The sequence below is a fragment of the Bacillus mesophilum genome, from assembly GCF_008923265.1.
Lineage (GTDB): Bacteria > Bacillota > Bacilli > Bacillales > Cytobacillaceae > Cytobacillus > Cytobacillus mesophilum.
This window is the reverse complement of record NZ_WBOT01000007.1, coordinates 57,672-173,014: the sequence shown is the minus strand read 5'-3', so window position 1 is coordinate 173,014 and position 115,343 is coordinate 57,672. Positions and strand designations below refer to the sequence as shown.

The window sequence follows — 115,343 nt, the reverse complement described above, 5'->3', positions numbered from 1 at the left end:
CGTTCAATTAAAGATTGGTACGTATAATTATTTAAGTAAAGCAGTTGCAGGATATAGAACATGTCTGAAGTTAAAATGTTGGGAGCTTCTATTTTTAATTCAGACAGTAGTTCCTCTACTAGAAGGTTTTCATTCGGCCCAGCTGAAAGGCTAACGTAGAAGTATTTATTTGCTAGGTTTAGTCCTTTTTTAATCGCGTTCCAATCGGACATGGCCGGGCACATGGAGGCAAAAACGAAATCATAATCCTGGTGGTCCGCAGGATTAAAGTCTTCAAATGATTGGTTAACGATATTAATCATCACACCATGGTCCTCTGCATTTCTGTAAAGCATAGAACTTAAAAGGGATGAGGGTTCTAAAGAGGTAACTTTTGCTCCCCTTTTAGAAAAGGGAATACTAAAAATACCTGAAGCCGCTCCGACATCCAGCATGGTTAAGTTTTCAACTGAGTCAATTTGCTTTTCAATCCAGCTAATGATTCGCTCGGTACGTTTAGTGCCTTCTGCAGTAAACGAATTGGCATCATACTTTCTTGCCCAGTTTATAAAGCCTTCCGATTCATTTGAACCTAAACCAGTCTTGTACATCTTTTTTATCCCCGTGTTTTGGTCATTTTTCCATGCCTGTTCCCAAAATTCATGATGAAATAGTTGGTTTATCACTATGATCTCCTCCTATTGTTACTATTATAGAGTTATTATATCTATAATAACTCTGCAAATAAAGCTAAAAAGATAAATACTGATGAATAGCGTCATCTATAAGCACCATTATGGAGTAAAATGGATTTGTTCAATCGTTTAGGAAGAATTTAAACATGATATACTAAAAGAAAACATTTAAGCGAGGGTGTATTAATGACTAAACACCGAATTTACACGACAAGTTTTGCAAGTGTCTATCCTCATTATGTGGCTAAGGCAGAAAAAAAGGGACGTACGAAAGAAGAAGTAGATGAGATTATCCGGTGGTTAACAGGATATAGCCAAAATGAGTTAGAACGGCAAATAGAACATAAGACAGACTTTGAGAACTTTTTTGAGGAAGCTCCACAAATGAACCAATCAAGATCATTCATTAAAGGTGTAATCTGCGGTGTAAGAATCGAAGAAATTGAAGAAACAACAAGGAGGGAAATTCGCTATCTGGATAAACTGATTGACGAATTAGCAAAGGGAAAAACGATGGTAAAAATATTGCGTAAATAATAAGAAGCACTGATTCTTCCTCAGAATTGGTGTTTTTTTACGTTCAGATGGTGAATTAACAGCCTTTATTTAGAAAAAAGTGCAGCTAAGCCTTTGTCGCTGCCGATAAAATCTAATGTTTAAAAATATATTTAAAAGGAAATTTTGATAATTAGACAGCACTCAAGAGATATTAAGTATATAAATTCATATGAAAGCATGGTGAAATCTCTTGGACAATATAGGTATATCTATTTTAATCATACTTATTCTAATAGTAGCGAACGGCCTTTTTGCGATGACAGAGATTGCCATTGTTACATCGAAGAAAACCCGGCTTGAGAGAATGCGTGATGAAGGAAATAATAAAGCAGCATATGCATTGAAATTAGCTGAGGATCCTAATCAATTACTATCAACCATCCAAATAGGAATTACCTTAATTGGTGTCATTACAGGTGCTTTTGGGGGAGCAACGATTGCTGGCCAGTTATCTGTTTATGTAGAGCAGATTGAATTTCTTGCTCCTTACAGCTACCAGTTAAGCTTTATTATTGTCGTTGGGATCTCCACTTATTTATCGTTAATTATTGGGGAATTAGTTCCTAAGAGAATTGGTTTAGGAAATCCAGAGAAAGTTGCGAGCGCGGTTGCGAAGCCGATGTATTACTTCTCAAAAGTAGGACGGCCGCTCATCTGGGTATTAAGTAAATCAACAGAACTTCTTCTGAAAATTTTAGGCATTAAACCAACCAATGAACCAAATGTCACCGAAGAAGAAATAACGCAGTTAATTGAAGAGGGAGTTTATAGCGGTGTAGTTGAAGAAATTGAGCAGGATATCGTCGAACAGATTTTTTATTTAGGAGATAAACGTCTTAGTGATATCCTGACAACACGCACCAAGCTTATTTGGCTGGATATTGAAGATTCTTTTGCGGAAAACATGAAAAAGATAAATGAAAGCCCACACTCTAAATTCCCAGTTGGAAAGGGAAGTTTAGATCGTTTTCTTGGCATTATTCATACAAAAGACCTCTTATCGAAAGTGGCTGCAGGAGTGGAATTTGATCTGGCTGATTGTATTGAAGATACTCACATTCTTCCCGAATATATGAAAGTATTTCATGTGTTGGAGATCTTAAAAAAGTCCGGCAAACATGAAGCTTTAGTAACAGATGAATATGGAGGCGTAGAAGGCTTTGTAACTCTCCATGATATCATTGAAAATATAGTTGGGGACATGCCGGAGGATGATGAAGAGGTTCCGCAAATTATTAAAAGAAATGAGGATACATGGCTGGCAGATGGGCTTGTTTCCATAGATGCCTTTATCCGATATTTCGACTTAGAGGATTCATCACTTTTAAAGGACCGAAGTCATTATCATACAATCGGTGGACTGTTCGCATACGTAATTGGAAACTTACCTAAAATAAAAGATACCATCCAGGTAGAGGATTTAGAGATTGAAGTAATTGATATGGATGGAGCAAGGTTAGATAAATTGTTAATCACGAAGTTAAATACAGAAAAAGAAATTGAAGAAGAATAGGCGGTTCTTATAAAGTTGCCTGTTTATATTAAAAACGAATCTATTCTGCCAGATGCTAAATAAGAGTGAGACAATATTTTAATTTTCATAAGCCCGAACCATTAGCGGAACTTCATGTTACCTAATTGTTTCGGGTTTATTGAGTTTTGAACAGCACATATAAAACGGGTGGAATAGAGGGATGGGTAAGAACACTCGGAAGGTCAGGTTCCGCAGTATAATGGAACGGTTCTGTTTGAATAGCTGATCCTTTATGACAGAAGAAATTAGCGATAAATATATACCCGTTATTCATTGACTTAAGCATTTATCAATGTAAATATTTCGTAAATCTGATTATGATTAAAAATAGTAAAAACTACCTAACCCTTTGAGCTTCAATAAATAGTCAAATAAGGCGATTTTACCGAATGTAAACCCATGTAAAAGCAGTGTAAAAAAACCCCAGAATGGTAGAAAAGTAGATTTTCCGAAGTCATAATAGGTTTTAGGCAAAATTCATAAACTTCGGGAGGAAATAATAATGAAAAAATTTCTTGGTTTCTTGCTAATAACTCTATTAGCAGTAACTCTAGCAGCGTGCGGCGGAGAATCTTCAAGTAATGAAGATACATCAGGAGATTCAACAGATGATAGCAATGGAAGTGAAACTACTGAAACACCTGAAAGTCTTGTAATGGGATTTGTTCCATCACAGGATTCAGATACAATTGCAGATACTGTTGAACCTTTAGCTGATCGCTTAAGCGAAGAGCTGGGCATGGAAGTAGAAGGTAAAGTTATGACTGACTATTCTGCACTTATTGAAGCTATGGGTGCAAATGAAGTACAAATTGGTTTCATTCCTGCATTTGCTTATGTACTAGCTAATGAGCAATATGGTGTTGATGTTCAATTAAAATCTGTTCGTTACGGCAGCGGAACGTATAAAGCACAATATGTTGTTCGCGCTGATTCTGGCATTGAGTCATTAGAAGATTTAGAAGGGAAAATCTGGGCTTATCCTGATGCTGCTTCAACTTCTGGTTTCCTTTTCCCAGCATCACAATTAATGGGTGAATTTGATATTGATTCTGCTGAAGCACTTCAAACTGAATTTTTCTCTGAATCTATTGCAGCTGGCGGTCATGACACTGCAGCGATTGCTGTTTATGAAGGAGATGCAGATGTAGCAACTACATTTGATGATGTTCGTGGTGACCTTACTGAAGAATACCCAGATATCGAAGAAGAATTAAAGGTTCTTGGCTATACTTCAGATATTCCTAACGATACAATTTCTACGGTTAAAGAACTAGATGAAGAGCTAGTTACAAAAATTAATGAAATATTCCTTTCTTTCAATGAAGATGAAGAAATGATTAAAATCATGAACGAAGTTTACAGCTGGGATGCAATTGAAGCTGCTGAAGATTCTGAGTACCAAGTTGTTCGTGACACATACTCAAAACTTAAAGATTCAATTACTTTAGACTAATATTGAATAACTTGGAGAGAGGAGGCAAGTTCTCCTCTCTTTTTACACTTTTAATAAGGTCAATTTGTAAGACAGGTTCATTCAGTTAACACAATTGGATCTGAAGGATAAGACAGTTTCACCTTATGAGCTTGCCAATTAGCAGACTCTTTTAAATCTAAGAATTGTGGCTGTTAGAATACACCGAGAATAAAAGGGGTTATAACCAATGATTGAATTTAAAAATGTTTCCTTAACATATCCAAATGGAACAAAAGGTTTAAAGAATGTGAACTTAACAATTAATGAGGGTGAATTCGTAGTGATTGTTGGCCTTTCAGGTGCCGGTAAATCGACGTTAATCCGAAGTATAAATAAACTTGTTACAGCGACTGAAGGAGAACTATTAGTTGATAATGAAAATATTTTAACCCATAAAGGGAAAAGACTTCGCAGCCTCCGCACAAAAGTCGGAATGATCTTTCAAAATTACAATCTTGTAAAACGTTCTAATGTCTTTAAAAATGTATTAGCTGGCCGGCTTGGTCACACTGGTACATTGCGTTCACTCTTCAATTTATTCTCCAAAGAAGACCGCAGTCTTGCATATGAAAGCCTTAAGCGTGTAAATATCGAGGAGAAAATATACAATCGTGCCGACGAACTAAGCGGCGGACAGCAGCAGCGTGTAAGTATCGCGCGTGTGCTTACTCAAAAGCCGAAGTATATCCTGGCAGATGAACCTGTTGCATCACTTGACCCTCCTACTTCTCACCAAGTAATGACGTATTTAAGGAAAATCAATCAAGAAGATAATATTACAACGGTCGTGAATCTTCACTTTATTGATATGGCAATGGAATACGCGGATCGTATTATTGGTATGCGAGCTGGTGAGGTTGTTTTTGATGGCCCTGCTTCAGAAGTATCTGAAAAAACATTTGAAGAAATATATGGCCGAACAATACGTGAAGGTGATCTTCGCGGAGGGACTGAGGCATGACAGAAAAAGAAATAAAAAAAACCAGTACCCAGTCACCTTCGGTTATTCCCTTAAAAGCCAAGTTTCGAGTTACAGCTATTTTCTTTATTGTACTAGTATTCTACCTTTTTAGTTCCTTTAAAACAGAGTCTTCAATAACTGAATTTATAGACGGAATTGGAAATATGGGAGAGCTATTTCAAAAGTTTTTCCCGCCTAATTTAAGCTTATTTCAAGCAATTTGGCCAGCTTTAGCTGAAACCATTCAGATGGCTATTATTGCAACAACAGCTGCAGGGATTCTCTGTATTCCATTAAGCTTACTGGCAGCCAATAATGTTACAACCAATAAAATTCTTTATAATATTGTCCGCTTTTTATTAAATATTTTAAGAACGATACCAGATCTTGTACTAGCTGTTATTTTCGTTGCATTGTTCGGAATTGGAGCATTACCTGGTATCATCGCACTTGTTATCTTTTCCCTTGGTTTACTGGCCAAATTAATAAGTGAAACGATTGAAGCAATTGATATGAATCCTTTAGAGGCAATGCAGGCATCTGGAGCAAATACAATTCAAACCATTTATTATTCAGTTGTGCCGCAAGTACTGCCTCAATTCACTTCATTTGTTCTATATGTTTTTGAAATTAATATCCGTGCCTCCGTTGTATTAGGATTAGTAGGTGCCGGTGGAATTGGACAAATCCTTGATCAGCAGATCAAGTTCTATGAGTATCCGAATGCAATGGGTATTATTATTATCATTTTTGCATTGGTGGTAGTTATCGAATATATTAGTACAAAAGTAAGGGAGGCGATTGTCTGATGATGCATAATCTACCTCCTAAACCGAAGCGTTCAACATTTAAGACAGTGCGAAATATCCTTTTTGGGGTTATTTTAGCTGGAATCTATATTTGGACATTTATGGGGATTGATATTGACTTTGCCAAAGCTGTAGACCGGATGACTAACAATTATGCCCGTATTATTCCCAAGCTTTTAGACCCTGACTGGTCAGCTCTATCAGATGTTTGGGCAGCTATGGTGGAAACAATTTATATCGCCTTTGCCGGCTCTTTGATGGCAGCTATTCTTGCCATTCCTCTCGGTTTCTTAGCTGCGCAAAACATGACAAATAACAGAGTATTAACGACAATTGGAAAATGGATTCTAAGTGCAATCCGTGCTTTCCCAGATATCATTTTAGCCATTTTATTTATTGTAGTTGTCGGACCAAAGCCTTTTGCGGGAGTCCTAGCCATCGCAATTGGTTCTACAGGAATGCTAGGGAAGTTGTATTCTGAAGTTCTGGAATCAATCGATACAAATGTGGTGGAAGCCATGGAAGCGAACGGAGCCAACAAGCTGCAAATTCTAGTTCATGGAATCCTTCCGCAGATTACACCTGAATTTCTTTCCTATGCTATCTATCGTTTTGAAATCGATGTGCGTGCTTCAACCATCCTCGGGATCGTCGGAGCAGGAGGCATAGGAACATTAATTGTATTTGCGAAAATGAATCGAAACTGGGAGGAAATGGGTCTTATCCTGTTGATGATTATTGTTGTTGTAACTGTCATTGACCTCATCTCTACTCAGATTCGGAAAAGACTTGTTTAACCATTGTTTATGAAACTGTATGGCTGACTTAATGTATATTCATTAAGTCAGCTTTTTTGATAACGAAATAGGATCCCTATCATTCTCGTTGTTCTTATCATGGAAATGATGTATCCTTTTCATAAATAGATTTCTTCTGCAAAATCATAAAGCGTATGGAGCAGGAGCAAGATAACAATGTCTTTATTAGAAATTAAAAAGGAGATAAAAAATGAAAAAAAGATTTGCTCTGCTTATACTTTTGGCTACACTCATTTTGTCAGCGTGCGGACAAAAATCGCTGAGTGAGCCGATGACTCTGCTAAATCAGAATCAAGAAGAAGTTACATTTCCATCAGACAAACCGGCAGTATTTTTCTTTATTACAACATACACCTGAGGACTTTGCGCACAGCAACTGGTTCAGTTGCACGAAAATATGGATATGTTAGCAGACTTAGATGTTGATATGTACGTAATAAGCAAGGATTCTCCTGAGGAACAACTTCAATTATACAATGCTTTAAACGATGAATTTGGTCAAAGTCTTCCTTTCATCTCTGATCCTGACCTTGAGTTAATTGATTCAATGGGAATGAAGAACGGAGATGTAGCATACAGAGGCTATGGGGTCATCGATTCTGACGGCAATATCGTACTTACAGAGAAGAATGATCATTGGGGAGAGCAGATTGAGGATACTGTAGAGAATATTAAAGAGAGTGTAAATTGAGACATGAGGGGAACCTCTGTCTCTTTTGATGAAATTATGGACTCTAGTTATACTGTAGATTACATCATGTTTATAGAACTACAAGAGGCCGTGATCAGACATGGCCTCTTGCAGATTTATCTGTTGAATTTTTTGCTTGTTCTAGTTTGAACGTTCAGCGTTTGTAATCTACTTCTTAGCCCTTACTATCAGAAAGGGCGGACGGCGAGTCTCTTTTTTTAAGCCGGGCAATTTCCTCATAGCTTCTGCTGTAGGTAGTGGCTCTATTATTCTCTGAACTATTAAATCGTGATCAGTGAGAGTATTAATGATGGTTGAAAAGGTCCGATGATAGGTAATAACATTTTCTACCAGCCAATTTTGTGATCGCAGTCCTTCATTGTGGTAATGATCCAAAACAAAGTGCTGTATCTTTCCTTCGCTATCTACTACTCTGTCCTTAAACCCTTTATTAGCAGTAACAAAGGGATGTTCAATTGAAAATAATAGAATACCATCTTCTTTTAAAGTCTTGCTGATTTTTTGGATCAGCTCATCGAAGCGCTCGATATAGTGAAAGGCTAAAGAGCTGCTAATAAAATCAATTGAACCTTCATCCGTAGTAAAATCCTCAATGTCTTTGTTTTGAAAGTCTAAGTTAACTTCTTTATAGCGCCGATTAGCAGACATAATCATGTTGGAAGATATATCAATTCCGGTAACCTTTTTAGCTCCCTGCTTTATACAGGATGCTGCAAAATCCCCCATCCCACAGCCAATATCTAAAACAATCTTTTCTTTAAGATCAGGAACTAGCGTTAAGAAATTTGGCTGCTCCAGCAAATTATTATAATTATATTCTCGTTCTCTAATCGACTCATACTGCTGAAAAAATTCTGCATTATCATAAATGTTCTGTTTCACGTCTTTCTCCATTCCCATAACGTTATGAGTCATTTGCGCAAGTTTATTATGACATTATGATAAAATTAATAATAGACTTATAATTCAAATTTTAGTAAGATGTAGATAGAGGCATGGCTTCTATAAATCAGCATAATGAACATAATGAAACAGGCAGCAATTATCATGATTGCTGCCTTTGTTGTGTTCCTCAAGTAATTAAGGTGTAATGATTTAAGTCAATGCATATGCTTTTCAATCATATGTACAGGAGTTATTCCGGTTTATTTTTTTTATGTTTCTGAGCGATAAGTTTTCCCCAGTTCTTTCCCCAATTCAAAATAATGTCTAAAATTATAAATCAGCGGACTCCACTTAGCAGGATCAATATAATGTCCGTTTTTAATAAGCGCTTCTTCAGCATGGAAATGGATAACTTGTGTTTCCACAATGGCAAATAATCCTTTATATTCTGGAATGCGAATATTCTTGACTACTGCTTCAATTTGTATAGGACATTCATTTATGCGGGTCGGCAAAACTGTTTTTGATGGAATAGCTGTTAGCCCTGCAGCCTTGTATTTGTCTTTAGTATATGTAAAGCCAATGTCTTTTTTCCCTTGGGGGATATTCATTGTACCTGTATAGGAAGAAATATTCTCGACATTTTCCCATAAATTTGGACCAGGTAAATTGATCACACATTCTTTATGTCTTTGTAAATTTTCAATTGCCTTTCCTCCTAAACCTACTCCGAGAACAATACAATCCCCTAAAGCCCAAGATGAAGACATGGGACTAATATTAGTCGTATTATCTTCATTGAGTGTATTCAAGAGCAATGTTGGTGTTCCATAATACATAATTTTAGGTTTTATTTCTTTAAAGTTATTAATCTTCATTTTGATTCACTCCTGTCTATTCGTTACACTAGTAGTATAGGTTTTAAATAATACAACCCTCATCGAAATATGAATGTATGGAGGCAAAAATGAATCCGGATCTAGCAAAAATCGCTGCACTATTATCAGACCCCACTCGGTCTGCCATACTGCTATGTTTAATGGACGGAACCATTCATCCGAGCTCAGAACTAGCTTATATAGCAAAAGTGAAACCTCAGACTGCCAGCTTTCATCTGCATAAGATGCTGGATGCGGATCTTGTAAGTGTTGAAAAGCACGGCAGGCATCGCTATTACAAGCTGAAAAGCAGTGAAGTAGCCAGAGTACTGGAACAATTGCTGCATATAGCACCGAAAGCTGCTGTGAATTCCCTCAATGAATTAAGAGAAAAAAGTGCAATCCATCTTGCGAGAACCTGCTATGACCACTTAGCTGGTTATGTGGGTGTGCAACTCACCAATGCATTGATGCAGCAAGGCTTTTTAACCAAAATTGATATAGATTTTGAACTTACTTCGAAGGGGCGCATATTTCTAGAAGAGCTAGGAATTATAGAGGGAAATATAAGAAACAGCAGGAGAAAGTTTGCTCCTTGCTGCCTAGACTGGACTGAAAGGCAGCATCATATTGCAGGTGCGTTAGGGAATGCACTGCTCGAAAAAATGCTTGAGGCAGGCTGGTTTTCGCGGATCCCTAAAACTCGAGCGTTAAAAGTTACACCTAAAGGAAAGCTGGAATTGAAAAAGCGGTTTTCGATTCAGTTATGATAAAACTTTGAAAGTGAAATACAAAAGTTAATAAAGAATTTATTTAAACTGACCCCTATTTTTGAAGGGGTTTTTATTATGCCGGGAGAGGCAAAGTAAGGTTTTTAATAGACTGAAAGAGGTATAACATACTGACTTTGTTTTTATCTGTGCTCGGCATCTAAAAGGCTGAGGTTTTAACAAACAATTTAAAAGTCAAATTAGTTCACAAAATAGTAACTTTTTCATTGTAAAATTATGAAATATATGTAACTATATTTATAAGGTCATCAGATGACCTGTTAATATGTAAACGCTTGTATTTTTTATGGAAAACAGGGGGGAAGGGTTTATATGTTACTGCTTATTGCACTAAGTGCGATTATTGCTCCTTTTTTATTTCTTGTTGTACTGAGAATGTCAGCAGCAAAAGGGATGGCAATCAGTTCAGTTATCGTAATTTTGTTAGCGCTTACGGTTTGGGGGATGGAAGGGCAGGTTGTATTATCATCTGTTTTTCAAGGAACCCATAAAACATTGACTATTTTATGGATTTTATTTGGAGCTCTGGTTTTATTGAATACGCTTCAAAACACAGGGGCAGTTGATCGTATTAATCAAGGATTTCAAAGCATTTCAGGGGATATGCGTGTACAGGTAATTGTTGTCGCTTTCTTATTTGGTGCTCTTATTGAAGGAGCGGCCGGGTTCGGAACACCAGCTATGGTAACAGGGCCATTATTATTAGCTCTTGGTTTTCGGCCTTTAGTAGCTGCGATAATCGCATTAATTGCCGATAGTACATCCGTTATGTTTGGTGCGGTAGGTACACCAGTGGCTGTCGGGTTAAGTAATATTCCAAATGCAGATACCAGTTTTTTTCATGACATTGCCGTGACAGTTACAAGTCTTGATTTGCTGGCAGGTACTTTTATTCCATTTATACTAATGGTGGTGTTGTCGGCAGTTAGTGGGGATGGTTTGAAGGGGGCACTGCCAATGCTTCCGTGGACATTGTTCATTGGTGTAATCTACACAGCTAGTGCTTTTGGTGTGGCAAGTTTGTTCGGGCATGAATTTGTATCGATCCTCGCTGCCCTTATTACTTTAGTTGTAGCAACACTTACAGCTTCTAAAGGGATCTTGCTTCCAAAAACAGAATGGAAAAAGGCAATGCGCGAGGACTTTATAGTTAGTAATCAAAGATCGTCAATGAGTATTATTACAGCTTGGTCACCGTATATTATAGTTGTTGCGTTATTATTGCTGACAAGAATTGTACCTTGGCTCAAGGAATTTACACAGACTGCAATTGATTTCACATGGACAAATATTTTAGGTATCGAAGGAGTTACATCAGCCTGGGAGTTCTTGTATTCTCCAGGAACTGTCTTAACATTGGCAGCTATTTTTGCCTTTATCATTCAGCGCAAATCACATAGCGCGTTCACACAAGCTTCAAAGAAAGCATTAAGTACCATGAAAATCACTAGTATATCTTTAATTGCCACGTTAGCCATGGTGCAAGTATTTGTTAATTCAGGTATAAATGCGAATGATTTGAACAGCATGCCGCAATATATTGCAGAATCGCTTGCAAATTCATTAGGGTCCGTTTGGATTTTCGTTGCTCCATTCCTGGGAGAACTGGGAGCTTTTATAACTGGAAGTGCAACCGTGTCGACCTTAACTTTCTCGCCGATTCAGTACAATGTGGCAGAGGCAATTGGATTAGACATCAATATTGTATTAGCTGTACAGCTGATCGGTGCAGCAGCAGGGAATATGATTTGTGTGCATAATGTGGTGGCTGCGAGTGCTGTTGTTGGCTTATCCGGCAAAGAAGGTGAAATTATTCGCAAAACACTCGGACCTGCGATTGTGTATGGAGTCTTAGCAGGTATTTCAGGATTTCTCTTTTTAAATTTCTTCTAAACTTGTAAACATGTTTTCCCATTGGTTTCTCCTGTAAGTAAACGAATATAATAGAGAGATAGATGGGGGTTGAAGATAGTGAATTATAAACGTGTCCGCGGGAAAAAGATTTATGAAGAAGTAGCAGAAACCTTAATTGATTTTATAAAAAAAGGTGAATTGAAACCTGGTGATAAATTAGATTCTGTTGAAAAGTTAGCTAAAAGCTTTGAAGTAGGTCAGTCAACTATACGGGAAGCGCTTAGCGGTCTGAGAACGATGGGGTTAGTAGAGGTAAGGCACGGAGAAGGAACATTTGTAAACAGTTTTGATCCGTCCAAGTTCCAGCTGCCTGTTAATATCGCCTTTTTAATGAAAATTGAAGATATAAAAGAACTGTACCAGGTTCGTGAAATTTTAGAAGTGGGTACAGCTGCTCAGGCGGCTCTTGTTCATACGGAAGATGACCTGCTGGAGCTTGAGAAGGCAATCATTGTCATGGAAAATGCCAATGGAAATGAAGAATTGGCATCAAGTGGAGATATTGATTTCCATTTAGCCATTGCAAACGCAACACACAACAAATTATTAATTAATTTAATGAGCAGTGTTTCCTCAGTTATATCTGAAACGATTCAGGAAGCGAGAAAAGTTTTCTTATATTCGGGTAATACCATAGAAGATTTGAAAACAGAACATCGGAAAATCTATGAAGCTATCAAGAATAGAAAGCCAAATGAAGCAAGACAGGCGATGCTTGAGCATTTGCAGACCGTTCAGAAGCGTCTTTTTCAATATATAGAATAATAGAGCGGCGTTTTAACAATTTTTTTAGAGGTGAGTAAGTATGAAGGTTTCCTTATTTAGTACATGTCTAAGTGATATCCTTTTTGCAGACGTGGCAAAAAACACACTGGAAATTCTAGAGCGCTTAGGATGTACAGTGGATTATCCAATGGGGCAGACTTGCTGCGGCCAGCCTGCATATAATAGCGGCTATTTAAAGGAAGCGAAGCAGTCAATGAAACAGATGATGAAGGCCTTCCAGGAATCGGAATATATTGTCGGGCCATCCGGTTCATGTATTAGCATGCTTAAAGAATACCCTCATGTTTTTGCCGGAGATCCAGAATGGGAGCAGGAAGCGAAAACATTTGCTTCTAAATGCTATGAAATCACTGAGTTTTTAGTAGATGTGTTAAAAGTGACGGATGTCGGATCAACGTTTAAAGGAAAGGTGACATTCCACTCTTCATGTCATATGAAACGGCTGCTGGGTGTAAAGGAACAGCCGAAAATATTGTTGAACAATGTAGAGGGAGTAGAATTAGTCACGCTGCCAAACGAGGAAGACTGCTGCGGGTTTGGCGGAACGTTTGCAGTGAAAAACGCAGACATTTCGCAGGAGATGGTAAGCGAGAAGTCGCGTCATGTTTCAGAAACGGAAGCTGAATATCTGGTCGGAGCGGACATGGGCTGCTTGATGAACATAGGCGGCCGAATGAGCCGAGAAGGAAAAAATGTCAAAATTGTTCATATCACAGAAATTTTAAACACTCATTAAGAAACGGAGGGATATACATGAGCGTCAAAATTGGCGAGATTCCATACAAAGAACGAATTCAAAAAGGAATTAAGGATGACTTCATGAGGCAAGCCGTATCCTCCGCACAAGGAAGATTTCGGAATGGCAGACTGACTCAGGCAGAGGCATTAGGGAACTGGGAGGACTGGCGTCAGCTGGGATCTGAAATTCGCTCACATACAATGGAGAATCTTGATTTCTATTTGCATCAATTAAGTGAGCAAGTGGCAAGACGCGGCGGCAATGTCTTCTTTGCACAGACAGCTGAAGAAGCAAATGAGTATGTAAAAAATATCATTAAAAACAAAGAGGCCAAAAAAGTAGTTAAAGCCAAGTCAATGGTCACAGAAGAAATTGGTTTAAATAAGGCGCTTGAAGAAGCAGGAGCTGAAGTCGTTGAATCCGATTTAGGAGAGTGGATTTTACAATTAGACGAAGATCCTCCTTCACACATTGTAACTCCTGCCCTGCATAAAAATAAGCAGCAAATTCGCGAAACATTTTCCAAGAAAAAGGGGTATCAGGGATCAGATACTCCAGAAGAGCTGGCTGCATTTGCAAGAGAACAGCTCCGTCAGGATTTTCTTGCAGCTGATGTGGGCATTACAGGCTGTAACTTTGCCATTGCCGAATCTGGTTCAATCACATTAGTTACCAATGAGGGAAATGCCGAAATGGTAACGAGTCTGCCGGATACAGTGATTACAGTGATGGGAATGGAAAGGATTGTCCCAACCTGGGAAGAGATGGAGGTTCTTGTCAGTTTATTAACTCGAGCTGCTGTTGGTCAAAAGCTAACGAGTTATATCACTGCCATTACAGGTGCCAAAGGGCCTGAAGAAGTAGATGGACCAGAAGAGTTTCACTTGGTTGTTGTTGACAACGGCCGTTCAAAAATACTTGGGACGGAATTTCAATCTGCGCTTCATTGTATTCGCTGTGCAGCATGCATTAATGCATGCCCTGTTTATCGGCATATTGGCGGCCATGCTTATAATTCCATTTATCCTGGGCCAATCGGTGCAGTCATCACTCCGCTTTTAGAAGGGTATGACGATCATAAGGAGCTGCCGTACGCATCTACACTATGTGCAGCATGTACAGAGGCTTGCCCCGTGAAAATACCGCTTCATGAACATTTGGTTCGCCACCGTCAAATCATTGTCGAAAGAGAAAAAAAGGCACCAATGGCCGAAAAGCTTATGATGAAAGGATTTGAACAATGGTCCAGCCATCCATCACTTTATAATCTAAGTGCAAAGCTCGCCAAGCCTGCTCTTGGACCATGGGTGAAGGATGAAGAGATTGAAAATGGACCCGGTCCATTGAAAGAATGGACTGACGTGCGCAATTTTAGTGTTCCGCAGGGTCAATCGTTCCGTGCCTGGTTTAAGCAAAGGCAGAAAGATGGTGAGTCAAATGGCAATAAAGAATCGTGAGGCATTTTTAGATAAGCTGGCTGCTACACTTGGAAGGGAACGCCGCATTGAAGGGGTTGAGCGTCCAGAGTGGAGTGTAACACCTCAATATGAGGTCTTTAAAGATAAAACGCAAGATCAATTAGTGGAGATTTTAGCTGAACATTGCAGAGTCATCCATACGGATTTTAAGCGAACAGACCGCAAAGGATTAGTTAGCGTTCTCAAAGAAACCATAGCCGAATTCGCTGGAAAGTCTATTGTTATGTCAAATGATACTCGGCATGAAGAATATGGGATCGATGAATTTTTTAAAGCGGCAGAGAACGAACTTGATGTTCATGTTTGGAATCCAGCTTTGGGTAAGAAAAATCAGGAGATAGCTGAATCTGCGGATGTTGGGCTAGTATTTAGTGACGTTACTTTAGCTGAGTCTGGTACCGTGACATTGTTCAATCATAAGGATAATGGTCGCTCAATCAGCCTGCTGCCTAAAACATTTATTGCGATTATTCCGAAAAGCACGCTTGTAGCCAGAATGACACAAGCTGCTGCACATATCCACAATATGCAGAAACAGGGTGAAGATGTACCATCCTATGTTAGCTTTATTACGGGTCCGAGCAATAGTGCTGATATTGAAATGAATCTGATTGTTGGGGTTCATGGACCTGTGAAGGCGACTTATATTGTAGTGGATTGAGCTGCTGCGGTGCAGGCTTGTGCGTGCTCGTGCAGGCTCGTCACAGTGACGCCCCGGTATTTGTCGAATCTCGACGAACAAAGAAAGAAACGCAACACAAAAAGGACAAGAAAAATCTTGTCCTTTTTGCTGTTCAAGTTTTATAAAAGATGTTACTTGTCCCTTTCCCTGTAGCATTAAGAAGCTTTTACAACCTCTTCTGCCTCTGCCGGAGGGTTGAATTGACCTTCCCATTTAGCGATCACAATGGCGGCCAAAGAGTTCCCAACCACATTTACTGCTGTACGTCCCATGTCAAGGATACGATCAATACCAGCAATAAATGCTAAGCCTTCAGGCGGCAATCCAATTGTACTGAATGTGGCAAGTAATACGACAAAAGATACGCCTGGTACACCCGCCATTCCTTTAGAAGTAACCATTAAAACGAGCATTAACGTAATTTGCTGTACAATGCTTAGCTCGATGCCAAACATCTGTGCAATAAATAAAGAAGCAATTGCCTGATATAAAACGGACCCATCCAGGTTAAAAGAATAGCCTGTAGGAATTACAAAAGAGGCAATGTGTTTTGGGCTTCCTGCCTGCTCCATCTTTTCCATAATCCTAGGAAGCACTGTTTCTGAACTTGCGGTTGAAAAGGCAAGTAATAATTCACCTTTTATCATCTTCAATAATTTAAAAATACTAAATCCAACAAGTTTGGCCGTTAATCCTAAGATGACAATGACAAAAAAGATCATGGTGCCATAAACGGTGATAGCTAACTTTCCTAATGGAATTAAGGATGAAAAACCGTACTTAGAAATGGTTACACCAATTAAAGCAAACACGCCAATTGGAGCGTATTTCATAAAGAGGTTCGTCACATAAAACATTGCTTTTGCTGTACCCTCGAAAAATCTTAGTACTGGTTTCCCGATATCCCCTACAGCGGCAATACCAAGGCCAAATACTACAGCAAAAAAGATGATGGCCAGCATATCTCCTTCAACCATTGCTTGTACCGGATTTGTGGGCACTATATGAAGAAGCGTATCTGCAATGGATTTACCCTCTTGCGCTTCATTCGTTTCAACATAGTTTGAAATATCACTTTGCTGCAGAGTTTCCATGTTTAAACCTGCACCAGGCTGGAATACATTAGCGGAGACTAGGCCCACGGCTATCGCAACCAGCGTCATACCAATAAAATAGGCTAAAGACTTACCGCCAAGCTTACCAACGGATTTAATATCTCCAACACCAGCTATCGCAACAATGATCGTTGAGAGAACAATTGGGACAACAATCATTTTGATTAAACGGATAAATAGATCGCCCATTGGCTGCAGAATACTTTGAGCAGTTTCACTGCCATAAAAAATCCCGCCAACAATAATACCCAAAACGAGACCAATAAAAATTTGACTTGCTAAACTTAATTTAAACTTTTTCATTCATTACCCTACCTTCTTTTGTTTGTTATAAACTTGTGTTAGGCAAGGAAAACAATGATATTTTGAAATAAAAATAGAATTGACAGAAGGTATCAATTCATGTTTTTTCATATTCTCATTTGTTTCCTTAAATGCTTACGAGGTTAGCTTTCGGGTTAGGACTAAGGGAAACAGCAAGCCCTTCCTTAATGGATTCACCCCAAGCGGAAATTCCGCTGTAAAAATTGGGTCCCCCGCTCTTAAAGTTAAGATTAAGCAACTGACATGTGATCTATTATATTATTTGAATATAATTTTTGTAAATAGAAAGAAATGGGACATGTAAAGAAGATGGCGGTTTTTAAGGAAAAAGTGAGACCAATTCTTCATGCAGTTCGTAGAAGAGATAAGTGATTATATTTTTAAATGCCATCAGTGGATTGTACAATATTAAGAGTAACGAAGGAGGTTATCATATATGGAGGAGAGAGTGATCAAACTCCAGGCTGTTCTTAAAGAACTTAAAAATAAAGTTGGTGAAAAAACAGCAGCAAAGCTGGAATTAGATAAATGCAGCCGGATCATTCATCGATTGGCACAATTCTCAGCAGACTGTGAAGAATGCCGCCAGAATTTTGATGAATTAGAAAGTCATCTTTTACAGATGGTGAATCAGGTAAAAACGGAGGAGCTTACACCACAAGAAATAAAGGTTCATAGACAAATGACAGCAAATATCACTTCACATTTAATGAAAAAACATCAACTAGTTCCCAAGGGATACTATATTGGTATATATTTGGCCCTCGGTATAAGCATAGGCTTTGTTCTAGGATTCCTTTTATTTGATAATATGCCGCTGGGAATGCCAATCGGTATGGCAATGGGTGTTGCGATTGGGTCAGGATTAGATGCTGATGCTAAGAAAAAAGGGAAAGTACTGTAAATAGAATATGGGCGGTAAAGAGATTAAATTAACTAAAAATACCCATTCTAATAAATAAACGGAGAAATTCCGTCTATAAAGTAAATATCATTAAAAAAAGCTTAAAAAGACGGAGAAATTCCGCCTATTGCCCTAAAATACATGAAAATGTAAGGTTTTCCTTTAAATAACCGGAAAACCTCCCCTTAAATTCTTCGAAAAGATTTATATCCTGCAAATAGGCGGAAAAATTCCGTTTAATTTAAAGCGCTAGGTAACTCAATTGTGGCCAGAATATTCATAGCCGCTTTAGCCATGTCCTTATGTGGTCGAAAATAACCTTCATTATGCTAAAGGCGAATACATTTGATCGAACCATTGTCAGGATGTTGCTAAATTGATGAAGAAATCCCCTTTGGTTTTGGAGGCCAAATAAAAAAGGTAATTGAGATGACCAGATCAATTGCCAAAGCAAGCGACCAAATTCTGGTTATCCCCATTAAGGCTTCTGTTCTTGCTGGGTCACCAATCCAAAAGATCAATCCCACTAATATTCCCACACCAATAATATAGGCTAACAGATGTCTGCCCCAGCTTTTAAAGTAATGCTTTGCATAATCCATTCCATAGCGTTTTCTTGGCTTTTCTCCTTGCTTTGTTACGTAATATTGAAAGCGCTGATCCGCCCATGCAATCATGCTTTTTCCAAATGAAAGGGAAACTCCTATATATACGGCTGCAATGGCATGTGCTAATGTAGCGGATTCACCCTGATACAAATCGAAGCCAGCTGTAAGTAACAAGATAACATCAATAACGGGAGTTAATGCTAATAAAAACAACCCAAGACTTTTTCTCTTGAAAATATACCGGGTCACTAAACCTAATAAGATGACGACCCAAAACATCACTTCACAAAAGATAATCATCCAGCCAACTATACTCAAATGGTCCAGCTCCTTTTTAATACAGTTGTATTATTTAAAAAGATTATAACATCTGATTTTAAATAATACAATCGTATTATAAAAAAATTATGATAAAATAAAACTATGCCAAAAATAGTTGATCATAATCTAAGAAAAAAACAAATTGCTGAAGCGTCATGGAGGGTAATTCTTGAACAGGGAATGGAAGGAGCGACAGTCCGCAATATAGCAAAAGAAGCAGGGCTCTCATTAGGGGCATTACGTCACTATTTCTCAACTCAAGATGAGCTGCTTGAATTTGCGATGAAGCTTGTTATGGAACGTGCGACAGAGCGAATAGAAAAAATAGCTGTAAAAGAACTGCCTCCAAAAGAGATGATATTGCAAATCCTGATGCAGCTTGTCCCTACAAATCCCGAAACACTGGCTGAAATGGAAGTGTGGTTTACGTTTATAAGCTACGCAAGACATAAACAAGTGACTATGGATCTTTCACATGATGGGATTTATCAGGGAATGGCCAAGCTTATTCGATCAATGGACCAGTTAAAACTGCTGCGTAAAGACTTAAATATCGATCTGGAAATTGAACGGTTGTATGCATTAGTTGATGGAGTTGCCATACATGCTTTAATGGAAAAGGAACGAATGAACCAAGAAAGAATGTATGAGTTATTTGTGTATCATTTAAATTCGATTTGGGTAGAGGAGCAATAATCTATTTTAAAATGATGTGATTATACAGGAGTGATTCGTGTGGTGGATTTGAGTATAAAACCAACTATTATAGGTGAGACAGTCATCTTACGGCCGTTTAGTCTCGATGACTTTCCATCTATTGAAGAGTGTCTAAAGGACCCTGAAGTTTTAAAGCTGACAGGGAGCAGTGCGGATTACGACAGAGAAGCAGTCATAGAGTGGTATAGCACTAGAAATGAGCAGAAGGACCGGCTTGATCTTGCCATTGTGGACAAGTCTCTAAATATAGCAGTAGGGGAAGCAGTTATCAATTTATATAATGATAAGGATCATAGTATGAATTTTAGGATTCTGATCGGTCCCAGAGGGAGAAACCGTGGACTGGGATCTGAAGCCACTCAATTATTGATTGATTATGTGTTCCAAAATACAAATTTAAATCAAGTTACCTTAAGTGTATTTGATTTTAATCCGAGAGCAAAGAAAGTGTACGAAAAGGCTGGATTTGTACTGGAAAGTATCGATCGAAACGATCTGGAATTTGAAGGAGAATGGATTGATTCCTTGAATATGGTGTTGAGCAGGGAACGATGGTCAGAACGGTCTGGCCAGTCTGACCGGTCACTGTGACGCCCCGAAATACCCCGAAATACCTCGCATTTTGTCGATATTAATTTAGAGAAAAGTTTGAAAAAATAATTAGGATTTATTATAATAGTGATAATTCTATTTGAACGGAGGTGGGAAGGATGTTGAATCAAGCTGTTTTAGTGTGCGGTTTTTGGAATGAGTTTTTGTATTTTAACCGTGCAAAATTTGCTGTTGAAGTTGTTAACGGGACACGTCTGTCCAATTTTAACAACTTAATAGCAAGCTAAAACAGTGAAAACATCTCTAACCCACTATATATAACTGGCAAAAGAGGGGCGTTTCATGCTCCTCTTTTTTCTGTTTAAAAATTTTTCTGAGATCCATGGGTGTTTTCTGTTCCCATGGTTTTTTTGTTATTTAAGGAGGAAATAGGATGATTGCATGCAGTGTAAATGGAGTTAGCAAAATGTATGGCGGAAGCGTCATTTTTGAACATATATCAATTGAAATTCACGATCAGGAACGGGTCGGCTTAGTTGGCAGAAATGGAAGCGGGAAGACGACATTATTAAAATTATTATCTGGTGAAGAGACCCCCGATCATGGACAGATCCATTGGAGAAAAGGTTCTCAAATAGGATACTTGGCACAAATCCCTGATTTTCCAAAGGAATTAACAGCGAAGGAAGTATTAAAGACAGCCTTCTCAACTCTCTTACAAATAGAAGAAAGAATGAAAGAGCTGGAGGTTCATATGAGTGATCCTGCAAACAGCGAAAGGCTGGAAAAACTTATCCTAGATTACGGCCAGCTGCAGGATGAGTTTATGTTGGAAGGTGGATACGAAATAGAAGCGAACATTGATAAAATCATCCATGGCCTTCAGATTTTACATCTGCAGGAGAAGCCTTTCGCTTCCTTGAGCGGAGGAGAAAAAACAAAGGTTGGTTTAGCACTGATGCTGCTTCAAAAGCCGGACTTTTTAATTTTAGATGAACCGACTAATCATTTGGATTTAATGGCAGTGGAATGGCTGGGGCATTTTCTGAAGAACTATAGCGGAACGATTGTGGTGGTCTCTCATGACCGATATTTTCTAGATGAAGTAGTTAATAAAATCCTAGATTTAGAAGATGGAGAGATTCAGTCTTATCCAACAAACTTTTCTGATTATATAGTGAAGAAGGAAGAACGGCTGCTGCAGGAATTTCACGCTTATGAAGAACAGCAAAAGAAAATAAAGAAGATGAAAGAAGCGATTAAACGGCTAAGAGAGTGGGCAAACCGTGCAAATCCTCCAAATGAAGGTCTCCACAAGCGGGCGAGGAATATGGAAAGAGCATTGGAAAGAATGGAAAAACTGAACCGGCCAGTGTTAAATCGCAAAAAAATGAACCTTGATATGGACTCTTCTGATCGCAGCGGGAAGGATGTAATCAGTCTGAAAGAGGTATCGAAAACATTTGGAGGTCAATTGCTTTTTAATCATGTCAATTTACAGATCTCATATCAGGATCGAACGGCTATTATTGGTGAAAATGGAACAGGGAAATCTACTTTGATTAAGATGATTCTTGGCCAAATGGAAGCAGATGCAGGAGAAGTGAAAATTGGCAGCAGTGTGAAATTTGGTTATCTGTCACAGCATATTTTTTCTGACATTGCAGATGAAACCGTTATGGATGTATTCCGCAACGAGGTAAGAGTGACAGAAGGTGAGGCGAGACAGATATTAGCAGGATTTTTATTTTATGGTCATATGGTTTTCCGCAAGGTTTCCCAGTTGAGCGGGGGAGAGCGAATGAGACTTCGTTTAGCTCAGCTGATGTACCAGGATACGAATGTCCTTGTTTTGGATGAACCAACAAATCATCTTGATATCGAATCACGAGAAGTGCTGGAAGACTCTTTGGAGAAATATAAAGGAACAATTCTAGCCGTTTCTCATGACCGTTATTTCTTAAATAAATTGTTTGATAAGGTTTATTGGATTGAATCACAGGAGGTTCATGGCTTTGACGGGAATTATCAATGGGCTAAGCAGAAAATGATTGAAAAAAGAAGTCATCTTCAGCAAGTAGCGATAGAGAAAGAGAAAACTGTTCCACCCAGGCAAAAATCACCTAAACAGAAGGATATAAGGGTCAATAATCTAGAAGAGGTGTTAGAAGAAGTAGAGAAGAAAATTTCTGGGCTAGAAGAACGGCTGGCAGAAGTTGAGGATTTAGAACTTCTGCAGCAATTGTTTGCAGAGAAGGAAAAGCTTGAGCAGCAGTGGGAGGAACTCTACGAACAATTGATTGGCTAGAATGATTCGATATTGGATCAAAAATAAAAGACTCAATCTGGTGATTGAGTCTTTTTCTATAGAGAATTAGTTGCTGTTTTCAGCATAGTTTTTAAAGTTATCTAAAATGGCCTGCCAGCCTTGCTGCTGAAATTCAACTGGATGAGTGCTCTCGGCATCAAAGGTTTCAACAATCTCGGTTTCGTTTCCGTTTTCCTTAAATTGAATTTGAACCGTTCTGCCATCACCCATTGTATAGGAGATTCGTTCATGTAATACCACTTCATCATAAACTCCGCCCATGTCGAAGCCAGCGCTTCCATCCTTTGCTTCCATTCTGGAAACAAAGCTCCCTCCAGCTCGAAGGTCGTTTTCGGCAAATGGAGTGTGCCAATCATCAGAGGCACTATTCCAGTTTTTAATATGGTCTGGTTCTGTCCAATACTTCCAAACTTTTTCAATTGGTGCATGAACAGCTGTTTCAACAGTAACTTTGTTAGAGATTTGCATGTTTTAGCTCCTTCAAAATATTTTAATTTTGCCGCAAAAACTTGGTGCTAATCTATTGATTATTATAAGTGATTATTTATATTTTAACTATTAAAAATTGTCTTAAATTAATAAACTGAAGCTAACTTTATAATGTTAAACTAGAAAGGAAAATCATACATTGAAAAAGGAGATTTTGCCGTGAAAATCAGTGCTGAGCATTTCCCAATAATAGAAACACCAAGATTAAGATTAAGGAAAATAACAGCAGAGGATGCGAACAGTATTTTAGTTTATCTTTCTGATGAGGATGTTATGAAATATTACGGATTATTACCCTTTACATCAGTAGACGATGCGTTAGATGAGATCGCTTGGTATCAATCCATACAAGATCAACAGACCGGTATGAGGTGGGGCATTACCTTAAAGGAAGAAGATATTATTATTGGAAGCTGCGGTTTTCATAATGGAGTTCCAAAGCATTTTCGAACAGAAATTGGTTTTGAACTAAGTAAAGCCTATTGGGGCAAGGGAATAGCAGCAGAAGCAATCAAAGCAGTCGTCAATTACGGGTTTGATCATTTGAACATCAATCGAATCGAAGCACTAATTGAACCAGCAAATCAGCCTTCGCAAAAAGTGGTAGAAAAAATAGGCTTTATAAAAGAGGGGCTGTTGAGAAACTATGAATATACAAACGGGAAATTTGATGACTTATACATATATTCTTTACTAAAGCAGGATATTTAAAATAAAAAATATAAAACACTGGAATCGTATGACAAGGTTAGATTTATAAGCCAGTCATGCGATTCAGCTCCTTAATGCATCTACCGGCTGTAATCCTCTAATCTCTGCCCTAAAGATCAACATTCCATTGCATTGCTTACTCTCATTTAATATTTTGTTCAAGGAAAATGTCCATTGTAAAGATTTTATAAATAAGCGAGCATTCGAATTGACTCTATAAAAATATTTAGTTAACATACTCTAGACCGGTTGCTATATTTTTGGGGTGAATGAAGGATGAAGGGTAAACAGAATACAAAGGATATCATCTTGCAAACTGCTACTCGTTTATTTCAGCGTCAAGGTTATAACGGAACAGGGCTTAATCAGATTATAGAGGAAAGTGGTGCGCCAAAAGGCTCGATTTATTATCATTTTCCAAATGGCAAAGAAGAAATTGCCATTGAAGCCATTTCTATGATGAGAAAGCTTGTATTGGAGGGAGCTGAGAAGGACTTATCTGGAAAAAGTTCAGCAGCAGAGGCATTTGAATATTATCTCGATAATGTCGCAGCAATTTTTGATGCAAGAGAGTGTATAGATGGGTTATCAATTGGATTAATTGCATCGGAAACAGCGTTTACACATGAGAGGCTTCGTTATTCATGTGAAATGGTTTTCAAAGATTTTCAGACTCTATATGCCGGGATCCTAATGCAGTATGGATTTAAAAGAGAAAGTGCAGAAGAGATAGGAATCACCATAGCTGCAATGATAGAAGGGGCATGCATTTTGTCGATCACGTATCAAAATGGGAGTCCTATCCGGAGGATCGCAAAGCAGCTGTCGTTGCTGTTAACAATGAATCAAGAATGACATATAGGGGGAAACAGAATGGATATGGGTAATACACAGCAAGTGAAAACGGGAGAGATCAATATTGGTGATTTGCGTGTTGTGCCGATCATCATCTCATTTGTTGTAGCAGGTTTTATTGGCTTGTTTAGTGAAACAGCGTTAAATATGGCTTTAACAAATTTAATTAATGATTTTGGTATTCATGAAACGACTGCACAGTGGCTAACAACTGGCTACTTATTGACTTTAGGTGTACTTGTACCAGTTTCAGGGCTAATTATGCAGTGGTTTACAACAAGACAGCTATTTATCACGTCACTAATTGCTTCTATTATTGGGACGTTTATCGCAGCAATCGCACCGACTTTTGCTATTTTAATGATTGCCCGTGTCGTTCAGGCAATCGGGACAGCTTTATTGCTGCCGCTGATGTTTAATACGATGCTTTTAATTATACCGCCGCATAGACGTGGCCGTATTATGGGTGTTATTGGTCTGGTTATTATGTTTGCTCCAGCAGTAGGGCCAACGATTTCAGGTATTATTATTAATAACTTAACTTGGCATTGGATTTTCTGGTTCTCACTTCCTTTATTGATTGGTGCTCTTATTTTTGGCTTATTCTTTATGCAGAATGTTGCAGTGCCTACAAAACCGAGAATTGATATTCTTTCTATTTTACTATCAACACTTGGGTTTGGAGGAATCGTGTTTGGATTCAGCAGTGCTGGTGAAGGCGGCGGCTGGGGAAGTCCAACGGTTATCATTGCCATTATCGTTGGGGTCATTTCTTTAGTTCTATTTTCAATCAGACAAACGAAGATGGAAAAGCCAATGCTTGATCTGCGAGCGTTTAAATATCCAATGTTTACAATTGGATTGCTGTTAATTCTTGTTTGTATGATGGTTATGTTATCAACAATGATCCTTTTACCGCTATACTTACAGACATCTCTTGCTTTAACGACGTTTGCAGCAGGATTGCTTCTTCTTCCAGGAGGAATCATTAATGGAATCTTGTCTCCAGTCATGGGTGGTTTATTTGATAAGTTCGGTCCAAAATGGCTGGTGAAAATTGGGATTGTAATTCTGGCAGGAGCTATGTTTGGATTCTCAACGATTACAATGGAAACCAGCTCAGGCTTTATTATTGGTCTTCACATCGTTACGATGGTGGGAATCTCTATGATTATGATGCCAGCTCAAACAAACGGCTTAAATCAGCTGCCGCGTGAGCTTTATCCTGATGGAACAGCCATTATGAATACATTGCAGCAAGTTGCTGGTGCGATAGGAACGGCCGTTGCCATTTCTATTATGTCTTCTGGTCAAGAGTCGTTTATGACATCTGTAGAAGATCCAGCTAACCCTGTCAATCAGCTTCTTGCCTTTACTGCAGGAGTTCAGGACGCGTTCATCTTTGCCATTATTATGGCGATCATCGGTTTCATCATTTCACTATTTGTTAAACGTGTTAAAGTTGAACATCAAATGTAATAAAATTTCAACAGCCTTGCTATTAAACTAGCAGGGCTGTTTTTTTATAGATTGTTCTTGTAAAAATTTCCTGAAACGGCAAACTGGCATGATAAAATGAATAGGAGCAATAACATAAGGCAGTTATAAGTATGTAATTTTCTATTTTGGTGGTAAGGCACACACAGGTGTATGTATTCCATAGTAAAATTTTATAGACAGGAATGAGGAAATGATTTGATACAGAAGATTGATATTACAGATCCTGAACATGCTAAGGCAGTTTTAGATGTTCAAATTCTTTCCTATAACATTGAGGCAGATATTATAGGCTATCAGGATATTCCTCCTTTAAAAGATACGGTCGAAGCACTGCAGCAGTGTGGAGAAATATTCTTTGGTTATTATTGCGGGGAAAAGTTATGTGGCGTCATATCATTTAAACTGGAAAAAAACATACTTGATATACATCGGCTGATCGTTCATCCTCAATATTTTAGAAAAGGAATTGCTGGGGATCTATTAAGTTTCATAGAAATTTATATGGAAAACATAGATGCTATTTGTGTGTCAACTGCCTCTAAAAATGTTCCAGCCGTACAATTTTATATAAAAAGCGGATTTTCCAGACTGGAGGAGATAAGGGTGAATGAACAGCTATCTCTTACTTCTTTTAAAAAAAAACTGCAATGATCGAAAGTGAGTGAAATAATGAACTGCACATGCAAAACGGGAAGTACTAAGGAAATTAAAGTTGAAGGCGATATGGGAGCAGATCCGATTTGGTGCAGCAGATGCGGCTGTAATTTTGATCTTGAGGAATTGCCTATTTCGGATGCTCTAAAAGAAGAGTTGTCTTCATGGGGTTTGACATACGGGGAGTGGATTAATTGGGAAACTGAACAATTTCTTCCAAATGGTGTGGAAATGGAGGAAGTATTTAACAAAAGTGGAATCTTATTAACAATGCAGGTGATTGAAGAACTTGGAGATAGATATATCGTTCAATATGTAGCATCTAATTATCGCATCATATCAGAAAGAGACACTGCAAATGAAATGGTTCAGCTCCTGGATGATTACTTGCCAAGACACAAGCACGACTTTGAAAGAGTGACTAAATTAAATAATCTGGATAGAGGTGAGTTGCTCCCCTTGCTGCCTTCTCTCATGGAATGGATGCAAGATATCAATTGGCCGATTGCGCGTGAGGTTGCGCAGCTGCTGTTAACATACCCAGAGGATATTATCCACCTTATTAAAATTGTTTTAACAACCAATGATGAGCCATGGAAATACTGGTGTTTAGAGTATTTGGTTAAAACCATGCCAGAAGAACTGAGAGCAGAATTTAAGGAGGATTTAATAAGGATAGCGGAAAAGCCAACAGTTGGTGAAAAAGATGAAGATCTGGATGAGTTGGCAAAGGAAATAGTAAATACCTTAGAATGAGGTCGTTACTCTTTGTGTTAAATATGCTTTAGTAAATTCTAGTTATAGGAGAGGTTCAAATGGCGATAAGAAATTCAGCAAAAGCGATAATCGTGCAAGATAATGCTTTACTTGCAATCAAAAAACGAGATGAGGCAGGAGGATATTATATACTTCCTGGCGGCGGTCAGGAGTTAGGTGAAAATCTTCATCAAGCATTAAAAAGAGAATGTGTAGAAGAAATCAATGCGAAAGTCGAAATTGGAGATTTGCTATTTATCAGAGAATATATTGGGAAAAATCATGAACATGCCCATTTTGATCGAGAGATTCAGCAGACAGAATATATGTTTTTATGCAGGATTTCAGAGGACAGTAAAGAAATAGGAAATGGAATTGTCCCTGACGATGGGCAGATTGGTGTAGAATGGCTGCAGCTATCAGAGTTATTGGAATACCGACTATATCCGCAGACGATGCGTAAGTTCATCATGGATCATTTTGCAGGAAAGGAACACCCTGTTTACTTGGGAGATATTAATTAATTCGTTTAAGAGAGGTAGCAGATGGAAATGACGTCTCAGCTATATTTAGTCAGACATGCTCATTCTGACTATACACCTGATGAGCTAAGAAGGCCGCTGTCTGTGCGTGGTTATGCTGATGCGGTTCGGGTAACAGAAGTTTTAAAAGGGGAAAGAATTGATTATGTTTACTCAAGTCCGTATAGACGGGCTTTGCAAACAGTAGAAGGAATTGCAGAATACATAGGCAAAGAAATACTTATAGAAGATAACTTTAAGGAAAGAACCTTAGCTGCCAGCCCTTTAGAAGACTTTCAGGCAGCTATTACGAAAGTTTGGCGTGATGAGGATTTTTCCTGGGAAGGAGGAGAATCTAATCGGATTGCTCAGCAAAGAGGCGTAAATGTTACAAAGCAGGTACTTAGACGGCATCCAGGCAAGAAAGTGGTTATTGGCACACATGGAAATCTGATGGCGCTGATCATGAATTATTATAATAAGGATTACGGTTTTGATTTTTGGAAGAGCCTCGACATGCCTGACATATATTTGCTTACTTTTTTTGGTGAAAATCTTATAAACATAAGTAGAAAACAATGACTGTGAGGAGTGAAGAGATGTTTGTGAAGATGTATGAATATTATATTCAAGACGATAAACTGGAAGAGTTTCTAGTGATCCAAGAAAAGGCCAGCAAAATTTATGGCAGATATCTATCATTCCAAACACAGTACTTACAGAGTAAAGATGATCCCACAAAGTGGATAGAAATAACGAGATATAATGATGAGAAAGAATACATACAAAGTCTTGAGTTAATTAATCAGCATCCAGAGATTCAGGCTTTATTTAAAGCCTTCCAATCTGTTCTTCTTACATCTAAAAGGGAGATACGAGAAGGAAATTATACAATAAGAAAAGAGATTAGCCATACTAAAGGAAAAGGACTGATGACATGAGCAAGCATCTTGGACAGAATGAGGAAATTCTTTTTACTTTGCCTAAAGACTGTGGGAACTCACCCAAAATGAAAATGATCCAAGAAATCGTAGTGGCAGCTGCTCGTAAGGATTCATCCTTTATTTTAGAGCATTGTGATGAAGATCTTTGCTGGCAAATTGTAAATAAAGTAAACCTTCAAGGCAAAGAAAAGGTCGGAGCGTATTTACAAAACAATATGATGATATCACAGCTGGATTTATCAGCAGTCATTACTCATGGTAAACACGCGGCAGCACATGGTCAACTTACATTAACAAATGGAGATGCCTATTCTTTTTGTCATGTTATTGATTTTGTCAGTGCGGGGAGAAATGTGCTTAAGAATGTTACGTCCTATGTAATTAAGCTGGATGAATAGTTTTTGAGGATTGAGGTTGTATGATTGACGGTCAATTTTAAATAAGATATTATAGATACCGTAAGTCTATAATTAGAAGGTGAGTTCGTTGAAATTTTCAAAAGCAACTAATTACGCATTACACTCAATGGTTTTTTTAGCTGTTATACCATCTGGCAAAACAATTGGGGTAAAGTCGCTGGCTGAAGTCCAGAAAGTATCGCCTACGTATTTATCAAAGGTGCTGACAAACCTGGTCAAGGCTGGTTTTGTAGAGTCTGTAACAGGTGTAAATGGAGGATATAAGCTAATTAAGGATCCGAAAGAAATTACTTTTTTAGATGTGATTCAAGCAATCGAAGGCAAAGCATCCTTTTTTCAATGCGGCTTAGAAAATAACATCCATGATCGCCGAAATTGCATGATTGAAAACGTCATGAATGAAGCAGAGCAAAAAATGGAAGAGCATTTAACGCTGAATACCGTTGCAGGGGTAGCTGAGAAAGTAAATAACGATATGATCACGCGTATTCACACGGCGGCAAACTAATTTTTTTTCTTCTAATTATAGACTATAAATATCTTTAATATCTTTTAAAGGGTAGTCAAAAATATCATTTGATATCTGCATAAAAAAATAACGAATGAGGTGGCGTAAGTATGTTGGAGTGTATCATTATTGGCGGTGGTCCGGCGGGATTAAATGCAGCATTGGTTTTAGGAAGAGCAAGAAGACAAACTGTACTGTTTGACAATAACGATGCCAGAAACAAGGTGACACACGAGTCGCATGGCTTTATAACAAGGGATGGTGTAACACCTAAGGAATTCAGAGAATCAGCTCATAATGATATTCGTAAATATCCTTCAGTAAAAATTAAGAGGGAAACAATAATTGAAGTATACAAGGAAGAGAATGGATTTATTAGTGTAAAGACTGCAGATGGACAGATCATCACAAGTAAAAAACTTATTTTTGCTACAGGATTAAAAGAGAGACTCCCCCATGTTGAAGGTGTTAGGGCGTTCTATGGGAAAAGTTTATTCAGCTGTCCATATTGCGATGGCTGGGAACAAAGGGATCAGCCCCTTGTGCTAATTTCAGAAAATGCTCATGCTGTCCATATGGCAAAAATGATCTATCAGTGGAGCAAAGATTTAATTATTTGTACGAATGGGAACAAAACAATCTCAGAAGAAGATAAATTATTATTTGAGCGTAAAGGAATTATCGTGAGGGAAGAAAAAATAGCCCGTTTACACGGTACAGACGGCAAGCTTGAAAAGATCATCTTTGAAGGCGGCCATGAAATTTCAAGGACTGGCGGGTTTGTGACAACTGAACTTTATCAAGGGAATCAGTTTGGAGCTTCGTTGGGCTGTGCGTTAAATGAAAATGAAGGAATCATTGTGGACGCTTTAGGAAAAACAAACATAAATGGTGTATTTGCTGCAGGGGACACATCTTTTTCAGGACCTTCACAGCTGATTATTGCTGCGAGTGAAGGCGTCCGGGCAGCGGCTGGCGTGAATAGTGAACTGACGATGGAGGAGTTTTAATTAGTTTGGGGCATAGAAAGAATAGAAGGATCGGCACAGGATGAGGAACAGCATCTTGTGTTTTTTTTTGTACGTGGAGTCTTGTTGTTATTACTTAAATATACAAAAATCCACTTTCATGTACTCGCTTTCCGGCTGGGCGGGTGCTGAGCACAAGCAGAGTATCGCACTCTATCGTTTCGATCAACAGGCATAATACAGGTTTTTTCCGAAAACGGAAGAATTACATATGCATAAAAAATAGACGGAAGAATTCCGCTTAAATCGTAAAACCACTTAAAATGAGCTTAAATAGACGGAGAAACTCCGTCTAACTGACCGAAAACCATGGAAATGGACGTTTTTATTCAACTTAACCGGAAAATCTCCGCTTATTTCCGGAAATAAGGGTAAAATCTCCGCTTATTTCACTGTTTTATTCATAAAAAGCAAAGGTCATATAAGTACACATTTATCATTTAGCGCAGAAAAGAACGAGCCATTTTTTTAAAAAGAAGGGTTGATTAATTGTGTATATTGTATATAATGTATATATAAACAATATACACAATAAAAGAGGTCATTATGCAAATTATCATTTCAAATAGCTCAAAGCAGCCCATATATGAGCAAATTTACGAACAACTGAAAACAAGTATCACATCCAATGAATTGAAAGCAGGACAGTCGCTGCCTTCTATGCGGCAGTTAGCGAAGGACTTAAATGTAAGTCTTATTACAACAAAGCGCGCATATGAGGAGCTGGAGAAGACCGGGTTCATTTATTCAATAGTTGGAAAAGGTTCTTTTGTGTCAGAGCAGAATAGTGAGATGGTGAAAGAAGCCACGATGAAGGGGATTGAGGAGCAGCTGCTCACTGCCATTCGAAATAGCAAAGACATTGGCATCAGCCTTACAGAATTAAAGGAACTACTGACGATTCTTTACAGGGAGGAAGAATAATGGAAAACATTATAGAGCTTAAAAATGTTCATAAATCATTTAAAGGGTTTGATATTAAGGATTTTTCAATGGCTGTAAAAAAGGGGTTTGTCACAGGATTTATTGGAGGAAATGGAGTTGGCAAATCAACAACCATTAAAATGATAATGAATTTGCTGCAGCCAGACAGCGGGACGGTTTCTGTTTTTGGCTTGAATTATAAAGAGCATGAAAAAGAGATTAAGCAGCGAATTGGATTTGTTTATGACGAAAACATTTTATATGATCATTTGTCACTGAAACAAATGAAAGATATTGTAAAGCATGCATATGAAAATTGGGATGATCATCTATTCAACCATTATGTAAAACTATTTGATTTGCCGCTGAAGAAAAAAATTAAAACCTTTTCAAAAGGAATGATGATGAAAGCCTCCCTCACGATGGCTTTATCACATCATGCTGAACTAATCATTATGGATGAGCCAACATCCGGATTAGATCCTATTTTTAGACGAGAACTCCTGGAGATCCTTCATCAGCTGATGCAAGACGGTGATAAAACGATCTTCTTTTCTACACATATTACAACAGATTTAGATATGATAGCTGATTATATTACCTTTATTCATGATGGCGAGCATATTTTCACAAAAGATCTGATTGAAATTGAAGAAGAGTATGCACTTGTTAAAGGAGGATTGGAGCTATTAGATAGAGAAATAGAGCAGGAATTTTTGGCAGTTCGCAAATCGAATTACGGTTTCGAAGCTTTAACAGCCAAGAAGGGGAGAGCAGAAGAGGTCTTTGGGGATATGGTGATCATAGAGAAGGCTACATTAGAAGACATTATGTATTACACAAAGAAAGGAGAGAAGCAGCATGTTTAGTTTAGTGCGCAAGGATCTTATCTTGCAGAAAAGTTCAATCCTGCTGTTGCCGGTTTTGTGTGCCTACTTAGCATTTAATACATCAATTCTATGGATTGGAATTGTTTTTAGTATCGTTATATCATTAAACTCTTTTTCAACAGATGAGAAGTCGCCAATTCATATCCTATTTAACTCACTTCCATATACAAGAAAGGAGATCGTGACTTCAAAATATATTAGTGCGTTCATTTTTACAGCAATGGTTGCGATCGCTATCTTTATAGGAAATTACTTTATCAATGGTATGATGGTTGATTGGAAAGTGTTTGTACTTATGTTTGGTATTGTTCTAACGGTCATTTCATTTATTTTTCCTCTCTCTTATAAATTTACAAGCAACCAGCTATTGATGGTATCACTTGTGATATCGGGCGTCTTTTTAGTGGCAGTTAATATTTTCGTTAAAAATTGGCTTGATCAGATTCGAGCGTTTATTGGATGGCTCCTTGCTTTGGAGGAAAATCAGATCTATTTCACGATGGCGGGTGCTGTTTTGGTTTTATATGCAGGCTCTTGGCTTATATCGATGTATATATATAAGAAGAAAGTATTTTAAGAGCGTGGTGAGGTTCACGCTCTTTTTTGATAGTAGTACATTTGACTGGTCCGCTAAATAAGAAAAGCCATCATAAATTGGTAATAAAAAAAGTCAGGATAACTTCCTCCTGACTTCCCTGTGCTCAGTGGTGAGCCCCGCCTGTATGCCCCTCTTTTTTTACGCCGTTGTTGAGTGCTTCCAGATCGCTCTCTGATAATTCTCCAACAATAAATTGCTTAGTTGGTACAATCATGGATCCTGCGCTGCTGGCGTGGACTTGGATGTAGTAAAGTCCGTCTTGGTCGAATGGTTTACTGAGAGCGAATGTGCCATCTCCTAAGTTTTCAGCTTCTTCCATACCATAATCTATGGACCCATCCTGCTTCCAAATCTGAAAGTGAATAAAATCTGGATTATCCACTGATTCGCCTCCTTGAGTGAGATGAACAGTTATTGCTTCTTGATCAGCATTTGAAAATTGCTCAGGGAGTATAATTTCTGCTTCAAGAGGGGTTTCCTTCTTATATAAATCAGCTGCATTTTCATCCAGTGAACATGCGCTTAAAAAAAGAGTTGAAAAGAAAAGAACACATAATCGCTTCATAATAAAAATCTCCCTCTTAATTTTATGCATTTAAAAACTTTTTAACTGCAGGGATTCTCTGAATAACAAAGAAATCAAGCAGCCAAACGACAATGATTGAAAGACCGACAAGCGGAAAGATAAGACCTAAAACGATCAGCGTAATGAAAAATGGAGTCTTTTTAAACGCTTTTGGTGCTTTTGGAGCACCCATTTCTTTTTTAGGCTTGCGTTTTAGCCATAAATAAATACCGCTCACGACAATTAAGATAATGCCTAAGCAAATGAACAAGCTGATAAGTTGGTTGATTAAACCAAACTCAGTTCCTTTATGCAGTGTGATACCCGTGGCGATTACTTTTCCAATAAATCCATAGTGATCAAAGCGGTAATCAGTTAACACTGCTCCAGAATATTGGTCAATATGCATGGTGATTTCATCCTTTGCCTTTGGTGGAAAAGCAGTTAAAGTGAAAACTCCTTCTTTTGTATTTGGAATACTTATCGAATAGCTTGGATGAAGACCCTGTCGGTTGGCGGTGGATACAACTTCGTCTATTGAAATTGGAACAAAATCTTGTACATCTGAATTCGGAACCTTAAGAGTTTCTGCTGCCCAAGGAACTTCAGTGATACTTTTTGTTTGTACAATTGAATCGGGTGCACTTATACTCCCAAACCACGCGGCAGGAGGATAGCCAGCACCTGTGTTTGTAACAGCAGTTTGGAAATTAGTTCCCCAGAATCCAGACCAAGGCAGTCCAGTAAAAATTAAAAACAGCATCCCTGCCGAAATCCAAACAGCTGGCACAACATGAAGATCTCTCCGAAATATTTTCTTTCCTTTGTTAAAGCGCATTAGAAATGTTCCAAATATGTTTGGCTTCTTTCGGGGAGCCCATAAGAAAAAGCCAGTAACTATTAAGACAATTGCCCAGCATGTGGCAAGCTCAACAATTCGGTCTCCAATTGTGCCAGCCGTTAACTCACCGTGAAATTCAGAAATTTTATCCATAATCCGATCCTCATTGTTAAGAGAACCAATTAATTCACCAGAATAAGGGTTAATAAAAATGGTATGTGTTTCATTTTCTATGGAAATGGTTGCTTCGCTAGAGCGAGCCTCATCCTCACCGGGACGATACTTCGTAATGATGGCATCCGGGTAAGCTTGAGCTACAGCTTCTAGCTGCTCACTTGCAGAAATCTTGTCCCCCTGCGGCTCGACATCATAGTATTCTTGATACATAGTTTGTTCAATCTGAGGTGCAAATAGATAAATGGATCCTGTAATAGCAAGTATAATTAGAAAAGGTGCCACTAAAATGCCAGCATAAAAATGCCAGCGCCAAACAGATCTATATAATGAGGCATCTGCTAATATATTATTCTTATGAGTAGGTTCTGTCTTCTTAATGTCGCTCATTGTGTTATTCTCCTTATAAAATAGTAAGTGCTGAAAAAAGCGTAAAACAAAAATGTGATAAAAAGATGAAGTTATTAATTATGGCAATGTGAAATATTATACATGAATAAAAATAGAATAGAAAAGAGATTAAAATTTTCCTTGATAAATCGTAACGGTTACGATACTATTAGAATCGTAATTATTTCGTTTTGGAGGTTTTTGTGTTGAATACATTTTACATAAAGAAAAAATGGATGAGTTTAATGATCTTAATTATATGTGCAGTTATGCTTACGGCATGTGTAGGCACCTCATCTGAGGAAGGAGAAGAAGACGGAGAGAAGAATATTCACTTCTTATATAACTTCTCGACCAATTCACTGGATCCGCATGTAGATTCTAGTTATGTTCCTATCAGAGCAGGGATTGCTGAAACGCTAATCCGCTTAGATGAAGAAAACTTAAACATCGAACCTTGGCTGGCTGAAAGCTGGGAAGGTGAAGATGGTGAAAATTGGACAATCCAGCTTCATGAGGGCATCAAATTCCAGAACGGAAATACAATGGATGCAGAAGCGGTTAAAAAGTCCTTAGATCGATCATTAGAAGAAAATGTAGCTATTCAGAATGCATTAAAAATTAAAAGTATCGAAGCAGATGGTCTTACACTGCAGATTACAACGGAGCCTTTTCCGGAGTTTATTTCAGAATTAGTTAACCCAAATGTTTCTATTATTGATGTGACGGAAGAAGATATTGTTAACCATCCGGTTGGCACAGGACCGTTTAAACTTACATCATTTTCACCGGGCAGCAAGCTGGAGCTTGAGCGTTTTGATGATTACTGGGATGGCGCATCAAAATTAGATACTGTAACATTCTCTTTCAATGAAGATGCAAATGCACGCTCGTTAGCTCTGGAATCAGGTCAGGTTGATATTGTTTACCGTCCAGAAGTTGAAAGCTTAGAAAACCTGCAATCTGATGGATCGATTGAAGTAGAGTCAACAGCAACATTCCGTGTTCACCAAATGACGATGAATGTCCAAAGAGAAAGTTTAAAGGATGTTAATGTCCGCCGTGCTGTCGATGCATTAATTGACAGACAGGGAATTGTTGATGAAATTCTTCTTGGACATGCTGAGGCTGCTGCTGGACCGTTTTTGCCTTCACTTCCGTTTGCACCGGATTATGAGGAAAAGCTGCAAGGTGCTGACGTAGCCGTTGAATATTTAAAAGAAGCCGGATATACAATACAGGATGGTGTAATGCAAAAGGATGGAGAGCCACTTAAGCTAACTCTGCTCACATATCCTGCGAGAGCAGATTTGCCGCTGATTGCACAGGTGTTCCAATCAGATGCAAAACAAATTGGCATTGAAGTGGAAATTAGACAAATTGAAATTCCGGAAGAATATATGGCTTCCAACCGTGATTGGGATTTAGCTACTTACAGTAATTTGACAGCACCACGCGGAGATGCTGGATATTACTTGAATGCTACTTACCACCCTACAGGAGCATTAAACTTTAGTGGAGCTGATGAGCCAAAATTGACAGCTATTATTGATGAACTGAATCAAGCGGTAGATCAAGATGAGCGTTCTGCACTTGCTGAGCAAGCTGCTGACTATGTGAATGAACAAATGATTAACTCGTTTGTGCTGCATCCTTCTACCATTGTTGCTTATAATAAGGACAAAGTGGTAAATTGGGTAACAACCAAAAGTGAGTACTATATGATTAACAATAAGTTGGATGTGAAATAATGTTTAAAATCATCACCAGGAAATTCCTTGAAGTATTAATATTCGTTTTATTTATTACGTTTGTTAGCTTTCTGTTCATTAGGCTAGCCCCTGGTGATCCAGTCTTAACTATTTTAAATGTAGATGAACTTTCAGTAAGCCAGGAGCAGGTAGAAGCTCTTAGAACTGAAATGGGATTCGATCAGCCAGTTCTCGTCCAGTACGGGCTCTGGCTTTTGAATTTTATCCAATTAGATTTTGGCGAATCCTTTGTAACAGGACAAAAAGTGATGGACATGATTGCTGCTGCTTTACCTGCAACTTTAGAGTTATCTTTAGGTGCGATTGTTGTCATGCTGATGGTCGCTATTCCTTTGGGCTCCCTTTCGGCTTTATACCGTGATCATTGGATCGATCATGTCAGCAGAATTTTATCAATTATTGGAGCGGCGATCCCTAGCTTTTGGCTTGGGCTTATTTTCATTCAGCTCTTTGGAGTAAAGTTAAATTGGTTCCCAACGATGGGAAGAGACGGAATAATGTCTTTATTTCTGCCATCTATCACATTAGGTTTGGCGATTTCGAGTGTATATGTGCGTCTCCTTCGTTCCAGCTTGCTTGATTCGTTTAGCCAGGAATTTATTCGAGCAGCACGTGCACGCGGATTGTCGGAAGTCCGGATCTTTTTCATGCATGCATTCAGACATAGTATTCCGCCTGTCATTACTGTTTTTGGTGTGAGCTTAGGGAGTTTAATCGGCGGTGTTGTTGTTATTGAAGTCATCTTTTCCTATCCTGGTTTAGGAAGTCTTGTTGTTGAAGCGATTCGGCAGAGAGATTATCCATTAATTCAGGGATATATATTGGTGATGGCTATGATTGTATTTGTCGTAAATACATGTGTTGATCTCTCGCTTCGCTATTTAAACCCTGAGATCAGAATGAAAGAAATGGAGAACAAATAATGAAGTTGTTGTATGCTTTTGCGCAAAAAGAACAAAAAGGAAAATGGCAGCTTAATCTGCTCAAGCTTCTGCTTGTCATTATTGTGCTTGTTTGTCTTTATACCTTCTTATATTTACAGCACGATGCAACATTAACCAATCTTGGCGAAAGGCTGCAGGACTCGAGCTGGGAGCATCCGCTGGGTACCGATCATCTTGGCAGAGATGTTTTGACAAGGCTTCTTTTAGGCGGACAGCAGACAATTGGTTATAGTTTATTTGCGCTTCTGGCTGCCCTGCTTGTTGGAATTCCCATCGGCCTTATATCAGGGTATAAGGGCGGTGTCGTTGATCGTATTTTTATGAGAATTGCGGATGGGTTTCTGGCATTTCCAGATACGATTGTAGCAATTGTGCTTAGCGGTTTGCTTGGTCCTGGGATTGGTAACTTAATGCTTGCCATTGTATTAGTCAAATGGGTGAATTATGCGCGGCTTGTCCGCAGTACTGTCATGATTGAGTCTAAGAAGGACTATATATTAGCAGCTCGCACAAATGGATTATCTTCATTTAGCATTATCAAAAAGCATATGATTCCTCATATTGTTGGGAATGTCCTTGTTATGGCAAGTTTAGATTTAGGGAAAATCATTTTATTAATTTCTTCCCTCTCCTATATTGGTCTCGGTGCACAGCCGCCAGTTCCAGAGTGGGGCACAATGCTGAACGACTCAAAATCACATTTCCAATCACATCCTGAATTAATGATATATCCAGGTTTAGCGATCGTACTTGTCGTATTAATTACAAATATGCTTGGAGATTATTGGAGAGATCGCTTTGATGTAAAAAAGGAGATGCAAGGATGATTCTATCAATTGAACAATTAAATGTCAGCACGAAGGAAAAACAGCTTGTTCATAATGTCTCTTTGTCCGTTCGGAAAGGGGAATGGTTTGCCTTAGTGGGGCAAAGCGGGAGCGGAAAAAGCGTGTTGTCACAGGCTATAGGACAGATGCTGCCCGCAAACTTAAAGGCGAATGGAACTATTCAGTTCATGGATCAAAACATGCTGACTTTAGACAGGAAGCAAATGAAAGATATTCGCGGCAAGCGAATTTCATATATTTTTCAGGATTATCATGGCTCATTTACTCCTTTTCGAACGATTGCTCAGCATTTTCAGGAGTATCAAAAAGCACACGGCATTTCTAACAAAGAAACACGAAAAAAGAACGCCATTGAAGCGCTGGAATCAGTCGGATTGGATGCATCTTTTTATAAAAGGTATGCATTTCAGCTTAGCGGAGGGCAGCTTCAGCGCGTTTCAATCGCCTTAGCGCTTATGCTATCACCAGAACTTGTGATTGCAGATGAAATCACGACTGCTTTGGATAGTGTTTCAAGTCATAAAATTCTGCAGTTATTAGCTCAAAAGCAGAAGGATACGGGCTGTGCCATTCTTTTTATTACGCACGATTGGCGGCATGTTAGGCGCTATGCTGATCGTCTGGCTGTCATGAAGGATGGCCAGATTATTGAAACGGGCGGGAAACACCGTATACTCGATCATCCTAGACACGAATATACTCGTCAATTGATTAAAGCAGCTCCTATTTTAAGCAGCGGGCTGCGTTCAGGTTTAGAAGAGGAGAAAAAACATGAACCTACTTTCAGTTAAAGATCTAGTTAAATCCTATAATGGAATAAACGCGGTGGATCATATATCATTTGACCTGAAAAAGGGAGAATGTCTTGGCCTTGTCGGCGAAAGCGGCTGTGGAAAAAGTACACTTTCACGCTGCCTGCTTCGGCTGGAGAGTGTAGACGCTGGTTCTATCACTTTTAAAGACAAGGAAATTCAAAATTTAAGCCAAAGTCAGCTTCGGCCAATTCGTAAAGATATACAGATTATTTTCCAAAATCCTACAGCAGCCTTAAATCCCCGCTTGAAAATAAAGGATTCCATACTAGACCCATATCTTCAATACCAAAAGGAGTTATCATTAACTCATTTTTCTTTTACGTCAAAGGATCAGTACGTCAATCAGCTTTTGGAAGCTGTTGGATTGCCAAAAGGAATGGGAGACAGATATCCGCATGAAATCAGCGGCGGACAGCGGCAGCGTGTGACCATTGCAAGGGCCATCAGTATTGAGCCTGAAATGTTGATTCTTGATGAGCCCACTGCTAGTCTTGATGTGATTACGCAAGCGGAAGTATTAGCTTTACTGGCGGAGCTTCGTCAGCAATTACAGCTATCTTATTTATTCATTTCACATGACTTAACAGCTGTTAATCAATTAAGCCAGCAGATAATGGTGATGAAAAAAGGAAAAATAGTCGATCAATTTCCTGTTTCTCAACTATTTTCAGAGGATCGTCATTCGTATACAAAGGAATTAATTGAAATATTTTAAGGGCATATGTCCATCGGAGGATTAAAAAGAATGGAAATGCGGAAATCAGCCGTTTCAAAGGGTTTACAGACGACTGTCACTCATCAGGAATACATAAAACTGGCCATTCCGCTGATTATTGCAGGGATATCAACACCGCTTATCGGAGCTGTTGATACTGCTGTAGTAGGGAGGATGCCTGATCCGGTGGGAATAGGAGCTGTATCCATCGGTGCAGTTATTTTTAATACAATTTATTGGCTGCTGGGCTTTTTAAGAGTGAGTACGACAGGCTTAACAGCACAGGCAATCGGTGCAAATGATAAGGAGGAATCTGCCTTATCATTTTTGCGTCCTATGGCCATAGCAATTGGGATTGGTCTTATTTTTATTATTCTGCAGGGTCCAATTCTATACGTTTCTCAAAAATTATTAGGCATCCAATCTGAAATAGAGTCATTGACCTCTGCTTATTTCTCCATAAGAATTTGGGGAGCGCCTTTTGCACTATTAAATTATGTATTAATTGGGTGGCTGATGGGATTAGGGAAGGTCAAATTATCATTAGCTACACAAGTATATATGAACATATGCAATATTTTGTTGGATCTCTTATTTGTACTCGGTTTTGGAATGGGTGTCGCGGGAGTGGCGATTGCTACGTTAGTCGCTGAAGTCAGCACTGTTTTCATAGGATTATATTTTGTACTAAAGATGAAACAAATCGACATTAGTTCCATTCGCTGGAAGCTGATCTTAAAAAAGGAAGCATTTATGAAAATGCTTATATTAAATAGAGATTTATTCTTAAGGTCTATTTGTCTGCTGACCATGACAGGTGTTTTTACAGCGATGAGTGCCAGAATGGATGAAGTGGCACTGGCAGCAAACAGTATTCTACTGCAGATTCATTATATAATAGCTTATCTGATTGGAGGATTTGGGAATGCCTCTAGTATCCTGATTGGCAAGTCCATTGGCAGTCAGCAAAAAACCTTGTTCAAACGAACACTTTCGCTTTCCTTTATATGGGGAGCTATTTCTGCAGGAGTGTTAGCGCTCGTCGTTTTATTTTTTGGCGAACCGCTTTTATCCTTTTTCACAAACATTCAAGAAGTAAGAATTCAGGCTGCCTCGCTCTTAATATGGATGGTGGTTTACCCAATTGTGGGCTTCTGGAATCTTCAGCTTGAAGGTGTGTTTTCAGGAGCGGCTGAAGCAAAATATGTGCGAAATAGTATTTTTATGGCGCTCATCATGTTTCTGGTGTATACCTTTGCTGTCCAATCAGTTATGACACCGCATCAGCTGTGGCTTTCATTTATTATTTTTACGTTAGGCAGGTCTCTATTTCTAGCTATGTCGGTAGGGAAGTTAGAAAGACTAAAATTCAAATAGGGGATTTTTTATGAAAATTCCATAATCTATTAAATTCCACTAGTAGATGGTACTTTCTTCTGTTAAACTGATGATAAAAACGGTAAAAGAGTGTTTTGAATGCAAGAAAAAATAGTAAAGGATTTAGCAGATTTAATGCTAAAAGGAGACGAACACGGCACATGGGTTGAAGTATTAAATTTGATTGATGAAGGATACGATCGTCTATATATTTATGAAATGCTATTAACGAAAGTAATGAGATACATAGGCGAGCTTTGGGAGGAAAACGAAATTTCTGTTGCAGAGGAGCATATAGCATCCAATGTATGCAGTTTTGTGCTTTCTAAGGTAGGAGAAAGTGCTGCGATTGAAAAAAAGAAGTCTCCAGGCAAGGTAATGATGTTTTGCATAGAAGGGGAAGAACATAGTCTAGGTCTAAAAATGGTCCACAATGTCTTTAAAGAACATAGCTGGGATATACGCTTTTTTGGATCAAATCTTCCTGTACATGATGCAGTTGTATTTGCAAATAAGTGGAGACCAGATGTCCTATGTATCTCAATATCTATCGTGTATAATCTTCCGAATCTGATCCGATTGGTGGAGCAAATTGACCAATTAGACTATCAGCCGAAGATTATAGTTGGAGGGAGAGTATCAACCATGTATCCATTAAATGATTATCTTAAAAGGAAAACAGTGGTGCTGAAGGATTTGGTTGAGGTTAATGATTGGCTTGTGAATAATAAGATTAGCAGCAGAGATTATGTCGGTAGCTAAGAACTATATTGAATCCGTCCCTTTCCCATATTTTATAATGGATGAGCAATTAAAGATCCTGGGTGTATCTGACGAAGTATTTCAGCATTTCCCGCAAGCGTCCAATTTTATGGATTTGGTTGACTATGGAAGTATAAAAAAGGTCGAAAAATTTATGAAATCTAACGTCGGCCAAACGAAGATTGAAATTAATATGCTGACAAAGCACCAGCCTATTACCCTTTTTGATGTTTATATTCAATGGGATTCAGAAAAGAAGTTAAATGTCTTTTGTATTGAAAAACAAGAATTTGTTCATCAGGTTCAATCATTTGTAACAAAGCTGGAAAAACAGCTGAATAACGAAAACCTTACAATTGCTGAGAAACAAGATGAACTGGAACACTCTTTAAAAAGAGTGCAGCAGCTTCTTATGCAGCATGACAATCTATCGAATATTGGTAAGTTAGTCAGTCACATTGCAGATGAATTGAAAAAGCCCTTAACAAGTATCAGGGGTTTTTTGCAACTGCTTAAGCCGCATTTAAGCTCGATTGGCAAAGAGCATTATGCAAATATAGCATTAGACGAAATCAATCAGGCAAACAATCTTATCTACCAGTATTTGAATACGACGAAACCATCTACTCCTAATAAAACCCAATCCAACCTGCAGAAAATGATTACTGAAGTGGTCCAGCTGACAAACGCAGAATCGAAAAAGATCCATTGTGAAGTAAAGTATGTAAAAGAACATATTCTGCCTGCTGTTAATGTTGATGTGAAGCAGATGAAGCAAGTCTTCTTAAACATCTTGAGAAACGGGATGGAAGCGATCCAAAATAGCAAAAACAGAAACAATGGACAAATTTTCATAAGAACGGATTTAACAGATGATGCCATTAAAATCTCTTTTGAGGACAATGGCATCGGAATGACACAAGTAACCATTGCAAACCTTTTCACCCCATTTTTCACGATGAAAGAGAAGGGTACTGGAATTGGATTGGCTGTTTCTCTGCACATTATCAATATGCATGGAGGTACAATTGAGGTAAAAAGTGAAGCGGGAATCGGTTCACAATTTACCATTATCCTGCCTATAGATATGTAAGGATCGTAAATGAAGCTTCGGAATTGCTTTTGATAGAGGTGATAAGGATGAATGACGATATAGTTATTGCAAACATTATAGAAGATGTCATGAGGGATACATATCTTGCCTACCCTGAACTAATGGAGCGATTTGGAGAAAGGGGAAAAGAAAAGTGCAAGGAAGATAACGGGCATCACTTTAAAAATCTCGAAACTGCATTTTCAGTCAATGAACCAAAGATTTTCCTCGATTATTCTCATTGGCTTAACAATGTATTAACGAGCAGGGGAATGAAAACAGAGCATATAATTGATAATTTTGAGAGAATTTACTCTAAAATTGAAGGCCAACTATCAGCAGAGCGAGAGGAATTTTATCGGAAAGCCCTTGTCCTCGCACTTTCATCTTTGAAGGAAATATAAAAATTTACTTTGTACTGTTACAGAACAAAATGTAAAATATAAGGGTAAAACTGTGTCAAAGGGGTAAGGTTTGTTTTGAAAATGTCAAATGAGGAATTAATCGAAGCCTATCAAGATGCTATAAGACTAGAACTTGATGAAGATTTTATTGCAATGCTAGCAGAAGAGATGATTAGAAGAAACTTAAAAACTGTGAAAAAAAATTCAGTTGAAATGAAATCATAGCATCGAAAAGCAGTGCTCCTACGCACTGCTTCTTTTTTTGTGTATAGATATACCATAAATCAAATGAGATATTGATACTGATGGAGAACAGATTGAACAAAAAAGAGTTTACATCTCAGAATGCGACTTCTTAAGCTTGATGGAGACGTCATAAAAATGTGAAAAGTGTGGAAATTTATTTGATTTATGCTAAAATATGTATAACATCTTTATAATACGAATTACACTAGGGGATCCCTTGATAAGGGCTGAGAATAAAGTAGTTACTTTTAAACCCTCATAACCTGAACAGGTTCGTACCTGCGTAGGAAAGTGGCGCTATTAATTATACATTTGCGCTTATTAAAGCGTGCGCAAATTTTAACCACTTTCCTATATTTAGGGGAGTGGTTTTTTGTTTGGCCGAAAAAGAAAGGGGCTGAGAATGTGAAGCTGATGGCTGTTACGAATGGGTATCAAAAGATCAATGAACTGATAAAATCAATTATTCAAATTTATCCTTATGTTGATTCCATCCAAATTAGAGAGAAACAGCGAAGTGCGGGGGAACTGCATCAATTAGGTAAGCGCTTAATTGATGAGGGAGTGCCAAAGGAAAAGCTGCTAATGAATGATCGTATGGATGTTGCTCTCCTTTTACAGCTGCAGCAGCTGCACTTGCCGGGAAATGGACTGCCGCTTGAGCAGGTGAAAGAAACCTACCCCCATTTAAATGCAGGCATATCAGTTCATAGCCTGGAAGAAGCGTTAAGAGCGGAAAAACAAGGTGCAGCATATATGCTGTATGGCCATTGTTTTCCGACAAACAGCAAAAAGGGAAAGGAGCCAATTCCATTAAGCTCCATCCGAGATATAAAAAGATCTGTTTCAATCCCACTGTACGTCATAGGCGGTATTGATGAGGATCGTATTGAACAAGTTGCCTCATATGGAGCGGATGGAGCAGCTGTTATGTCAGCAATCTTTGCATCCAGTAACCCAGCTGACGCAGCTAGAAGATTAAAGGAGAGGTGTGCATATGTTAAAAACCAATCACACTGAAGTGGCTGTCATAGGAGGCGGAATTATTGGCAGTGCAATCGCTTATTATTTGGCAAAGGATAAACGCAAAGTTGCTCTATTCGAAGAGCGGAAAATTGGGAGTCGGTCAACTAGTGCCGCAGCCGGTATGCTTGGTGCTCATTCGGAATATAAGGAATTTCAGCATGTATACTCCTTTGCACGCAGCAGCCAGCTTTTATACAAGGAGCTATATCATGAATTAAAAGAACAAACGGGAATGGATTTTGAAATGAAAAAAGGCGGACTGCTTCAGCTTGCCTTCACATCCGAGGAGAGAGAAGAAAGGAATTCTCTTATGCAGCTGCCAGCCGTAGAATGGCTGACAAGAGAGGAAGCAAAAAGAAAAGTACCCCATTTAACGGATCAAATCATTGGAGCGTCATTTTTAAAGGAGGACGTCCACGTAACACCTGCCATTGCTTCTAATAGTTTCAGTAAAGGGGCATTACTTCTTGGGGCAGAGATTTATGAATTTACGAAGGTTTTTTCTGTGGTTAATGAATACAGCCACTACAAGGTTAATATCACACAGGGATCGTTTACGGCAGATCAGGTGGTGATTGCCAGCGGTGTGTGGAGCAATTATTTCTTTCAGCAAACAGGGTTAATGAATGCGATTATTCCAGTAAAAGGTGAGTGTATTGCAGTCTTAAATGATCAGCTGCCGCTTGTCCACTCCATCTTCCATGATCAGCATTATATTGTTCCAAGAAACAATAATGAACTCATTGTGGGTGCTACGAAAAGATGGGATGACTGGAATGAAGAACCTACCCTTGAGGGGATAGAGATGGTGATTAAAAAGGCAAAAGAAATGCTGCCTTCCATTCAAGGAATGAGATGGCTGAGAAGCTGGGCTGGCTTAAGACCGCAAACTTTTGATGGTTTTCCTTTTATCGGAGAACATCCGGAACAGAAAGGTCTCTACTTTGCAGCTGGTCATCAAAGAAACGGAATATTGTTAGCTCCTGGAACAGGGAAAATGATCGCCAATTTAATAAGCGGCAATCCAGTTAATTCAGAATGGGTCGAAGCATTTAAAATTGATCGCCTTCCATCGGCCGTTTCAATTGGGAGGGGGTGAATAGGTGAAAATCGAGCTAAACGGGAAGGTACATGAATTGCCAGAGCACGTAAAAACGACTGCTCAGCTTCTAGCCTTTTTAGAACTGCAAAATCGTATTGTTATTGTAGAAATCAATCAAGACATTGTACTGAAGGATAGATATGAAAGCCATCAATTAAATACTGGTGATAAAGTAGAGCTTATTCATTTTGTAGGAGGGGGTTAATGCATGTTAAAAATTGCAGATCGTACGTATCAGTCCAGATTGCTGCTGGGAACAGGAAAATATCCATCTTTTGAGGTCCAAAAGAAAGCGGTAGACGTCTCTGAAAGTGAAATTCTTACATTTGCAGTGCGAAGAATGAATATTTTTGAGGAAACACAGCCCAATTTTCTAGAGCAGCTTGATTTAAAGAGATATACATTATTGCCTAATACGGCTGGTGCAAAAACAGCTGAAGAGGCGGTTAGAATTGCTAAATTGGCAAAAGCCTCAGGATTATGCGACATGATAAAAGTAGAAGTGATCGGCTGTGATCGATCGCTCCTGCCAGACCCTGTTGAAACGCTGAAAGCTTCTGAGTTATTACTGGAGGAAGGCTTCATCGTTCTTCCTTATACATCAGATGATGTCGTTCTGGCAAAACGGCTTGAACAGCTTGGTGTTCATGGCATTATGCCCGGTGCATCTCCTATTGGATCAGGGAGAGGAATTATCAATCCATTAAATCTCCAGTTTATCATTGAGCAAAGTGATGTACCTGTTATCGTTGATGCTGGAATTGGTTCACCGAAGGATGCTGCTTATGCCATGGAGCTCGGAGCAGATGCTGTCTTATTAAACACAGCTGTTTCAGGGGCGGAGGATCCTGTGAAAATGGCATTGGCAATGAAAATGGCAATAGAAGCAGGAAGATTAGGGTATGAAGCAGGCAGAATTCACGAAAAAAACTATGGAGTTGCAAGCAGTCCGATGACAGGAATGATCACATCTTGAAAAGCCGTTACTTGAAACAGGAATTATTCATCGGCAAAACAGGACAGAAGAAAATAGAAGAGAGCACAATAGTCGTGTTTGGAATGGGTGCTTTAGGTTCTGCGATCTCGGAAATGCTTGTTCGTGCTGGTGTTGGGAAGTTGATTATAGCAGATCGCGATTATGTAGAATGGAGCAATCTGCAAAGACAGCAGCTGTACACTGAGGATGATGCAAAGCAGAAACTGCCTAAAGCAGTAGCTGCAAAACAGCGGCTTCAATCCATAAACAGTCAAACAATCATAAAAGAGCATGTAATGGATATTTATTTTCAAAATGTGGAGGAATTGGCGGAAGGAGCATCCATTTTATTGGATGCAACAGATAATTTTGAAACGAGATTAGTGATCAATGATGCTGCCATGAAACAAAACATTCCATTTGTCTTTGGCGCTTGTGTCGGCAGCTATGGAATGACATATCCAATCTTGCCTGGAAAGGGACCATGTTTTCATTGTCTTGTTGACTATATTCCATCACAGAATGTTACGTGTGATACAGAAGGAGTAATTAGTCCGATTGTCCAGTGGGTTGCCTCTATGCAAGTTGCACAAGCCATGCAAATCCTAACCGGTGAAGATGTAACATCGACTTTGCGGTCTTTTGATATTTGGAAAATGGAACATGCAGAGATGAATGTCGAAAAACTGAAGAACCTTGATTGTCCATGCTGTGGAATAGAGAAACTTCATCCTTTTTTAACAATGGAAAAACAAACGAAAGCTGATATTTTATGCGGGAGGGATGCTGTTCATATCCGTCCTCCGGTACCGAGAACACTTGATCTCAAATATTTGTCAAAGCAATGGAAACAGCAGACCACAAATATGCTGGCTAATGCACATTTGCTTTCATTTCAGTATGAGCCTTATCGCGTGATATTATTCAAGGATGGGCGAGCCATCATTCACGGAACCGCTGATATCACCATGGCCAAAAACGTATATACAAGATTGACCGGTTAACCTTTGATCTTCCGTAACCTCATGGGATAAAATTCTTTATGAGGTTATTTTTATACATTTAGAAAATATATTGCAACTAAGCCTAGTATTTTGTCTTCTTAAAAAGTTATCTTTTTAAACTGGAGGGGTAGAAAATGGGATTATTTAATAAGCTTTTTGGCGGAAAAAAAGAATCACTGCCTGAACAGACAAACTTGGGAAAAAGAACCGAGGACACAATCAGCATGTATGTCGTGTATAAAGACTTTGAAGATACAGAAGAAGATTTACAAAATCATTATGCAGTGGAGGATGAGATCTGGACATATTCAAGCCTAGGGGAGTCCTCGCCGATGTCAGAATATTGGGCAAGGGAGCAAAACCTTCCTTTACCTCTAGACAATAAATATCCTTATTTTCTCTTATATCACGACTTGGGTAAAATCAATTACAAACAACCTCTATTCCAATCCAGCAGTAAAGAAGAAGTTATGCAGTTTTTAGAGAAATATGAGGGTGTAGATGAAGAAAAGTAGTCGGATTTGGCATGATTGAACGAAAGTAAATTGAATTCATTAAGATACTTCCACATATGAGTAGAACCTCGCTATTTGGGTAGAATAGAGATAAAGGGAGGTGTCTATCTCATGGCAAAAGATGTTTTGTGTGAAGTCAACAGCTGTGCTTATAATATCAATTCTGAGAACAAATGTGGTGCAACGCAAATTTATATTGTCAATAACAAAAAAGATGATGCTTCGACTAGCAGTGAAACCGACTGCAAAACGTTTGAACCCGCAGATTTATAAGAATGATGGAGGCAACCGGCTATGGTTGTCTCTTTATTTTTTTATACCATAAACATTTAAAATATCCATGACCATTCTTTTTGCTGCTAAGATAAGATTGCGGAAGGATCCTTTGCCTTACATTTCTATCTATAGTGTTGATAATAATTATCATTATTATTCGCAAAAAGAGAATTAATTGAAATTTTTTATAGGTATTTTTTTAATAATATCGAACTAGTTCAATATATGAATACAATGTTTATCGGAAAGGAAGGGAAGAGAGAATGATTATATATGGAGAAGGGGTGCCGTCTTATGAGGTGGGGGAAGGAGTGAGCCGAAAAATTTTAACCCGTGGCGGAGGATTAATGATGGTTGAAGTTACCTTTAAAGAAGGAGCAATAGGGGCGGTCCATCAACATTTCCATGAGCAAATCAGCTATATTATAAAGGGAAGTTTTCAATTTGAACTAGGTGGAAATGTTCAGAAAGTGACAGCTGGAGATAGTATTTATGTGCCATCAAATGCATCTCATGGTGTTAGATCGCTGGAAGAAGGTTCGGTCATTTTGGATGTCTTTTCACCACAGCGAGAAGACTTTTTAGAATAGGCTCATCATTTTATCTTTCAAGATAATCTATCTGCTCTTCATATATTTCCGTATAATGTAGGGAGAATGGAAAATTAGTACAGATATTTTAGGGGTAAAAGATGAAGAAAAAAAATCTGTTTCTTTTAGTTGGATTTTTTGTAGTTTTACTTATTTTAGCTAGAGCACTATGGATCATGTTCGTATTCAATACCTCAGTTCCCCAGGCTAATGGTGTCAATGGAATCGTCCATCTCAATCATTTAACTCAGTCAGAAATCGCACTTGGAGGGCAATGGGAATTTTATTCGGATGAATACATTATAAGTACTGGTTCATTTTCTGAGGGGCGCAAAGAAATCGTAACGGTAGAAGACATGTGGTATTCATCTGGCGGCTATGGAACATATCGGATAATGATCAATCACCGCCAAGGGGAAAATGCTAACGAACTCTACAGTATTCGTTTTCCATCTGTACGGGCAAAAACAGCCATCTATATAAATGGCCAATATTTAGGCGGTTCAGGGAACGCTATACCAGAATCCACTCCATATGATGTTCAATTTCTGCTAAATGGAGAACACACGGAAGTGGTCGTACATGTTGAAGATCTTGGTGTAGACATGAAGAAGAACTCTGGAGGCGGTATACTTTTCGGTAAAAGTGAATTCGTTGAGAGAAGTATACAACTTAGCTCCTTAAGCCAAATAGCTGTGGTTGTTGTGTTTTTACTGCATGGGTTGTACGTTTTTCTTTTGTATTTAATCGGATTCAGAAACAGAGCACTTCTATTTTTTGTGATGCTCATGCTTAGTGCTTCTTTAATGGTTTTAATTTCAGATAATCGATTGCTTCTATCTGTTCTTCCAATGACTTATGCAGAGCTTATAAAAAGTATATTTTTTATATATACGTGTACAGCATTATTTCTCTTTTTGTTTATAAAGTATTTCCTATTTGATTACAAACTTCCTAAATTATTTAATTATTATCCATATATTTGCGTCATATATATTTTTTTTATAATTACTGTGCCTGTACATCTCATTCTGAATTACAGCTTCTTTCTTGGCGTGATCCTGTTTATATCAGGACTGGCAGCACTCATCCAGTTTGCCAGACTAGTCATCAGCGGTCGGGAAGATGTTGTATTTCTGTTTTTTGCAGCGGCAGCAGTTTTAAATAATGTTTTTTGGTCGATCTTAAAGTATCGTATCACAGTAGATTATCACTTTTATCCGTTTGATATCATGGCAGCTGTTATCTTATTTTCTGTTTTTTGGCTGAAAAGTTATGTTCGCAAAGTAAGAGAAACAGAGATACTATCTTCGGAATTGCTAAAATCGAATAAACAAAAAGATGATTTTCTAGCCAATACATCTCATGAGCTTCGCAATCCTCTTCATGGAATTTTAGGGATTACCGAATCACTCCTAAAAAAAGAAGAAAATACCGATTTACAGCTAATTTTAAATATTGGCAGGAAAATGTCATTGCTGCTTGATGATCTGCTTGATTTTACAAGATTAAAAGAAAAAGGGATACTTTTACATATTGAGAGAGTAAGACTGGATTCTGCTGCAACAGGGGTAATTGATATGCTGAAGCATATGAACACCGGGAAAGAGCTAGAAATCAAAATGAGTATAGACGGTAATTTTCCTAGTGTAGCAGCTGATGAAAGAAGATTGATTCAAATTCTCTATAATCTGGTGCATAACGCGCTTAAATTTACAGAGACAGGGTCAGTTGAAATTCGCGCCCAGCATGATGAAACGAAAGCAACCATTTATATAACAGATACAGGCATCGGAATGGATGAGGAACTCCAAAAGCGAATTTTTAAACCCTATGAACAAGGTGATCCAAGCATAACCTCCATTGGCGGCGGGATTGGACTTGGTTTGTCTATTTGTAAAGAACTGATCAATCTCCATAAAGGTGAATTATCTGTTCGCTCAATCCTTGGAGAAGGAACAACCTTTTCTTTTACATTGCCAGTAGCCGGCAGGGATGAGAGTTTTGCACATAGGCCATCTGCTATAAAGCAAAGGAAAAGTAAAGAGAGTACGCCGAAGCTGCCAGCAGGAGCGCGAGTAGAACAAGGAAGATCAGCAAGCATTCTAGTTGTAGATGATGATCCGGTTAATGGAAAAGTTTTGGCTGATCTGCTCAGCAGCGAAGAGTATAATCTTACAACTGCAGTCAGCGGAGAAGACGCTATAAAGCTTCTTAATCAAAAATGGGATCTCATTATCAGCGATGTGATGATGCCAAAAATGTCTGGATATGAGCTGACAAGAAGGATACGTGAGAGATATTCAATCTCAGATTTGCCTATTTTATTATTAACAGCACGTAATCGCCCTGAGGATATGTATGCCGGTTTTCAGGCTGGAGCAAATGATTATGTTGCCAAACCGGTTGAAATGATAGAGTTGCAAGCGCGAGTGGATGCACTTGTACATCTGAAGCTGTCTGTTCAGGAACATTTAAGGTTAGAAGCAGCTTGGCTGCAAGCTCAAATCCGGCCGCATTTTTTATTTAATACTTTAAATACAATTCTGTACTTACAGGAAGAAAACCCAGATAAAATGCGGGAGATGCTTGAAGCATTTATCATTTATCTGCAATCCAGCTTTGATTTCCAGAATTCAATGAGACTTGTGCCTATCCAGTATGAACTTGAGTTAGTTAAAGCTTATTTGTTCATTCAACAGGAAAGATTTCAGGAAAAATTAGAGGTGAACTGGGAGGTTGAAGAGGATCTCCATGTAATGATTCCGCCATTATCCATCCAGCCAATCGTTGAAAATGCCCTTCAGCATGGCATCTTGCCGGGGAAAAATAGAGGAAAGCTTCTTATCTCAATAGCTAGAGAGAGTGAGGGGGTTAACATAACGATTTCTGATAATGGCATCGGAATGACAAAACAGAGAATGGCTGAAATTTTTTCGGATGATCGGCAGAAAAACCGCGGAGTTGGAGTCTGTAATACGAACATGCGTTTAAAAAAGTTATATGGAACGGGTCTGCAAATGACAAGCAGTCTTGGTCAAGGTACCACAATCTCTTTCAAAGTAAAGAATGAAAGATAACGTTTGGAAATGATTGTTAGTTATAAAACTAGAATTATAGTGATTATATCTATAAGTTGGAAGATACTGATATTGCATAATCTCAGTATCTTTCTTATATAAAAATACCTTTAATTCAAGAATCTCGAATTAGTGAGCAAAATTCATGCTTTTTATATATTCTTCTACTATAATGATTAAAGGATTGCCTTAAACATAAACATTATGTTTTGTTTTCTTTATATAAAAGGTCCTTAAAATCATTTTACACAGGAGGAATTATGACATGAACGTATTAGTAGTAAAAGCAAATAACCGTCCGGCAGCTGAAGGAGTTTCCAGCAAAATGTATGAAACATTTATGGAAGCATTACAAGGTGCTGACCAATTAAATGTGACAACTTACGATGTATTCGCAGAAGATACACCGTATTTCGGACAAGATCTTTTCAACGCGTTTGGAAAGTTACAAAGCGGAGAAGAATTAACAGATCTTGAACAAAGACTATTAGCAGCAAAGCAAAAAGCAATGGACGCTGTATCAGCAGCTGATGTTGTAGTGTTTGCATACCCATTATGGAACCTTACAATCCCTGCGAAGCTTCAAACATTCATTGACTATGTTTATGCAGCAGGATTCTCATTCAAATACGATGAGCAAGGCAACATGGTTCAATTAATGACTGACAAAAAAGCAATCTTCCTAAGTGCTCGCGGCGGAGTTTACTCTACTCCTGAAATGGCTCCAATGGAAATGTCCACTAACTACTTGCGCAATGTAGTTGGCGGTATCTTCGGAATGGACATCATTGACGAAGTAGTAATTGAAGGCCACAACGCAACACCTGACAAAGCAGCTGAAATTATTGAGGCTGGATTAGAAAAAGTGAAAGAAGCTGCAGCAAAACTTGCTAAGCTACCACAAAACGCTTAAATAATAGCCTAAGATCAGACCAGGAGACCTGTTTCTCCTGGTTTTTTTTATTGAGTAAATGTTATATAAGAGTGCGTAAAGACAAGATATCCGCAAAACTTTCGTTTATCTATAAATCCTGAACATGAACCACCTTTTTGCAAACACGCTCTAAAGTAAACTTTGCAGCTAAAAAAAAGGTTGATGTATCTCACTAAATTAGATTATTATCTAATTAGATGATAATCTAATTTAGGTGGTGTAGAAATGCTCAGCTTGTTTAAGGAAGAAAAAGAATACCGAAAACTTTTCAGCGCAGGTGTGCTAAATGGCATTGGCGACCGTTTTAGCCAGGTTGCTGTTCTAGCTCTATTATTGGAGCTGACAGGATCCGGTTTTGCTGTTGGATTGACTTTAGCGATACGAGTCATTCCGTTCCTGCTGTTTGCTCCGCTTGGCGGCTGGCTTTCAGATAAATTCTCCAAAAGGAGCATTCTGGTGTTAACGGACCTTATACGAATATTCTTTGCTCTGTCCTTTTTATTTGTTAAAAGTCCGGACCAGGTTTGGATTATTTATGTTGGGACGTTTATTCTCGGAGCAGGAGAGGCTATTTACGCACCTGCGAGAAAATCAATAATTCCGATCATCGTAAATCAGTATAATCTTGTAAAAGTAAACAGTTTAGAGCAGGTGATGATAGGATTTATTTTGATAGGAGGCTCTTTAAGCGGCGGGGTGGCTTCGTATTACTTAGGGCCAAACATTACTTTCGGGGCAAATGCTGTATCGTTTTTACTTGCTGCCTTAATCCTTTCGCGCATGCAGGTGAAAAAAGAGAGTGTAAATGAGATCATTTCCGAAAGCACTCAACGAGAAAATACAATTGCCTTCTTGTTTTCTTCTAGTCTGCTTCTTCTGCTGCTGGGAAGTGAGTTTCTTATACCGCTCCTGAATGGAATAGATAATGTACTGATTAGTGTATATGCTGTTGAAGAATTTCATCTCGGTGACTTGGGCGTTGGCATTTTTTACGGTTCACTGGGAATTGGGCTCATGCTAAGCTTTATTGTAGGGGAGCGGCTGCACAATCATTTGCTTATCATCGGCTTTTCAGTCCTTATTTTTGAAGGATTATTTCTTATCATATTGAGCGAGGTGCACTCTGTATCGATTGCTGTTTTAGTCTATATCACCATTGGATTTTGTGCTGGTGTGGGAGGTACTTGTTTTGATTCTACCCTTATGAAAATCGTGCCGAAAAATAAACAAGGGTCTGTATTTGGTTTATTTGCAACCATCTCTAATTCTATGATCGGCATCTCCATGTTTGGTGCTGGCATTGCTCTTGAGTATGCAGATAATCGGTGGCTTGGCATGCTGGGAGGCGCGGGTTTTATGATCGCAGGGGTGCTGCTGCTGGCGGTGTATCTTTCTTTAAAAAACAATAAAGACAAGATGCCCTCGGGTAGGGAATCAGATGTAAATGCATGAAACCTATTTGCTTGCCAATCTGAAAGTTAACAATGTATCCATAATAGAGAGTTCCTGGACACTGCTGTGTTTCAGGAACTCTCTATATGATTACTCTAACTGAAGAGAGTTTGTGATTACTGTCAGAAAGGTTTATAGGATAATAGTTGGATGGTACAACTGGGTCGCTATAGTACAACAATTTTGAAAAAAGGGGAGAGGGGGCCAATTGCGGCCCCTTAATCTGTTCACATGGGAGGTTATTACCTCATATTTAATCCTTCATCCTTAATCCGAACACTCACATTAAATGTTATATTGGATTTCCCGAAAGCATCGCCCCAATTGTCACTTACCTTTTCCCAATGCTTATATTGAAAGGCCCGCGCATATTCTCCAAATCCTACCGGGTCTATTCCGTTTTCTTGAAAACTCTTTACGAGTTTGATGAAATCAGCGGTTAATTTTTCTTTTAACTCTTCTTCTATTTTTTCGCGATCTTTATAAGGATCTTCGTTTAATGCTTCTTTAATATAAATGGCTAGTGAATAGTCTGTCTCAAAGACAAATTGATCGTTTTTATATTTAACTTTAATTTTTCGATTTAAATCTCCGACATTATAGCTTAAAAGCTTTGTTTGAAAGGGATTGGTGTCATCTGTGCTTAATTTTGTTGTTAAGAATAATTGATCAAGTTTTGTGCTGCTCAGAAGCTGCAGCAGTTCTCCTTCGTATTGATTAATATCTGAAACATACATATCCTTATGGTTTAATAAAGTAAATCCGCTTAAATTAATGCTGTTATTTTTATAGGTAATACGCGGAATAAAGCCGGTTTTTGTTTTGGAATAATGATTTGATTGCACATCATGCAGAGTGGTTTCTTGTGTAATATGGCGTTTATCTCCAGTCTCGATAAGCTTCGCCATATGCAATGGCAATCTGATTTTATCACTGGGACTGCTATAAATTACATCGGCAACACTTTCTTCCACTACAATCACCTTGCAATTAATGGAAGAAAAAGAATCTCGGTACAGGGTGTCCAAAAGGACGAACCAGTTCTCAGACTGAAGCACTTTTTTGCTGATTAATAAAACCTGCATCTTTCCTTTACTAATTGTGCCCGCTAGAAAACTATCCAGTTCACCTCTTGCCTCCCTTAAAGATGAAGCTTTAACGCTATACTCTTCATTTTTATCCAATACTTCCTTATCAAAGACTGGATTTGAGCTATAAACAATTAGCTCGTTATTTTCATTTAGATCAATTCCAAGCATTAGCGTCATGGTTATATCTTCAATATTCGTTTTATCATTGCAGGCGGATAAAATAAGTAAACTTAGTAGAAGCAGGGAGTATATTTTAGCTTTCAAGCTTTTCACCTTTTCTAAAATGATAATGAAATAAAGAATATATATATAGCAGGAGTGCAAATACATAAATAAGGCTGCCCATATATGTAACAATGGTTCTCATTGTGTTAAGCATGGACCAGTCTTGGTCAAGTATTAGTGTAGCGATAATAAAAGAAAGCAAGACCGGGAGAATGATCTTCTCGCAGCGTCTTACACTTATGATTTGGCTTAAACAGGTGGCGGTGAAATAAACGTATGGAATCCAAGTTGTTGATACAACGAACATATACATCGGTAAGAGAATGATATCTAAGCGTTCGACATAACGGAAGCGTATATTGCTCATTTGGGTTAGAACGGGTTCAAAGTAATTTACAATCGTATCTGGCCCATAAAAAAGATAACAGGCAATCGTCGTGCTCACATAAATAAGCAGAGTAATGGTGTTGGCGGTAATAGCTCCTCTAATGGCTTTCTTTTTATTACTAAGATAAGGATAAATAAAAAAGATAATTTCAAACCCTAAGAAGGAAAAAACGGTTAATTTTGTGCCCTCTAAAATAGGCATGATACCATCATTGAAAAATGGCAGAAAATAAAGCCAAGCACCTTTTTCTAGTGGAATATACAATAAAAATAATATCCAGAAGGTCAGAATAAAGGTGCTTTCTGCATAACGTCCAAGCACTTTTACTCCGCCTCTTGAGATAATAAACGTCGGGATTACAAGGAGAGACAGGAGAAGAGAAACGCTTGTTCCTGGTAAAATCCAGCTCTTTAGGAGCATGACCATAGAAAGCATTAATGTGTAGGAGAAGAAAACTAAATAGCACGCAAAATAAAAAATAACCATCTTGCCGAGTTTATTGCCCAAATATAGTACGAATATTTCCTCCGCTGTATTTTCAGGAAAGCGTTCCATGGCTTTTATGATTAGAATACTTGTAAGAGAAGCAACTCCCCACCCTAAAATAATTGATAAAAAGCCACTTGGTCCTGCGAGTTCTCCTAGTTCACGCGGCAGAGACAAAATGCCGACTCCCATTTGGGCGCCATGGATTAAAAAAATGTATTGCGCTGTATTAATTTTTCCTTTCATTTAATCCATCCTTTGCTGACGATTGCTTTGACTTGCCGATCTTCCAAATAGGGAACCGAATGAGACTATCCTTGAAGTCAGAGCTTCGGAGCGGATTTAGTAAAGTTCCATAAGGGGCACCAATAGACTCTAGCTTAACAATATGACCTAACAGAGTCATAAAGCCTACTGCTATTCCAACAACTCCAAAAAGTGAAGCGATAATCATCATCGGAAAACGCATTAGCCTCACCCCAAGGGACATATCATAATTTGGGATAATAAAAGAGGAGATCGCTGTTAAAGAAACGATGATTACCATAAAGTTGCTCACAATTCCTGCCTCAACAGCTGCTTGCCCGATTACAATACCCCCAACAATTCCAACGGTTTGTCCAACTGGCGCGGGCAGTCTTATTCCTGCCTCTCTTAACATCTCCAGTGTAATTTCCATTAACAGTGCTTCCACTAATGGATCAAAAGGGATTTCTGCTCGTGACTCTCCGATAGTAATTAATAAACGAATAGGGATGATTTCGTAATTAAAAGAGACGATGGAAATATAAATGGCTGGCAGAAAGATAGAAATTAGTACAGCAACGAACCTTAAGATACGCACAAACGATGCCAGCATCCACCTTGTCGTATAATCATCAACACTTTGAAAAAATGACATGATTGAACCAGGTGCAATCAATACACTTGGAGAGCGATCTAAAAGGACGCATATTTTTCCTTTAAACAAGTCAATCGTTGCTTGATCCGGACGCTCTGAGATCCTGAATTGAGGGAATGGAGAGAAATGATTATCCTCAATATACTCTGCTAACTGTCCAAGATTGATGAGATGATCACCCTGGATGCCGGTTATTCTTCTCGTTAGTTCAGCTATTTCTTCTTCCTTTGCAGTTCCATCAATATAGACGAGACTTACAGACCTATTCAGCTCTCCTTGCAGCTTAATCTCAGCTATTTTTAATTTTGGGGACGGAATGAATTGCTGTAATAAGGCAATATTTTGGCCGATTTGTTCACTAAACCCAAGATGTGATCCTTTTAGCGTTGTTTCAAAAATAGCATCTTCAATCGATCTGCTTGGACCTCCAGCTGTATTATATATGTATGCTTCATTATGTTCGTTAAGGAGAAGGACTGTACTGCCATTTAAAAGCCCGTTGACTACTTCCTGAAGATAAGACGTCTTTTGATAATCGGCAATTGTGGTATGTGACGACTGCTGCCCATCCTTTGAATAGAGGGGTGGGATGATATGTTCTTCAATTTGCTTGAGATCAGCTAAATCACGCAAGTAAACAAGTGTGCCATCTATTTTACCCTCATGAATCGTTACCTCTCTGAATGTTAAATTAGGAGTTAATGTGAAGGTTTGTTTTAAGTTGAAGAGGTTTACCTGTAGATTAGGGCTAATCTTTCCATTCGTTGTATTTGTTGTGTTTGACAAGTTCTTTTTATCTTTGAAAAAACGCATCACAGATCTCCTTTTACAAAGCTGAAAAACGTTCAGTATGTTTTTCTTAAGATTTCCAAAGGAGTGAGACAATATGTAGAAAGCAGAAAGACTACTTTGTTAAGAATTCGTAAAAAATAGAGGAACCATTATGGCTCCTCTATAACAGATTTGAATCTAAAATATGCAGATGAATAAGTGCAAGAGCCTATGCAGCAATGGCAGTTTTCTATTAATGATGACTAAAAATTTTAATTATAACTTTAAGGTCATAAACATACTGTTAGGATCAGGAACATAGTCTGCAAAAGGTTCACAATAGTGAAATCCAGCTTTTTCATACATGAGGCGGGCAGGCAGAAAGGCTTCCATAGAGCCAGTTTCTAAACTCAATCGTTTATAACCGCGGTTTCTAGCCTCGGCAATAATATAATCCAGCATCAGCCGGCCCACACCTTTCCTGATATGGACAGAAGAAGTTTTCATCGACTTCACTTCACCATGATCAGGTGCTAACTCTTTTATTGCACCACATCCAAGCAGTTCCTCATCCTCCCACACGCTCCAAAAAGTAACTTCAGGCTGTCGTAGCCCATCTAAATCTAGTGCATGAATACTCTCAGGAGGAGAGTGAAGTGTCATGCTTTGTAAATGATCCTCTAGCAGCTGTTTAATTTTGGTGCTTGTTAAATCGTCTTTTTTAATTTCCATAACAAAATCCTTTCACTCATATTCTTAATGAATATCATATTTCAAGTTGAGTATTAATTACCAGAATAAAATGAAAAGAAATTGGAAAAGTTGTACAACTCTTTTACAATAAAGTAAACATGTCTGTTAGAAATGAGGTAGAGACACATGGAATTGGAATCTATGAAAAAAACCATTAGCAGCTTAAGTGAAACAGATGCAAAATCTTTGTTACTTCTCTTGTTTGCAAAAACAAATCAATGGAAGCAAATGGGGAAGGCGGATTCAGAACTGGCGATGGAAATTGAAAAGATGTACAACGGACTTGAGAGGGCTATTCAGGAGGAGAGAAGTAAGAAACAGATTAAGGAATATGAACGGATTCATATTGTATTTGGAGCTTCCCCGGCAGGCAGTCTTCGAGTGGCTCTTAAGACAATGGAGCTTGAGCATAAAGAAAAAATTATCGTGTTTGGAGATATGCTCTCCATAGGACCGGTCTATCAATTACATACAGAAGAAGGACAGGAAAAACGCGCGAATTGGATGTTAACCGCTTTTCCTTATGATGAAGAGGACTGGAGAATAAGCGGATATGAAAAAAATCTCCATGAAATCACTGCAATCAACGAGAATCAGCCTATTACCATTTGGTGTTCTAACAGTGCACATGAGCAAACGGCACTTCGTTTTGTTCTGTTTCTATTAAAGGAGCGAAAAAATCAAATTCAAGTGATTAATGCTGCTGACTTACATGAAGCACTATTCAAAAAAAAGGATATTGAATATCAAGTGCTTCATACAGGAGAGATTCCACCAGAGAAACTGCAGATTATTTATGAGAAAAATAATGGAAAAAACTTGACTAAGCAGGACAGGGAAACACTTGAGCAAGAGTGGCTTTCCTTAGCAGAAACGAAGACATGTCTAAGAATATCAATTGAAGGAATGATTGTATCTGCAGATGAAGCTTATTTTGATAAAGAAATAATTGAAACAGCCAGGGAATTGGGTATGCTAGATGAATTTAAAAAATCGGCTCGTCTCATTGGCCAGGTTCTTGGAGAATGTGAGCAGCATATTGGAGACTCCTTTATAGAATATAGACTCCGCAAGCTGATTGAAAAAGACATCTTTGAAGTAAAAGGCAGTCTGAAGGCGATGAGATTTTATAGTGTTAGGTTAAAGATCTAAAAGGAAATTGAATGGCCGTCCAATCAGGTATTTCTAATGGACGGCCATATGATTTTCTTGCCTTCAGTTCAATCCTCTAATAGAGTCGGCGGGATATCATAATCCTGCTGTTTTTTATAATCCGAGCCTTCTGTGTGCTTTAAATGCTTATGGCTTGGATATGTTGATTTATGTTCATGTGAGAGCTTTGCGACTTTGCCTTTGTCTGTATTAACCAAGATAAAATCCTCCCTTACTTATCAAATCCATCTTTGCTTAATGGAATATCTTTGCCGTTTACATTCTCGATCTTCCCGTCAATTGTGCCTTCTGTTAATGTATCAGAAACTTGTTCATGCGTATGAGCAAGACCAGAAGAGAGTTGATCCTCTTTTTTATAATCATCCGGACGATACGTTCTGCCTGCAAGTTCTAAAGACTGTTGATTTTTCTTAGTCATTTAACATTCACCCTTCCATATACTTTTCGGTTTTTTTGAATAGAAAGAGGCACACCGTTCTTAAAGATATATAGCGGCCATATATTTTAGTATGCTTCTGTACCATGTATCAGATGAATGTTAAAAAACTCCTATTGAACAAAGAGGGAGCCTATGAATGCAGAAAAAAGCCAGAGAATCAGGTTCTCTGGCTTTAACATTTAGATGGCATTAAATCCTATCCTTAGTTTTCTTTCACTTCTTTACGGTTTTTCTTCAGCATTTTGGATAAAACTTCATATACAATTGGAACTATAATTAATGTTAATAATGTGGAGCTTGTTAAGCCGCCAATAACGGTAATGCCAAGTCCTTTTGAAATCAGACCGCCGCCGCCATCTCCAAAGAGCATCGGAATTAATGCACCGATTGTCGCAATAGCTGTCATTAAGATAGGACGAAGACGAGTAGCTCCTGCTTCAAGGATGGCCTCACGCATATTCAAACCTTCACGTTCCATATGAATGATTCGGTCAACCAATACGATTGCATTGGTGACAACAATTCCTATGAGCATAAGGAGACCCATCATAACAGATACGGAGATTGTTTCTCCAGCTATAAGCAATCCAACGAAAGATCCTATTACGGCGAATGGAAGCGAGAATAGAATGGCAAATGGTGCTGCACCTTCACCAAATGTAACAACTAAGATAAAGTATACGATCGCAATCGCTGCCAGCATCGCGATACCAAGCTGTGTAAAGGTTTCATTCATATCTGCAGCAACACCAGCAACACCTGTTGTCACTCCATCTGCAAAGTCTAAATCATTAATCGCTTCATCAGCATCGGCTGTTGCAGTAGATATGTCATCACCGATAACAGTTGCAGACACAGAAGCATAGTATTCGCCTTGACTTCTAGCAAGCGTATTAAGTGTTGTGCCTTCCTCTACTGTAACAAGTTCGGAAAGTGGCATCGCCATTCCCATTGGTGTATCAATTTCAGTATCTAGAAGTTCATCAATTGACTTAGGTTCAGCTTGCTGATCTTGCTGAATAATAACATCAAGTGATTCACCGTCTTTTTCAATTGTTGTTAGTACTTCTTTTGTTTCTGTGTTGCTTAAAGCCATCACAATTTGACCAGTTGTTAAACCATATTGCAGAACATCTGCTTGGTCTACATTAAATACATACTCTACATATGCGTCTTCAGCACTTGAAGATACCTCTTCAAGTCCGTCGATTTCGTTTAAGGCGTCTTCAGCCATTTTAACTGATTCGTTCAGGTTTTCTAAGTTTTCACTGTAGAATGTATAGCTGACTTCATTTGTGGACATCCCCATGGAAGAGAAATCTTGGCTTTGCCACTCACCAGATTGGCCAATATCAGATACATACTCTTCAATGTCTTCCCGGACTTCTGGGAAGTTATCCATGTCAGGATCAAAAATTAGGTACATTAGCGCACCGCCAGCACCGCCACCCATCATGGCTGCAGCTGGATCAGAAGAAGCCTCATCCTGAATGGAAAGCTGCACAATATCAATATCTTCGCGCTTTAGCATTTCTTCTTCAACAACAGTTACGTTTTCTAAAGTGTTTTCAGATGTTTCACCTGTTTCCGGTGTATAGGTTAAATACATAACCTTCTCTTCTTCACTGCCTAAAAAGCTAAAGCCGATTAGAGGAGTGAGCGCTAAGCTTCCTACTAAAAGGAGAACAGCGATCACAGAAGTAATAATCTTATGATTTAATGTTTTTTCAAGAATGCCTCGGTACCATAATGCCAGTTTGCCAACTTCTTTGTGGCTGCTTTCTGTTTTTTCACTGTACAGCTTCTTTTTAAATAAGAAGTGTGAAAGAGCTGGAACAATTGTAACAGCTACAATTAATGATGCACCTAAAGCAAACGTCATTGTTAATGCGAATGGCATGAACAATTCTCCAACCATACCGCCAACAAAAATTAACGGAGCAAAAACAGCTACAGTTACTAATGTGGAAGATAAGATTGGCTTAAACATTTCAATCGTTGCTTCTCTAATTAGTGCACGGCCTGTGAGTTTCTCTTCTTTTAAATGCATGCGGCGATAAATATTTTCCACAACAACGATCGAGTCATCAATAACTCGTCCGATCGCTACTGTAATCGCCCCAAGCGTCATAATATTTAATGTAATGTCCATCCAATTCAGCAATAGGAACGCCATAAAAATGGACACTGGAATGGAAACGATAGATATAATGGTTGATTTAATATCACGTAGGAATAGAAGGATAATTAATACAGCGATTAGCCCTCCAAATAAAGCTTTTTCAATCATCGTGTGAACAGATTTTTCAATTGGAGCGCCTTGGTCTAAAGAAATATCAACTATTAGCCCATCAATTGCTTCTTCTTGTTCTTTCGCAAAATCTTTTACTGCATTTACTACATCAACAGTATTATCCTGCTGACCTTTTACAATCTGAATGGCAATGGCATTTTCACCATTTGTCCGTGAAACAGATTGCTCTCGTCCCACCGTTTCAATTGTAGCGATATCTCCTAATGTAACAAATGGAACTTGATTTTCTTCTGAAGGAGTAATCGGAATAAGAAGCTCTCTTAGCTCCTCAACGGATGTAACTTTCCCGTCAACAGCGACTGCCTGTTCACCATCTTCAAACTCATAAAGGCCAAGAGACATAGCCATATCACTGGCTTGAATCATTTGTTTAACATCATCTTCTGTTAAGCCAAGTTCAGCCATTCTTTCTTCATTAAAAGTAAAAATAGCTTCCTCAATATGCTGACCGGAGATCGTTGCAGAAGCAACACCGTCTATTTTTTCAAGATCCGGCAGAATTGTATCTTCTACTCTTGATGTTAATTCAACAATATCCTCTGAACTGCTGCTAATAGATAAAGCAACTACAGGCATCATGTTCATCCCAATAGAAGTTACAGTAGGTTCCTGAACATCTTCAGGGAGTGTTACAGTATCTAAAGCTGACTCAAGTTCTCTTTTCTTTTCATCCATATCAATTCCATATTCGTATTCAACCTGAATACTTGCTACATTGGAACTGGAATTAGAGAAAACAGCTTTTACATCTTCAAGTCCTTCAATGGCACTTTCAATAGGTATTGAAACGTCTTCCATTACCTTCTCCGGAGTTGCTCCCGGATAGATTCCCATGACCATTAGATATGGAATATTAATGTTCGGAATCGTTTCTGTTTTCATTTGTGTTCCTGAATAAATGCCCGATGCAGTAATAATGATCGTTAATAACCATACAGCGAGCTTGTTTTTCAGGACAAAATTTACTAAACCTTTCACAATTACACCTGCCCCTTTATTGACTTTGTTCAATTAATTACATATACTAATGACTAATCGGTCATTTGTCAATTGATTTCATTTAGGAGAGTATTAAGATATGGTAAAGAAACAGTTAATAATGGAAAAGGCACTGGAACTGTTTGCGGAACAGGGATTCGATGCTACTTCTGTACAACAGATTACTGAAAAGAGCGGTATATCAAAAGGTGCATTTTATTTATCCTTTAAATCAAAGGATGAGCTAATCTTTGCTTTAATTGATCATTTTATGAGTGAAATCGTTTCCAATATTGACTATCTGGTCAGTGATGGGGGATATCAAAAGGATGAGCTGTTATACCAGTTTTACCTGACCATATTAAGAAACTTTGAAGAACACTCTAATCTAGCCACTGTTTTTATGAAGGAACAAACACATTCCTTGAACATGGAACTAATCATGAAGCTTCATTTTTATGATAAACAAATTAATCGTGCCATCCTGAAAATGATTGATCAAATTTATGGCGATTCAATTGCGGCTACAAAGTTTGATCTGCTTTATTGTGTAAAAGGATTTATGAAAATGTACTCGGAGCTTTTTATCTTTTCAAAGCTTCCGCTTGATTTGAAGTTGCTGGCCAGCTCACTTGTTGAAAAAACAAATTTGCTTGCAAAGCATTCCACGGTGCCTTTTGTTACAAAAGAGCTCGTTAACATGCTCGATTTGCCGGCAGAAAGTCCTCCAACGCAAGAAACCCTAGTCAAACATATAAATGATTTAATAACTGATTTACAAGAAGGATTTGTAAAGGATGCGCTGCATGAATTAAGAGAACAAATAAATAATCAAACATTAGATCTCTTGCTGATTAACGGATTAGTAGAAACTGTGCGCCAAGATGGCCAGTTCATGTGGGTTGCTTTTCTCCTCCGCCGCTATTTTAAATTAAGCTAAGATTTTACTAATATAAAATTTTGTGCAGCCTCAGTGATAAGGTCCAGTTCTAGGACCGAGCCAAAAAGCGACATGTGAAAATACACACTAATATTAAGGAACCCTCAGCCTCACCTGAGGGTTCCCTTTATTTTGTAGCCCCTTTTGCTCCGAAATCAATGATCTTTAGATCTACTTTAAAATGGATGTTCGCTTTGCTGAAAATTTCATCCATATTGTTTTTGTTTTGTTTATAAAATTTAGGGTGCTGAGATCGGATATAGTAAAAGAAACCTGGCGCATCTGACTTTAAGTCATTTTGTAATTTGTTTAAAATAATCTCGACCTGTCGTTCAACTTCTTTTTCAGCTTCTTTTTCAATTTCCTTTAAATAAGCGGAGTTAAAAGAATCTTCGTTTGAATACCAGTCTTCAGAGAGACGGGTATCATATTCGGTTGAGATGTTGATTGTCACTTGTGAACCCTTAACATTTGTTTTAATTTTTTTATTTGTTTGAGAAATGACCTCCACACTAAAACGTTTCCCGTTATGTTCACCAACGATAATTCCACCTTCAATATTTCCCTCAAGCCAGTTCATATAGGAAACTTCATCTGCGGTTAACATTCCTGCTAATTCAGAATTATTATTAATGACACCAGCTCCATTTAGCTTAAGCATTTTTTCATTAATAGAAACGGATTGGATGGCAAAGCTTCCAGCTGCTTGAAGGCTTGCGGAGGTCTGACCTAATGTAATTGATGGCAGGATCTTACTTGTCGCTGAAATATTCTCGCTTAGTGAATATAGATCATTAGCAGGCACACTTCCGTCTTCTCCTGTACTTAAAATTTGTTCTGCAGGATCTTTAGAAATCATAATGATACAGCTTCTTCTGGTATCATTATCTTTTATAAATTGATTGATTACAGCGTCTAATGGAAGACTTTTTAATACATTCTCATTTATAATGATTAATCGCTGCTGATTTGCAAATAGTACATTTTTAGACATAGCTACTTCTCTTACAGAATCATGAACGGTTCGAGCTGGAACAGTTATATTCTCATATGAAGGAGCTGTAGCTGCAGCAGACTGCCCAGCAGCTGGCAAGAGAATCTGGTGTGTCAGAGATAATTGATCATCCTCTCCAAGGTCAATGCCTACTCCTACTAACAGCGACAAATCTTCTATCTCTTCACTGTCCCAGCACCCGCTTAAGAGAGAGACAATCACAAATAATTCGAGTAGATGCAGGATTCGTTTCATTGTCTTATCCTCCTTTTTACTCCATAAACGAAAAATGTTGCAAAAGGAAGGATGACAAGGACTACAGGAAATGCAAAGCCGAGGAGATCACTGAATATGAATATATCACCAATGTCTTTGGCGTAATTAGCTAAGAGAAATATCAAGGGAACAAGAATGATTAAGTTTGTAGAGAACCTGTTATGAAACACATGTGTCATGCTTTTTACAGCAAAATAAAAATAAAGCATATGTGTGGTGAAAAACTGCAGAATCCAGGTAACTAATAGAAAAAGCTCTAATCTTTCGACGAAGATACCTTGAACTTCAAATGATTGGATAAATGAAATGGTTGGCCACGTGACCGACGTTACCTCATCAATTGTAAGTGTGCTCACAACTAAAATATAGGTTAGCACATACATGCCAACAGGAATAAAACACCCTATTAAAACACCTTTGTTAATATTCAGTTTTTTATCTGTCATACCGTATAGAAATAAAATCAATTCAATTCCAAAAAAAGATAGCTGTCCAGCGGTGAACCCTTTTAAAATAGGCTGTAAGCCATATCCTAATATAGGCTTTATATTCATAAGATCCACAACCTTAAAGCTCATCATATAAATAAAGAGGACAACAATAATGGTAATAGGAAGGAACAAGATACAAACTTTAGCGATTGGCTTAATGCCGCCAATAATCAAGTGAGAAGCAGCTAAGATCAATGCTAAAATGGTTACTTCCATCGGAGTATTTTCAAGCATATAAAAGCGGACCATTTCACTCATTGCCCGGACTTCAAAACTTGCAATAGATAGAAAATAAACGGCTAAGGCGAGGCAAATAGCTTTTCCTGCCCACTTTCCATAAGTCTCTTCAATATAAGAAAAATAATCTGTCACCTTATGTTTTTTTAGCATATAAACAAGGAGAATTAATAGAAGAGCTGCACAAATACCATTAAGGATTAGTATAATCCATCCATCCGTAGTTGTTGCCTTCTCTGTTAAGCCTCGAGGAAGGGTGAGCATTCCTACGCCGAGCATTGCACATGAGAGGATCGAAGTAATTTCTAAATTTATTAGGTTTGGTTTAGCTTCCATATTTCTATCTCCTAGTTGTTGCCGGCTTTTTTAGGAAGTCTTATTAGAAAATCCCGCTGTTTTTTCTTATTAAATAATTGTCTTAAATCTAGATAAGGCTCATTAAAGCTTGTTAATTTCGCTAAATGAGTGATGAAAATGATAAAAAATAAGGTTGTACCATATAATCCTAATATCGCTGCAACTCCCATTGCACCAAATCGCAATGCCCTAAAGCCAAGGCCAAAGCTATATTGAGGGACTGTGAAAGAAGTAATTGTAGTGATGGATACAATAATAACCATGATTGAACTGACTAGATTTGCTTGAACGGCAGCCTGACCGATAATAACGCCGCCAACAAGGCCGATGGTCTGCCCAACAGGAGTTGGCAGTCTTACTCCCGCTTCTCGTAATAACTCTATCGTTAATTCCATAATGATTGCCTCAATAAAGGGCGGAAAGGGAACATTTTGTCTTGTTCCGGCGATTGTCATGGCGAGTTCTGTTGGAATCATTCCAGAATTAAAGGATACAAGTGATATATAAATTGCTGAGAGAAACACTGTAATAAACACTGAGATATAACGTAATAACCTTAAAAATGACCCGGCAATCCAGCGTTCATAATAATCATCTGGAGATTGAAGAAGCATATCTACTTTTGTCGGAGCAATTAAAGCGAAAGGAGAGCCATCTACAATTATTCCCACACGCCCTTCCTTTAGAGATGCAAGCACTTTATCAAGCCGCTCGGTATTTTGTATTTGCGGAAAGGGGGTATAATGCGTATCCTCTATCAGTTCTTCTAGAACACCTGAGTCTAATATGTCTTCTTTTTTTACTTTTTCAATTCGAGAAAGAACCTCATCAACAAGGGACTGCTTCGCCAAATTATTGTTATAGACAACAGCAATTTCTTTTTTTTCTTCCGAACCCGTTTTTATTTTCCTGACAACTGTGCTTTGATCTTTTGTGCTCTGTCTAATGAGAGCAATATTATCGCTCAAGCTTTCGATCAGAGAAATTTTAGGCCCTCTGACTACACGTTCGGTTGTAGGTTCTGCCAAGCTTCTTGTTTTAGAATTTGGAAGATTAAGAAGAAGAGCTTCCTGTTTTCCTTCCAAAACAAGTGCAATCTTTCCATCAAACAACTCGGTAACCAGCTCTTCTTCTTTATGTGCCACGTTGATTAAAAATGGCTGAAAAAAATGCATTAAGTCATCATAAGAGTGGATTTTGTCTGCGTATGAACTGGTGAGATCTTGAGCCAGTTTCCAATATTCAGTGTAATCAATAACTCCATTTATAAAAATAAAAAATGCTTTTCGAGAAAGGATCGTTATTTCTGTGAATTGGACATCATCCTGATTCTTGGTTAAAGCTTTTAATGAATCTTCAGTGAAGGTTCGTTTTCCTTTATTGAACATATTCTCACCCTTGTTTTCATAAGTATTTGTATTTTTTGCATGTGCTTGATAAATATTCATGAAGTAGATCCATTCTTTTTAAGTGACTTCTATCCTGTGTTAGAATGAAAAGCAGGAAAAATGAAAAGGGAGATGAATGAAATGTACCGTCAAGTAAATGATTTCTTAAATGAGTGGAATGCTGAAGCTGTTAGTACTATAGCCGTAATGGATGCATTAACAGATGAAAAATTGGGACAGGCAATTACTGAGGGACACAGTACCCTTAGATGGTTAGGCTGGCATCTGGCAACAAGCCCAGTATTCTTCGCAAGCTTAGTTGGTGTGAACCTTGCACCTCCAACAGAAAAAAAAGAAGAAGAAATGACTGCTGCTGATATTCAGATTGCCTATAGAAAAATAGCAGAGGAATTAAAGTCTGCAGCGGAATCGACCCTGACGGACGATCAGCTTACTGAAACAATTGATTTTGGAGGTCCGACAGCGAAGGGATCTATTCTTAGCAAATTGATCCTGCATCAAACACATCACCGTGGACAGATGACTGTTTTACTTCGCCAGGCGGGGCTGCCTGTACCTGGGGTTATGGGGCCAACAAAAGAACAGCAACAGGGATAATTCATCATAAAAGCCGGTTCTCTAATAAAAGAGTGCCGGCTTTTTTGGGTTATTGTGCTATGACTTTGTGATTGCAATTCATAAAGAGAACATAAAATTATTTGCTTTGCACATGCTATTAAAGATATTCCTTTTTGAATATCCGGAACTACATCCTAACTACGAGGTGATTTTATAATGAGTTACCGCAATCGATTAGACGAGCACTCTGCACAGTTTCATCATAACTGGACAAGGCCAAAACGTTCTAAATCGCAGGTGAATGGGCATACAGAAATGTCGCAAACGAATATTATCTTGCGCAGTAATGCCAAAGCCCATCGCTGGTAAGTAGTAGGAAAAGGTGAAGGTGTAATTGGAATAGGGCAATCGATATTGCCAGAGCAAAAAGACCTTGGGAAAATCCCTTAGGTCTTTTTGTACCTAATTTAGTTTCCTTCTCATAATAAAGGGTCGAACGTTCATACTAACAGGCAAGGAGGAGATCGTCTTGGAGCTTATAATCATGTGTGTGATCGCCTGGTTTACAGTTGCTATTTTCATATTTCTGCCTTATAAAATGTCTGTTGCAGCCAATATACTCACCTATTTAATGATTGCCGTTGTAGATATTAACAAAATATCTTTCCTTGCCTATCATTATCAGTGTATTAAAATTAGCTCTGATACCATACGTTTTATCTCATTTATTGTATACCGGGATATCATTTTTTCCTTTTTGCTTCTCATCCTGGTGAACATCTGGTTTGCTTACGATCATAAATGGATTCGGTTCCTTTCTGCTGTGAGTATTTTGGGGACTATATCTATCCTGCGTGCAGTCCTCAGTTCATTGTCCATTTTCACGTATGAGCACTGGTCTTATATACAGGAGCTTATAATGGATGTTGTCATGTTGTTTCTTACGGTTTTGATCGCATACGTTTCTCGCAAAATTACAAAAGGAATGAAGACAAGTGGAAAACATCTTGTATGAGCAAGGTTTTAATGCCAATGAAATGGTTGTCCTGGGGATGATTATTATAGGAGGACTTATTGTTATGGTTCTTCCTAAAATATTATCGAAGGCATCAACGGTTTTCAGTTTATTATTTGGAGTGACAACTGGGCTGATGTTTGATCACACATTAGCCGCACCTCCATTAGATCTATACGATGTAAATGATCAGGCAATCTATCAGACGTTTGATATGTTCAGTTATTTAATGTATGCCCCATTTGGGTATATATTTATTTATATCTATCGGCGTTTTAATATAACAGGCTGGAAGGTTATTCCTTATATTTTAGGCTGGAGTGCTCTAGCCATTCTTGTTGAAGTATGGGCAATTAAAGTGGGTATCTTTCACTTTAAGAACGGCTATCGTTCCTCATACTCTATTCCTATTTACCTTTTGGTTCAATCTGTGCAGTTATTTCTATATAGAAAAGTTTTTATGCCTCATGATGATGATAAGGGGGCGAACTAAGCAGCTCCCTTCATGTTGGTTTTAGCAATAATAGCACATGGCTGAACGATAGCGGTTTTACAATATTTAGCCGGATCTCCTCCAGAACCTCTTTCTTTCGCACCTTTGCTCTAAAAACTCCAAAAAATTCTTCAGATTGCTGTTCCGATCCAAATATAAAATGTCCATATATCAACTAAGATATTGTTACAATTCCCTTGGTTTATGATTGTAGTTTCTGGATTTTCTAATTTTTTTCTGAGTTAAATCTTTAAATAAGAAAAGAGAATCTGTTTCAAAAGAATCATAATTAATTTTCTGTAGTGTAAAGATATCTTTACTTTTTCTTTTGGAACATGTTATACTCTGTGTAAAGATATCTTTACATGGATGGCGGGGAATCATTTGAAGGTTACCAATCGAATTAAGGAAATCAGACTCGCGAAAGGAATTAGCCAAGTTGAGATGGCAGAGGCATTGCAAATTACGAGGCAGACGATCAATGCAGTTGAAAAGCATAAATATAATCCTAGCCTTGAGCTTGCTCTTAAAATGATTAAATATTTCGATGTGCCAATCGAAGAATTATTTACATTGGAGGAAGATACTAAATGAAAAATCTGCAGTATTTAGCATTGGGGTTTATTGTTGTATGTATGGGTGCAGGTATTCTGATTGCCAAATGGATGATTCCAGACTTGGCATGGAGCGCCGTTGCTGCCGGTATAGGCGGAACAGTAGCAGGTGTTGGACTTGTGGCTGCGGCCGCTAAGATTCGTGAAATAAAAAAAAGAGATCATGTACCTGATGTGGATGAAAGAACATGGAATAACATGAAGAATTTTTATGCAATTGCTCTATACTTTGTCTTGATTGGCAGCATGGCTGTTGTGATTGTACTAGTTGGGTTAGGGCATGAAACAATAGAACTTGGAGCAATCAGCCTCTATTTACTGTTTTTGTTTATGGTTCTTGCCATTGGATCATTTATAGTCAAAAGAGCATAATAGGGTAGTTCCCTGAACTGGGCATCTCGCTTTTCATTGTCTTGCTTAAAATAGGCTGCAGTTTTGTATTGATTATTTACAATAATTGTATTAGAATAAATATAATTTCATAATCTTATCCAGAGAGGTGGAGGGATTTGGCCCTTTGAAGCCTCGGCAGCAGACTCAAGCTTTGAGCACTGTGCCAATTCCAACAAGCGTATTTGCTTGGCAGATAAGGAGAACGGTTAATTAAATCTCATCTTACGCTGTCAAAAGCATAAGGTGGGATTTTTTTGTGTCTGCTAAGTATTGAATTCTGCCCGGAAAGAACTAGGACGCTGTGTGCTACTTAACAGCAACACTTGTCAGTATTAATCTGACTAATTCGATAAGAATAATATCTTTTAAATGAGGTGGAGAAATGATAAGGCATATTTCAATTCAATGGGAAGATCGAAAACTGGCAGCAGCGATTCATTATCCAGATTTATATGGGAAAGAAAATAAAAAATATCCCGTCATCGTAATTTGTCACGGATTTGTAGGCTCGAAGGTAGGAATTAATCGTCTCTTTGTCAAAGCATCTCAAGAATTATCACTGGAGGAATGTGTAATTGTTCGCTTTGACTATGCAGGATGCGGTGAGAGTGAGGGAGATTACGGGCAAAGCTGTATTGATGATTGGATTCTCCAGACAAAATCAATCATCAACTATTCACTCGAGATTGAACATATAGACCGGGAACAGTTAGTGCTTATAGGGCATAGTCTTGGAGGTGCAGTGGCTCTCTTGACTGCTACACAGGATCAGAGAATTAAAAGACTTGTGTTGTGGAGCGCTGTTGGCCAGCCATTTAAGGATATAACCTCTATTGTAGGAGAAGAAAGACTGGAAGTATTGAAAGAGAGCGGTGAATTTGATTACCAGGGATATTATTTACGAGAAAAGTTTATAGAATCACTAAAAAAATATCATCCGCTAAAACTTGTATCTAAATTTAATGGAGATGTTCTGCTAATACATGGTTCGGCAGATGAAGAAATTAGCGTGAACCATTGCTACAATTATTATTATGCATTTCGGACGCGTAAACAGGGAATATGTGATAAGAGAATTATCAATGGAGCCAACCATACGTTTTCATCTGCGGCGACATATAAACAGCTGATTCACGAAACAAAGTTATGGATTGGGCAGAGACATACGCTGGTCATTTAGTATGAACAGAACGCAGAAAACGAGCGGGAAAAGCGGTAAGTGAGAAAGAGGCTTTTAATCACTTCCGCTCTTTTTTCTTTTCTTAAAATAGTTATTTAGTAAATAAAGAAAGAATGTCATGACAGCCAGATATAAAGGCAGCAGTCCTGTGGAATGCTTCAATGTTACCGGTTCCCCAAATACGTCCCATTCTTCATTTGTTTCATCAACATTCTGCTGAATGGGTGCACAAAGAGGCACTTTCCAGAATCCGAATTCCTTATTGGCGAAAACCAGTATTTTATCTCCTGCTTTATATGTGTTTCCCCAAACGTTATCCTCATATATTTTAACCTCCATCGTGTTTACACCTTTCCATGACTGTACAACTTCAAGTTTAGTATTTTTGGTCAGGTCACTGCTGCTGATCACTTTACCGATAAAAACAGCTTCATAGTCATGTATGGCCTGCAAGGGCTCTGGTATTGCACAATCAAGAGCATATATCTTAGAGGGAAATACTAAAAAGGCTAACAATAGGATAATCAGAGTGGTTTTTTTGTAAGATCTCATATTTTACTTAAAGATGAAAACTGCCTTCCAATGTAGCCGGGAGAAATTGGTGTAAGTCCCAGCTCTCTTGCCCAAACCGAGAGCTGCCCAATATGATGAATTTCATGCGCCACTAAATGATGCAGAATATCAGATACCGTATAAAATTCATCTTCCCATGGAATATAAACTTTTTGGTTGTATGTATGTGGCTCTATTCCAGTCATAAAAGCCTTATTCTCAGATAATGTTTGCTGAGTGAGAATTTTTAGCTGTTCTAAACTTTTATAGGAGTCGAAGTCAAAAATCACATCGTCCTGACTTTGGATCGCACGCAGCCAGCTATACTCTACATCGATAATATGAAACAGTGTATATTGAATACTGCCGACACCGCCGACTCGCTTTTGCAGCAATACTTCTGATGAAAGCTGCTCACACCAATGCAGCCATTCATCTCGAACTTGCCAGTTATACTCAAAAAAAGACAGCATCATAACTCCCCCTTTATTTAATACATACTATTCTATTTTTTACTCGAGAATCCTCTAGGTATTTGGTTCTTCTAGTGAGGTGATTAAGAAATTCCGCTATTTTCATAGGTTTTCCTCCAATCCTTTTTGGTAGAGGTGCGTATGGATAATAGGAAGGAGTGAAGTAGAGTATGAGAATACAGAATAGGCGCCGGACGAGAGGCCCTGGCTTCTGCCTGTCTGGTGGCTACCGCTATTGCGGTCCAGGCTGCAGCGGTCCGGGAGAGCCGATCAATTATGTGGATTACTGCTGCAAGAAGCACGATGAGTGTCTTAGTGAATATGGAGACAGCTGCAGATGCGATCAAGTATTGATTCAATGTGTGGAGTCAAAATTGAACAATTGTACAGACGAAGGAAAGAAAGCTCGATTAATATCGCGATTCATGAAATTTAGAATGTCGATGAGATGCGGACGATGGGTTGAATAGTCTTTTTGAATCGTATCCAGCTTCAGAGCCAAAAAAGGGAGAGGAGCTCCCTTTGTGTTTGGCGGATATCGGCTTTCCAGAGCGGCTTGCCTCCGCTTTTTTTAATCAAATCTTCTGCTAATCTCTAAAGAGGTGAAAAAAGATCTTTCAATGATTATTTTTAATTCAAATAATCGCTTTTTCAACTGACGAACTCAGTAATTTAGACGAAACAGACCCAGAAAGCCCCGAATAGAGTGTTCCGGGCGTTTTTGGTCTTTACTCCGATCAAGCCCACCACATCTCAGCTGCTGGCTCACTGAATAAAAGCGGTTTCAAGTTTGCTGCTGCTTTAGAAAAGCCTTCTTCTACGGACATTAACCCATCTTCATGCTCAATGCTGACGACATAATCATATCCGTATAAACGAAGAGCGCTAATCATGTCTGCCCACGTTTTGGTGTCATGTCCATACCCGACAGTCCGGAAATTCCATGAGCGGTTTTGCATTTTGCTGTAGTCAGTCATATCCGTTATTCCATTTCTATTCACATTCTGCTGATCAATGATGGTATCTTTGGCATGGAAGTGGAAAATAGCATTTTCTCTGCCAAGAATCTTAATCGCCTCGACAGGATCAATGCCTTGCCACCACATGTGGCTGGGATCAAGGTTAGCACCAATTGCACTGCCGCAATGTTCCCGCAGCTTCAGCATGGTCGCAGGTGTGTGAACAGAAAAACCGCCGTGAAGCTCGAGGCCGATTTTCACGCCGAGCTCTACAGCTCGTTCATTCTTTTTGCTCCAATACGGAATGATTTTCTCCTCCCATTGCCACTTTAGCACTTCCTGAAAATCATGAGGCCACGGAGCTACTGGCCAGTTCGGGTAGAGAGCATTCTCGTGATCTCCCGGACAGCCGGAGAAAGTGTTCACTACTGGAATCTCAAGCTCCGCTGCAAGCTCCATCGTTTTGTTCAGCAGTATATCTGCTGGTTCGGATATAGCTTTTTGCGGGTGAAGGTGGTTCGAATGGCAGCTTAACGCACTGACAATTAAACCATGGCTATTAATATCCTGTTTAAATTGATTAAGGGCACTGCGATCACCGAGCAATGTATCGATTGAACAATGGGCATCTCCCGGATAGCCGCCAGTGCCAAGTTCAATTGCTTCAATTCCTTTAGAAGAAACAAATTGAAGCATGTCATGAAATGATTTATTTGAGAATAAAACTGTAAAGACACCTAATTTCAAAATAGACCCCTCCAATTATTATTTTCAGAAAATAAAGAAATGTAATCCGTTACATAAACTAAGTTATTAAAAAAAACATGATAAATCAACTGTTTTATGAAATTAATTTTTAGTATTGACAGATAATTCCGTGTGTAATATCATCGAGTTGAAATCGATTACATCGTTAGCGGTTCAGCAATACAGAAAGTAGGCACAAAAATATGGCGAATATCCAGCAGGTTGCAAAGCTAGCAGGTGTATCTGTTGCAACCGTCTCGAGAGTACTAAACGGACAAAGAACAGTCAGTGCAAAAACTAGATTTAAAGTTGAGCAGGCAATTGAAAAATTAAATTATGAACCGAGTATGCTTGGCCGAAATTTAAGAAACTCTGAAAGCAGAATGCTGCTGATCTTAATTCCAGCGATCACAAACCCATTCTATTCGGAGGTTATTAAAGGGATTGAGCATATAGCGATCAGTTCAAACTATAATATTTTGCTCTGTGAAACCGATTCAAGTCCTGAGCGTGAAAATATTTATTTTGACCTGGTAAGAACAAAAATGGCAGATGGCATTATATCAATGGACCCTGCTGTTAATACCGAAACACTAAAAGTTTTGGCAAAAAAACATGCGATTATTCAATGCAGCGAGTACACGCCAGACAGCGGGATTCCTTATGTGACAATCGATAACGAAAGGGCCTCTTACCAAGCAGTCAAGCATTTAATACAACTAGGGCATAAAGAAGTTGCGATCATTAACTCAGATGAGAAGTACTTGTACGCCAGACAAAGAATGATGGGCTATAAACGGGCAATCATGGAGCATGGATTAGAACTCAATGAATCGTATATCATCCATACACAGCAGCTTGGGTTTGAGCAAGGACAGCAGGCAATGAGGAAGCTTTTGAGTCTAAAAGAGCGACCAACTGCCGTATTTACAGTATCGGATTTGCTTGCCATTGGGGCATTAAAAGAAATAAATAGCCAAGGATTGCTGGTGCCAAATGACATTGCCGTAGCAGGGTTTGATAAAATCGATTTTTCGAATATGACCAATCCAACTTTGACAACGGTTGCACAGCCGATGTATAAAATGGGAACCATTGCGGCGGAAATGCTCATTGCAAAAATAAAGGGTCAAGAAGTAGAAAATGTGATTTTAGACCATGAATTAGTCATACGCCAATCAACTTTAGGATAGACATCAGCTAAGATCAGCGCTCTGTTATTAATGATTTGATAATAGAGCGCTGGCCTTACATGTAAATGTAATCGATTACATTATAGGCGGCATGATGTAAAACTAAAAAAGGGGTGGATCGCTTGAAACGCTTATTAATGGTTGGACTTACTGTTTTTTTACTAACGATTCTTGCGGCGTGCAGTGAAGAGGGCAATGGAGACGGCAACGGAGAAACTGACGGCGAAAAAAGTTTGAAAATTGGGATTTCTCTTCCTTCCGCTACACATGGCTGGATGGGAGCGCTAATTGAGGAAGCTGAAAACCAGGCGAAAGAGTTAAAAGAAAGTGAAAACATTGATTATGTGATCACTAATGCTGCAGATCCAAATAAACAGGCCAATGATGTAGACGATCTTATTTCTCAGGAAGTAGATGTTATTGTCATGCTGCCGATTGAATCAGCTGCCTTGACACCTGTTGGGCAAAAGATCAAAGATGCTGGAATTCCGCTTGTCATTGTGGATAGAGAATTAGAGAATGATGCGGCAACAGTTGTCGTGAAAGGCGATAATGAAGGAATCGGTGTAAATGCAGGAAAGTACTTTATTGAACAGTTAGGCGGAGAAGGAAAAGTGGTTGAAATCACAGGACCGCCTAGTTCTGTAACGGAACAGCGCGGATCAGGCTTTAAAGAAGCAATGGAAAGTGAAGAAGGAATGGAAGTGATCGCTTCACAGAGCGGTGATTTCTCTACAGAAAAATCTCTAACTGTTATGCAAAACATCCTTCAGGCACATCCCGAGATTGATGCTGTGTTTACACAGGATGATGGAATGGCTTTAGGTGTTATTCAGGCAATTAAAGAGGCAGGAAGAACAGATATTCAATTTGTTACTGGTGCAGGCGGTGCTAAGGAAGTATTTGAGAATATGAAAGAGGATGGCTTAATTAAAGCAACTTTCCTTTATTCGCCAACAATGGTGAAGGATGCGGTTGTAATCGCAGGGGATATTGCAAAGGGTGAAGATCCTTCAGAATCAATGGTTGTTAAAGAGGCTACACAGGTTACAAAAGAAAATGCTGATGAGTTCTACAATCCTGATTCAAAGTTTTAATAAATGAGGAAGGAAATGTAAAAACGTTTCCTTCCGCTGCTTTGCCTATTGTCAAAGTGAAGGGGTGAGAAAATGGAGAATAAAGTCTACTTAGAAATGAGAAATATTAAAAAATCTTTTAATGGAGTCAAGGTGCTTAAAGGTGTTTCACTTCAGGTTCAAAAAGGCGAGGTTCATGCCCTGCTTGGAGAAAATGGGGCTGGCAAATCAACGCTTATGAATATATTAGGAGGAGTTCATCAGCCGGATTCTGGAAGCATTACAATAGAAGGACGCGATGTGAAAATGTCCGATCCGCGTGAATCAAAAGCAAATGGAGTCAGCTTTATCCATCAAGAGTTAAATGTTGTCCCTGATTTAATGGTTTATGAAAATTTATTTTTAGGAACAGAGATTAAAAATAAATTTGGCTTTCTAAATGTTGAGGAGATGTGCAGGCAGACTGCCGATATTTTAGGGCGGCTTGGAGTGGAAATTCATCCGAAAAACTATGTCCGGGAACTCGATAATTCTTATAAGCAATTTATTGAAATAGCGAAATCATTACTTCATAAATCAGAACTGATTATCATGGACGAACCAACCTCCTCACTAGCTGATCATGAGGTAGAGCGGCTGTTCACTTTTATTCGTAATCTAAAGGAGACTGGCGTTTCCATCATTTACATTTCCCATAAGCTTAAAGAGATTGAAGAGATCTGTGATCGTTTTACGGTGCTGCGTGATGGAGAGCTTGCAGGAGCAGGAATTGTAAAGGAATTCAAACTGGATCAAATTACAAAGCTAATGGTAGGGAAGGCGATCTCGAATGAACGGTTTGAACACAAGGAAAGTCAGGAAGCTGTTCTGTTAGAGGTAAATAACTTAAGCAGTGAAGGGTTATACAAAAATATAAATTTTTCCGTAAAAGCCGGAGAAGTAGTAGGATTTACGGGTCTTGCTGGAGATGGAAGAACAGAGCTGTTTGAAAGTATTTTTGGCTATCGAAAAAAATACACGGGTCAAATTAAGGTTCGCGGCCAAGTGTTAAAAATAGATCATCCGCAAAAGGCTGTCAAAGCGAAAATTGGTTTTGTTCCAAAAAACCGAAAAGAGAATGCCATAATCAAAGATTTAAGTGTTATTCATAATATGAGTCTTTCATCATTATCCAAGTTTAATAGAAATGGACTGCTGGATCAAAGCCTTGAGAGAAAGCGATTCAGACATTATAAGGATTTACTGAATATTAAAGTTCATGATCCGAATATCACGATCGATAAACTTAGCGGAGGAAATCAGCAAAAGGTAATGCTGGCAAAGTGGCTGGAGGCAGACCCTGATATCCTCATTTTCGATAATCCTACACAGGGTATTGATGTTGGAGCAAAGCAGGAGATCTATGAGCAAATTCTCGCGTTAGCAGCGATGGGGAAAGCGATCATCATTTTATCCTCAGAAGCACCTGAGATTCTTAGGCTCTGCCAGAGCATATATGTTATGTATCAAGGAGAAATCGTATCCTCATTTAATGGTAATAGAGCCACAGAGGATATGATCATGAGCTATGCTACAGGAGCAAAAAGGGAGGATGAACAGATTGGCTAATCCAGAATTAAAAGAACCCGCAAACCAAGGATCTGCCATGGGAAGTGCAAAATCACGTCTTACATGGATTTGGTCAGAATATAGCGTTATTATTGCTTTTGTCATTATTTTTATTTTAGCTGCCATTGTGAATCCAAGATTCTTAGATATTAATAATCAGCTGAATATACTAATGCAGGTTTCTATTATTGGAATTGTTGCTCTCGGTATGACAGTGGTTATGCTGTCCGGCGGGATTGATTTATCGGTAGGGTCGGTTCTTGCTTTAGTTGGCGTTCTTACAGTCCTTGCGCTGAATGCCAGTGGAAGTATCCTAGTTGGGATACTGACTGCTTTAGCTTCGGGCGTCATTATTGGTCTATTGAATGGATTATTAGTTGCGAAAGGGAAGATTGCCTCCTTTATTGCAACGCTTGGAATGATGGCTGGAGCCAGATCGATTGCTTTATACATTGCAGAAGGCGGGAGTATCTCAGGTGAAGTATCAGGCTTCACAGCAATTGCCAATACTGAACTATGGGTTATTGATGTACCAATTATTATCTTTATTTTAATGGCCGTTTTGGTATATATGCTTATGCATAAAACAAGCTTTGGCCGTCATGTTTACGCGCTTGGAAGCAATGAAAAAGCGGCACTGCTTTCAGCAATAAGAGTAGATCGGGTAAAAATTGCAGTATATAGTCTTGCTGGATTGCTTGTGAGTGTTGCAGCAATCATTGAAACATCACGTTTGAATTCTATTTCATCCTCAAGCTCTGGCATGCAATATGAGCTTGACGCTATTGCGGCTGTTATTATTGGGGGAACAAGAATGACGGGTGGCCGCGGGAAAGTCATCGGTACTTTCTTTGGGGTTTTAATATTAGGTATCTTAAATAATATGATGAACCTAATGAATGTCTCTCCTCACCTGCAAGGGTTTGTAAAAGGAGCGATTATTATTGTAGCGGTGGTATTTCAAAAGAGAGAATAGGAGGAATGCTGAATGGGAATCAACGTGGGGATTATTGGCTGCGGATCCATTGCAAAAAATCGGCATGCACCTGAATATGGTGCTAATCCATATGTGAATGAAATTGTTTTTTATGATCGAAATCCAGAAAGAGCGGAAGCATTAGCAAAACAGTTTAACGGCAGAGCAGCCTATTCATTAGAAGATCTGCTGGAAGATCCAAGTGTTGAAGCAATTAGTGTATGCTCCTCAAATGAAAATCATGAGAAAGATACTGTAAGCGCCCTGTTAAGCGGAAAGCATGTATTGTGCGAAAAGCCCCTTTCTTTAGAAGTGGATGAAGCAAGAAATATGATACGTACAAGAGACGAAACAGGGAAAAAACTGATGATTGCTCATAATCAGCGATTTACAAAAGCACATAAAGAGGCAAAGGAGATTATCAGCAGCGGTAAACTTGGGAAAGTATTAACATTCCGAACTACCTTTGGACATGGCGGTCCTGAAAGCTGGGGAATCAATAAAACCAATTCCACTTGGTTCTTTAAAAAGAATAGATCCGGTTTGGGAGTGGCGGGTGATCTTGGCGTCCATAAGATCGATCTTATTCATTATTTGCTGGACGATCAAATTACAGATGTGAGTTCATTCATGGGTGCTCTTCATAAAAAAGACGAATCTGACAAACCGATTGAAGTTTGTGATAATATTGTCTGCTCACTGAAAACGAGGAAGGGTATCATCGGTACAGGATCCTTTTCTTGGACTTATTATGGAGAAGAGGATAACAGCACTATTTTATACTGTGAAAAGGGAATCCTGAAAATCTATCATGATCCAGACTATCAACTTGAGCTGGTTTCTCATGCAGGAGAAAAGATAAGGTACGAGATCGAAGGGATACAGACAAATGAGAATCAGAGTGCCAGCGGTGTCATTGATGCTTTTCTGGAAAGTCTGCAGCATGATGAACATGTACCCGTCACAGGAGAAGATGGCTTATTATCTCTGCAGGTTATACTAGCGATAATAAAAGCGGCCGAGACGAATACAGTGGTTGAGGTAGATTAAATATTAATCCATACTGGGAAACTGGTATGGATTTTTTTGAGTATATTTTTCACAAGTTTTGTAATTTATTAATTTTGGTAAATGAGATTATTTTTAGTGATATGCTTCGTTATTGGAACAGAATGGAGCGAGATTCCTGCTAAAGGAGTGCGAAGATGAAAGCCCGCAGGAGCATGGCGACGAGGAGGATCACCACCCGCCTCGTGGAAAGGGAGTATCATGGAATGGAAATCACACCATTTACGAGATGATCTTTATTATGGGTAAACACAAGGAGTAACTTCATAAGCATTTCTAATCTCATACCATAATAAATTCATATTTTACAAGTATTTATTGGAGGAATATACTGCAAAGGTAGATAACTGAATGGTGGTGTGTCTGAGGATGGTCATGATGGAGATCTTCTTGAATATTATTGCTCCAATTCTCCTGCTTTTATTATTGGGTTTATTTTTACAGAAGAAATTTAGCTTTGATTTAAAATCACTTAGTCATTTAATGACATATGGATTGATGCCTGCAGCTATTTTTATGAATATTTATCAAACCAACTTTAACATGCAGCTTTTAGTAGAGGTCGCTCTGTATCTTTTCCTGTTTACACTGACAATGATGCTGATCGGCATAGGGTGGAGCCGTGCTTTGAAGCTTGAAAGAAATGATGCTGCCATCTTGAAGAATGGCATTAGTTTAATGAATTCAGGAAACTATGGACTGCCTGTCAGTCAAATGCTTTTCTCCGCTAACCCAGTCGGTACCTCCATTCAAATCATTGTTCTTCTTTTTCAGAACCTTATGACCTATACATACGGACTTTATAACCTCATTGCAGCGACAAAATCCGGGTGGGATATTATCAAAACATTTTTGAAGCTTCCGTTAATATATGCTGCCCTATTGGGAGCACTCCTTAATGGGTTTGAGGTAAACCCGCCTTCTTTCCTCCTTACACCTATTCAATATTTGGCGGATGGCTTTATGGCAATCGCTTTAATTATTCTTGGTGCACAACTTGCCAATATAAAAGTCAAGTCGGTAAATATAGCAGTCATCTGCACTTGTTTTACACGTTTAATCATATCTCCAGCAGTGGCTATGGGCATTATTTTTCTGCTTGGGATTGATGGGGTCATTGCTCAGTCATTACTCGTTGCCAGCGCCTTGCCGACCTCAAGAAATAGTGCTACCTTAGCACTGGAATATGATGTGAACCCGGAAGTAGCTGCTCAAACCGTATTTATCACCACCCTATTGAGCGGGTTTTCAGTGTCTATCGTTGTGTATTTATCGACCATTATTTTTCCTTATTAAAGCTTTGGCTAGCTGTCCTTCAAATGAAAAAAGCAGAAATTAGCTCTATCACTCATTTCTGCTTTTATATATTAATTTGGATAACGTTCTCTAAGATATTTTATAGAAGCCACAATCAATTCTTTCAAAACTTCACGGTCAACATCGTCCAGCTTATTAATATAGACACATGCTTTGCCTGTTGTATGTTTGCCAAACTTCTTCAATAACTCATCTCTCTCTGTCTCGCCAGGAGCAAAGTATAAGCTGATTTTTGCTTTGCGCGGTGAAAAGCCGACAAGTGCTGCATCTCCTTCATGTCCGGTAGCATATTTATAATGATAAGAACCAAATCCGATTATGCTTGTTCCCCACATTTTTGCTTCATAGCCAGTCGTTTCTGTAAAAATATCGAGCAGTTCATAGGCATCTTGTTTCTTCTTCTCACTTTCAACACTTTCAATAAACTGGGTGACACTGTGATCCGTCTCTTTGGTTTTCAGCTCGTACATATACATCGCCCTTCCCATTTATGTTTATATTATAAATATAAACGAAAATTGAAGGATTTAAATGATAAATAGAAAAATCTCGTATAAAATGTAATCACTTTAAATTTTTACGAAAATGGAGAACCGAAATGCGAAGTGAAATAATAAGATATTTAAATAAGATTGAAGAAGATAATCATGTGAAGATTATCTATGCATGCGAATCCGGCAGCCGAGTATGGGGGTATTCAGCTTCAAACAGTGATTATGATGTCCGATTTGTTTATATACATCATCCAGATTACTACTTGAGCATAGATCCAATAGGGATTGGCGAGAAGCGGGATGTTATGGAGCAGACACCCCATCATCTGCTGGATTTTGTTGGCTGGGATCTGACAAAAGCGCTAAAGATGCTGCGGAAATCAAACCCATCCTTTTTAGAATGGCTGTATTCACCGACCATTTACGTCGAAAAATTTAAGGCTGCAGATGAGATGAGAGAGTTCACAAATACCATTTTGTCTCCTCAGATATGTCTCTTTCATTATATAAAAATGGCAGAAGGAAATTTGAAAAATGCTGAAAAAAGAACAGACTTTCATCTGAAAAGTTGGATCAATATACTTAGACCGCTGCTGGCTGCGAAGTGGATTGAAGAAAAGCAAACTTTTCCCCCTTTGAATGTCCAGCTCCAATTACAAGAGCTGAACCTGGAGGATGATCTGAATCAAATAGGGAGAAAATTACTTGCCAGAGAGCAAGAAGGGTTAGAGGACAAGCTTTCATTATTTAGTGATTATGCGAAACAAGAGCTTTCGCTTTTGCTAACTGCAGCAAAAAAGAGAACAAAAAAGCCTGGCAATTATACGGAGGATTTTAATGCCATTTTTAGAAAAACACTGAAAAAAGCTTGGCAAGAAGAGGTGTAAAAAAAGCATCAATGGAAATAATATTTTCTTATGGAAAGCAAAAAGAGGGTCAAGCAATTTTAACTTTTCTTCATAAGATAATAAAGGAACAAGCCAAAAATACTGAACTACTTTTCCTTTCCTTACATTCGTAAAAGAAGGCAAAAGGGGGTCTTAGACGCCACTAACTACCTTCTGCTATGCCAATAATTGCATTTCGATTGGAGGAATAAATCATGAATGAAAGGAAGTACCAAAATTTAAAAAGGGGAGAAAGAGGGGCAATGATCAGTATTGCTGCTTACATTTGCCTATCTTCTCTCAAACTAATTGTCGGGATTATTTCTGGTTCAGAAGCATTAAAAGCAGATGGACTCAATAACGCAACTGATATCATTGCTTCCGTAGCAGTTCTTATTGGATTGAGAATTTCAAGGAAGCCAGCTGATAAAAACCATGCCTATGGTCATTGGAAGGCTGAAAATGTTGCCTCCTTAACAGCTTCCTTTATTATGATAACGGTTGGAATACAAGTGCTGATTGGTGCGGGAAATTCCTTATTAGAGGGAAAGAATGAAACGCCAGATATGATTGCTGCATGGACAGGGATTTTCAGTGCTGCTGTAATGTACTTTGTTTACCGATACAATAAAAAGCTGGCTGGAGAAATTGATAGCCAAGCTGTCCTGGCGGCATCAAAAGATAATATTTCAGATGCATGGGTCAGCATTGGAACAGCTGTCGGCATTATTGGCGCACAATTTGGTCTGGCATGGCTGGACCCGGTCACTGCTTTTATAGTCGGTTTCCTTATTTGCAGAACAGCATGGGAGATTTTCAGAGATGCTTCACATCAGCTTACAGATGGGTTCGATGAAAACGAGGTAAAAGAATATAAAGAATTCATCATGCAAGTTAATGGCGTTGAGGCTGTTAAGAATATTCGAGCCAGAAACTATGGAAATAATACGGTCGTTGATATTGTCATATTTGTTAAATCCCATCTCGACATTGGGCATGCCCATGATATATCTACTACGGTTGAAAACAAACTGATCGATGAATTTGAAGTTTATGATGTGCATGTACATGTCGAACCGCTTCCGACATAGCAAAGGGGTAGACACTCCTGGTTCAGTGCCCCGAGCAAACAAAAAGGATATCCAATTCTCCACTGAGGAGAGACGGGATATCCCTTTATTTTTCCGCAAAAAGTTTATTCGGCACTCCCGGCTGAAACGGAAAGATGCTGAAACGAGCGAACATCGAATAAGCCTTTGTCGGTCAGCTTAATTTCAGGAATGACAGGCAGAGCAAGAAAGCTTAATGTCAGGAACGGATTGAAATGCTGCTGTCCGCTAATCTCTTTAAGGGCGCTGTTGATCTTCAGAAGCTTTTCATTTACCTCTTCATAGGTACCTTGGGACAGCAATCCTGAAATCGGCAGTTCAAGTTTTGCTAATACTTCTCCATCACATACGACGGTTAAGCCGCCCTGCATTTCGCTAATGACTTCAGATGCTAAAAGCATGTCTTCGTCAGAGGTGCCTGCGACCATAACATTATGGGAGTCATGGCTAACGGTTGTTGCAATGGCTCCTTTTTCTAAACAGAGTCCCTTGATAATGCCAAGACCCATATTACCAGTTTGATGATGTCTTTCAATAACCGCTAGCTTTAAAAGGTCTTTTTTTAAAGATGGAACAAACAATGAAGAATTTGTGTCAACCTCAGTGATCAAGTGCTTTGTAATAATACTGTTTGGAATAATTTCTATAACATTTGCCAAAGGGCCATCAAGTCGGATTTGAAGATCTTCTATGGTTAAAGCCGGTAGTTTCACAGTATCTAATAATGCTTGTGGTGCAGGAAGTTTGTTTCCATCTGGGAAATTGACAAGTTTTCCTTGAACAGCTACACAAATACCGTCTTTGTAGACAGCTGAAATCGGCAGTTCTGTCAGGTTATCTGTCAGAATAAAATCAGCTTTATAGCCGGCTGCAATGGCTCCGCAGCCTTCAAGGCCAAAGCATTCAGCACTATTTAAAGATGCCATTTGAATGGCTGTAACTGGATCAATGCCTTCTTCAATCGCCATCCGAACAAGATGGTCAATTCCTCCTTCTGCGATTACATCATCCAAATGTCTATCATCCGTTACAAATAGAAAGCGTCTTGAATTGCGGGTATTAACAGCCTTAATAACCTCTTTCAGTTCTTTCGCTGCAGTTCCCTCACGAATCATGACATACATTCCTTTGCGAAGCCTCTCGAGAGCTTCATCTGCTGTTGTACATTCATGATCGGTTGTAATTCCAGCAGCCATATATACATCAAGCTGGTTTCCCGTTAACCCGGCTGCATGTCCGTCTATTTTGCGATGAAGGTGATGGGCATCGGTGATTTTTCTCATTAACCCTTCATCTGTATTTAATACACCCGGATAATTCATGACTTCTGCCAGTCCCAGCACTTTTGGATGATCATAAAAAGGAAGCAAATCCTCTGCGGAAAGCTCTGCACCTGAATGTTCAAATGGAGTTGCTGGCACGCAGGAAGGCAGCATAAAGTGGCAGTCAAAAGGGATATGCATAGCAGTGTCGAGCATAAATTGAATTCCTGCTTTCCCGGAAACATTCGCAATTTCATGAGGATCGCAAATGACACTTGTTACTCCGTGCAGAAGCTGGATTTTGGCGAATTCAATTGGTGTGACCATGGACGACTCTATATGTACGTGACCATCAATAAAGGAAGGGCTGAGGTACTTATTTTGTGCATCTAAGATGTTCTTTGCCTGATATTCTCCGCCAACCCCTGCGAAAATGCCATCAGCAATGGCTATATCTCCTGAGATAATCTCTCCGCTAAATACATTTACAATCCGCGCATTTTTGATGACTAGATCAGCTGACTCTCTTCCGCCGGCTACGGCAATTCTTCTTTGAATACGATCCATATAAGTAAATCCTCCTTCTAAATGAATGATTATCGAAAATGTGTTTTACAAAAAAATTAAGCCTGAGTTAAGGCGGAACTTACTTTTGCTTAAGATTAGAAATGTATGATGAAATGGATATAAACAGTCATAACATACATCCCGTAAATGGTCCTGGAAAAAGTCTGCAATAGGTAACAAGCTGCAGACATTTACCACCTGAGCTTGTCTTAAGAATATGTTATGTTCCATCACATGATATTTTTACTACTATATCATGAAATTAGAAGAAGTAAATTTTAAAGCAGCCATTCTCACAAATTTAAATTCAGCAGCTAATAGCTGAAAAAGTAAGCAATCTGCTAAACTTCGCAATAAAAATCAAAATTCAGAAAGCAGAATGAGATAAGCTAGATTATGAGGGAGGCGGGAGAGATTGTGGATTATGAATGGGTTGTAAAAAAAGTCATTGCCTATATAGAAGAGCATCTGCATGAACCGATTACGATGGATGATATAGCAGAAGAAGCAGGTTTTTCAAAATTTCATTTTCATCGAATTTTTCAAAGCAGCGTTAAAATGTCGATGACCGAATACATTAGGCAGCGCAGATTAGCGAATGCATCAGCAGTATTATTATATTCAGATGAAAGAATTATAGACATTGCCTTTTATTATCAATTTGACTCACAGGAAGCATTTACGAGAGCATTCAAAAAGATGTATCAATTGCCGCCTGGACAATATAGAAAATTGATGAGAGATATGGTGAAAAACAAGGAGGAGTCTTCTATGGAAGAAAATCAATTAAAAGGCTGGTTTATCAGTGGTTCCGATCCATTCAGCTATGAAATGGGTGTTGATCATAAGGTTTTCCATCAAGGCAGGGCATCTGGCTACTTAAAATCAAAAACGGTACTGGATGATGCCCAGTTTGCGACCATGATGCAGCAATTTAAAGCAGATCGTTATATCGGCAAGCGCATTCGCTTATCTTGTTTTATTAAAACGGAAAATGTAAAAAGCTTCGCCAGTATGTGGATGCGTGTGGATGATCATACTTCAGACATGCTTCAGTTCGATAATATGAGCAATCGCCCTATTACAGGTTCAACCAACTGGAGCCGATACTCCATCGTCTTAGATGTTCCAGAAAACAGTGCAGTTATCGCTTTTGGCATTATATTATCAGGGCAGGGGCAAGTATGGGCCGATCAATTTTCATTTCAGGAAGTTGACGAGAGTGTTGCGAGCACGAACCTTGAAATACAGGGACAAATGCAGGATGAACCAGTGAATCTTTCATTTGAGGAATAAAATAGCTCACACAATAAGCAGCTGCTGAATCGGCTGCTTGTTTATATCTCACATTATATTAAAGGAGAGAATTTTGTGAAATACGAAACAGAACTGGGATTATCTGCTGTAGATAAAATGTTTCTGATCATTATCCCGCCAGTTATCGGTGCGCTCATTGGCTGGTTTATCCCTGCTATTGCTGACTGGACAGCAAGAATTCCCATCATGCCTTTTGGAGCGGTACTGGACTGGGTTGCCTCTTTGGAAGGCAGGTGGGTTTCAGCGGCAGCGGCGCTTTTAGGTATACTTACGGGGATCATTTTTATAGTATATGTGTTTAATGAAACGTTAAGAATCAATGTTACAGATGCCAAAGTGAAGCTATACATCCATAGGGATGTGAAACAGATTGACAGGGATGTGATTTCAGCCGTTTATATGGATGGAAAGGATCTTGTCATTTTAAGTCATAAAGGAAAGGAAATCTTTCGGGAACAGTCAGAGTCAAAAAAAGAATTGGTCTCAAACGTGTTTAGACAACATCTGTATCCATGGAAAGATCACGATCCATTCGCGAGCAGGTATCAGCGCTGGGTAGCTAACCATCCGCAGTTTCCGCAGGATGTCAATGCGCTGCTGTCCGCTAGGGAGAGAGCAATAGAGGAGGAGGAAGCAGAAGAGGCAAAAGTGCTTCGAAAGGATTTAGCTGAACTGGGAGTAGTTATTCATGATGAGAATAAACGGCAATATGTGAGAATGATTGGCTAATCAGAAAGATAAATGAAAAAGCAGCCGAAAGAGTGGCTGCTTCTTTTTATCATTTCTTTTTATTTTCCAATTCTCTCTTTTCTCTTAAAAGCTTTTGGAATTCTGCATCAAGCTCAGGTGATGGTTCTATGCTGAGACGAGATAATATTTCAGATATTTTTGTTCCTAGGACGAGCAGCTGATCTTCGGATGTGTCACGTGAATTCCTTGGTGTGTCATTTTTATAGCTGTCATAATTACCATCATAGATTAAAAGGCTGCCATCCTTTAGTTCAAATATTCTTTGTGCCACTTTAGAGATAAATCTGCGGTCATGCGAGACAAAAATAACAGTGCCTTCGAACTCGGCTAAAAGTGTCTCAAGCGCTTCAACGGCATCAATATCTAGGTAGTTGGTCGGTTCATCTAAAATAAATGTATTCATGTTACTGACAAATGATTTGGCCAATGCAACCTTTACACGTTCTCCGCCGCTCAGCACACCGGCTAATTTATAAACATCGTCTCTGTAAAAGTGAAGGCGAGCTAAAACCGTGCGCACAAAAGATTCATCTTGAACAGATGTCGACTTGACGTTTTCCAGAATGGATTGGTTTAAATCAAGCACATCCAGGTTTTGGCTAAAATAGCCGAGTTTAGCTGAAGGAGACAGGGTAATTCCATCACTGCCATGAATCAATTTCTTCAAGAGTGTCGTTTTTCCTGCGCCGTTCGCTCCAATAATAGCGACTTTATCTCCGCCCTTAATATGAAAGGATTTTTTCGACCAGAGCTTACGAAATCCGAATGCTCCTTCAATGTTTTCGGCACGGATAATGATTTTATTTTTAAAAGAACGCTCATTAGGAAGAACCATTTTAATCGGTGTCTGCTCCTTTAATTTTTCTACTGTTTCGAGCTTCTCCAGTCGTGTTTCAATGGACTTTGCCGTTTTTTGCATCTTTTTCTGCTTCTTGGCGAAATAGGGCTTGGCTCCTGTAATGCTCGCCTCAGAAAGACTGACATTTTTGGGTTTTTTCGTTGCTCTGTCCGCACGCTTCATTTTTTCCTCTAAAGCATTTTCAAGCTGGCGCTTTTTTTGAATATATTTCTCATAATCACGTTCGTGCTCAAGTCTTTCCAGCTCTTTCTGCTGTACATAGTCAGAGTAGTTCCCTTTATATTCTTTTACCTTTCCATCGCTTACTTCCCAAATTGTTGTGCACAGCGCATCAAGAAAGGCGCGGTCATGGGAGACGATGATAAAAGCGCCCTGCCAATGACGCAGTAATTTTTCCAGCCATTCGACGTGTGATGTATCCAAATTTGTTGTCGGTTCATCAGCTAATAAAAGTTCAGGATTCTGCAGCATGGCTTCTTTAATATATTCCTGTGTTACTTCGCCGCCGCTTTTCGTTGTATCTGTTTTTTTGATTTGCGGCAGAAGAACAGGAGAGGTAAACAAATGGATATCTCCGCTGTCTGGTTTGCGTTTTTCTGCTAATACCTCTAGTAAAGTAGTTTTACCGCTTCCGTTTTTGCCAACAATGCCGATCCTGTCTTTGCTGTGGAGCTGCAGGTGTTCAACATCAATAATTAACCGATCTTTTATAAAAACCTTTAAATGATTTGCTTCAAGCAATTTCATTCAATCATCCCCATTCCTTCATACTGGAGGAGACAAAAAAGCCTCCTATCCGGATTCAGAATAGGAGGCACAGGTGTACGCCAAAAAGAGACTGCTCCTTTTTTCCAGCGTTTGCCGAATCAAGCCAATCCTATTCTGAAAACGTTGTTTTAAAGGCAGGACAGAAGAGAGCATAAATATGCCCAGTGTATCCGTATAGCCTTATAAACTTGTTTTCGAAAAATAGGATTATAACTTCATGTCAGCAGGTTCACCCTTCCGTTTTTAATTAATTTAACAATACGGGAATGGATATTATTTGTCAATGGGCAAACTTGAAACCCTTTTCTTAGAGTATTCTATTAATGTTAATATGATTATGTTTGGCTTTTTTATCAAACTTTGATGTTCGTTTGAGATAAAGTATGATGATTTCCACTCCGGGGTGCTACTTTCCAGCTCCTTACTAATCCGCAGGAGTTTCGCGCTACTCCATTTCTTTCAATAAAGTTATTGATAAAAAGACTTTTTAAAATGTTTTAGGACAATGATCTCACAGTAATACTCAAATAAAATTTTATATTAACCATAACTTTTAAGAATCTAATACGTCTAATGGTTAACAAAAATTAGGGAAAGGAGGGGTGAGACTTGAAGGAAGGAGAGCTAGAGGCCTTATACAACGATTATCATCAGACGATTTTTAAATTTATTTTTATGATGGTCAAAGATTATCAGCAAGCAGAGGATTTGACACAAGAGGTATTTATTAGAGCGTATAAAAAACATCATAAGTTTAATAATTTATCCAGTGTTAAAACTTGGTTATTTAGGATTGCCCATAACGTATCTATTGATTATTTAAGGAAAAAGCGACCTATCCATTTAGTACAAGAATTTTTTCAAGGTAAACGAGCAGCTGATTTCTCACCAGAAAATATCTTGCACATGAAAGAAAGGTCTAAAAAATTATATGAAGCTATCATTGATTTAAAGGAGCCTCATAGAAAGGTTATCATATTAAGAAAAATAAAGGGATTTACACTTATTGAAACAGCTGAGATTCTAAATTGGACTCCAAATAAAGTGAAGGCTGTGCAATTTCGAGCTATGCAAGCTTTAGAAAGAAAACTGTCAAAGGAGGTTTATTGGCATGAAAAAATTCATTAGTGAATTCCAATTTGATAAAGAGTTTACGAGACTCGAACACGATATGCAATGGGATAATGATCGGGCACAGCAGGTGAAATACAAAATTCATAGCAGTGTTAAGAAATTGCATAAACGAAAGGTAATTAGAAGGATGTTTAGTGCTGCAACAGCAATTGCCTTAATGTGTACGATGTACTTTTTTATACAGACGCCCTTAATAAAAGAAGAAAGCGGGGAAACTGCAGTCATTGAACATTCTTTAATGCAATTTTATGAAGGTGAGGACTATATATACGATAATAACCTGGAAAGACCGGTTCTAACAGATCAGGGAATAAGCAAGACAGTATATCCCCTTGATCTATACAGGACCTCTGGAATTATTACTGGAGAACCGTCAATTGTCTTATCTATTCTAAAAAGAGGAGATAAAGAAAAATATGAAACCCAAGCCTTTTATCCGACAATTAATGGAGACATCAAGATTCACACCCAAAAGCATGATAGGGATAAGGATGAAGTGTATGCTTCATTGCTAGCACATGAAAAGTATCCAGCTAAGGCTTATAACCTGGAAGAGTTATCTATTTCTGGACAAAAAGGGATACTTAAAACACCTGCTGAGAATATGGATCATATCGCACCTGTCTTGTATGTTGTAAGTGATCATTATCTTTATTATTTTTATTGGGATATGCAGGAAAAAATAGGAGGTCCTGAGATATCAGCTGAGGATGTTATAGGGGTGGCAGAAAGTCTTAACTATAACAAAGAATAGGCAAATAAACTTTAGTAAGGTAGCTTATAGGTCTCTTATAAAATTTATCGGCTGTTTTCCTGTTTACGAGGATATTCCTGTTATAAAAATATTAGATCATTATGAGGCTGCTGTATATGGAGTAGTTGTAAATATTTATGAAATAAGCAGCCTTTTTACTAAGTTGAGCATTGGAATAATACTAAATGTCTGCAATCACTATTCTGATGAGAAAGATTAAACAAAATCCTGTATGTGCTTTAGAATTAATAGAAAACGGCCGTCCTTCTGGTTTTATATCCATATTAAGCCCGCAAATAAAAGGGTAAGATGAAAATATTAATCATCCATACAGACAGGTCATATTCGAGTATGCTCTTTGTCCAAGATTCCATCTATATATAGTCGCAGTCTCGTCTCCCCCGTTGTTATCATATTGATATCCAGTGGGAATAAAATTGAGCGCCATGTATGTAATGGCAGTCACGCCTAACAGAACCCAGTTTGAACAGTGTATCTCATCCACTTGGTTTGCATTTATAAACTCCCTTATTCTTTCCTTTCTTCAATCTTACAATTTAAACGCATAAATTCCTTGGAATTTCAGTGAAAATTACTGGTTTTATGACGAAAAAGGTGAGATTGTGGAAAAAGTCAGGGCGAAGTCATGTTTTTTATCCTTTAGTGTACCTCTCTAACACAATCAAAGGTGTTAATTACATGTATAAAAACAACATACTTAAGAATTGGCATCAGCAGGTATGTTATATCATTCCATTTTATATTTAATATACTCAATGTGATCAGTAGGGATGCTTTTAACCACCTGATTGTTCTGATCACGGTAGATCTCATATTGCCGATGCGTCTCAACTAAATATCCTTCTTCTATTGTTTCACTTTCATATCTCAGTTCAAGTTCAGGAGTTAATCCTTCTAGTGGATCGGCTGTTTCTATACTAGCTGAAGCAGAGACCTCTTCATTTTCAGAACTATCATTGACAACAGGGATTTGAGGGTAATTATATAGCTCATTATTTGCTCCATCTTCTATGCTATAGGTAGTTTCATAATAAGCAATGAATAAAATGACGGCGATAATTCCGATCAGCGGCAGCAGTCGTTTCAAAGTAAAAATCCTCCTTTATTCTTCTTTACATAAAATATATGCATGTCCCTTGATGAAAGAACTACAAAGAGGGAGGGGATTGCAACAAAAAATGACACCCAACGAGCTGTCCTTCTTTTTGTTAAAATCTTTGGACTATAAAAAAGACCGGGCGTTTTTTGCCCGGTTTTTCTTAATCATTATTTTACATGCAAAAACTTTACACAAACAGGATCAGGCACTGCAACATCTTTTTGAAGAAGAGTAAGCTTTCCAGTTTCAGCATCCCGGCTGTATAGGGAAAGGTTGCTGGAATTTTGATTGCTGGCAACAACGAATTTTTCGCTTGGATCGAGAACAAAGTCACGCGGCCATTCGCCGTTTGTAGAAGTATGTTCAACAAATGTTAATGTGTTTGTATTTTCATCAATCGCAAAGACAGCAATACTGTCATGGCCTCGATTTGCTGCGTATACGAAGCGGCTGTCAGAGGACAAATGGATAGCACTGCCTTGGTTGTTCTCCGTAAAATCTTCAGGAATCGTTTTAATGGCTTGCAGCTGTGTAAAAGAACCATCTTCAGCATTATAGCTTAGCACAACAACCTCAGAACTAAATTCTGTCATCACATAAGCAATTTTGCCATTCGCATGGAAGACAAGATGTCTCGGACCGCTTCCAGGTGTGAATGTGAAGACGGACTTCTTTGATAATTTCCCGTCTTGTACCTCATAAGTGATAAGCTCATCTGTACCAAGGTCTACTGCGGCTGCATATTTTCCGTCAGGTGTCATCCCTGCATAATGGGTATGTGCCTTCTCTTGTCTGCTGTCAGGGCCAGAACCTTTATGCTCCATAATAGAGCTTACAGGCCGAAGGGAGCCGTCGGTATTTGTTAAGTAAGATTCAACTGTTCCTTTATGGTAGTTTGCTGTCAGAACAAGGTTTAAAGCTTCATCAATGCTCACATGGCAAGGAGGTGAACCTGCAGAAGTTTGGCTGTTTATAAGTTGTAAGCTGAGGTCATTCTCGTCAATTGAATAAGCAGCTACCCCGCCATCTTCGTTATCTTTAATCACAGAATATAAGTGACGGTTATCTTCTGAGATCGTTAAGTAAGTTGGGTTGCCCAGTTCAGCTGCTGCTTCAATATTGTCTAGCTTCTTTAATTCAGTATCCAGGGTGAATTTATATATTCCTTTGCTCTCCCCTTTTGTATATGTACCAATATATCCAGCGTATTTTGCCATCTTTTTAAACCTCCAATATATAATATGGTTTCTTCATTCTATGTTAGCATGTTCAAATTGATTGTGAAAATAATTGTGTTTCTTATATGAAAGACGGCAGATTGCACTCTTAATGGTTCAGTGATATAGTTTTTTACAGATTATTGGTATATATGGCATCAAATAGCCTATACCCTTATGTAAAAAAATGATTAAAATAGGGGATGATTCCCCGATTGATGTCACTAACATAGTAGAATAGAATGATCTTAACTTGCAGCTAATTTAGAAAGTCTACCAAGGCGCACATATAATTGAAAGGAGGAATATAGTGGAATTCATTTTGCTTTTACTTGTTTCAGCCATTCCATTAATCATTTCCATTGCCGTACTTTTTACACCAAAAACTCATATAACGATTGCGATGGCTGTGTTCCTCTTTCTGCTTTCTTCCTGGCAAATGGATGTATCGATTCTGTATGCGAACGGTGTACTATCATTAGACACCATTGATCTACTATTTCGTATTCTTAGAGGCGGATCGATCTTCCTCATGCCAATGATGTATTATTTCTGTTATCATCTTGTCCAAGAAACACCTTCCTTAAGTCATATGAAGGGTTTATGTAATAAATCGACCTTATATATAATGATTGGATTTAGTACAATCGTTTATCTCTTTAATTTTACAGAAGCTGGCATTGAAACATATCACTTGGTTCATGCTGAAGGGATCTCCCCTTCTCATTGGATGCCCGTGTATGGGCCCTTAAATAGTTTGTTTATCATCAATACTTTTTTCATATTTATTAATACTTCAATGCTTTCAATCCTATCACTGCAAATAAAGATTAAAGTCTATAGAAGTTTTTATTTAAAATTGATGATAGCGGCTATGTTTATTTTATTTAATGGAGTTATGAGTGGTTTTTCATTTTTTCCTTTGTTTTTCTCCAGTTTTAATTCGATTATTGCAGCGATCATTTTATTTTTCGGTTTCTTTCAAATGCAATCATCCAAAATCCATTCAATGAACAAAGAACTTATCCGCCAAAGTGATTTGCTGGAAGCGATCATGAATATTAATCCTAATTATTTGCTTGTTACGAGCGGGAAAAATAACATTGTAAAAGTAAATGACTCTTTCTGCGAACTTTTCAGCTTTAAAGTGAAGGATTTAATAGGGTTTAAGTTTTCAGATTTTCCAGAGGTTAAAGAAATACTGAATGAAAATCTGGAACAGCCTAGTAAACATACTGATGCAAAAGGGAGAGTAAGGTATATAAGCTGGGGCACAAGAGAGCTTCAGCAAAGTAAAACGGAAATTTATCAGATCTACTTTGGAATTGATGTTACAGAACAGAAACGTCATGAACAAGTATTATTATCATCAGAAAAATTAAAAGTAATTGGAGAAATGGCCGCTAGCGTTGCTCATGAAATTCGCAATCCATTAACGACCATAAGAGGCTTTATTCAATTAATAAAGGAAAAGAACTCTGATTCGAAATATGAAAATATTCTTCTGGATGAAATTGATCGTATTAATGAAGTGTTAAAGGAATTGCTTATCTTAAGCAAGCCGGAGGCTCGCGAACAGGGGCAAGCTGGGGAGATTGAAGTATATGTCAGAGATGAAATCCGCAGCATCCATATGCTTTTCCACGCTCTTGCTTTGGAGCAAAATAAAAACATCTATATTGAAGATCGGCTCAAAAAAGATTGTTATATTAAAATAGATAAATCTCATTTCAAACAAGTCATCATTAATATTTTAAAGAATAGCCTGGAGGCAATCTCTAAAGGCGGCAAAATTAAAATGATTATGGATGAACGGGCTGGAAAAGTGCGGATTCGGATTATTGATAATGGGGAAGGAATCAATAAACAAAGGTTGTCTAGAATCGGTGAGCCTTACTATACGAGTAAGGAAAAGGGGACAGGCATTGGCCTTACAATCTGTTTTAAGCTTATGAAAGAAAACAGCGGGGAAATGACGGTGAAAAGCAAAGAAGGCTGTGGAACTTCTGTTACAATCCTGCTTCCCTCCCATCAATAAATGTTTGTAAGATAAATCTGCTGTCGATGAAAACATTAAAAAGAACATGTCTGATCACTAATGGAGGAGTCAGACATGTTCTTTTTTTAACAGGTGAATAAACAAAAGCATGATAAATGACAGTCCAACCATGCAGGCGACCCAAAGATAAGCCGTTTGCATATTACCCGCATCAATCGCTAAATAGATGGCTGTCGATGTCGTCTGTGTTTTTCCGGGGATATTTCCTGCAAACATAAGTGTTGCCCCAAATTCACCCAGAGCTCTGGCAAAACTTAATATCGCACCTGTCATAAGCGCTTTACTGGCGAGGGGAACGGAAACATTAAAGAAAAGACGGAATTCGCCAGCTCCATCTACTCTTGCAGCTCCCTCAATATCAGAATCAATCCCTTCAAATCCAGCTTTTGCTGATTGATACATAAGAGGAAACGAAACCACAACCGCGGAGATCACCGCAGCCCACCATGTGAAAATAAGAGGCTGATCAAACAAAAACTCAATAAATTGCCCTGCGGGACTATTTCGCCCGAAAAACAAGATCAGCAAAAAGCCGATGACAGTTGGCGGAAGAACAAGCGGCAATAGGAAAAGAGTTTCAATGACAATCTGACCTTTAAATCTTTTTCGGGCTAAAACCTTTGCAAATATCGTCCCTAAAATGATAACAATCACACTGGAAACGGCAGCAATTTCAATGGATAGTCTGACTGGTGACCAAAAATCGATAGACATATTAATTCAAACCTTTAAATCCATATTTTTTAAAAATTGCCATGGCTTTCTCGCTTTGGAGATAGTCATAGAATAATTTAGCTTCCTCTTGATGATCCGATTCTTTTAAAATGCCAACAGGATATATGATATCTTCGTGTGTGCCTTTAGGAGCAGAATCGATGATCTCAACATTTTCAGAAACAAGGGCGTCGGTATTATAAACGATACCTGCATCTACATTCCCTGTTTCCACATATGTTAAGACTTGGCGAACATCCTTAGCATAGACAATTTTATCTGTTACATTCTCCCAGATATTCAGATTGGACAGCGCCTCCTTAGCATACTTACCCGCAGGCACGGATTCGGGAGTACCAATCGAGAGAGTTTCGAACGCAGATAAATCTTCAAAGCTAGAGACTTTGGAAGTGACTCCTTTAGAGGCGATGAGAACTAGATCATTGCCTAAAAGATTTTTACCTTCTCCTATCAATCCCTCATCTACTAGTGTTTGAAACTTATCTTCAGCGGCAGAAAAGAAAAGGTCTGCTGGTGCACCTTGTGAAATTTGCTGTTGCAGGGAACCGGAACCGCCAAAATTGAAGGTTAAAGTAATATTTGTATGGTCATTCTCAAAGTCTGTTTTTATCTCATTTAGTACATTTTGTAAGCTTGCTGCAGCTGATACCGTTAATTCTGTCTCTGCCTGTTCTTGGATTTGATTACTGCTAGAACAAGCGGAGGCAAAGAAACAGCACAATATAACAACCGCAAACAAACCGATCCTTTTTATCATCGCTGTCTTCTCCTTCACTAACATGAACTACCATCCATTATAACGCATTTAACTCACCGGGGGGACAGGTCTCTTGATCCTTCGTGATCAATAGGCTCCTGTTTGTGACAATTTAAAGAGAGCGATTTGTTGCTGGTACTTTTAATTTAATGGCAGCTCCGCTCTTCTTGATTATTATGAATAAAATTGGAAAGTTCTAGAACATTTATGTATATTATGTTATAGTGCATTACAACAGTAATGTACTATGTTAGAGGAAGGGGGCGGCCAGTATGTTAAATATGGAAAGCAATAAGCCAATTTATGTACAAATCGCTGAATGGATTGAGTCTGAAATTTTAAGCGGTGCCCTCAAGGAAGAAGAAAAGGTGTACTCACAATATCAGCTGGCAGAAATGTATACGATCAATCCTGCGACCGCAGCAAAAGGATTAAACCTTTTGGCTGAAGAAGAAATACTATTTAAAAAGCGCGGACTAGGCATGTTTGTCACTGCAGAAGCAAAAGACATTATTTCTAAGAAGCGGAGGAATGAGACGGTGAAAAGGCTTATTCAAGAGCTGGTTACAGAGGCAAAGCGACTGCAGATTGGTGAAGAGGAATTAATACAAATGATTAAGGAGGAGGGGGAAAAGCCATGAATGTTATTGAGGCAAAAAATGTAACGAAAAAATATCTTCGAAAAGAAGTTTTATCAGATGTTTCTTTTTCTATTAAAGAAAATACTATAACAGGATTGATTGGACGCAATGGTGCTGGGAAAACAACTTTACTAAAGTTAATAGCCGGTTTTCTAAAGAACTCATCTGGAGACCTTAACGTTTTTGCACAAAAGCCATTTGAAAGCCTGTATGTATCAGAGAATTCCATATTTGCAGATGATCGAATGGGGTTTTCGTCTGCTCTAAAGCTCGGTGATATTTTAGATGCAGGAGCAGTCTTTTATCCAAATTGGGATCAGGATTTGGCACATCGGCTATTTGAGTATTTTCAGTTTGATTATGATGGCTATCATAACAGGCTTTCGAAAGGTCGAATGAGCACGTTTAACATGATTGTGGGCATTTCATCAAGGTGTCCCCTAACTATATTTGATGAACCAACAACAGGCATGGACGCATCGACTAGAAAAGATTTCTACCGGGCTGTCTTAAGAGATTATCTTGATTTTCCTCGGACAATCCTTGTTTCAAGCCATCATTTGGAAGAACTGGAGGATATTTTAGAGGATGTCCTTATTTTAAATAACGGTAGAGTTCACTCTCATATGCCGATATCCGATTTAAAGGAATGGGGCCTAGCGGTGAAAGGAAAGCGTGAAGATGTTTCACATTGGCTGGAGGATCAAGAAGTCATTTACCACAAGTCTGCGGGCGATGATTTTGATTATGTCATTGTGAAAAATCAAGGACAGTCCCAAACTGTACCTGGACTCGTTTTTTCATCTGTATCTGCAACCGAAATGAGTATTCATTTAACAGGTATGTCGAAAGGGGGAATTGACCATGTCTTCGCAAGCCGCGAAATTAAGTAATATTGTCAAGAAGCAATACTTTTTTAAATTTAAATCTAATTTAGATGTGTTCAGCTCACTCGTATTCATACAACTGATTGCTGTTGTGTTTTCTTTCAATTCTACCAGCAGTATGGGTGGTTCTGATGGGTTATTTTCATATAATATACGTTCCTATTCCGCTGATGTTATTATTGCCTTTACATTTTTATGGGTTTTTATTGCAGCCATCACCATGACAACAAAGCACAACCGATATGCTGATTTCTCATTTGTGGCGAGCCGGGTTTCAGGCAGCTTGTCTAACATTTTTTTTCTGCTGACACTTAGCGGGATTGGGAGTATTTTTGCTGGAATGGCTGGGTTTCTGCCTAGGGCATTTGCCTTGCGTTTCTCTGACGAGGTGTACTATGAAACTTCGTTTTCACTGAATGCCTTTTTAATCAGTATTGCGGCTTCATTCCTTTATATGATGTTGTTTAGTGCAGCCGGTTATTTTATTGGGGCATGTGTGCAAATCAATAAATTATTTATTCTATTGTTCGTGGGACTGCTGATCAGCTTCGGCAGTAACGCTTTTTCCATAAGTATTCCGCAAGGCTTTATTGAATTCTTTGCATTTGAGGCACAGTTCTGGTTCTTTGCGGCTAAGGTGCTTTGTGTCAGTACGTTGTTTTACACAGCAGCCACGATGATCTTTGCAAAATTGGAGGTGAGAAAATGAGATCATGGAGAAAAAAGAAAAAACTCACTCATTGGCTTCTCATTGCTTACTCCATTGTATTGATTGCCAGTATGGCATTGGTTCTTTTAATGAATGATAACCTGACATTATCAAAAGCTGAAACGGAATTATTTGGTGTGGAAAGTGAATTATTGTCAGGGAACTATCAGGAAATTGATGAGCAATATAAAACAGTGGAGTATCATTTTGATTATGAGGAAGACACTTTAGAACTGACTTCACAATATCCGGAAAATTCACTGTTTATTCTGAAAGAGAAACAAGAGCAGGATCAAAAAGTGGATGTAACTATTTTCGGACCCTATGCTCAAATTAACCAGTATGATGTAAGTGATCAGATGGCAACTCTCCAAGCTGAAATTCAAGACAAAGAACTAGCCATTTCCATAACTGGCAGGAACTATCTTGACATGAATCTAGTCACAACTAACTTTACTAGCAACCAATTTCTGAGTGAGGAAGGTATAGGTAGAGATTTTGCTTACAATGTACCCATCATATACATCCAGCTGCCGCCAAACATCAACATTAACCACGGACCGGAGATCCACACAAGAACAGTACAAAAGTAAGTAACGTGGGGGAGGGTACAACTAAACCCTCCCCGTATTTATATAAGCATCAGTATCTTTGGATGCTATTCCTTATACAAAGTAGTTCCCTGCTATCCTTATTGAAAATCCTCAGCTCCCATCAAAAACCTGAGAAATCCCTGTAGCTACAAGGAAGTAAGACAAATTAAAAAGCCGTTTCCATTTTATTATGGAAGCCGGCTTTTAGTGGTGAATGGAATAGTTTTGTTATGCTCGATTTAATCAGAGGCGATGATTTTAAGAGGCATCATGATGTTTTATCTCAGTTTGATGAATCTGCAAAGGCTCTCTTTTGAATTTATAGGCCATCCAATACGCAAAGCCAATAAAGATTGAGCCGCCAACAGCATTGCCTAAATAAACAGGGATGAAATTTTCGATATAGCTTGCCCATGAAAGATGTCCGGCAAAAATAGCAGCTGGAATGACAAACATGTTAGCAACGACATGCTGGAATCCAATTGCAACAAAGGCCATGGTCGGAAACCAGATTCCAAGTATTTTTCCTGTTGTGTCTTTGGCGCCGTAGGATAGCCAAACGGCAGCCGCCACTAGCCAGTTGCAGCCGATTCCGGAGATAAAAGCAGGCAGGAAAGCGGCCTCTACTTTATGTTCAGCAATGCTAACCGTTTTTTCAAGAAATACGCCGCTCTCTGTCAGCCCGGCAATATGGCCGAAAAAGTAAGCAACGAACAATGCGCCAGCAAAATTGCTGACAGTCACTAGTCCCCAGTTCTTTGCGACAGAAGCGACCGACACTTTCTTTGCCATACTAGCGAGAGGAAGAACCATCATATTTCCGGTGAGCAGCTCACCGCCGGCAATTAATGTTAGGATAAGACCAATTGGAAAGAGAGCGGCACCCAAAAATGAGCTGATTCCAGCTAGATCGCCAGCTAATGGTGCAGTCACACGAATATAAAGCAGATAGCCTAGCGCAATAAATGCGCCAGCTTGAAATCCCAAAATCAGTGTTCTCATAATAGGATAATCTGCTTTTTTTACACCCATATCAACTGAATAACTTGCAATTTCATCTGGTTTATAAAAAGACATATCGGAAAACCTCCGGTAATAAGTGAAATGCTGTGAAGTACATCACATATACCTATAGTTTAATGCAAAGATTTCCATAATGATGTGAACGTTTTAGCACTGTTTGTAAAACGCTTACATTTAAAACTATATGGGCAGAGTAAACATAGGATTTCTTATTAAAGTGCAATAGACAAGAAACATTTGTGAGTGTATAAAGCAGCATAGTTATATTTATCACAGGAAAAATCATACTTGGGTTCCAGAGGCTGTATATTGACATTTGTTAATTTCGAAAATATAATAACTTACATAAAGTAAGTATATGAGAAGGAGAAAATAATATGAAATTTCACGAGGCTCCACATGTTTATGTTAGCCAAGTTCAATTAAAGGTTCAGGATTTGCAAAGATCACTGGCATTCTATCAGGACATTTTAGGTTTAAAAGTTATAGAGAAATCGGAGGAAATCGTTCGTTTGTCTGCTGATGGTAAGACAGGGCTTATTACATTAACTCAGCCAAGCACCATTTCCCCAAAGCAAAACAGAACAACAGGTTTATATCACTTTGCACTCCTTCTTCCAGAGCGCAGAGACCTGGCAGCCGTTATTCGTCATTTAATCAGTACAGGCTATCCGCTGCAAGGGGCATCTGATCATCTAGTGAGTGAAGCCCTTTACCTGGCTGATCCTGATGGAAATGGAATTGAAATTTATCATGATCGTTCATCAGAAGGCTGGGAGTGGAAAGATGGAGAGGTTGTCATGGCAACAAATGCCATGGATGTAGAAGGTGTTTTATCAGAATGGGATGGAGCATCTTGGAGCGGTCTGCCCGCTGGAACGATCATGGGGCATATCCATCTGCACGTTTCAGAATTCCATAAGACTAAAGAGTTCTATTTAGAAGGTCTTGGATTTGAAACGGTTTGCACTTATGGAGGGCAGGCACTTTTCATTTCAACTGGTGGATATCATCACCATATCGGGTTAAATACTTGGAATGGGATTGGAGCTCCAGCTCCGCTTGAAGATCATGCCGGAATGGAATCTTTTACACTCGTATTCCCGAATGAAGAGGAACGGCAAGCCGCTGTTAAGAGGCTAAATATGCTTGGAGCAGCCGTAGCTGAAATGGATGGGCAGTATACTGTAAAAGACCCTTCTGGCACAAAAATGAACTTTTAACCTTGCCCGAACCCGCTTTCTCATTGTATGTTAGTAGCAAAATGAGCGCCGCGGAGGGGAAAATATGGATGACATCACTATTGCTGATCTTGAAAGTAAGTATCCACTGATAAAGAATTTACGTGTGTATAGAGAAACAGCTTGGGAGAACCTCAATTATCGAAACGAGCTGCCGGAAGATCTTGGGCTGTCGGATATTGAAGACGCTGAAAAAAGGTTACGAAGGTTTGCCCCATTTATAGAAAAGGTTTTTCCAGACAGCAGAAAGAGCGGAGGCATAATAGAGTCTCCTCTTATTAAGATGGAAAACATGGCGATTGAATTGGCTGATTCTTTTGGCATAAAGATACCAGGTGAGCTGCTATTAAAATGTGACAGTCATTTGCCAATCTCTGGTTCGATAAAAGCTCGGGGCGGCATTTACGAGGTGCTGAAGCATGCGGAAGATCTTGCACTGAAGCATCAATTACTAAACCAACATGACAATTATGAGGTATTTGCAAGTGCAGCTTTTAGGCAATTTTTTTCGCAGTATAGCATTGCCGTTGGCTCTACCGGAAATTTAGGACTGAGTATTGGAATTATGGGGGCAGAACTGGGCTTTAATGTATATGTTCATATGTCAGCTGATGCGAAGCAATGGAAAAAGGATTTGCTGCGGACAAAAGGTGCCAGCGTTATTGAGCATAGTGGTGATTTTAGTGAAGCGGTCGCTACAGGACGGGCACAGGCGGAGCGGGATGATCATATGTACTTTGTTGATGACGAAGATTCCAAGCATCTATTTCTTGGATATGCAACTGCAGCACTTCGGCTGCAAAAACAGCTGGATCACCAGGGGATCGCAATTGACCGTGAAAACCCTCTTTTTGTTTATCTTCCATGTGGCGTAGGCGGAGGACCAGGTGGTGTTACTTTTGGACTGAAAAAAGTTTTCGGCGAGCATGTACACTGCTTTTTTGTAGAACCAGTTCATTCTCCCTGCATGCTTCTCGGTTTAATGACAGGACTTGACGATCAAATTTCTGTTCAGGACATTGGACTCGATAATAAAACGGCAGCAGACGGACTTGCTGTTGGGCGGCCATCCGGCTTAGTGGCACGAGCAATCAAATATGCTGTCAGCGGCATTTTTACGGTTTCAGATGACAGGCTATTTGCTCTCCTATATCAATTGGCAAAGCACGAGAATCTATATCTGGAACCATCAGCACTGGCTGGATTCAGCGGTTACCTTCGATTGCAGGAAAACGACTCGTACTCCAGAAAGCAGGGGCTGCAGCATGTTATGCAGAACACAACGCATATTGTATGGGCAACGGGCGGCTCTATGGTGCCAGAGCATGAAAAGCAGGAATATTATTTAACAGGTAAGCAGGTTTATGAAAAGGGGTATAAGTAACAAAAAAGGCTTGGAATGAGTTAATCATTCCAAGCCTTTTTACCATACTTAATCTTTAAAAGGATTATCTTCTCGTGCATTAACCTTTGGCAGTCTTCCATCCCTTGTCCCAATTTCATCGGCATATCCGCTAGGATAGTTTTCTGGGTCAGTGTTCATTTTTTCATTTAACGGACGGTTAGGATCAATATTTACATCTGGTACTGGTGCTGTTGGGTCATCTGGTGCATAGCTTCTATTATCCAATTCTCCTGGATTTAATGGGTCCTCATCTGCTCTGCGTGCAGATAGATCCGAGTTTGGATCATTGCGCAAATTATATTCAGTATTGAGATCATCTGTTTCTGAATGTGGTTCAACAATAACAAGGATATTTCCTTCTTTCACATCACCTTCATAACGATTTGCCTCATCTTCTGGAATACCCATGCCAATTAAGGCTCCAGCAATAGAACCAGCTCCTGCACCAACAGCAGCTCCAGCTAAAGCGGTTGCTATTGGTCCTGCTGCAACAATCGGTCCAATTCCGGGAATCGCCAGGGCACCGACCCCAGCCAAAATACCGGTTAGTCCTCCTAATACGCCTCCCGTAGCTGCGCCAGTTGCTAAGCCTTGTTCAGCCTTTGTTCCTGTTTCTTTCGTTACTTCATCCAAGTTAGCTCTATTGCGGCTGATTACAGAAATATCTTCCGAGCGATAGCCATCTGCTCTTAAGCGTTCTACTGCATCAATCGCCTCTCGTTCAGTTTTATATGATCCAACTACTTTTTTATTCGTTGACATATTTTATAACCTCCTTGGGCTTGTATATAATGTACATACCCCCTGTGTTTAAGAAATAGGCAGGTAAAATTTACCGAAATGTTTGGGAAAGGAAGATTTGATGGAAAAGCTTTATTATCAGGATCCGTATATAAAAGAATTCAAAGCACAGTTATTACACCAAAATACTGATGAACAAGGTAATTTATATGCTGTTCTTGATCAAACAGCATTTTATCCGACTGGCGGAGGCCAGCCGCATGATACGGGAGTGCTAAATGGTGTTGAAGTTGTGGCGGTAGAAGAAGTGGAAGGTGAGGTACGTCATTATATAAAAATGCCATTGTCGCAAGGAGAGATAGAGGGAAAGATTGATTGGTCCCGCCGGCTGGATCATATGCAGCAGCATACTGGACAGCATATTTTATCTGCAGCATTTGCAGAGCTTTTTAACTGCCAGACGGTAAGTTTTCATCTTGGCAAGGATATCTGCACCATTGACATTCATACAAATGCTCTAGGGGAGGATGAAGCTTCAGCTGCAGAGGTTCTTGCAAATAAAATAGTTTTTGAAAATCGGCCAATAGAGACGAAGTGGATCAGTGCTGCAGAGATTACTCAATATCCGCTCCGCAAGCAGCCATCTGTAACGGAAAATATTCGCCTTGTCATTATTCCTGATTTTGATTATAACGGTTGTGGCGGTACACATCCTTCATCAACTGGACAAGTATCTTCTATTAAAATATTGGATTGGGAAAAACAAAAACAAAATATCCGAGTTCAATTTGTATGCGGCAATCGTGTACTAAAACAGCTTCATGAGAAGCATAAGGTGATGAAGCAGCTGACAGCCGCATTAAATGCGCCGCAGGAAGACGTTGCAGATTCTGCAATGCGTATAATCCAAGATGCTAAAATACTGGAGAAAACGGTGGAGAATAAAAATGAGCAATTATTATTATTTGAAGCGAAGGAATTGCTGATTCAGCATAAAAACGAGGATAACGTACAAGCTGTTTTTTACGATCGCTCCATTAAAGAAGTACAAACATTAGCACGTAAAATAACAGAGCTGGCAGAAGACTCGGTTGTTATTTTGGTTAATGAGCTAGAGGATAAGCTTCAGTTTGTTTGTGCAAGCGGAAATGGCTCTGATGCCAATATGAAGAAGCTTGCGAAGGAATTGCTGGGCAGCATCGATGGCAAAGGTGGCGGAAATGAATCTTTTGCGCAAGGGGGAGGTCCAAAGGGCATCTCAGGTGAAGAACTACTTCAAAAAACGAGGCAGATATTATCGGTTAATTGATAAAATATTTAGAAAAATCTATTAAAAACATTGTCAAAGCGAAATATGTGTATTACAATTTTGTTATAGGTCATGCATTATAATGAATGTTTATGCTATCGCATAAATACCTCATATAATATCCGTGATCAGGAGGAGTAACGATGTTTCCAGACAATTCAATTTACATAGTTGGAGAAAGCAAGACATCCACTAATAATGCAATTACACAGCAATATAACGGTTTTTTTATTGCTCTTGTTGTCAATCGGGACAGTGGTGAAATTTTGGATGCTGAGTGTACTTCTACAATCGATATCACATCCAACTTTGTCAAAGCGATGTTTACATCCAAATACATTACAGATCTCGACTTTTTATTAGAGGAAATTGAATCTAGGTATTTTGGCTCGTCCCAAAAAGCGCTCATGGTTGCATTTAAAAATGCAAATATTAAATACTTGCAAATAATGAATAAATAGCTGCTTCTTCTGCTTACACAGATGAAATCCAGCTGTCAGAGGAAATAGATATCCACTCTGGCAGCTGGATTTTTTTCGTAGATTGATTTTAAGATTACTCTTTTATATTAGCAATATCGGTTGTGCCCCAGTGAGAAGGAAGTATAAGAGCAACTACGCCTCTGTCTGCGTCTAACGACTTGCCATTCGGCGAGTTTTCTTTACACATTCCTTGGAGGATCACTGAGGACAGGGAAGAAAAATCGACGCAGTGCCTCAGTGAGAAGGAAGTATAAGAGCAACTAGGCCTCTGTCTGCGCCTAACGGCTTGCCACTCGGCAAGTTTTCTTTACACTTCCTTTGAGATCATCGAGGTTATGGGAGCAGATTCGAAGTAGCTCCTCGATGAGAAGGAAGTATAAGAGCAACTAGGCCTCTGTCTGCGCCTACGGCTTGCCACTCGGCAAGTTTTCTTTATATTCATTGGGTTTTTGTCATATAATCTAACAATTTATGAAATGGGTTTGGTAGAGAGAGAAGGGGGTTTTGGATTTGAAGTTTTATATTTCGGTAGATATGGAAGGCATTACGGGTTTGGCGGATTATACGCATGTGGATTCATCCCGGCATAATTACGAGCGAGGCCGGATTTTAATGACAGATGAAGCAAATTATGTGGTAACTGAAGCGTTTCAGCAAGGCTGTACAGAGGTGCTGGTGAATGACAGTCATTCGAAGATGAATAACCTGCTGATTGAAAGGCTGCATCCGGAAGCAACTGTGAATGTGGGGGATGTAAAACCTTTTTCAATGGTACAAGGTTTGGATTCCTCATTTAGCGGAGCTGCCTTTGTAGGCTATCATGCTCGGGCATCGATGAAGGGTGCGATGTCTCATTCGATGATTTTTGGTGTAAGGCATATGTACATAAACGATATGGCCATTGGAGAAATGGGCTTTAATGCTTTAGTGGCAGGATTTTATGGGGTTCCGGTCCTTTTAGTAGCAGGAGATGACCAGGCTGCATTAGAAGCAGAAAAGCTCATTCCAAATGTCACTACCGCCATCGTAAAAAAAACAATCTCGAGGTCAGCGGTTCAATCGCTCACACCGGCAAAAGCAGGTGAACTGTTACGGGAAAAAACAAAAGAAGCATTAGCAAATAGGGAAAATGTAAAACCGCTCGTGCCGCCTTCCAATCCAGTTCTTCGCATTGAATTTGCCAATTACGGGCAAGCCGAATGGGCAGCATTAATGCCTGGTACGGAAATTGAAGAAGGAACTACCATTGTTAAATTTCAAGCAAAGGACATTCTTGAAGCTTATCGTGCCATGCTCGTTATGACAGAGCTAGCGATGCAAACATCATTCTGTTAGGAGGAATCGGGATTTGGCCAAGTATATACTAAAACGTCTCATCGCTATGATTATTACACTTTGGTTCATTATTACATTGACGTTCTTTTTAATGCACTCCATTCCTGGTTCGCCTTTCAATGAGGAGCGTGCAACAAGTGAAGCTGTTCAGGAAAATCTAGAGAAATTTTATCAGCTGGACCAGCCATTAATTGTTCAATACGGAAACTACCTCAAATCGGTGGTGACGTTTGACTTTGGCCCTTCAATAAAAAAATCATCACAGACCGTTAATGAGATGTTAGGCAGAGGGTTTCCGATTTCCTTTGAGCTTGGCATTGTCACACTGATAGTTGCTGTAATATCAGGAATTACCCTTGGTGTCATTGCTGCTCTCCGACACAATGGTTTTATCGATTATTTGGCGATGACGATAGCCGTTTTGGGCATATCCATCCCGAACTTTGTATTGGCTACGATGCTCATTCAGCAGCTTGCTGTTAATTTTCCGATCTTTCCAGTGGCAACCTGGTCAAGCACAATGCATATGGTACTGCCTACATTCGCTTTAGCAACGGGACCGATGGCGATCATTGCCCGCTTAACCAGATCGAGTATGCTGGAAGTTTTAACACAGGATTATATTCGAACAGCTAAAGCAAAAGGATTATCTCCAGTGAAAATCATTTTTAAGCATGCGTTAAGGAATGCCTTACTTCCGGTGGTAACCATTCTCGGATCACTTGCAGCAAGTATTTTAACTGGAACCTTTGTCATTGAAAAAATCTTTGCCATCCCTGGAATGGGCAAGTATTTTGTCGAAAGCATTAACCAGCGTGACTATCCTGTGATTATGGGAACCACTGTCTTTTATAGCTCTATCCTGATCATCATGCTTTTCTTAGTCGATATTGCTTACGGCATTCTTGATCCGCGCATTAAGCTGCATAAAAAGGAGGGGATTTGATGGAATTGGGGAAGCAGCAAGATCCAAACATAGCACATGAAATTCCCGATGAATGGTTTACCCCAAAAAATAAGGATGAAAGAGCAGCGGAGGCAGTCGTCCGTCCTAGTCTCTCTTATTGGAAAGATGCGTGGCGCAGATTGCTGAAAAACAAGCTGGCTATGGCAGGGAGCTTATTTTTAGTACTGTTAGCGATTATGGCTATTATTGGGCCGATGATTTCTCCGCATGGTGTCTCACAGGGGAATTTAGTAAATCAAAATCTGCCGCCTTCATCTGAATACTGGTTTGGAACAGATGAGCTTGGCCGCGATATTTTTGCAAGAACATGGTATGGAGCAAGGATCTCCCTTTTCGTTGGAATTGTTGCTGCTTTAATTGATTTTATAATAGGCGTTATTTATGGAGGTGTATCAGGCTATAAAGGCGGAAGAACCGATAATCTTATGATGCGCTTTATAGAAGTCTTATATGGTTTGCCATATTTGCTTGTTGTCATTCTTATTAGTGTAGTGATGGGCCCAGGCTTGTTCACCATTATTTTCGCCTTGTCTGTTACAGGCTGGGTTGGGATGGCTCGAATTGTTAGGGGACAGGTATTGCAGCTGAAAAATCATGAATTTGTGCTTGCTTCAAAAACATTTGGCACAAAAACGCCCCGAATCATCCGGAAAAACCTGCTTCCAAATACAATGGGCCCGATCATTGTTCAAATGACTTTAACTGTTCCATCCGCCATTTTTGCTGAAGCATTTCTTAGTTTTCTGGGTCTCGGCATACAGCCGCCATTAGCAAGCTGGGGTTCTATGGCAAATGACGGATTGTCCTCTATTTTATCCGGACACTGGTGGCGGTTATTTTTCCCGGCATTATTTATTTCTTTAACCATGTTTTCATTCAATGTGCTTGGTGATGGGCTCCGGGATGCTCTCGATCCAAGGCTGAGGGGGTAGACAGATGGAAAAAACATTAGAGGTAAAGGATCTTCATGTCGCATTCTCAACCTATGGGGGAGAAATAAAAGCAGTCAGGGGTGTTTCTTTTGATCTGTATAAAGGAGAAACTCTGGCGATTGTTGGAGAATCAGGATGCGGGAAAAGTGTTACTTCTCAAAGTATTATGCGCTTAATCCCAAGTCCTCCAGGAAAAATCACAAATGGTTCAATCTTGTTTAAGGGAAGAGATTTAACAAAGGTGAAGGAATCTGAAATGAGGGAACTTCGCGGTGCTGATATCTCCATGATCTTTCAGGACCCAATGACGGCATTAAACCCAACCATCACAGTGGGGGAGCAAATTATTGAAGCGATTATACAGCATGAAGGAATTTCGCGAAAAAATGCAAAAGAACAAGCGTTAGATATGTTAAAGCTTGTGGGCATTCCGAATCCGAAGGAGAGGCTGAAGCACTATCCTCACCAATTCAGCGGAGGAATGCGACAGAGAATAATGATTGCCATGGCACTCGTCTGTGAGCCAGAGGTGCTGATAGCTGATGAGCCGACGACTGCTCTGGATGTGACCATACAGGCACAGATTCTAGACTTATTTAAGGAAATTCAAATGAAAACAGGTGTCTCCATTATTTTGATTACGCATGATTTAGGTGTAGTTGCTCAAGTTGCAGATCGAGTTGCCGTCATGTATGCAGGCAAAATCGTTGAAGCAGGCACACGCAGAGAGATTTTTTACAACCCGCAGCATCCTTACACAAAAGGGCTGCTCAACTCTGTTCCGCGTCTTGATCTGGAAGATGATGAATTGATTCCAATCATGGGTTCTCCGCCGGATTTATTCTCACCCCCGGCAGGCTGTCCTTTTACAGCCCGCTGTGAACATGCAATGGAGGTGTGCAGCAGAGCTTATCCTTTCCAAACGAGATTGACTCAGGAGCATCATGTGGAATGCTGGCTTCAGGATGAGAGGGCAAAAGCGCTGCTTGCCAGATAGCTGAGATAGCTTCTTTCACGCAAAGTGAGAGTTCTATATAAGGAAAATAAAAAATAATAGCAAATAAGGGGGAAAAAGAATGAAAAAGCTGTTGTCTTTATTTTTGATGGGTTTGTTGGTATTTGTGCTTGCTGCGTGTACGGCCAATGAGAATGCAGGTAATGAAACAGAACAGCCTGACGGAGAGGATACCGAAACTGCTGAAAAAGTATTGTACTTAAATAACGGGCAGGAGCCTACATCGTTTGATCCGCCAATTGGTTTTGATTCCGTTTCATGGCAGGCGCTAAATAACTTAATGGAAGGTCTGACGCGTCTTGGGAAGAATCATGAGCCAGAAGCAGCTATTGCTGAAAATTGGGATCTTTCTGATGATGGAAAAACCTATACATTTCATATCCGGGAAAATGCAAAATGGTCGAATGGCGATGATGTAACAGCCGGTGATTTTGTTTTTGCCTGGAAAAGACTTTTAAACCCTGAAACGGGTTCACCAGCTGCATTTCTTGGCTACTTTATTGAAGGCGGGGAGGCATTTAATAACGGAGAAGGCTCAGCAGATGATGTGGCAGTGAAAGCTGTTGACGAGAAAACCTTCGAAGTGACGCTAATCAGTCCTCAAGAATATTTCTTAAGCGTTATCTCTAATCCGGCATTTTTCCCGGTAAATGAGAAGGTAGCTGCTGAAAATCCAGAATGGTTCGCAGAAGCAGAAACGTTTGTCGGAAACGGGCCTTTCAACTTAGCAGAGTGGGAGCATGACAGCCATTTCATAATGGAGAAAAATGACCAATACTGGGATGCGGAAAATGTAAAGCTTGATAAAGTACATTGGGCAATGGTTGATGATACGAACACAGAATATCAGATGTTCCAGGCTGGTGACCTTGATACATCAGATGTGCCTGCAGATTTAAGTGAACAGCTTTTTGGTGAAGGAAAGGTTGAGGTTGTCGATCAGGCGGGAGATTATTTCTATCGCTTTAATGTAACGAAGGAACCTTTCCAAAATGAAAATATTCGTAAAGCATTTGCGATGGCAGTTGATCAACAGCAAATCGTTGATTTCGTGACAAAAGGACAGGAAAAGCCAGCTTATGGATTTGTTTCTTATGGATTTACGGATCCTTCCGGCAACGATTTCCGTGAAACAGCAGGAGACCTTGTGAAGACAGATGCAGAAGAAGCGAAAAAGCTTCTTGCACAAGGAATGGAAGAGGAAGGCTATGACACGCTTCCAGAAGTAACACTGACATATAGCACAAGTGATGCGCATAAAAAGATAGCAGAGACACTTCAGCAGATGTTTAAAGATAATCTTGGAGTAGAAGTTCAGCTGGCGAATATGGAATGGAATGTTTTTGCGGAGGAGCAATCTGCATTGAAATTCCAGCTTTCACGCAGTTCATTCCTTGCTGATTATGCAGATCCGATCAATTTCCTTGAAAACTTCCAAACAGGACATTCAATGAACCGAACAGGCTGGTCGAACGCTGAATATGATCAGCTTATCCAAAATGCAAAAAATGAAGCAGATGAGGCAGCTCGCTATGACATGATGTATGAAGCAGAAAAGATTTTAATGGATGAAATGCCAATCATTCCAATACATTTCTATAACCAAGTGTTTATGCAAAATGAGAGTGTGTCTGGTATTGTCCGCCATCCAGTTGGCTATATGGAGTTAAAGTGGGCAGATAAGAACTAATTGTAAAAGCATTGGTGGGGTGTTCTGCTGAACATCCCTCCGTCTGCTTACTGTATTCAAACCTTGCAAATGAGACTAACACAGCGAATGAAGGATGTGACAGCAATGAAAGAAATCAAACCGCAAAGGCTGCAAAAAGGAGATACGATTGGGATTATTTCACCTGCCAGTCCTCCTGATGTAAAGAATTTAGAGCGATCTTTTTCTTTTCTGGAGCAGCTCGGACTAAAATATAAAGTCGGAAACCATGTGTATGCTCAGAACGGTTATTTGGCTGGAGAAGATGATGAAAGGCTGAAAGATTTGCAGGAGATGTTCCTGGATCAAGAAGTGAAAGCTATTTTCTGTGCTGGCGGCGGTTATGGCACTGGCAGGATTGCTGCACAAATAGATTATGAGCTTATTAGAAATCATCCAAAGATTTTTTGGGGCTATAGTGATATTACGTTCCTGCATACGGCGATTAGACAAAAGACAGGATTGGTCACTTTTCATGGTCCGATGCTTGCATCGGACTTGGGAAAGGAGCATGCAGACGAATGGTCAAAAAAATATGTCAGTCAGCTGTTTGAACCGCAGGAGCTTCGTTACCCAGAGCATCTCTCCAAACTGGAAACCATTGTCTCAGGCACCGCGGAGGGTGAATTAATTGGCGGCAATCTTTGTTTAATAACAAGCACACTTGGGACTGCTTTTGAGGTTGATACAAAAGGTAAGCTGCTGCTGTTAGAAGATATTCATGAAGAACCGCGCAATGTCGACCGCATGCTAAACCAGCTGCAGATGGCAGGGAAGCTGGATGATGCCGCTGGATTTATAATAGGCGATTTTAACGATTGTGAACCAAAAAGGGAAGCATCGCTTACACTTGAAGA

General features: G+C 38.9%; 120 protein-coding genes, 1 pseudogene and 3 riboswitches (2 of these 124 cut by a window edge). Of the genes and pseudogenes, 91 read left to right on the top strand and 30 right to left on the bottom strand.

Annotated features, from left to right (window positions below; genetic code table 11):
* Positions 1 to 665: the 5' portion of a methyltransferase domain-containing protein gene (locus F7732_RS18895; protein WP_240056689.1), read on the bottom strand. 190 nt of this gene lie to the left of the window's left edge; only the first 665 of its 855 coding nucleotides appear in the window; it begins with the start codon at positions 663 to 665; its stop codon lies beyond the left edge, outside the window.
* A gap of 195 nt (positions 666 to 860) precedes the next feature.
* Between F7732_RS18895 and F7732_RS18890 the strand changes: the two genes are divergently transcribed.
* The 8 genes and pseudogenes from F7732_RS18890 to F7732_RS18860 all read left to right on the top strand — a co-directional run.
* Positions 861 to 1,211: a DUF2200 domain-containing protein gene (locus F7732_RS18890; RefSeq protein ID WP_151575635.1), complete on the top strand. Its 351-nt coding sequence runs from the start codon at positions 861 to 863 to the stop codon at positions 1,209 to 1,211.
* 211 nt (positions 1,212 to 1,422) lie between these two features.
* Positions 1,423 to 2,745, top strand: a complete 1,323-nt coding sequence (locus F7732_RS18885) for a hemolysin family protein (RefSeq protein ID WP_151575634.1) — start codon at positions 1,423 to 1,425, stop codon at positions 2,743 to 2,745.
* Between the two features lie 523 nt (positions 2,746 to 3,268).
* Positions 3,269 to 4,222: a phosphate/phosphite/phosphonate ABC transporter substrate-binding protein gene (phnD, locus tag F7732_RS18880; protein ID WP_151575633.1), complete on the top strand. Its 954-nt coding sequence runs from the start codon at positions 3,269 to 3,271 to the stop codon at positions 4,220 to 4,222.
* 208 nt (positions 4,223 to 4,430) lie between these two features.
* Positions 4,431 to 5,204, top strand: coding sequence for a phosphonate ABC transporter ATP-binding protein (gene phnC / locus F7732_RS18875; protein WP_066451089.1), 774 nt, complete (start codon positions 4,431 to 4,433; stop codon positions 5,202 to 5,204).
* Entirely contained in the window at positions 5,201 to 6,013 is an 813-nt protein-coding gene (gene phnE / locus F7732_RS18870) for a phosphonate ABC transporter, permease protein PhnE (RefSeq protein ID WP_151575632.1), read from the top strand. Before phnC ends, phnE (F7732_RS18870) begins: the two co-directional genes overlap by 4 nt.
* Positions 6,013 to 6,810 carry a phosphonate ABC transporter, permease protein PhnE gene (gene phnE, locus F7732_RS18865; protein ID WP_151575631.1) on the top strand — a complete coding sequence of 266 codons (798 nt, stop codon included), beginning with the start codon at positions 6,013 to 6,015 and terminating at the stop codon, positions 6,808 to 6,810. The genes phnE (F7732_RS18870) and phnE (F7732_RS18865) overlap by 1 nt, the downstream gene beginning before the upstream one ends.
* Positions 6,811 to 7,021: 211 nt before the next feature.
* Complete coding sequence (locus tag F7732_RS22880) at positions 7,022 to 7,189, top strand: lipoprotein (protein WP_192913058.1); 168 nt, start codon at positions 7,022 to 7,024, stop codon at positions 7,187 to 7,189.
* 15 nt (positions 7,190 to 7,204) lie between these two features.
* Positions 7,205 to 7,522 (top strand): annotated as a pseudogene (locus F7732_RS18860) (redoxin domain-containing protein); the annotation flags it as partial.
* Positions 7,523 to 7,690: 168 nt separating this feature from the next.
* Here the strand turns inward: F7732_RS18860 and F7732_RS18855 are convergent.
* The gene (locus F7732_RS18855) at positions 7,691 to 8,425 is read right to left on the bottom strand and encodes a class I SAM-dependent methyltransferase (protein ID WP_151575629.1); all 735 of its coding nucleotides are present in this window, start codon (positions 8,423 to 8,425) and stop codon (positions 7,691 to 7,693) included.
* A 272-nt stretch (positions 8,426 to 8,697) separates the two neighbouring features.
* Positions 8,698 to 9,306: a flavin reductase family protein gene (locus F7732_RS18850; RefSeq protein ID WP_151575628.1), complete on the bottom strand. Its 609-nt coding sequence runs from the start codon at positions 9,304 to 9,306 to the stop codon at positions 8,698 to 8,700.
* A gap of 89 nt (positions 9,307 to 9,395) precedes the next feature.
* Between F7732_RS18850 and F7732_RS18845 the strand changes: the two genes are divergently transcribed.
* The 6 genes from F7732_RS18845 to F7732_RS18820 all read left to right on the top strand — a co-directional run bounded on the left by F7732_RS18845 (position 9,396) and on the right by F7732_RS18820 (position 15,675).
* The gene (locus tag F7732_RS18845; protein WP_151575627.1) at positions 9,396 to 10,076 is read left to right on the top strand and encodes an ArsR/SmtB family transcription factor; all 681 of its coding nucleotides are present in this window, start codon (positions 9,396 to 9,398) and stop codon (positions 10,074 to 10,076) included.
* 333 nt (positions 10,077 to 10,409) lie between these two features.
* A complete protein-coding gene (locus F7732_RS18840; RefSeq protein WP_151575626.1) occupies positions 10,410 to 11,990 on the top strand; it encodes an L-lactate permease in 1,581 nt (526 codons plus the stop codon).
* 78 nt (positions 11,991 to 12,068) lie between these two features.
* The gene (locus F7732_RS18835; protein WP_151575625.1) at positions 12,069 to 12,776 is read left to right on the top strand and encodes a FadR/GntR family transcriptional regulator; all 708 of its coding nucleotides are present in this window, start codon (positions 12,069 to 12,071) and stop codon (positions 12,774 to 12,776) included.
* A 40-nt stretch (positions 12,777 to 12,816) separates the two neighbouring features.
* Complete coding sequence (locus F7732_RS18830) at positions 12,817 to 13,533, top strand: (Fe-S)-binding protein (protein WP_151575624.1); 717 nt, start codon at positions 12,817 to 12,819, stop codon at positions 13,531 to 13,533.
* A 17-nt stretch (positions 13,534 to 13,550) separates the two neighbouring features.
* Positions 13,551 to 14,993, top strand: coding sequence for a LutB/LldF family L-lactate oxidation iron-sulfur protein (locus tag F7732_RS18825; protein ID WP_151575623.1), 1,443 nt, complete (start codon positions 13,551 to 13,553; stop codon positions 14,991 to 14,993).
* Positions 14,974 to 15,675: a LutC/YkgG family protein gene (locus F7732_RS18820; RefSeq protein WP_192913057.1), complete on the top strand. Its 702-nt coding sequence runs from the start codon at positions 14,974 to 14,976 to the stop codon at positions 15,673 to 15,675. The genes F7732_RS18825 and F7732_RS18820 overlap by 20 nt, the downstream gene beginning before the upstream one ends.
* A gap of 176 nt (positions 15,676 to 15,851) precedes the next feature.
* On the opposite strand, the gene F7732_RS18815 is transcribed toward F7732_RS18820, so the two are convergent.
* Complete coding sequence (locus F7732_RS18815) at positions 15,852 to 17,114, bottom strand: cation:dicarboxylate symporter family transporter (RefSeq protein WP_151575621.1); 1,263 nt, start codon at positions 17,112 to 17,114, stop codon at positions 15,852 to 15,854.
* 117 nt (positions 17,115 to 17,231) lie between these two features.
* A riboswitch (cyclic di-AMP (ydaO/yuaA leader) is annotated at positions 17,232 to 17,382 on the bottom strand.
* Between the two features lie 189 nt (positions 17,383 to 17,571).
* Here F7732_RS18815 and F7732_RS23150 point away from each other — a divergent pair.
* Entirely contained in the window at positions 17,572 to 18,039 is a 468-nt protein-coding gene (locus F7732_RS23150; RefSeq protein WP_240056687.1) for a glycine zipper domain-containing protein, read from the top strand.
* Between the two features lie 371 nt (positions 18,040 to 18,410).
* On the opposite strand, the gene F7732_RS18805 is transcribed toward F7732_RS23150, so the two are convergent.
* Entirely contained in the window at positions 18,411 to 18,947 is a 537-nt protein-coding gene (locus tag F7732_RS18805; RefSeq protein ID WP_420837704.1) for a hypothetical protein, read from the bottom strand.
* Between the two features lie 123 nt (positions 18,948 to 19,070).
* Here F7732_RS18805 and F7732_RS18800 point away from each other — a divergent pair, with 123 nt between their 5' ends.
* The 4 genes from F7732_RS18800 to abc-f all read left to right on the top strand — a co-directional run bounded on the left by F7732_RS18800 (position 19,071) and on the right by abc-f (position 22,545).
* Complete coding sequence (locus tag F7732_RS18800; RefSeq protein WP_151575619.1) at positions 19,071 to 19,664, top strand: TetR/AcrR family transcriptional regulator; 594 nt, start codon at positions 19,071 to 19,073, stop codon at positions 19,662 to 19,664.
* 39 nt (positions 19,665 to 19,703) lie between these two features.
* Positions 19,704 to 20,276 (top strand): GNAT family N-acetyltransferase, encoded by a 573-nt coding sequence (locus F7732_RS18795; RefSeq protein ID WP_151575618.1) that lies wholly within the window; start codon positions 19,704 to 19,706, stop codon positions 20,274 to 20,276.
* 119 nt (positions 20,277 to 20,395) lie between these two features.
* The gene (locus F7732_RS23300) at positions 20,396 to 20,524 is read left to right on the top strand and encodes an RAxF-45 family protein (RefSeq protein ID WP_257298990.1); all 129 of its coding nucleotides are present in this window, start codon (positions 20,396 to 20,398) and stop codon (positions 20,522 to 20,524) included.
* A 146-nt stretch (positions 20,525 to 20,670) separates the two neighbouring features.
* A complete protein-coding gene (abc-f, locus tag F7732_RS18790) occupies positions 20,671 to 22,545 on the top strand; it encodes a ribosomal protection-like ABC-F family protein (RefSeq protein ID WP_151575617.1) in 1,875 nt (624 codons plus the stop codon).
* A 66-nt stretch (positions 22,546 to 22,611) separates the two neighbouring features.
* Here abc-f and F7732_RS18785 read toward each other — a convergent pair whose 3' ends face one another.
* Positions 22,612 to 23,034: an SRPBCC family protein gene (locus F7732_RS18785; RefSeq protein ID WP_151575616.1), complete on the bottom strand. Its 423-nt coding sequence runs from the start codon at positions 23,032 to 23,034 to the stop codon at positions 22,612 to 22,614.
* Positions 23,035 to 23,214: 180 nt separating this feature from the next.
* On the opposite strand from F7732_RS18785, the gene F7732_RS18780 reads away from it, so the two are divergent.
* The 14 genes from F7732_RS18780 (at position 23,215) to F7732_RS18710 (ending at position 33,342) form a co-directional block, all read left to right on the top strand.
* Complete coding sequence (locus F7732_RS18780; RefSeq protein WP_240056686.1) at positions 23,215 to 23,766, top strand: GNAT family N-acetyltransferase; 552 nt, start codon at positions 23,215 to 23,217, stop codon at positions 23,764 to 23,766.
* 276 nt (positions 23,767 to 24,042) lie between these two features.
* Positions 24,043 to 24,621: a TetR/AcrR family transcriptional regulator gene (locus F7732_RS18775; RefSeq protein ID WP_151575615.1), complete on the top strand. Its 579-nt coding sequence runs from the start codon at positions 24,043 to 24,045 to the stop codon at positions 24,619 to 24,621.
* Between the two features lie 24 nt (positions 24,622 to 24,645).
* A complete protein-coding gene (locus F7732_RS18770) occupies positions 24,646 to 26,100 on the top strand; it encodes a DHA2 family efflux MFS transporter permease subunit (RefSeq protein WP_151575655.1) in 1,455 nt (484 codons plus the stop codon).
* A gap of 216 nt (positions 26,101 to 26,316) precedes the next feature.
* Positions 26,317 to 26,772, top strand: a complete 456-nt coding sequence (locus F7732_RS18765) for a GNAT family N-acetyltransferase (protein WP_151575614.1) — start codon at positions 26,317 to 26,319, stop codon at positions 26,770 to 26,772.
* 18 nt (positions 26,773 to 26,790) lie between these two features.
* On the top strand, positions 26,791 to 27,531 hold the full coding sequence (locus tag F7732_RS23145; RefSeq protein WP_240056685.1) for a DUF5071 domain-containing protein: 741 nt from the start codon (positions 26,791 to 26,793) through the stop codon (positions 27,529 to 27,531).
* Positions 27,532 to 27,590: 59 nt separating this feature from the next.
* Positions 27,591 to 28,055, top strand: a complete 465-nt coding sequence (locus tag F7732_RS18750) for an NUDIX domain-containing protein (protein WP_151575613.1) — start codon at positions 27,591 to 27,593, stop codon at positions 28,053 to 28,055.
* A gap of 21 nt (positions 28,056 to 28,076) precedes the next feature.
* The gene (locus F7732_RS18745; protein ID WP_338024135.1) at positions 28,077 to 28,634 is read left to right on the top strand and encodes a histidine phosphatase family protein; all 558 of its coding nucleotides are present in this window, start codon (positions 28,077 to 28,079) and stop codon (positions 28,632 to 28,634) included.
* Between the two features lie 17 nt (positions 28,635 to 28,651).
* On the top strand, positions 28,652 to 28,993 hold the full coding sequence (locus F7732_RS18740) for a hypothetical protein (protein WP_151575612.1): 342 nt from the start codon (positions 28,652 to 28,654) through the stop codon (positions 28,991 to 28,993).
* Complete coding sequence (locus F7732_RS18735; protein WP_151575611.1) at positions 28,990 to 29,394, top strand: nuclear transport factor 2-like protein; 405 nt, start codon at positions 28,990 to 28,992, stop codon at positions 29,392 to 29,394. The genes F7732_RS18740 and F7732_RS18735 overlap by 4 nt, the downstream gene beginning before the upstream one ends.
* Before the next feature lie 88 nt (positions 29,395 to 29,482).
* Complete coding sequence (locus tag F7732_RS18730) at positions 29,483 to 29,923, top strand: Rrf2 family transcriptional regulator (protein WP_151575610.1); 441 nt, start codon at positions 29,483 to 29,485, stop codon at positions 29,921 to 29,923.
* A 110-nt stretch (positions 29,924 to 30,033) separates the two neighbouring features.
* Positions 30,034 to 30,933, top strand: coding sequence for an NAD(P)/FAD-dependent oxidoreductase (locus tag F7732_RS18725; RefSeq protein WP_151575609.1), 900 nt, complete (start codon positions 30,034 to 30,036; stop codon positions 30,931 to 30,933).
* A 564-nt stretch (positions 30,934 to 31,497) separates the two neighbouring features.
* Positions 31,498 to 31,875, top strand: a complete 378-nt coding sequence (locus F7732_RS18720; protein WP_151575608.1) for a GntR family transcriptional regulator — start codon at positions 31,498 to 31,500, stop codon at positions 31,873 to 31,875.
* Positions 31,875 to 32,744: an ABC transporter ATP-binding protein gene (locus F7732_RS18715; RefSeq protein ID WP_151575607.1), complete on the top strand. Its 870-nt coding sequence runs from the start codon at positions 31,875 to 31,877 to the stop codon at positions 32,742 to 32,744. Before F7732_RS18720 ends, F7732_RS18715 begins: the two co-directional genes overlap by 1 nt.
* On the top strand, positions 32,737 to 33,342 hold the full coding sequence (locus tag F7732_RS18710; RefSeq protein ID WP_151575606.1) for an ABC-2 transporter permease: 606 nt from the start codon (positions 32,737 to 32,739) through the stop codon (positions 33,340 to 33,342). The genes F7732_RS18715 and F7732_RS18710 overlap by 8 nt, the downstream gene beginning before the upstream one ends.
* A gap of 124 nt (positions 33,343 to 33,466) precedes the next feature.
* On the opposite strand, the gene F7732_RS18705 is transcribed toward F7732_RS18710, so the two are convergent.
* On the bottom strand, positions 33,467 to 33,928 hold the full coding sequence (locus F7732_RS18705) for a FixH family protein (RefSeq protein ID WP_151575605.1): 462 nt from the start codon (positions 33,926 to 33,928) through the stop codon (positions 33,467 to 33,469).
* A 22-nt stretch (positions 33,929 to 33,950) separates the two neighbouring features.
* Complete coding sequence (locus tag F7732_RS18700) at positions 33,951 to 35,333, bottom strand: PepSY-associated TM helix domain-containing protein (RefSeq protein ID WP_151575604.1); 1,383 nt, start codon at positions 35,331 to 35,333, stop codon at positions 33,951 to 33,953.
* Between the two features lie 269 nt (positions 35,334 to 35,602).
* On the opposite strand from F7732_RS18700, the gene nikA reads away from it, so the two are divergent.
* From nikA to F7732_RS18595, 21 genes are all read left to right on the top strand, one after another.
* Positions 35,603 to 37,084 carry a nickel ABC transporter substrate-binding protein gene (gene nikA / locus F7732_RS18695; protein WP_420837703.1) on the top strand — a complete coding sequence of 494 codons (1,482 nt, stop codon included), beginning with the start codon at positions 35,603 to 35,605 and terminating at the stop codon, positions 37,082 to 37,084.
* A complete protein-coding gene (gene nikB, locus F7732_RS18690; protein ID WP_151575603.1) occupies positions 37,084 to 38,028 on the top strand; it encodes a nickel ABC transporter permease in 945 nt (314 codons plus the stop codon). Before nikA ends, nikB begins: the two co-directional genes overlap by 1 nt.
* Positions 38,028 to 38,876, top strand: coding sequence for a nickel transporter permease (gene nikC, locus F7732_RS18685; RefSeq protein ID WP_151575602.1), 849 nt, complete (start codon positions 38,028 to 38,030; stop codon positions 38,874 to 38,876). Before nikB ends, nikC begins: the two co-directional genes overlap by 1 nt.
* Positions 38,873 to 39,688 (top strand): ABC transporter ATP-binding protein, encoded by an 816-nt coding sequence (locus F7732_RS18680; RefSeq protein WP_151575601.1) that lies wholly within the window; start codon positions 38,873 to 38,875, stop codon positions 39,686 to 39,688. The genes nikC and F7732_RS18680 overlap by 4 nt, the downstream gene beginning before the upstream one ends.
* The gene (locus F7732_RS18675) at positions 39,669 to 40,427 is read left to right on the top strand and encodes an ABC transporter ATP-binding protein (protein ID WP_151575600.1); all 759 of its coding nucleotides are present in this window, start codon (positions 39,669 to 39,671) and stop codon (positions 40,425 to 40,427) included. The genes F7732_RS18680 and F7732_RS18675 overlap by 20 nt, the downstream gene beginning before the upstream one ends.
* Before the next feature lie 30 nt (positions 40,428 to 40,457).
* On the top strand, positions 40,458 to 41,804 hold the full coding sequence (locus F7732_RS18670; protein ID WP_151575599.1) for an MATE family efflux transporter: 1,347 nt from the start codon (positions 40,458 to 40,460) through the stop codon (positions 41,802 to 41,804).
* Between the two features lie 99 nt (positions 41,805 to 41,903).
* A complete protein-coding gene (locus F7732_RS18665) occupies positions 41,904 to 42,566 on the top strand; it encodes a cobalamin B12-binding domain-containing protein (RefSeq protein ID WP_151575598.1) in 663 nt (220 codons plus the stop codon).
* A complete protein-coding gene (locus tag F7732_RS18660; RefSeq protein WP_151575597.1) occupies positions 42,553 to 43,659 on the top strand; it encodes an ATP-binding protein in 1,107 nt (368 codons plus the stop codon). Before F7732_RS18665 ends, F7732_RS18660 begins: the two co-directional genes overlap by 14 nt.
* A 47-nt stretch (positions 43,660 to 43,706) precedes the next feature.
* Entirely contained in the window at positions 43,707 to 44,063 is a 357-nt protein-coding gene (locus F7732_RS18655; RefSeq protein ID WP_240056684.1) for a hypothetical protein, read from the top strand.
* Between the two features lie 81 nt (positions 44,064 to 44,144).
* Positions 44,145 to 44,288, top strand: coding sequence for a sporulation histidine kinase inhibitor Sda (sda, locus tag F7732_RS18650; RefSeq protein WP_240056692.1), 144 nt, complete (start codon positions 44,145 to 44,147; stop codon positions 44,286 to 44,288).
* 218 nt (positions 44,289 to 44,506) lie between these two features.
* Positions 44,507 to 44,616: riboswitch (TPP riboswitch) on the top strand.
* 107 nt (positions 44,617 to 44,723) lie between these two features.
* Positions 44,724 to 45,329, top strand: coding sequence for a thiamine phosphate synthase (locus F7732_RS18645; RefSeq protein WP_240056691.1), 606 nt, complete (start codon positions 44,724 to 44,726; stop codon positions 45,327 to 45,329).
* Positions 45,307 to 46,434: a glycine oxidase ThiO gene (gene thiO / locus F7732_RS18640; RefSeq protein WP_151575594.1), complete on the top strand. Its 1,128-nt coding sequence runs from the start codon at positions 45,307 to 45,309 to the stop codon at positions 46,432 to 46,434. Before F7732_RS18645 ends, thiO begins: the two co-directional genes overlap by 23 nt.
* A 4-nt stretch (positions 46,435 to 46,438) precedes the next feature.
* Entirely contained in the window at positions 46,439 to 46,642 is a 204-nt protein-coding gene (gene thiS / locus F7732_RS18635; protein WP_151575593.1) for a sulfur carrier protein ThiS, read from the top strand.
* Between the two features lie 3 nt (positions 46,643 to 46,645).
* Positions 46,646 to 47,413 (top strand): thiazole synthase, encoded by a 768-nt coding sequence (locus F7732_RS18630; protein ID WP_151575592.1) that lies wholly within the window; start codon positions 46,646 to 46,648, stop codon positions 47,411 to 47,413.
* Positions 47,410 to 48,417 (top strand): ThiF family adenylyltransferase, encoded by a 1,008-nt coding sequence (locus tag F7732_RS18625; protein WP_151575591.1) that lies wholly within the window; start codon positions 47,410 to 47,412, stop codon positions 48,415 to 48,417. The genes F7732_RS18630 and F7732_RS18625 overlap by 4 nt, the downstream gene beginning before the upstream one ends.
* A 134-nt stretch (positions 48,418 to 48,551) precedes the next feature.
* Entirely contained in the window at positions 48,552 to 48,932 is a 381-nt protein-coding gene (locus F7732_RS18620; RefSeq protein ID WP_151575590.1) for a hypothetical protein, read from the top strand.
* A 111-nt stretch (positions 48,933 to 49,043) separates the two neighbouring features.
* Positions 49,044 to 49,205, top strand: a complete 162-nt coding sequence (locus tag F7732_RS18615; protein ID WP_066450929.1) for a DUF1540 domain-containing protein — start codon at positions 49,044 to 49,046, stop codon at positions 49,203 to 49,205.
* A gap of 266 nt (positions 49,206 to 49,471) precedes the next feature.
* Complete coding sequence (locus F7732_RS18610) at positions 49,472 to 49,798, top strand: cupin domain-containing protein (protein WP_151575589.1); 327 nt, start codon at positions 49,472 to 49,474, stop codon at positions 49,796 to 49,798.
* Between the two features lie 101 nt (positions 49,799 to 49,899).
* Complete coding sequence (locus tag F7732_RS18605; protein WP_151575588.1) at positions 49,900 to 52,878, top strand: hybrid sensor histidine kinase/response regulator; 2,979 nt, start codon at positions 49,900 to 49,902, stop codon at positions 52,876 to 52,878.
* Between the two features lie 265 nt (positions 52,879 to 53,143).
* On the top strand, positions 53,144 to 53,791 hold the full coding sequence (locus F7732_RS18600; RefSeq protein ID WP_066450924.1) for an FMN-dependent NADH-azoreductase: 648 nt from the start codon (positions 53,144 to 53,146) through the stop codon (positions 53,789 to 53,791).
* A gap of 246 nt (positions 53,792 to 54,037) precedes the next feature.
* Entirely contained in the window at positions 54,038 to 55,264 is a 1,227-nt protein-coding gene (locus F7732_RS18595; protein ID WP_151575587.1) for an MFS transporter, read from the top strand.
* Between the two features lie 242 nt (positions 55,265 to 55,506).
* Here F7732_RS18595 and F7732_RS18590 read toward each other — a convergent pair whose 3' ends face one another.
* The 4 genes from F7732_RS18590 to F7732_RS18575 all read right to left on the bottom strand — a co-directional run bounded on the left by F7732_RS18590 (position 55,507) and on the right by F7732_RS18575 (position 59,858).
* Positions 55,507 to 56,619, bottom strand: coding sequence for a Ger(x)C family spore germination protein (locus F7732_RS18590; RefSeq protein ID WP_161598911.1), 1,113 nt, complete (start codon positions 56,617 to 56,619; stop codon positions 55,507 to 55,509).
* Positions 56,609 to 57,700, bottom strand: a complete 1,092-nt coding sequence (locus tag F7732_RS18585) for a GerAB/ArcD/ProY family transporter (protein ID WP_151575585.1) — start codon at positions 57,698 to 57,700, stop codon at positions 56,609 to 56,611. Before F7732_RS18585 ends, F7732_RS18590 begins: the two co-directional genes overlap by 11 nt.
* Positions 57,684 to 59,168 (bottom strand): spore germination protein, encoded by a 1,485-nt coding sequence (locus tag F7732_RS18580; protein ID WP_151575584.1) that lies wholly within the window; start codon positions 59,166 to 59,168, stop codon positions 57,684 to 57,686. The genes F7732_RS18585 and F7732_RS18580 overlap by 17 nt, the downstream gene beginning before the upstream one ends.
* Positions 59,169 to 59,402: 234 nt before the next feature.
* On the bottom strand, positions 59,403 to 59,858 hold the full coding sequence (locus F7732_RS18575; RefSeq protein WP_151575583.1) for a GNAT family N-acetyltransferase: 456 nt from the start codon (positions 59,856 to 59,858) through the stop codon (positions 59,403 to 59,405).
* Between the two features lie 147 nt (positions 59,859 to 60,005).
* Between F7732_RS18575 and F7732_RS18570 the strand changes: the two genes are divergently transcribed.
* Positions 60,006 to 61,031 (top strand): DUF1835 domain-containing protein, encoded by a 1,026-nt coding sequence (locus tag F7732_RS18570; RefSeq protein ID WP_151575582.1) that lies wholly within the window; start codon positions 60,006 to 60,008, stop codon positions 61,029 to 61,031.
* Positions 61,032 to 61,099: 68 nt separating this feature from the next.
* On the opposite strand, the gene F7732_RS22700 is transcribed toward F7732_RS18570, so the two are convergent.
* The 3 genes from F7732_RS22700 to F7732_RS18560 form a co-directional block, all read right to left on the bottom strand.
* Entirely contained in the window at positions 61,100 to 61,249 is a 150-nt protein-coding gene (locus F7732_RS22700; RefSeq protein WP_161598910.1) for a hypothetical protein, read from the bottom strand.
* 14 nt (positions 61,250 to 61,263) lie between these two features.
* Positions 61,264 to 61,470 carry a YozQ family protein gene (locus tag F7732_RS18565; RefSeq protein ID WP_151575581.1) on the bottom strand — a complete coding sequence of 69 codons (207 nt, stop codon included), beginning with the start codon at positions 61,468 to 61,470 and terminating at the stop codon, positions 61,264 to 61,266.
* A 223-nt stretch (positions 61,471 to 61,693) separates the two neighbouring features.
* Entirely contained in the window at positions 61,694 to 64,783 is a 3,090-nt protein-coding gene (locus tag F7732_RS18560) for an efflux RND transporter permease subunit (RefSeq protein WP_151575580.1), read from the bottom strand.
* Between the two features lie 100 nt (positions 64,784 to 64,883).
* On the opposite strand from F7732_RS18560, the gene F7732_RS18555 reads away from it, so the two are divergent.
* The gene (locus tag F7732_RS18555) at positions 64,884 to 65,723 is read left to right on the top strand and encodes a TetR/AcrR family transcriptional regulator (RefSeq protein ID WP_151575579.1); all 840 of its coding nucleotides are present in this window, start codon (positions 64,884 to 64,886) and stop codon (positions 65,721 to 65,723) included.
* 127 nt (positions 65,724 to 65,850) lie between these two features.
* Here F7732_RS18555 and F7732_RS18550 read toward each other — a convergent pair whose 3' ends face one another.
* From F7732_RS18550 to F7732_RS18540, 3 genes are read right to left on the bottom strand one after another with little or no spacing between them, the layout of a single operon-like run.
* The gene (locus tag F7732_RS18550) at positions 65,851 to 66,972 is read right to left on the bottom strand and encodes a Ger(x)C family spore germination protein (protein ID WP_151575578.1); all 1,122 of its coding nucleotides are present in this window, start codon (positions 66,970 to 66,972) and stop codon (positions 65,851 to 65,853) included.
* The gene (locus F7732_RS18545; protein ID WP_151575577.1) at positions 66,969 to 68,057 is read right to left on the bottom strand and encodes a GerAB/ArcD/ProY family transporter; all 1,089 of its coding nucleotides are present in this window, start codon (positions 68,055 to 68,057) and stop codon (positions 66,969 to 66,971) included. The genes F7732_RS18550 and F7732_RS18545 overlap by 4 nt, the downstream gene beginning before the upstream one ends.
* A gap of 11 nt (positions 68,058 to 68,068) precedes the next feature.
* Positions 68,069 to 69,526, bottom strand: a complete 1,458-nt coding sequence (locus F7732_RS18540) for a spore germination protein (protein WP_275670937.1) — start codon at positions 69,524 to 69,526, stop codon at positions 68,069 to 68,071.
* Between the two features lie 81 nt (positions 69,527 to 69,607).
* On the opposite strand from F7732_RS18540, the gene F7732_RS18535 reads away from it, so the two are divergent.
* The 7 genes from F7732_RS18535 to F7732_RS18505 all read left to right on the top strand — a co-directional run bounded on the left by F7732_RS18535 (position 69,608) and on the right by F7732_RS18505 (position 73,740).
* A complete protein-coding gene (locus tag F7732_RS18535; protein ID WP_151575576.1) occupies positions 69,608 to 70,084 on the top strand; it encodes a DinB family protein in 477 nt (158 codons plus the stop codon).
* Positions 70,085 to 70,261: 177 nt separating this feature from the next.
* Entirely contained in the window at positions 70,262 to 70,414 is a 153-nt protein-coding gene (locus tag F7732_RS18530) for a YpzG family protein (RefSeq protein WP_080848865.1), read from the top strand.
* A 160-nt stretch (positions 70,415 to 70,574) separates the two neighbouring features.
* Positions 70,575 to 71,060 carry a hypothetical protein gene (locus tag F7732_RS18525; protein ID WP_151575575.1) on the top strand — a complete coding sequence of 162 codons (486 nt, stop codon included), beginning with the start codon at positions 70,575 to 70,577 and terminating at the stop codon, positions 71,058 to 71,060.
* Positions 71,041 to 71,553 carry a hypothetical protein gene (locus F7732_RS18520; RefSeq protein ID WP_240056683.1) on the top strand — a complete coding sequence of 171 codons (513 nt, stop codon included), beginning with the start codon at positions 71,041 to 71,043 and terminating at the stop codon, positions 71,551 to 71,553. The genes F7732_RS18525 and F7732_RS18520 overlap by 20 nt, the downstream gene beginning before the upstream one ends.
* A 384-nt stretch (positions 71,554 to 71,937) precedes the next feature.
* Positions 71,938 to 72,147, top strand: coding sequence for a helix-turn-helix transcriptional regulator (locus F7732_RS18515; RefSeq protein ID WP_151575574.1), 210 nt, complete (start codon positions 71,938 to 71,940; stop codon positions 72,145 to 72,147).
* Complete coding sequence (locus F7732_RS18510) at positions 72,144 to 72,539, top strand: hypothetical protein (protein WP_151575573.1); 396 nt, start codon at positions 72,144 to 72,146, stop codon at positions 72,537 to 72,539. Before F7732_RS18515 ends, F7732_RS18510 begins: the two co-directional genes overlap by 4 nt.
* Before the next feature lie 112 nt (positions 72,540 to 72,651).
* A riboswitch (SAM riboswitch) is annotated at positions 72,652 to 72,760 on the top strand.
* Between the two features lie 182 nt (positions 72,761 to 72,942).
* Positions 72,943 to 73,740 (top strand): alpha/beta hydrolase family protein, encoded by a 798-nt coding sequence (locus F7732_RS18505; RefSeq protein ID WP_151575572.1) that lies wholly within the window; start codon positions 72,943 to 72,945, stop codon positions 73,738 to 73,740.
* Positions 73,741 to 73,794: 54 nt separating this feature from the next.
* On the opposite strand, the gene F7732_RS18500 is transcribed toward F7732_RS18505, so the two are convergent.
* A complete protein-coding gene (locus F7732_RS18500; protein ID WP_151575571.1) occupies positions 73,795 to 74,292 on the bottom strand; it encodes a hypothetical protein in 498 nt (165 codons plus the stop codon).
* Positions 74,289 to 74,765, bottom strand: a complete 477-nt coding sequence (locus F7732_RS18495) for a DinB family protein (protein WP_151575570.1) — start codon at positions 74,763 to 74,765, stop codon at positions 74,289 to 74,291. The genes F7732_RS18500 and F7732_RS18495 overlap by 4 nt, the downstream gene beginning before the upstream one ends.
* Positions 74,766 to 74,935: 170 nt before the next feature.
* Here F7732_RS18495 and F7732_RS18490 point away from each other — a divergent pair, with 170 nt between their 5' ends.
* Positions 74,936 to 75,235, top strand: a complete 300-nt coding sequence (locus F7732_RS18490) for a Parvovirus coat protein VP1-like protein (RefSeq protein WP_151575569.1) — start codon at positions 74,936 to 74,938, stop codon at positions 75,233 to 75,235.
* A gap of 267 nt (positions 75,236 to 75,502) precedes the next feature.
* Here the strand turns inward: F7732_RS18490 and F7732_RS18485 are convergent, their stop codons facing one another.
* A complete protein-coding gene (locus F7732_RS18485; RefSeq protein ID WP_151575568.1) occupies positions 75,503 to 76,471 on the bottom strand; it encodes a sugar phosphate isomerase/epimerase family protein in 969 nt (322 codons plus the stop codon).
* A 203-nt stretch (positions 76,472 to 76,674) separates the two neighbouring features.
* Here F7732_RS18485 and F7732_RS18480 point away from each other — a divergent pair, with 203 nt between their 5' ends.
* The 6 genes from F7732_RS18480 to F7732_RS18455 all read left to right on the top strand — a co-directional run bounded on the left by F7732_RS18480 (position 76,675) and on the right by F7732_RS18455 (position 83,688).
* Positions 76,675 to 77,664: a LacI family DNA-binding transcriptional regulator gene (locus tag F7732_RS18480; protein WP_151575567.1), complete on the top strand. Its 990-nt coding sequence runs from the start codon at positions 76,675 to 76,677 to the stop codon at positions 77,662 to 77,664.
* Positions 77,665 to 77,777: 113 nt separating this feature from the next.
* Complete coding sequence (locus F7732_RS18475; protein ID WP_420837701.1) at positions 77,778 to 78,761, top strand: substrate-binding domain-containing protein; 984 nt, start codon at positions 77,778 to 77,780, stop codon at positions 78,759 to 78,761.
* Between the two features lie 72 nt (positions 78,762 to 78,833).
* Positions 78,834 to 80,348 carry a sugar ABC transporter ATP-binding protein gene (locus F7732_RS18470; protein ID WP_151575565.1) on the top strand — a complete coding sequence of 505 codons (1,515 nt, stop codon included), beginning with the start codon at positions 78,834 to 78,836 and terminating at the stop codon, positions 80,346 to 80,348.
* Positions 80,341 to 81,324 carry an ABC transporter permease gene (locus tag F7732_RS18465; protein WP_240056682.1) on the top strand — a complete coding sequence of 328 codons (984 nt, stop codon included), beginning with the start codon at positions 80,341 to 80,343 and terminating at the stop codon, positions 81,322 to 81,324. Before F7732_RS18470 ends, F7732_RS18465 begins: the two co-directional genes overlap by 8 nt.
* A gap of 12 nt (positions 81,325 to 81,336) precedes the next feature.
* Entirely contained in the window at positions 81,337 to 82,374 is a 1,038-nt protein-coding gene (locus F7732_RS18460) for a Gfo/Idh/MocA family protein (RefSeq protein WP_151575563.1), read from the top strand.
* Positions 82,375 to 82,770: 396 nt separating this feature from the next.
* On the top strand, positions 82,771 to 83,688 hold the full coding sequence (locus tag F7732_RS18455; RefSeq protein WP_420837700.1) for an AEC family transporter: 918 nt from the start codon (positions 82,771 to 82,773) through the stop codon (positions 83,686 to 83,688).
* 71 nt (positions 83,689 to 83,759) lie between these two features.
* Here the strand turns inward: F7732_RS18455 and F7732_RS18450 are convergent, their stop codons facing one another.
* Positions 83,760 to 84,179 carry a DUF1801 domain-containing protein gene (locus tag F7732_RS18450; protein WP_151575561.1) on the bottom strand — a complete coding sequence of 140 codons (420 nt, stop codon included), beginning with the start codon at positions 84,177 to 84,179 and terminating at the stop codon, positions 83,760 to 83,762.
* Between the two features lie 128 nt (positions 84,180 to 84,307).
* Here F7732_RS18450 and F7732_RS18445 point away from each other — a divergent pair, with 128 nt between their 5' ends.
* Entirely contained in the window at positions 84,308 to 85,090 is a 783-nt protein-coding gene (locus F7732_RS18445; RefSeq protein WP_151575560.1) for a nucleotidyltransferase domain-containing protein, read from the top strand.
* A gap of 215 nt (positions 85,091 to 85,305) precedes the next feature.
* Positions 85,306 to 86,181, top strand: coding sequence for a cation diffusion facilitator family transporter (locus tag F7732_RS18440; RefSeq protein ID WP_151575559.1), 876 nt, complete (start codon positions 85,306 to 85,308; stop codon positions 86,179 to 86,181).
* A 104-nt stretch (positions 86,182 to 86,285) separates the two neighbouring features.
* Here F7732_RS18440 and ade read toward each other — a convergent pair whose 3' ends face one another.
* Positions 86,286 to 88,028, bottom strand: coding sequence for an adenine deaminase (gene ade / locus F7732_RS18435; RefSeq protein ID WP_151575558.1), 1,743 nt, complete (start codon positions 88,026 to 88,028; stop codon positions 86,286 to 86,288).
* Positions 88,029 to 88,445: 417 nt separating this feature from the next.
* On the opposite strand from ade, the gene F7732_RS18430 reads away from it, so the two are divergent.
* Together F7732_RS18430 and F7732_RS18425 are read left to right on the top strand one after the other, a co-directional pair.
* Positions 88,446 to 89,324: a helix-turn-helix transcriptional regulator gene (locus F7732_RS18430; protein WP_151575557.1), complete on the top strand. Its 879-nt coding sequence runs from the start codon at positions 88,446 to 88,448 to the stop codon at positions 89,322 to 89,324.
* Positions 89,325 to 89,399: 75 nt separating this feature from the next.
* Positions 89,400 to 90,074 carry a YqeB family protein gene (locus F7732_RS18425; protein ID WP_151575556.1) on the top strand — a complete coding sequence of 225 codons (675 nt, stop codon included), beginning with the start codon at positions 89,400 to 89,402 and terminating at the stop codon, positions 90,072 to 90,074.
* Positions 90,075 to 90,123: 49 nt separating this feature from the next.
* Here F7732_RS18425 and F7732_RS18420 read toward each other — a convergent pair whose 3' ends face one another.
* A complete protein-coding gene (locus tag F7732_RS18420) occupies positions 90,124 to 91,701 on the bottom strand; it encodes a Vga family ABC-F type ribosomal protection protein (protein ID WP_151575555.1) in 1,578 nt (525 codons plus the stop codon).
* Between the two features lie 630 nt (positions 91,702 to 92,331).
* Between F7732_RS18420 and F7732_RS18415 the strand changes: the two genes are divergently transcribed.
* Entirely contained in the window at positions 92,332 to 92,850 is a 519-nt protein-coding gene (locus F7732_RS18415; protein WP_151575554.1) for an RNA polymerase sigma factor, read from the top strand.
* Positions 92,834 to 93,610 carry a hypothetical protein gene (locus F7732_RS18410; protein WP_151575553.1) on the top strand — a complete coding sequence of 259 codons (777 nt, stop codon included), beginning with the start codon at positions 92,834 to 92,836 and terminating at the stop codon, positions 93,608 to 93,610. The genes F7732_RS18415 and F7732_RS18410 overlap by 17 nt, the downstream gene beginning before the upstream one ends.
* A gap of 748 nt (positions 93,611 to 94,358) precedes the next feature.
* Here the strand turns inward: F7732_RS18410 and F7732_RS18405 are convergent.
* Positions 94,359 to 94,718, bottom strand: coding sequence for a hypothetical protein (locus F7732_RS18405; protein WP_151575552.1), 360 nt, complete (start codon positions 94,716 to 94,718; stop codon positions 94,359 to 94,361).
* 179 nt (positions 94,719 to 94,897) lie between these two features.
* Positions 94,898 to 95,947, bottom strand: coding sequence for a lactonase family protein (locus tag F7732_RS18400; protein ID WP_151575551.1), 1,050 nt, complete (start codon positions 95,945 to 95,947; stop codon positions 94,898 to 94,900).
* Positions 95,948 to 96,257: 310 nt separating this feature from the next.
* On the opposite strand from F7732_RS18400, the gene F7732_RS18395 reads away from it, so the two are divergent.
* Positions 96,258 to 97,985, top strand: a complete 1,728-nt coding sequence (locus F7732_RS18395) for an ATP-binding protein (protein ID WP_151575550.1) — start codon at positions 96,258 to 96,260, stop codon at positions 97,983 to 97,985.
* A 69-nt stretch (positions 97,986 to 98,054) separates the two neighbouring features.
* Here the strand turns inward: F7732_RS18395 and modB are convergent, their stop codons facing one another.
* Both modB and modA read right to left on the bottom strand, forming a co-directional pair.
* Entirely contained in the window at positions 98,055 to 98,720 is a 666-nt protein-coding gene (gene modB, locus F7732_RS18390) for a molybdate ABC transporter permease subunit (protein ID WP_066450817.1), read from the bottom strand.
* A 1-nt stretch (position 98,721) separates the two neighbouring features.
* Positions 98,722 to 99,498, bottom strand: a complete 777-nt coding sequence (modA, locus tag F7732_RS18385) for a molybdate ABC transporter substrate-binding protein (protein ID WP_192913055.1) — start codon at positions 99,496 to 99,498, stop codon at positions 98,722 to 98,724.
* Between the two features lie 272 nt (positions 99,499 to 99,770).
* On the opposite strand from modA, the gene F7732_RS18380 reads away from it, so the two are divergent.
* From F7732_RS18380 to F7732_RS18365, 4 genes are read left to right on the top strand one after another with little or no spacing between them, the layout of a single operon-like run.
* Positions 99,771 to 100,139 (top strand): GntR family transcriptional regulator, encoded by a 369-nt coding sequence (locus tag F7732_RS18380; RefSeq protein WP_151575548.1) that lies wholly within the window; start codon positions 99,771 to 99,773, stop codon positions 100,137 to 100,139.
* Positions 100,136 to 101,032 (top strand): ATP-binding cassette domain-containing protein, encoded by an 897-nt coding sequence (locus tag F7732_RS18375; RefSeq protein ID WP_151575547.1) that lies wholly within the window; start codon positions 100,136 to 100,138, stop codon positions 101,030 to 101,032. The genes F7732_RS18380 and F7732_RS18375 overlap by 4 nt, the downstream gene beginning before the upstream one ends.
* Entirely contained in the window at positions 101,004 to 101,735 is a 732-nt protein-coding gene (locus F7732_RS18370; RefSeq protein ID WP_151575546.1) for a hypothetical protein, read from the top strand. Before F7732_RS18375 ends, F7732_RS18370 begins: the two co-directional genes overlap by 29 nt.
* The gene (locus F7732_RS18365; protein ID WP_151575545.1) at positions 101,732 to 102,328 is read left to right on the top strand and encodes a hypothetical protein; all 597 of its coding nucleotides are present in this window, start codon (positions 101,732 to 101,734) and stop codon (positions 102,326 to 102,328) included. Before F7732_RS18370 ends, F7732_RS18365 begins: the two co-directional genes overlap by 4 nt.
* Before the next feature lie 258 nt (positions 102,329 to 102,586).
* On the opposite strand, the gene F7732_RS18360 is transcribed toward F7732_RS18365, so the two are convergent.
* Complete coding sequence (locus F7732_RS18360) at positions 102,587 to 103,405, bottom strand: formate/nitrite transporter family protein (RefSeq protein WP_151575544.1); 819 nt, start codon at positions 103,403 to 103,405, stop codon at positions 102,587 to 102,589.
* 323 nt (positions 103,406 to 103,728) lie between these two features.
* Between F7732_RS18360 and F7732_RS18355 the strand changes: the two genes are divergently transcribed.
* Together F7732_RS18355 and F7732_RS18350 are read left to right on the top strand one after the other, a co-directional pair.
* Positions 103,729 to 104,574, top strand: coding sequence for a VOC family protein (locus tag F7732_RS18355; RefSeq protein WP_151575543.1), 846 nt, complete (start codon positions 103,729 to 103,731; stop codon positions 104,572 to 104,574).
* Positions 104,575 to 104,638: 64 nt separating this feature from the next.
* Entirely contained in the window at positions 104,639 to 105,976 is a 1,338-nt protein-coding gene (locus F7732_RS18350) for a D-serine ammonia-lyase (protein ID WP_151575542.1), read from the top strand.
* Positions 105,977 to 106,024: 48 nt separating this feature from the next.
* Here F7732_RS18350 and F7732_RS18345 read toward each other — a convergent pair whose 3' ends face one another.
* Complete coding sequence (locus F7732_RS18345; protein WP_151575541.1) at positions 106,025 to 106,759, bottom strand: general stress protein; 735 nt, start codon at positions 106,757 to 106,759, stop codon at positions 106,025 to 106,027.
* A 100-nt stretch (positions 106,760 to 106,859) separates the two neighbouring features.
* Between F7732_RS18345 and F7732_RS18340 the strand changes: the two genes are divergently transcribed.
* From F7732_RS18340 to F7732_RS18305, 8 genes are all read left to right on the top strand, one after another.
* On the top strand, positions 106,860 to 108,047 hold the full coding sequence (locus F7732_RS18340) for an alanyl-tRNA editing protein (RefSeq protein ID WP_151575540.1): 1,188 nt from the start codon (positions 106,860 to 106,862) through the stop codon (positions 108,045 to 108,047).
* A 143-nt stretch (positions 108,048 to 108,190) separates the two neighbouring features.
* Positions 108,191 to 108,508, top strand: a complete 318-nt coding sequence (locus F7732_RS18335) for a DUF3870 domain-containing protein (protein WP_151575539.1) — start codon at positions 108,191 to 108,193, stop codon at positions 108,506 to 108,508.
* A gap of 531 nt (positions 108,509 to 109,039) precedes the next feature.
* Positions 109,040 to 109,864: a M55 family metallopeptidase gene (locus F7732_RS18330; RefSeq protein WP_151575538.1), complete on the top strand. Its 825-nt coding sequence runs from the start codon at positions 109,040 to 109,042 to the stop codon at positions 109,862 to 109,864.
* A gap of 13 nt (positions 109,865 to 109,877) precedes the next feature.
* Positions 109,878 to 110,810, top strand: a complete 933-nt coding sequence (locus F7732_RS18325) for an ABC transporter permease (protein WP_151575537.1) — start codon at positions 109,878 to 109,880, stop codon at positions 110,808 to 110,810.
* Positions 110,810 to 111,763 (top strand): ABC transporter permease, encoded by a 954-nt coding sequence (locus F7732_RS18320; RefSeq protein WP_151575536.1) that lies wholly within the window; start codon positions 110,810 to 110,812, stop codon positions 111,761 to 111,763. The genes F7732_RS18325 and F7732_RS18320 overlap by 1 nt, the downstream gene beginning before the upstream one ends.
* A 4-nt stretch (positions 111,764 to 111,767) precedes the next feature.
* Positions 111,768 to 112,760: an ABC transporter ATP-binding protein gene (locus tag F7732_RS18315; RefSeq protein ID WP_151575535.1), complete on the top strand. Its 993-nt coding sequence runs from the start codon at positions 111,768 to 111,770 to the stop codon at positions 112,758 to 112,760.
* A 79-nt stretch (positions 112,761 to 112,839) separates the two neighbouring features.
* Positions 112,840 to 114,468 (top strand): peptide ABC transporter substrate-binding protein, encoded by a 1,629-nt coding sequence (locus tag F7732_RS18310; RefSeq protein WP_151575534.1) that lies wholly within the window; start codon positions 112,840 to 112,842, stop codon positions 114,466 to 114,468.
* Positions 114,469 to 114,555: 87 nt separating this feature from the next.
* Positions 114,556 to 115,343, top strand: partial view of a S66 peptidase family protein gene (locus tag F7732_RS18305; RefSeq protein WP_151575533.1) — the 5' portion only. The gene runs 154 nt beyond the window's last position; 788 of the gene's 942 nt are visible here — the first part of the coding sequence; its start codon is at positions 114,556 to 114,558; its stop codon lies beyond the right edge, outside the window.

Coding starts and splice junctions, on each gene's coding strand:
- F7732_RS18335 (WP_151575539.1), top strand. CDS start 108,191: ATGTTTCCAGACAATTCAATTTACATAGTTGGAGAAAGCAAGACATCC.
- F7732_RS18320 (WP_151575536.1), top strand. CDS start 110,810: ATGGAATTGGGGAAGCAGCAAGATCCAAACATAGCACATGAAATTCCC.
- F7732_RS18505 (WP_151575572.1), top strand. CDS start 72,943: ATGATAAGGCATATTTCAATTCAATGGGAAGATCGAAAACTGGCAGCA.
- F7732_RS18545 (WP_151575577.1), bottom strand. CDS start 68,057: ATGGAAGCTAAACCAAACCTAATAAATTTAGAAATTACTTCGATCCTC.
- F7732_RS18845 (WP_151575627.1), top strand. CDS start 9,396: ATGAATCCGGATCTAGCAAAAATCGCTGCACTATTATCAGACCCCACT.
- thiO (WP_151575594.1), top strand. CDS start 45,307: ATGTTAAAAACCAATCACACTGAAGTGGCTGTCATAGGAGGCGGAATT.
- F7732_RS18460 (WP_151575563.1), top strand. CDS start 81,337: ATGGGAATCAACGTGGGGATTATTGGCTGCGGATCCATTGCAAAAAAT.
- F7732_RS18890 (WP_151575635.1), top strand. CDS start 861: ATGACTAAACACCGAATTTACACGACAAGTTTTGCAAGTGTCTATCCT.
- F7732_RS23145 (WP_240056685.1), top strand. CDS start 26,791: ATGAACTGCACATGCAAAACGGGAAGTACTAAGGAAATTAAAGTTGAA.
- F7732_RS18440 (WP_151575559.1), top strand. CDS start 85,306: ATGAATGAAAGGAAGTACCAAAATTTAAAAAGGGGAGAAAGAGGGGCA.
- F7732_RS18450 (WP_151575561.1), bottom strand. CDS start 84,179: ATGTACGAGCTGAAAACCAAAGAGACGGATCACAGTGTCACCCAGTTT.
- F7732_RS18575 (WP_151575583.1), bottom strand. CDS start 59,858: ATGGAAATTAAAAAAGACGATTTAACAAGCACCAAAATTAAACAGCTG.
- F7732_RS18315 (WP_151575535.1), top strand. CDS start 111,768: ATGGAAAAAACATTAGAGGTAAAGGATCTTCATGTCGCATTCTCAACC.
- F7732_RS18550 (WP_151575578.1), bottom strand. CDS start 66,972: ATGAAACGAATCCTGCATCTACTCGAATTATTTGTGATTGTCTCTCTC.
- F7732_RS18445 (WP_151575560.1), top strand. CDS start 84,308: ATGCGAAGTGAAATAATAAGATATTTAAATAAGATTGAAGAAGATAAT.
- F7732_RS18510 (WP_151575573.1), top strand. CDS start 72,144: ATGAAAAATCTGCAGTATTTAGCATTGGGGTTTATTGTTGTATGTATG.
- F7732_RS18620 (WP_151575590.1), top strand. CDS start 48,552: ATGGGATTATTTAATAAGCTTTTTGGCGGAAAAAAAGAATCACTGCCT.
- F7732_RS18805 (WP_420837704.1), bottom strand. CDS start 18,947: ATGATTATCTTTTGTGAAGTGATGTTTTGGGTCGTCATCTTATTAGGT.
- F7732_RS18365 (WP_151575545.1), top strand. CDS start 101,732: ATGAGATCATGGAGAAAAAAGAAAAAACTCACTCATTGGCTTCTCATT.
- F7732_RS18350 (WP_151575542.1), top strand. CDS start 104,639: ATGGATGACATCACTATTGCTGATCTTGAAAGTAAGTATCCACTGATA.
- F7732_RS18610 (WP_151575589.1), top strand. CDS start 49,472: ATGATTATATATGGAGAAGGGGTGCCGTCTTATGAGGTGGGGGAAGGA.
- F7732_RS18700 (WP_151575604.1), bottom strand. CDS start 35,333: ATGAGCGACATTAAGAAGACAGAACCTACTCATAAGAATAATATATTA.
- F7732_RS18770 (WP_151575655.1), top strand. CDS start 24,646: ATGGGTAATACACAGCAAGTGAAAACGGGAGAGATCAATATTGGTGAT.
- F7732_RS18660 (WP_151575597.1), top strand. CDS start 42,553: ATGTCGGTAGCTAAGAACTATATTGAATCCGTCCCTTTCCCATATTTT.
- ade (WP_151575558.1), bottom strand. CDS start 88,028: ATGGATCGTATTCAAAGAAGAATTGCCGTAGCCGGCGGAAGAGAGTCA.
- F7732_RS18360 (WP_151575544.1), bottom strand. CDS start 103,405: ATGTCTTTTTATAAACCAGATGAAATTGCAAGTTATTCAGTTGATATG.
- phnD (WP_151575633.1), top strand. CDS start 3,269: ATGAAAAAATTTCTTGGTTTCTTGCTAATAACTCTATTAGCAGTAACT.
- F7732_RS18540 (WP_275670937.1), bottom strand. CDS start 69,526: ATGAATATTTATCAAGCACATGCAAAAAATACAAATACTTATGAAAAC.
- nikA (WP_420837703.1), top strand. CDS start 35,603: ATGCTTACGGCATGTGTAGGCACCTCATCTGAGGAAGGAGAAGAAGAC.
- F7732_RS18420 (WP_151575555.1), bottom strand. CDS start 91,701: ATGAAATTGCTTGAAGCAAATCATTTAAAGGTTTTTATAAAAGATCGG.
- F7732_RS22880 (WP_192913058.1), top strand. CDS start 7,022: ATGAAAAAAAGATTTGCTCTGCTTATACTTTTGGCTACACTCATTTTG.
- phnE (WP_151575632.1), top strand. CDS start 5,201: ATGACAGAAAAAGAAATAAAAAAAACCAGTACCCAGTCACCTTCGGTT.
- F7732_RS18345 (WP_151575541.1), bottom strand. CDS start 106,759: ATGTCAACGAATAAAAAAGTAGTTGGATCATATAAAACTGAACGAGAG.
- F7732_RS18580 (WP_151575584.1), bottom strand. CDS start 59,168: ATGCGTTTTTTCAAAGATAAAAAGAACTTGTCAAACACAACAAATACA.
- F7732_RS18605 (WP_151575588.1), top strand. CDS start 49,900: ATGAAGAAAAAAAATCTGTTTCTTTTAGTTGGATTTTTTGTAGTTTTA.
- F7732_RS23300 (WP_257298990.1), top strand. CDS start 20,396: ATGTTGAATCAAGCTGTTTTAGTGTGCGGTTTTTGGAATGAGTTTTTG.
- F7732_RS18535 (WP_151575576.1), top strand. CDS start 69,608: ATGTACCGTCAAGTAAATGATTTCTTAAATGAGTGGAATGCTGAAGCT.
- F7732_RS18840 (WP_151575626.1), top strand. CDS start 10,410: ATGTTACTGCTTATTGCACTAAGTGCGATTATTGCTCCTTTTTTATTT.
- F7732_RS18745 (WP_338024135.1), top strand. CDS start 28,077: ATGGAAATGACGTCTCAGCTATATTTAGTCAGACATGCTCATTCTGAC.
- F7732_RS18830 (WP_151575624.1), top strand. CDS start 12,817: ATGAAGGTTTCCTTATTTAGTACATGTCTAAGTGATATCCTTTTTGCA.
- F7732_RS18820 (WP_192913057.1), top strand. CDS start 14,974: ATGGCAATAAAGAATCGTGAGGCATTTTTAGATAAGCTGGCTGCTACA.
- F7732_RS18355 (WP_151575543.1), top strand. CDS start 103,729: ATGAAATTTCACGAGGCTCCACATGTTTATGTTAGCCAAGTTCAATTA.
- F7732_RS18490 (WP_151575569.1), top strand. CDS start 74,936: ATGAGAATACAGAATAGGCGCCGGACGAGAGGCCCTGGCTTCTGCCTG.
- F7732_RS18825 (WP_151575623.1), top strand. CDS start 13,551: ATGAGCGTCAAAATTGGCGAGATTCCATACAAAGAACGAATTCAAAAA.
- F7732_RS18630 (WP_151575592.1), top strand. CDS start 46,646: ATGTTAAAAATTGCAGATCGTACGTATCAGTCCAGATTGCTGCTGGGA.
- F7732_RS18815 (WP_151575621.1), bottom strand. CDS start 17,114: ATGAAAAAGTTTAAATTAAGTTTAGCAAGTCAAATTTTTATTGGTCTC.
- F7732_RS18665 (WP_151575598.1), top strand. CDS start 41,904: ATGCAAGAAAAAATAGTAAAGGATTTAGCAGATTTAATGCTAAAAGGA.
- F7732_RS18400 (WP_151575551.1), bottom strand. CDS start 95,947: ATGGCAAAATACGCTGGATATATTGGTACATATACAAAAGGGGAGAGC.
- F7732_RS18565 (WP_151575581.1), bottom strand. CDS start 61,470: ATGACTAAGAAAAATCAACAGTCTTTAGAACTTGCAGGCAGAACGTAT.
- phnE (WP_151575631.1), top strand. CDS start 6,013: ATGATGCATAATCTACCTCCTAAACCGAAGCGTTCAACATTTAAGACA.
- F7732_RS18725 (WP_151575609.1), top strand. CDS start 30,034: ATGTTGGAGTGTATCATTATTGGCGGTGGTCCGGCGGGATTAAATGCA.
- F7732_RS18310 (WP_151575534.1), top strand. CDS start 112,840: ATGAAAAAGCTGTTGTCTTTATTTTTGATGGGTTTGTTGGTATTTGTG.
- F7732_RS18735 (WP_151575611.1), top strand. CDS start 28,990: ATGAGCAAGCATCTTGGACAGAATGAGGAAATTCTTTTTACTTTGCCT.
- F7732_RS18595 (WP_151575587.1), top strand. CDS start 54,038: ATGCTCAGCTTGTTTAAGGAAGAAAAAGAATACCGAAAACTTTTCAGC.
- F7732_RS18375 (WP_151575547.1), top strand. CDS start 100,136: ATGAATGTTATTGAGGCAAAAAATGTAACGAAAAAATATCTTCGAAAA.
- F7732_RS18600 (WP_066450924.1), top strand. CDS start 53,144: ATGAACGTATTAGTAGTAAAAGCAAATAACCGTCCGGCAGCTGAAGGA.
- abc-f (WP_151575617.1), top strand. CDS start 20,671: ATGATTGCATGCAGTGTAAATGGAGTTAGCAAAATGTATGGCGGAAGC.
- F7732_RS18675 (WP_151575600.1), top strand. CDS start 39,669: ATGAACCTACTTTCAGTTAAAGATCTAGTTAAATCCTATAATGGAATA.
- F7732_RS18775 (WP_151575615.1), top strand. CDS start 24,043: ATGAAGGGTAAACAGAATACAAAGGATATCATCTTGCAAACTGCTACT.
- F7732_RS18470 (WP_151575565.1), top strand. CDS start 78,834: ATGGAGAATAAAGTCTACTTAGAAATGAGAAATATTAAAAAATCTTTT.
- F7732_RS18655 (WP_240056684.1), top strand. CDS start 43,707: ATGAATGACGATATAGTTATTGCAAACATTATAGAAGATGTCATGAGG.
- F7732_RS18710 (WP_151575606.1), top strand. CDS start 32,737: ATGTTTAGTTTAGTGCGCAAGGATCTTATCTTGCAGAAAAGTTCAATC.
- phnC (WP_066451089.1), top strand. CDS start 4,431: ATGATTGAATTTAAAAATGTTTCCTTAACATATCCAAATGGAACAAAA.
- sda (WP_240056692.1), top strand. CDS start 44,145: ATGTCAAATGAGGAATTAATCGAAGCCTATCAAGATGCTATAAGACTA.
- F7732_RS18680 (WP_151575601.1), top strand. CDS start 38,873: ATGATTCTATCAATTGAACAATTAAATGTCAGCACGAAGGAAAAACAG.
- F7732_RS18480 (WP_151575567.1), top strand. CDS start 76,675: ATGGCGAATATCCAGCAGGTTGCAAAGCTAGCAGGTGTATCTGTTGCA.
- modB (WP_066450817.1), bottom strand. CDS start 98,720: ATGTCTATCGATTTTTGGTCACCAGTCAGACTATCCATTGAAATTGCT.
- F7732_RS18705 (WP_151575605.1), bottom strand. CDS start 33,928: ATGAAGCGATTATGTGTTCTTTTCTTTTCAACTCTTTTTTTAAGCGCA.
- F7732_RS18555 (WP_151575579.1), top strand. CDS start 64,884: ATGGTAAAGAAACAGTTAATAATGGAAAAGGCACTGGAACTGTTTGCG.
- F7732_RS18615 (WP_066450929.1), top strand. CDS start 49,044: ATGGCAAAAGATGTTTTGTGTGAAGTCAACAGCTGTGCTTATAATATC.
- F7732_RS18750 (WP_151575613.1), top strand. CDS start 27,591: ATGGCGATAAGAAATTCAGCAAAAGCGATAATCGTGCAAGATAATGCT.
- F7732_RS18785 (WP_151575616.1), bottom strand. CDS start 23,034: ATGCAAATCTCTAACAAAGTTACTGTTGAAACAGCTGTTCATGCACCA.
- F7732_RS18670 (WP_151575599.1), top strand. CDS start 40,458: ATGGAAATGCGGAAATCAGCCGTTTCAAAGGGTTTACAGACGACTGTC.
- F7732_RS18455 (WP_420837700.1), top strand. CDS start 82,771: ATGGAGATCTTCTTGAATATTATTGCTCCAATTCTCCTGCTTTTATTA.
- F7732_RS18500 (WP_151575571.1), bottom strand. CDS start 74,292: ATGAGATCTTACAAAAAAACCACTCTGATTATCCTATTGTTAGCCTTT.
- nikC (WP_151575602.1), top strand. CDS start 38,028: ATGAAGTTGTTGTATGCTTTTGCGCAAAAAGAACAAAAAGGAAAATGG.
- nikB (WP_151575603.1), top strand. CDS start 37,084: ATGTTTAAAATCATCACCAGGAAATTCCTTGAAGTATTAATATTCGTT.
- F7732_RS18645 (WP_240056691.1), top strand. CDS start 44,724: ATGGCTGTTACGAATGGGTATCAAAAGATCAATGAACTGATAAAATCA.
- F7732_RS18495 (WP_151575570.1), bottom strand. CDS start 74,765: ATGCTGTCTTTTTTTGAGTATAACTGGCAAGTTCGAGATGAATGGCTG.
- F7732_RS18715 (WP_151575607.1), top strand. CDS start 31,875: ATGGAAAACATTATAGAGCTTAAAAATGTTCATAAATCATTTAAAGGG.
- F7732_RS18570 (WP_151575582.1), top strand. CDS start 60,006: ATGGAATTGGAATCTATGAAAAAAACCATTAGCAGCTTAAGTGAAACA.
- F7732_RS18740 (WP_151575612.1), top strand. CDS start 28,652: ATGTTTGTGAAGATGTATGAATATTATATTCAAGACGATAAACTGGAA.
- F7732_RS18410 (WP_151575553.1), top strand. CDS start 92,834: ATGAAAAAATTCATTAGTGAATTCCAATTTGATAAAGAGTTTACGAGA.
- F7732_RS18720 (WP_151575608.1), top strand. CDS start 31,498: ATGCAAATTATCATTTCAAATAGCTCAAAGCAGCCCATATATGAGCAA.
- F7732_RS18340 (WP_151575540.1), top strand. CDS start 106,860: ATGGAAAAGCTTTATTATCAGGATCCGTATATAAAAGAATTCAAAGCA.
- F7732_RS18850 (WP_151575628.1), bottom strand. CDS start 9,306: ATGAAGATTAATAACTTTAAAGAAATAAAACCTAAAATTATGTATTAT.
- modA (WP_192913055.1), bottom strand. CDS start 99,498: ATGATAAAAAGGATCGGTTTGTTTGCGGTTGTTATATTGTGCTGTTTC.
- F7732_RS18380 (WP_151575548.1), top strand. CDS start 99,771: ATGTTAAATATGGAAAGCAATAAGCCAATTTATGTACAAATCGCTGAA.
- F7732_RS18530 (WP_080848865.1), top strand. CDS start 70,262: ATGAGTTACCGCAATCGATTAGACGAGCACTCTGCACAGTTTCATCAT.
- F7732_RS23150 (WP_240056687.1), top strand. CDS start 17,572: ATGGAGGAGAGAGTGATCAAACTCCAGGCTGTTCTTAAAGAACTTAAA.
- F7732_RS18370 (WP_151575546.1), top strand. CDS start 101,004: ATGTCTTCGCAAGCCGCGAAATTAAGTAATATTGTCAAGAAGCAATAC.
- F7732_RS18585 (WP_151575585.1), bottom strand. CDS start 57,700: ATGAAAGGAAAAATTAATACAGCGCAATACATTTTTTTAATCCATGGC.
- F7732_RS18800 (WP_151575619.1), top strand. CDS start 19,071: ATGCCAAAAATAGTTGATCATAATCTAAGAAAAAAACAAATTGCTGAA.